Genomic DNA, 109,529 nt, shown 5'->3' on the forward strand with positions numbered 1-109,529 from the left:
GGCTGGTGTCCTCCCCCTCCGTTTCGTCGGTCGCCGTCTCGTCCGCCCCCTCGGCGGCCTCGTCGCCGGTGTCGTCCGGGACTCGCTCGACGAGGTCGGCGCGCGCGTAGTTCGACTTCACGGTCGTAATCTGCACTTTCACGCGCGCGGGCGGGAGAACGCCGTCGACCATCACGATGAAGCCCGTCCCTTCGTGGCGGCCGACGCCGGCGCCCGACTCGTGCATGTCGTCGACCTCGACGACGATCTCTTCGCCCGGGACGACGGGTGCGGTCTTCAGGTCCTCGATCGGCTGATTGTACTGTTGACACCAATCCATGCCGCCGCGATCACCGAGGTGCTGGCATCCCATGCCCGAGATGCGCTCTTGGAAGTTCGGACATTCGTCCGCGAGTGGACACTCTGCCATGCGGATAGCTAGTCCCGGCGAACGCAAAACGCTATCGGAGGATCGAACGCGCGAGCACCGGCCGTCTCACTGCTCTTCGGCGTCCGGGAGCGAGATGAGGTTCTCCCGTCCGATACGGAGCTTCTCCACTCGCCCCTCCTCCGCCATCGCCGAGAGCAGCTGTGAGACCTTCGCGTCCGACCACTTCGTCTCGCTGACGATGTCCCCCTGTTTCATCCGGCCGCCGTTCTCCCGTAGCAGTCGCTCGATGCGCTCCTCGTCGCTCAGCAACTCTTCCGGTTCCCCCTCCGCTGCGGCGCCGGCGTCGTCGTCTACTCCCGCGTCCGGGGCTCCCTCGGCTCCGTCGTCGTCGGCGTCGTCGGGAGCGGCCCGATCGGGTGGTGAGGGAGCCTCGTCGGGCTCCGCGGCGTCCGTCTCACGCCGATTTCGGACCTCGAGACTCCCGCGTCCGCCGAAGCCACGCCAGACGTACGCGCCGGCGACGCCGACGCCGAGCGCGAGCGCGACGAGTCCACCGACGAGGTACCACGGGAGACCGGCGTCCCGGACGAACACCATCTGCGGGCCGCCGTCCCCGAACGTCTGGGGCCCGCGCCAGGTGAGCGCCCCATCGGCGCGCTGTGCCGACGGCTGCCAGCTCTCGGCCCGGTAGCCGTCCGGCGGGTAGACGCGGAGCGTCTGCCCGGCGTTGAGGTCGCCGAGCCACCCCGATTCGAAGACGCCGTCGACCTCGACGCGGTCCTGGGTGACGTTCGCGAAGTTCGTCCACGTGAACGCGAGCGTCAGCGTCCCCACCGGGGCCCCGTCGCCGCGCTCGCTGACGTCGTGGCGCCGCGTCACGTCGCTGATCTCCATCGTCCGGTTCGTCCGGGCGGACGCGGTGTCGGCCGCCGCGCGAAACGGGGTCACCGACGGGCCGACGTCGCCGGCTTCGAAGTCGCTTGCGACCCGTTCGAACCCGTCGCGTTCCGCGGAGTCGTTGAGGACGTACCGGACAGAGACGTGCCAACGGGCGTCACCGTCCGGCTGGACGTGTGCGCCGAGGACGACGTCCCCGCCGGTCGGGGCGCTGTCGCTCTGCGCGACGGCGACCCCCGTGGGGACGGTGGCGGCGAGGAGGGCGACGGCGAGCACGAGGAGGGCGGCGTGCCGCATGGTCAGTTTCGGGTGGAGGCCGCGGTGGCAAAACGCTTTCCATACCTTCAGATTGTCGTATACGCGCCCGCACTCGAAGAGAGAGCCGACCACGCGGGTTCTTTACGGAGTACGTCACGACGCCGCCCCGTGACAGCTCAGCCCCGCGGGATCGCCCCCGTCGTCGGGACGCTCCTCCTCCTCGCGTGTTGCGTCGTCGTTAGCGGCGTCGTCGCGGCGTCGCTCGCCGACACCGGTGCCGACATCGCGGCGCCGATACCCGCGGCGTTCGATCTCGCCGCGTCCGCGGACGGGACGATCGCGCTCACCTACCGGAGCGGACCCCCGCTGGACGTCGCGGCGCTCGGGATCACCGCGACCGTCGACGGTCACCCCCTCCGCTATCAGCCGTCCCCGCCGTTCGTCGGCCAGCGCGGGTTCGACGGCGCGCCGACCGGGCCGTTCAACGCCGCGAGCGACGCGACGTGGCACGCCGGCGAACGCGCGACGCTTCGGCTCGCCGGGACGAACGCACCGCAGATACACGCGGGCGATCGCCTCACGGTTCGACTCACTCGTGCGGGGCTCCCGATCGCCACCGTCAGAACGCGCGTCGAACCGGCTCAGTCGTCGTCCGGAACGCGCGCGAGCGTCGTAATCGCCACGTCCGGCTTGTAGGTCGGCCCCATCGTCCGGTGCTCGATGCGCTCGAAGCCGGCGTCGCGGAACATCCGGTCGGCCTCGGCCTCGTCGTAGAAGAGCATGATCGCGTCCGCGAGCTTCTGGAAGACGGTCGAGCGCGGATAGTTCGGCCCGACGACGAGGACGTCCCCGCCGGGCTTCACCACGCGGCGGAACTCGCGGAGCGCCGCGACGGGGTTCGGCCAATACTCGATCGATCCCGACGACCACACAGCGTCGAAGCTGTCGTCTGCGAACGGGAGGCGCTCGGCGTCGCCGAACGTGAAGTCGACGCGGTCCGTTTTCCCGAACTTCGCCCACGCCTTCTCCAGTTGCCCCTCGCTCTGATCGAGCCCGTAGACGTGCTCCGTGTACTGGAGGAGTCCCTCGGTTCCGAACCCGGTGCCACAGCCGACGTCGAGTACGCGGTCGTCGGCGTCGAGCGCGAGCATCTCGAGGGCCTCCGCGCGCATCTCCTCGTTCCAGATGAACGGGTTGATGCGGTCGTACACCGTCGAGAGGTACCGGTAGAAGAGCCGGGCCCGTCCTTTGTCTTCGAGGACTCCCATCCCCGACTCGTAACGCCGCGCGGAACATAAGTTCCCGTCTTTCGGACGCTCGTTCCTTTCGCAACTACCTTATACGCGTTCGTTCAATTCCCACCCGTTAGCCCATGCCGAGGCCAGAGGTCTTAGAACGCATTCAGACGGCCGAGCAAGACGCCGACGACATCGTCGCCGACGCCGAGCAAGCCCGCGAGGAGCGCCTCGCCGAGGCCCGGCAACGGGCCGACGAGATCCGTCAAGAGGCCGAAGAACGCGCGACAGAGCTGAAAGAGGAGCGCCTCGCCGAGGCCCGCGAGCAGATCGAGGCCGAGCGCGAGCGAATCATCGAGGAGGGCGAAGCGGAGCGCGAACAGCTCCGCGCGACGGCCGACGCGAACACCGACGCGGCCGTCGAGTACGCCCTCGGCCAGTTCGAGGAGGCGGTAGATGCTCAGACCTGAGCAGATGAGCAAGGTGTCCGTCACGGGCACCAAGAACGTCATCGAGGACGTCATCGACGTGACGCACGACCAGCGGGTCCTCCACCTCTCCGATTACGACGGCACCATCGAGGGGTTCGACGCCGGCTCACCCCTTGAGGGTGCCGACGCCGCCTCGGAGAAGCTCGTCACCGTCCGCTCGCTGATCAACATCCTCGACGTCACCGAGGAGGACGCCGGACCCGCGCGCATCGTCACGGACGAGGCGCTCGAAGGGGAGTTCGAAAGCGTCCGACAGCAAGTCAACGAGCTCGACGACGAGCGCGCCGCCGTCGAGGACGACCTCGAAGCCATCGACGAACAGATCGCCGCGGTCGAGCCGTTCGTGACGCTCGGGATCGATCTCGACCTGCTGTGGGGGTACGACTCCCTCGACGTCGTCGTCGGGGAGGGCGACACCGACGCGGTCGGTCACGCGCTCGCTGACGCCGGGTCGATCCGGTCCTACCAGGTGTTCGCCGAGGGCGACGTCTTCGCGGTCGTCGCCTACCCCGAGTCGAACGCCCCAGCTGACGCCCTCTCCGAGGCCCTCGTCGGGCTCGAAGTCGAACGCTACGAGGTCCCCGAGGAGGAGGGGTCGCCCGCCGACTACCTCGAACGCCTCGAACACCGCAAGCAGCAGCTTCGATCCGATCTGGAGAGCGTCGAAAGCGACCTGCGGAGCCTGCGCCTCGAACACGCCGGCTTCCTCCTCGCGGCCGAGGAGAAGCTCAGCATCGAGGTCCAGAAGGCAGAAGCGCCGCTCAGCTTCGCCACGACCGAGCACGCCTTCTTCGCGGAGGGGTGGATCCCGACGCGGGACTACGAGTCCTACGCCTCCGCGCTGAAGGACGCGCTCGGCGAGCGGATCGAGGTCGAGGAGCTCGAGCGTGCGGCGTACGAGCCCCCGGAGCACGACGTCGGTCACGGCGAGCAGGAAGCCGTCGCCGACGGCGGACGGACGGACCGACCGCCGGTCGTTCAGGACAACCCGAAGGTCGCGGAACCCTTCGAGATGCTCGTTCGCGTCATCAACCGACCGAACTACTTCGACCTCGACCCGACGCTCATCCTGTTCCTGACGTTCCCGGTCTTCTACGGCTTCATGATCGGCGACGTCGGCTACGGGATCCTCTACACGGCCGTCGGCTGGCTGATGTACACGCGTCTCGACAGCGACGCGCTCGCCGCCCTCGGCGGCGTCGCCGTCATCTCGGGAGTGGCGACGGTCGTCTTCGGGATCCTCTACGGGGAGGTGTTCGGCTTCCACCTGATCAGCGAGTACCTCTGGGCCGGCAGCCCGCCGCTCCACAAGGGCCTGATGCCGGCGAACGCGGAGTGGGCGCGCCTCTGGCTCGTCGTTTCTGTCCTCGCCGCACTCCTCCACCTCACTCTCGGATACGCCATCGACACGTACAAGCGACTCCGACACGGCGCGTGGGAGGCGCTCACCGAGGGCGCGTCGTGGGCCATCCTCATGGTCGGGCTGTGGATCTGGATCTTCAGCCGCGCCATGGAGAGCGCGAAGCCCGAACTGCTGTTCACCTCGCTCTCCGGTCAGCCCCTCGGCTTCACCGGCTTCTCGCCGACCGTCGGCTGGGCGGCCATCGTCGTCGGTCTCGTCGGGTACGCTCTCCTCATCTACGCGGAGGGCGCCATCGGCGCCGTCGAGGGCGCGCTGAACTCCCTCACGCACGTCCTCTCCTACACCCGGCTCGCCGCGGTCATGCTCGCCAAGGGCGGAATGGCGTTCGTCGTCAACCTGCTCTTCTTCGGCGCGTACGAGACGCACGGCGAGTTCCACTTCATGCTCAATCACGGCTGGAGCCACGTACAGTCCACCCACCCCGAAGCGACGCTGATGTTCGGCGGTCTCATCCACGGCCCCATCGCGGCGGTCGTCGGCGGCGTCGTCATCTTCGTCCTCGGTCACGCCTTAGTGCTTGCCCTCGGTGTTACCAGCGCCGGTCTACAGGCCGTTCGTCTGGAATACGTCGAGTTCTTTGGGAAGTTTTATGAAGGCGGTGGGGAGAAATACGAACCGTTCGGCCACCAGCGAACCTACACCACCCAGGATTAACCAATAATGTACGAAACCCTCGTCGCAGCCATCAACATGCTCGGACTGATCGCACAGCAGAGCGCGGAAGCCGGCTCCACGGTCGCCTTCCCGCCCGCCGCAGGTGCCGCACTCGGCGTCGGTATCGCCGCACTCGGTGCGGGGATCGCTGAGGGCGGCATCGGTGCCGCCGCCGTCGGTGCCATCGCAGAAGACAGCGACTTCTTCGGTATCGGCCTCCTGTTCACGGTCCTGCCGGAGACGCTCGTCATCCTCGCGATCGTCGTCATCTTCATCGTCTAAGCCCACGATGAGTCTCGAAACGGTCGCGGAGGAAATCCGATCGGAGGCCGAGGAGCGAGCCGAGGCCATCCGTCAGCAGGCGGAGGAGCGAGCCGAAGAGATCGTCGCGGAGGCGGAAGCGGAGGCCGACGAGATCGTCGCCGACGCCGAAGCCGAGGTCGAGCAGGAGATCGACCAGCTGCGCGAGCAGGAACTCTCCAGCGCGAAGCTCGAAGCCAAACACGAACGGATGAGCGCCCGGCGAGAGGCGCTCGACGACGTCCGTGACCGTGTCGAGTCGCGTCTCACCGACCTCGACGCAGAGAAGCGCCGCTCGTTGACCGACTCGCTCCTCACCGACTCCCTCGCGGAGTTCGACGAGGACGAGCAGCTCGCCGTCCACTACGCACCCGGCGACGAAGCGCTCCTCGAGGACCTCCTCGACGAGCGCCCGAACGTCACGACGGCGGGCGAATACGACTGTCTCGGCGGCGTCGTCGTCGAGAGCGAGACGTCCCGCGTTCGCGTGAAGAACACGTTCGACAGCGTCCTCGAGGACGTCTGGGAGAACGAACTGAAGCAGATCTCCGACCGGTTGTTCGACGACCGATGAACGTCATCAGCCGCGACGCGTCGAACTACTCGTACGTGAACGCACGCGTGCGCTCGCGGTGGGCGCTCCTGCTCGACGCCGACGAGTACGACACGCTCACGCGGATGGGGCCGAGCGAGATCGCTCGGTCGCTCGGGGAGTCCGAGTACGGCCCGGAGATCGACGCGCTCGGCTCTCGCCACTCCGGCGTCGACCTCGTCGAGCACGCGCTCAACCGGAACCTCGCGCGGCACTTCGACGACCTCCTCGAATGGTCGCAGGGGACGCTGTACGACCTCATCTCGCGCTACCTCCGGAAGTTCGACGCGTGGAACGTGAAGACGGCCCTCCGCGGCGTCTACTCGGAGACCGACTCGGGCGTCGTCGACGATGACTTCATCCGCGCCGGGGAGTTCGACGAGGCGCTCCTCACGACGCTCGAAGAGTGCGGCAGCGTTCAGGCGATCGTCGACGCGCTCGCCGAGACCGTCTTCGGCGACCCGCTCGCGGACGCGCTCGCCGAGTACGAGGAGACCGGCGCGCTCGTTCCCCTGGAGAACGCCGTCGACCGGACGTTCTACAGCACGCTCCTCCGCGGGCTGAACGCCACGACGGAGAGCGGGACGCGGGAGTTCGTGAAGTTCCTCCAGGCGGAGGTCGACTTCCGGAACATCCGCAACGCGTTCCGCCTCGCGCGAAGCGGCGCGAGCATCGATCCCTCGGAGTACTACATCGCCGGGGGTCGCCTCTTCGAGGCCACCGAGCTCGCGTCGCTCGTGGAGAACCGCGACGAGCTCGTCGCACGCCTCCGCGAGAGCCGGTACAGCGAGCAACTCGGCCCGGCGCTCGAACGGCTGGAGTCGGCGGACACCCTCATCGGGTTCGAGCACGCGCTCGACACCGCCCTGCTGGGGTACGCCGATCACCTCTCACACGTCTTCCCGCTCTCGGTCTGTCCCGTCCTCGCGTACGTCCTCGCGAAGGAGCGCGAGGTCGACAACATCCGAGCGATCGCGCGCGGCCGCGAGGTCGGTCTGAGCGGCGAGGAGATCGAACAGGAACTGGTGATGCTATGAGCCAGGAGATCGCCGTCATCGGTACCGCCGAGTTCACGACGGGCTTTCGCCTCGCGGGCGTCCGCGAGTTCCGGAACGTCCCCGAGGAGGAGAAAGACGAACGGCTCGACGCCGCGGTCAGCGACGTTCTCGACACCGACGACGTCGGGATCGTGGTGATGCACGCGGACGATCTCGACTACCTCTCGCGGCAGGTCCGCGAGGCGGTCGAGACGAGCGTCGAGCCGACGGTCGTCACCATCGGCGGTGGCAGCGGCGGGAGCAGTGGAATGCGCGAACAGATAAAGCGGGCCATCGGGATCGACTTGATGGACCAAGACGAAGGTGCGAACGAATGAGCCAGACAGACACCGCAACAGACACCGGCGAAATCGCGAGCGTGAGCGGTCCGGTCGTGACCGCCACGGGCCTCAACGCCCAGATGAACGACGTCGTCTACGTCGGCGACGAAGGGCTGATGGGCGAGGTCATCGAGATAGAGGGCGAGACGACGACGATCCAGGTATACGAGGAGACGTCCGGGATCTCGCCGGGCCAACCGGTCGAGAACACGGGCGAACCCCTGACGGTCGATCTCGGCCCGGGGGTCCTCGACACCATCTACGACGGCGTACAGCGCCCGCTCGACGTCCTCGAGGACGAGATGGGTGCGTTCCTCGACCGCGGGGTCGACTCCCCGGGGATCGATCTGGAGGCCTCCTGGGACTTCTCCCCGACGGTCTCCGCGGGTGACGTCGTCGAACCCGGCGACGTCGTCGGGACCGTCCCCGAGACGGTCAGCATCGAGCACAAAGTTCTCGTGCCCCCGGACTTCGAGGGCGGCGAAGTCGTCGAAGTCAACGAGGGCGAGCACACCGTCACGGAACCCATCGTCGTCCTCGACAACGGCGAGGAAGTGACGATGCACCAGGAGTGGCCGGTCCGACAGGCCCGTCCCTCTGCGGAGAAGTTCACGCCGACCGAACCGCTCGTCACGGGCCAGCGCGTGCAGGACGGTCTCTTCCCGATCGCGAAGGGCGGGACGGCGGCCATCCCGGGCCCCTTCGGCTCCGGGAAGACGGTCACCCAACAGCAACTCGCCAAGTGGTCCGACGCGGACATCGTCGTCTACATCGGCTGTGGCGAGCGCGGGAACGAGATGACGGAGGTCATCGAGGACTTCCCCAACCTCACGGACCCGAAGTCCGGCAACCCGCTGATGGCGCGGACGACGCTCATCGCCAACACCTCGAACATGCCGGTCGCGGCCCGCGAGTCCTGCATCTACACGGGTATCACCATCGCGGAGTTCTACCGCGACATGGGGTACGACGTCGCGCTGATGGCCGACTCCACCTCGCGGTGGGCGGAGGCCATGCGCGAGATCTCCTCCCGGCTGGAGGAGATGCCCGGGGAGGGCGGCTACCCCGCGTACCTCGCCGCGCGCCTCGCGCAGTTCTACGAGCGCGCCGGTCGCTTCGAGACGCTGCGCGGCGAGGAGGGCTCCGTCTCCGTCGTGGGCGCGGTCAGCCCGCCCGGCGGGGACTTCTCTGAGCCGGTCACGCAGAACACCCTCCGTATCGTGAAGTGCTTCTGGGCGCTCGACGCCGACCTCGCCGAGAGCCGTCACTTCCCCTCGATCAACTGGACGGAGTCGTACTCGCTCTACAAGGACCAGCTCGACCCGTGGTTCGAAGACAACGTCGCCCCCGACTGGCCGGAGGAGCGCCAGTGGGCGGTCGACGTCCTCGACGAGGAGGACGAACTGCAGGAGATCGTCCAGCTCGTCGGTCGTGACGCGCTCCCCGACGACCAGCGCCTGACGCTCGACGTCGCGCGTTACATCCGCGAGGCCTTCCTCCAGCAGGACGCGTTCCACGACGTCGACACGTTCTCCCCGCCGGAGAAGACCTACGAGATCCTCACGGCCATCCACACGTACAACGACGAGGCGTTCGCGGCCCTCGAGGCCGGCGCGCCGATCGAGGAGATCACCTCCATCGACGCCGCGCCCCGGCTCAACCGGATCGCGACGCAGGAGGAGTACGAGGCGTACGTCGAGGAGCTCGAGGAAGAGATCACGGAACAGCTGCAGGCCCTCTACTAATGAAAGAGTACCAGACAATCACGGAGGTCAGCGGCCCGCTGGTGTACGTCGAGACCGACGAACCGATCGGCTACGACGAGATCGTCGAGATCGAGACGCCGAGCGGCGAAGTCAAGCGCGGCCAGGTCCTCGAAACCGCGGAGGACTACGTCGCCATCCAGGTCTTCGAAGGAACGGAGGGTGTCGGGCGGGACGCGTCCGTCCGGTTCCTGGGCGAGACGCTCAAGCTCCCGGTCACGGAGGACCTGCTCGGTCGCGTCCTCGACGGCTCCGGGAACCCGATCGACGGCGGTCCGGACATCGTGCCCGACGAGCGCCGGAGCATCGTCGGTGCCGCGATCAACCCCACGGCCCGAGAGTACCCCGAGGAATTCATCCAGACGGGCATCTCCGCGATCGACGGCATGAACACGCTCGTGCGCGGACAGAAGCTCCCGATCTTCAGCGCCTCCGGGCTCCCGCACAGCGAACTCGCGCTCCAGATCGCCCGCCAGGCGAGCGTCCCCGAGGACGTCGCCGACGAGGGCGAGGAGACGGAGTTCGCCGTCGTCTTCGCCGGCATGGGTATCACGCAGGAGGAGGCCAACGAGTTCATGGACGACTTCGAGCGCACGGGCGCGCTCGAACGCTCCGTCGTCTTCCTCAACCTCGCGGACGACCCCGCCGTCGAGCGGACGGTCACGCCGCGGATGGCGCTGACGACGGCCGAGTACCTCGCCTTCGAGAAGGGCTATCACGTTCTCACCGTCCTCACGGACATGACGAACTACTGTGAGGCGCTCCGCGAGATCGGCGCCGCCCGCGAGGAGGTGCCGGGTCGCCGTGGCTACCCGGGGTACATGTACACGGACCTCGCTCAGCTCTACGAGCGCGCCGGACGCCTGCAGGGCGAGGACGGCTCCGTCACGCAGATCCCGATCCTCACGATGCCGGGCGACGACGACACCCACCCGATCCCCGACCTCACGGGGTACATCACGGAGGGGCAGATCATGCTCGGCCGCGAACTGAACAGCCAGGGCGTCGAACCGCCCATCGACGTGCTCCCGTCGCTCTCCCGCCTGATGGACGACGGCATCGGCGAGGGCGTCACCCGCGCCGACCACAGCGGGGTCTCCGACCAGCTCTTCGCCTCCTACGCGGAGGGGAAGGACCTGCGCGACCTCGTGAACATCGTCGGCCGCGAGGCGCTCGACGAGCGCGACAACAAGGTCCTCGACTTCGCAGAGGCCTTCGAAGAGGAGTTCGTCGATCAGGGGTTCCACACGGACCGCGACATCGAGGACACCCTCGACATCGCGTGGGACGTCCTCTCCATCCTCCCGAAGAGCGAGCTCTCGCGCATCGACGAGGAGTTCATCGAGGAGTACTACCTGGGCGAGGAGCCCGACACGGCGGACGACGCCGAGGAAGCGGAGGCCTAACGCACCATGGCCGAGGACGTCAAACCGACGCGCAAGAACCTGATGGAGATCGAGGACCGGATCGACCTCTCCGAGCGGGGCCACGACACGCTCGAACAGAAGCGTGACGGCCTCATCATGGAGTTCATGGACATCCTCGATCAGGCGCAGGACGTTCGCGCGGACCTCGAGCAGAACTACGAGGACGCCCAACAGACGATCAACATGGCGCGCGCCATGGAGGGCGACGTCGCGGTCCGCGGCGCGGCGGCGGCGCTGAAGGAGCACCCCGAGATCACGGTCCGCTCCAACAACATCATGGGCGTCGTCGTCCCGCAGATCGAGGCCTCGCGCGTCTCGAAGAGCCTCGACCAGCGCGGCTACGGCGTCATCGGCACCAGCTCCCGAATCGACGAGGCCGCCGAGGCCTACGAGGACCTCCTCGAGACGATCGTCCTCGCCGCGGAGGTCGAGACGGCGATGAAGAAGCTCCTGGAGGAGATCGAGAGCACGAAACGCCGCGTCAACGCCCTCGAGTTCACCGTCCTACCGGACCTCTACGAGTCACAGGACTACATCGAGCAGAAGCTCGAAGAGCAGGAACGCGAGGAGATCTTCCGCATGAAGAAGGTCAAGGACAAAAAAGAGGAGGAAGAGCGCGCCGAAGCCGAGGCCGCTGCCGCCGACGCCGGCATCGTGGACTAGCTCTCCCACGTCCCTTTTTCACCGCCGCGCGGCGACTGTCGGTATGTCCTGCCCGCGCTGTGACGCCCCGACGGTCGCGTTCGCGATCCCCGACGACCTCCGCGATCAGTTACCGGACGACCGACCCGGGGCCGCGCTCTGCACGCGCTGTCTCTCGGTGACGCCGCTCGACGATCCGCCGACGGCGTCCCCGGACTTCGCGCGCGTCAGCGACGCGTTCCCGGTGAACGACGAGGCGGCCGTCGCGCTCGCCTGCCTGCTCGCGCTGCTCGACTCGCTCGTCCTCTACCGAGCGGAGATCGACGCCGTCGCGGCGTACGCGGAGACCCGAGGGACCGACGTGCTCCGCACCCTCGAACGCCTCGCCGCGGACGACGGAGTGGAGCCGTTCTTGGACCTCGATCGACGAGCGCGGCAGCTCGAACAGCTCATCTGACGGCTTCTTATCGCGCGCCGCGAAAAACCGAGGGCCGCGCTTCGGGCCGACCTAGGCGTAGTGTTCGTCGAGGTACTCGACGATGTCGTCGCTCTCGTACATCGTGACTTCGCGATCGGTGTCGACGAGGTACGGGACCTGATCCTCGCCGCCGGCGAGGAGTTCGTCGTGCGTGACCTCGTTCGTGACGTCGCCGCCCTCGCCGCCGGGGAGGCGGGGGTTGTGGATGACGTAGGAGATTCCGAGGTCGCTGAGCTTCTGTCGGACCTTCGCGCAGTGCGGGCAGCCTTCGGACTGGTAGAGTTCGAGCATACACGCGTACGGAGGGCAAGGAGCCTCAAAAGCCATGGCGTCGCGGCGAGCGCGTCGGCCTCCGCCCGGGTACGGAGTGAAAGTGAACGATGACGGTCGGACGCGTGTGCAGTCGGGTGGTTTCCACGCGAAGGCAGGGGGTCGGGTCGACCGTGCCGGCCCGTCCGGCGACGGGGGGCGTGCCCTCGAACCGTGCGTGGCGACGAGCCACCGCGGAGAGTCCGAGGCCCCGATCAGGCGAGGAAGACGTGACGCGGCGTATCGGCGAGGACGTCGCGGCCCCAGCTGACGGTGTCGCCGAAGGCGTCGCTGCGGAAGAAGGCCATGGCGTCCTCCTTGGACTCCCACTGGCTGGCGATGAACATGTCGTTCTCGTCGTCCACGTTGGCGAGGAGTTCGGTGTCGATGTGGCCGTCCATGTCGGCGAGGAGATCGTCGACCTCGTCGAAGGTCTCGACGAAGTCGTCCCGGTACTCGGGCTTGACGGTGTAGAACATCCCCATCGTCCCCCAGCCGTCCTCACGCTCCCCGGCCTTCCGCGTGACCCCGGGAAGGTCGGTGAGGAAGCCCGCGGCGGTGTCGGCGGCGGACTGGGTGTCCCAGAGGCTGACGACGGCGTGCTCTGCCTCCCCCTCGTAGACGCTCGTGCGGACGTGCGTGTCGTAGTGATCGAAGCTCTCGGTGAGGCCCTCAACCTCTCCGGTGAGCTCGTCGACGTCCGCCTCGGAGTAGACGACGACGGCGTAGACGTCCTCGCCGTGGGGCTGGCCGGCGTAGACGTCGAGGTCGTCGAGTTCGTCGCGAATGTCGCCCCCGTCGTCACCGTGGTGGCTGTCGTCACCCGACTCGTGCGCCTGATCGTGGTGGTCCTCGTCCCCGTGGTCGCTCGTCGGCACGGGGTCGCCGGCCAACACGGCCGGAAGGTCGCTCGGTGGGAAGCGCCGGCCGATGTAGAAGGAGCCGAACTCGCCGTACTTCGAGGTGGACTCGTCGAAGCGCATCTCGTAGACGATGTCCTTCAGCTCCACGGGGTCGTTGCTGAACAGCGTCACGCCCCACTCCCAGTCGTCGAGCCCGACCGAGGAGGCGATGACCTGCCGGACCTTCCCCGCGTACTCGCGGCCGATGTCGCCGTGACCTTCCATGAGGTCGGCACGCTCCTCGTAGGAGAGGTCGTACCAGTTGTGTTCGGGCCCGCGGCGCTTGCTCATCGGGTAGAAGCAGACGTAGGCGTCGTCCGGCATGTCCGGCGTGAGCTTCCCCTCGATGTAGCGACGAATGCCCGGATCGACGCTCTCCGGGTCCTCGAAGTACTCGTCGCTGACGTACCCCGATACCTCCGTCACGGAGACGTAGGAGTAGGTCCGCTCGGTGTACTCGGCGAACGCCGTCGACTCGAAGGAGCGCTCGATGGCGTCGAGGTCGTCGAGCTCGGGGCGGAAGTGGACGAACAGCAGGTCGGCCTCGTGGCCGAGCATGCTGAAGACCGCCGAATCTCCCGCCTCGGCGTCGACGAGCGATTCGCGGTCCGCGAGAAACGCCTCGGCCTCCTCGAGCGCGCGCTCGCGTTCGCGCTCGGGGGCGTCCCGCCACGCGTCCCAGTCGATCGTCCGGAAATCGTGGAGGGAGAACCATCCCTCAGCCGTCTCGGGCGCGTCTACCATACGTCGGTGTTGGGCCAGTGGGCCCAAGGGTCTTTCCAGTCCGGCGCGCTCAACCGAGGAGGCGCGGCCCGAAGACGAGCAACAGGAGACTGACGCCCATGGCGAGACCGACGCCGGTCGTCACCGTCCGAACCGCGCGGCGTTTCTCGTCGATCGGGAGGCGCGCGATCACGGCCTCCGCGCTCGTGCGCAACAGGTGACCCCCGTCGAGCGGGAACGCGGGGATGCAGTTGAAGAACGCGAGATTGAGGTTGATCCACCCGGTCCAGAAGAGGACGTTCGCCAGCAGGAACGTCGCCCCGCCGAGCCCCGCGAGCGCTCCCTCGACCGCGAAGAAGTTGAGGTTCCACCCGTAGAAGCCCGCGAAGTTGAAGGAGAGCGAGGGGTCAACGAGGCTGATGAACGGGAGGACGAGCGTCGCCGCGACGGCGCGGACGAACCCGGCGAGCCCGCCGTCGCCGACGTTCCCGCTCATGTAGTCGAGGTAGGACGCGGCGTCGTAGAGGTGGACCCCGAAGTCGGTGAAGGACAGTCCCGTCGTCCCGTACGTCCCGAGGACGCCCAAGTAGCCGACGTCAGCGTCGGGGCTCGCCCCGAGCGTCACCGTCCGCTCCACGGCCGAGCCGTTCACGTACGCCGTCAGCGCCACGGTGTCTCCGGGCTCGGTCCCCGCGAGCGCGGCGCTCACGTCATCGTACGTCGTGACGCGCCGTCCGCCGAGTCGTGTGATCACGATCGGTTCGCCCGTGGGGAGGTCGGTCGATTCCGCGGTCGGACCGTCGACTTGGACGACGGCGAGCGCGCCGATCGGGCCCGTCACCGTCGTCGTCTCGCCCGACGTCCCGTTCCGCACTGTCAGCGCTGCGATCGATCGGTTCGTGACCGCGTCCGCGAACCCCGCCCGCGTGTAGACCGGGGTTCCGTTCACGGCCGTGACGGTGGTGTTCCGCCCGATCTCCGCGAACGGCCCGGCGGTCGGCGCGGCCCGGACGAGGAGCGAGCGATTCACGGTCGTCGTCTCGCCGGACGCGAGGCCGACCGAGACGCGCCGAGTCGCGGAGTCGGCCAGCGCCGCGTCGAATTCGGAGTTGTTGGCGATCGACTCGTTCTCCACGGAGACGATGCGATCGCCCTGCCCGATCCCCGCCTGCGCGGCCGGTGACGCCGTGAACGCGCTCCCGACCGCCGCGCCGGACGCCACGGAGATACTGCCCGCGACCGGCCCGAACAGGAGGAGGAAGACGAGCGCCGTCAGGAAGAAGTTGTTCGTCACGCCGGCCGCGAACATCCGCGCTTTCGATCCGCGCGCGGCCTCGCTCTGGCTTTCCTCGTCGGGTTCGACGAACGCGCCCATCGGTATGGCCGCGAGGAGGACGACGCCCATCGAAGAGATGTCGATGTCCTCGACGCGACAGAGGATCCCGTGGCCCCCCTCGTGGACGAGCATCCCGATCAGGAGCCCGAGGACGATCTCCGGGGCGACGTCGAGCGGCAGGAAGTCGTTGACGCCCGGGATGACGAGGACGTTTCGCGGTTGGGAGACCGGCGACGTCGCCGCCGGTGGGTTCTGCACGATGTTCAGGGCGCTCACGACGAGGAACACGAACATCGCCACGCCGACGGTCAGCGCCGCGCCGAGCCCGAGGTTTCCCCACGCCCGCCACGCCCGTTTGGGCGTCGCGATCCGATCGAGGAGCGCCCGCCCCCGCTTCGTGTGCACGGTCAGCATCGGCCCCATCGTCCCGACGTAGTCGGGGAGGTATCCGTTCCGATCCAGCGTCGCCACTCCGATCCACACGACCAATACGGCGGCGAGGACCCACAGCCAGGCGTCCATCGATCCACCCTTTCCGTGCCGCACCGATAAGCCTACCCAACGACCGTCTTCGGGCTCCGGCCGCCTTCGGCGACCGCTCGCGCGCAAAGCCCGACCATCGGGAGAAGCGTCGCTTCTCCCTACGCAGCGAGCCGACGGCGACGTCGCGCACGCAAAGCCCCGCGAGCGCGACGCGCCGCGCCGTCCCGCCACCGACGCGTCCGTCTCGTCTCCCTCTCACGCCGGACGGCCACCGCCTCACCTCACCCCCTTTCTCGTTCTCGTCCGATCCCCGCCGCTCGTCCCGTCGCGCCGTCGCCTCGGTCAGCCCGCACCACCGTCCGATCCGTCCGCCGTCCCGTTCGGCCTTCTTCCCGTCTCGTCGCGCTCCTCGTCGTTCTCGCGCTCCGTCTCGTCGAGGTACTTCGAGACGTCGCTCGCGCCGGTAGTGCTGTTTCCGAACCCGGCCGACAGGACGCGGGTGAGCGCATCCTCCGCCGTTTCGCCGGTCTCGATGACGTCCTCGGGCTCGACCTCGACGACGTAGCCCGAGGTGATGTTCGGCGACGTCGGGATGAAGAGGATCTCGCGGCCGTCGGGGGCGCGCTGTCCCGTTCGGAAGGCGGTCATCCGCATCCCGTCCCAGGGTTCGACCTTCACGGGCTTCTGGAACTCCTCGGTGCCGTTCAGCGCCGTCTCGACGGCCATCTTCGAGGCGTTGTAGACGATCCGCAACCCCGGGAGGCGATTGATCACGTCGTCGAGGCGGTCCTCGAGGAACCGTCCGAGCGCCGTCCGCATCAGGTACCCGACGGCGAACACCACGAGGACGAAGACGACGAGCGTCAACAGCACCGCGAGGTACGGGTTCCGGATCTGCGTCGCGATCAGCGCCACGCTCGCCAGCGATCCGAACACCCAGTAGATGATGTAGAGCGTGACGAGGACGGGGATGATGACGATGAGCCCACTCGCCGCGTCCCGCTTCCACGAACTCATTGTCGAAACGATGCGAGAGGAACGGGGATAAACGTCTAGCGTCGGCGGCCGTCGCTGATTCCCTACCGCCCCACCGCCCACGGCGAGACATAAGCCGTTAAGCACCCGGCGACGCACCGACGAGCCATGCACCCAGTCGAGGCCGTCGTCGTCGCGTTCTGGACGATGCTGCCCGCGTACGTCCCGAACAACGCGGCCGTCCTCGCCGGCGGCGGGCGCCCCATCGACGGCGGGCGGACGTGGCGCGACGGCAATCGGATCCTCGGCGACGGGAAGACGTGGCGCGGCACTCTCTTCGGCACGCTCGCCGGCGCGGCGCTCGCGCTCGCCCTCGACGCCGTCGCGCCGACCGTCGCCGGAGCCGTCGGCACCGCCCTCCCCGGATTCCCGCCGGTCGTCGCCCTCACCCTCCCGTTCGGCGCGATGCTCGGTGACGTCCTCGCGTCCTTCCTCAAACGCCGCTCGGGCCGCGAGCGCGGCTCCGCCTTCCCCCTCCTCGACCAGCTCGATTTCGTCGTCGTCGCCCTCGCGCTCACGGCCGTCGCCGCGCCCGGGTGGTTCCGCGATACCTTCACGCTCACCGTCGTCGTCGTCGTGCTGGTGTTGACGCCCGTGCTTCACGTCCTCACGAACGGCGTCGCGTACCTCCTCGGGCTGAAGGACGAACCCTGGTGAGCGACGCGTCGCGGCGAGCGGATGAGGGACGTCCCGCGACCGATCGCGTCGTTTATCGGCCTCGCCGCCTCTCTTCGGGTAATGACGGACGACGAGCTCATCGCGGCTCTGCAGGACGCCGACGCAGTCCAGTACGGCGAGTTCGAACTGTCGCACGGCGGCACCTCCGAGTATTACGTCGACAAGTACCTCTTCGAGACCGACCCGCGCTGTCTGCGCCTCATCGCGGAGGCGTTCGCCGAGCGGATCGACGCGGACGCGAAACTCGGCGGCGTCGCCCTCGGCGGAGTGCCGCTCGCCGCCGCGACGGCCGTCACCGCGGACGTGCCGTACGTCATCGCGCGCAAGAAGGCCAAGGAGTACGGCACCGCGAACCGGATCGAGGGCCGCCTCGCGGACGGCGAGGAGGTCGTCGTCGTCGAGGACATCGCCACCACGGGCCAATCGGCCGCCGACGCCGTCGAGGCACTGCGCGACGCCGGTGCGGAGGTGAACCGCGCACTCCTCGTCGTGGACCGCGAAGAGGGCGGCGAGGAACGCCTCGCCGAACACGGCGTCGAGATGGAGGCGCTCGTCACCGCGAGCGACCTGCTCGACGGCGATCGGTAACTCCTCCTCGCGACGAGCGCGACGGCGGGACAGCCCCCCGTCGGCCGCGCCACGACGCCGTCCTCGACGGCCGCGCACGTGTGACTACACGTTTGCGCAACACTGTCTCTTTCCAGTTGCACTCGATTCGAGATATTCATACCTCTGTAATCGTGACTAGGTGTATGAACCGTGCAGAGAAGGCCGCCCTCCAACTGCAGGCCGTCTCCGTCCTGCGGACCCTGAAGGAGACGCGTACGTACGACGAACTCGCCGCGGAGACCGGTCTCCCGGCGGGCGACCTGAACCGCTACGTGAACGGCCACGTGCTCCCGAGCGCCGACCGCGCGCGCGCCGTCGTCTCCGAGGTCGGTGAGCGCGTCCTCCGCGACGAACTCGCGGAGCGCGTCCGCCTCGACGACGAGGGGTACGTGGACAACTCCGACGTCGTCTTCGATCAGGCATTCCTCGACCTCGTCGCGCCCGTCGCCGCCGAGTCGTTCGACTTCGAGCGGCCGGACGTCGTCCTCACCGCCGCGACGGACGGCATCACGCTCGCCGCCGCGCTCGCGTCGTACTACGACGCGCGTTGCGCGTACGCGAAGAAGTCGAAGGAGACCGCGGTCGACGAGTTCATCGAGGCCCGCCAGCGCCTCCAGTCCGGTATCGAACTCACCTACTACCTCCCCGCGTCCGCTGTCGACGCGGGCGAGTCGGTGCTCGTCGTCGACGACCTCATCCGATCCGGCGAGACGCAGGAGCTCCTCCTCGATATCGTCGCGGCCGCCGAGGCCGACGTCGCGGGCGTCTTCGCGCTCATCGCCGCCGGCGACGAGGGGATCGAACGCGCCCGGACCCGCACCGACGCGCCGACGGGCGCGCTCGCCGAACTCGACTGACTGCCTTATTTTTCGGCACGTTCGTGTCGAACGAGATGACCGAGACGCCTGATACCCACAGTGTCGTGCAACCCAGGTGGTAACAGTTAAGTCCGCACGACGGGGTATCCACGGACGTACCGCATGGGGTTCACCGATACACTCGCGGCGTACTTCGGTTTCGAGGAGCACAACACCGACCTGCGCACGGAGGTGGTCGCCGGCATCACGACCTTCCTCGCGATGTCGTACATCGTCGTCGTCAACCCGTCGATCATGACGCAGGTCACGGCCGACGGCGAGGTCGTCAAACCCGGCGTCGCGCTCGCCGGCTACAGCCACGACCAGACCGTCCAGATGTTGGCCGTCGTCACGCTCCTCGCGTCGGCGATCGCGATGCTCGTGATGGCGTTCTACGCGAACCGGCCGTTCGGGCTCGCGCCCGGTCTCGGGCTCAACGCCTTCTTCGCGTTCACCGTCGTCGGCACGCTCGGCGTCCCGTGGGAGACGGCGCTCGCCGCCGTCGTCGTCGAGGGCCTCGTCTTCATCCTCCTCACCGCCGTCGGCGCCCGCGAGTACGTCATCAAGCTGTTCCCCGAACCCGTGAAGTTCGCCGTCGGGACCGGGATCGGTCTCTTCCTCGCCATCATCGGTCTGCAGGCGATGGGCGTCGTCGCCGACGACCCCGCGACGCTCCTCACGCTCGGAAACCTCGCACAGAACCCCGTCGCCGTCCTCGCGCTCGTCGGCCTCTTCTTCACCCTCGCGCTCTACGCCCGCGGCGTCACGGGCAGCATCATCATCGGCATCCTCGTCACCTCCGCCGCGGGCGCCGTGCTCACGCTCATCGGCGTCGTCAGCCCCGGCGTCCTGATCGGCGATTTCGTCCAGCAGGGCGGCATCGCCGCGAGCGAACTGCCGCAGGCGCAGTACGACATCGGCCCGCTCGTCGGCGCGTTCCTCCGCGGCTTCGCGAACGTCGAGGCCTTCAGCTTCGCGCTCATCGTCTTCACGTTCTTCTTCGTCGACTTCTTCGACACCGCGGGGACGCTCGTCGGCGTCGGACAGGCCGGCGGCTTCCTCGACGAGGACGGTGACCTCCCCGACGCCGACCGGCCGCTGATGGCGGACGCGGTCGGCACGACGATCGGCGGGATGCTCGGCACCTCGACCGTCACGACGTACGTCGAGTCCGCGACCGGCGTCGAGGAGGGCGGCCGGACGGGCATGGTCGCGCTCGTCGTCGCTGTCCTGTTCCTCCTCTCGCTCGCCGTCGTCCCGCTCGCGGCCGCGATCCCGCAGTACGCGAGTCACATCGCCCTCGTCGTCGTCGCCATCCTGATGCTCTCGAACGTCACCGCGATCGACTGGGACGACCTCACGCACGCGATCCCCGCCGGCCTCACGATCCTCGTGATGCCCTTCACTTACTCCATCGCGTACGGCATCGCCGCCGGCATTATCGCCTACCCCGTCGTCAAGACCGCCGTCGGGGACGCCGCCGAGGTCCGTATCGGTCAGTGGCTCCTCGCGCTCGCCTTCCTCGTCTACTTCTTCGTCCGCACGAGCGGCGTCCTCCAGACTGCAGTCTGAGGCGGACTGTCGCTGCTTTTTCGCTTGCCGGATTCTAACTCGATAACGCGCTCGTGGGCTGAGAGTAACAGACGCTGCTTAGCGCAGCCGTCGCGGCTGTCGCGTGCGGGTTCGATACTGTACCGCGAGCCGTCGGCTCGCGGGAGATTTTCACCCATGTTTTTGCGGGGACGGGTGCGCTCCGCGTCGTTCGAAAGGCGCGTCGCGCCTTTCGTGATGACGAGAGAGCGAAGCTCTCTCGAACCACACCTGACTCGGAAAAAGATGGAAATGCACCGGCCGGGAATTGAACCCGGGCTATGAGCTTGGGAAGCTCATGTCCTACCACTAGACCACCGGTGCGCTCGCGTCCCGTGCGTCACAGCGTAGTCCGCTCTCCCACTTGAACGTAGCGTTTCGATACTGGACGCGCGTCCACCGTTTCGCGTCGGCGAGTGGGTTTTAGTCGTCGCCGGGTGTAGGGTCGCGTATGTCCGACATCGAGCCGCTCGACTTACAGTTCTCGGAGAAGGAACTCGACGCACAACGCGCTCACATCGAGACGTTCATCGAGGGGCAACTGGCGGACGCGAACGCCGAGCGCGCGGTCATCGGGCTCTCGGGCGGCGTCGACTCCACGACGACGGCGTACCTCGCGGTCGAGGCCCTCGGCGCGGAGAGCGTCCACGGCCTCGTGATGCCGGGCGAGGTGAGCGACGCGGACAACATGAGCGATGCCGAACGCGTCGCCGAGACGCTCGGGATCGAGTACGACGTCCTCGAGATCAACCCGATCGTGGACGAGTTCCTCGACGCCGTGCCGGAGGCGGAGGGCGATCAGATCGCGGTCGGGAACGCCCGCGCGCGCTCGCGGGCGGTGTTGCTCTATCTCGTCGCGAACCACGAGAGCGGGCTCGTGCTCGGGACGGGGAATCGCACGGAGGCGGCGATCGGCTACTTCACGAAGTACGGCGACGGGGCGGTCGACTGCCACCCGCTCGGCACGCTGTACAAACAGCAGGTCCGGCAGCTCGCCGCCGACCTCGGCGCGGCGACGGACCTCGTCGAGAAGACGCCGACCGCGGGTCTCTGGGCGGGGCAGACCGACGAGGAGGAGATCGGGATGGACTACGACACGCTCGACGCCGTCATCGCGCTGACGATCGACGGGAGCGTCCCGCCCGCCGCCACCGCGGAGATCGCGGACACGACGATCGAGAACGTCGAGCACGTTCGGGACCTCCACGCGGCGAGCGAGCACAAGCGCCACGTCCCGCCCGCGCCCGACGCGCTCTTCTGAGGCGCGAAAATGGACGTGCGGCGGACGTCCGTGCTTTCCAAAGGCCTTTGCCGTTCGCCGGGCTACGTCGAACCGATGGAAGAGGCCGAGCAGGCTCGGGCCGCCGCACGTGAGGCGGTCCGGGACGTCGAACCGTCCGACCTCCAGCGCGCGATGGCCGACCGACTCGCTCAGTGCTCGGTCGTCCCGGGCGCGCTCGTCTTCCTCGCGGCGAACGCGACGCCCGGCCACACGGGCGACCGACTCGCGGAGCGCGCCGCTGGCGTCCAACTCGTCTACGAGGGACTCGTGCTCACCCGCGACCTCGTCGAGACGGTCCCGTGGACGGGCGACGAAACGGACACGCCCGCCGACCTCGACGTCCTCGCCGCGGACGTGCTCGTCGCCAAGGGCTTTCGCCTGCTCGCGCGCACTGAGGCCGCCGACGCGGCCGTCCGGACCGTCCGGGAGTTCGGCCGCGAGCGGACGGACGTGCAGGCGGGGCGCGAGTCGACGACGCGCTCGCTCGAAGCCTCCGTCTTCGACCTCGCCGTCGTCGCGGGCGCGAGCGCCGTCGGCGCCGACGTCCCGCTCGGTCTCCGACAGTACGCGGTCGGTCTCGCTGATTCGTGGGGTGAGCGCCCGCTCGGCTCCCCCGCGGAAGTCCTCCCGGAGCGCCCCGCGGACGTGATGGCGCGCGTCGCCGGCCCGTCCGCGCCCGAGAGCGACGACGCCGTCCGCCCCTCCGCGACCGATCACTGACGGGTCGCCCTCTCCGACTCGAATCGAAACCCCTAAAGTCGAAACCGGGCTACGGAAGAGTGCCTGCCTGGGTAGCTTAGCGGTAAAGCGCGTCCTTGGTAAGGACGAGACCCCGGGTTCAAATCCCGGCCTAGGCTCTTCTCCTTCCCCTTCCTCTTCGCCGAGTCACGCTTCCCGCGGCGTCGCACGCGTCGCGGTGGCTTTGAACGACGCGACGATCGAGGCCCCTTCTTCGACGTCGAGGCGTTCGACGCTCGTCGCCGTGAGCAGCGCGTCGATCGGCGTCCCCGCGCCGATGTCGACGGCGACGCGGACGACCGCGTCACCGCGCTCGACGGCCGTGACGACGCCCTCGAAGCGGTTGCGCGCGCTCGTGGCGTCGGCGGCCGGCGACGCGTCCGGGTCGTGGAGGGTGACGGCGTCGCCGCGGACGCTCACTTCGACGCGATCGGTGTCCGGTGGGACGAGCGCGCGGATCGCACCCGCCTCGGTGTCGACGACGCCGAGCTCGCCCGTCCGGTCCGTGACGGTCCCGTCGAGGACGGCTACCGTCGTCTCGGCGATGGCGGCGTAGCCCGCGCGGAGGCGCTCGAAGCGCGCGACGAGGGCGCGACCGTCGTCGGTGAGCGTCGTGCCGCCGCCGCCGGGGCCGCCGCGCGTTCGCTCGACGAGCGGCCCGAAAGCGTTCTCCAAGTCGTCGAGTCGCTCGTGAGCGCGCGAGTAGGAGCGACCGAGGCGGTCGCTCGCGGCGTTCAGCGATCCCGTGGCGTCGATCGCGCGCAGGAGGGCGGCATCGCGCGCGCCGAACGCCACGTCGTCGGCGCGGAGGCTGGCGTCGAAGCCGGCGTCGGCGTCCATATCGACCATATCCGATCCCCGAGCAAAACCGTTATGTCGCCGGCCGCGAGCGTTATATCTATGACGAAACAACGGTCGCGCCGCGACGTTCTCGGTGCGCTCGGTGTCGCGGGTCTCGGCGGTCTCGCCGGCTGCGTCGGGACTGACGGCGGCTCGGGTGCGAAGAGCGCGACGGATTCGACGGGCTCGGGATCGTCGAGTACGGGCGAAGCGAGTGCGTCGTCGGACTCGTCCGGGACGGTGCAACTCTTCCACGCCGGGAGTCTCACGGCCGCGTTCGACGACCTCGAGGACGGGTTCACCGAGCGCTACGACGCGGCGGTCAGTCAGGAGTCCGCGGGGTCGGTACGCTCGACGAAGAAGATCACGCAGCCGCCCCATCGCGCCGCGGACGTCCTCGCCGTCGCGGACTTCCGGCTGCTCCGCGACGACCTCCTCCCCGACTACGGCGACTGGTACGCGATCTTCTCGACGAATGCGATGACGCTCGCGTACACGGACGACTCAGCGTACGCCGACGAGATCACGCCCGACAACTGGTGGGACGTCCTGACGCGCGACGACGTCTCCGTCGCGCACTCTGACCCCGCGGTCGATCCGAACGGATATCGCTCGCTCATGTCGATGGATCTCGGTGCGATCCCCTTCCGAGGCGACGCGCTCTACGACGATGCGACCGCGCGGTCGCTGAAGGACAACGCGCACGTCCCGGCGAGCGACGAAGTCGCCCTCCTGAGTCAGCTCCACTCGGGGAAGATCGACTACGCGTGGGAGTACCAGTCGACGAGCGCGACCCACGACGTGAACACGCTCGACCTCCAGCACGCGGTCGACCTCTCGAAGGCGACGAGCGCGTACGCCGACCACTACGCGAAGGCCACGGTGAACGCCGGCGGGACGACGTACACGGGCGCGCCCATCGCGTACGGGATCACCGTCCCGAACACGGCCGAGCACCCCGACTGGGGCGCGAAGTGGATCGCGTACGCGCTCGGCGACGGCGCGGACGTCGTCGCACGGGACGGCTTCTCCGCGCTCGACACCGCGGTGGTACCGGCGTCGTCGTCGGACGCAGTGCCCGACGCCGTGATGGCGGAAGCGAAAGCGAAGTCCTCGCTTGGCCCCCTGTCCCTCTGAACTCGTGTCCACGGACGTTCGCTACGGCGGCGTTCCCGCGCTTGGAGCCCGCGCGCTCGTGCTCGCCGTCGGCGCCGTGCAGGTCGCGGCGTTCCTCGTCGCCGACGCTCTCGGTCGTCCCACCCTGTACGTCGCGTTCGCGGTCGCCAGCGCCGCCTGCCTCGGTGCGCTCGCCGACCGCGGCCCGTTCGGCATCGTCGCCGCCTGCCTGAGCGGTGCGCTCCTCGTCGCGCTCGTCTATCCGCTCGTCACGCTCGTCACCGTCGCCTCGCCCGAGAGCGTGCTCGCCGCGCTCGCCCGTCCAGACGTTCGACGAACGCTCTACCTCTCCGTCTACGCCCCGCTGCTCGCCACGCTGCTCGCCTGTGTCCTCGGCGTCCCGCTCGCGCTCCTGTTGCGCCGCGGCTTCCCGGGGCGCCCGCTCGTCGAGTCCCTCGTCGACCTCCCGCTCGTCGTCCCGCACAGCGTCGCGGGTCTCGCCGTCCTCCTCGCGTTCGGCGAGGGCGGGGCGTTCCCGACGCTCCCCGTCCTCGGTGCCGTCCCCGGCCTCGTCCTCGCGCTCGCGTTCGTCAGCGCGCCCTACGCGGTTGACGGCGCACGCGAGGGATTCGAGACGGTCGATCGCGACGCCGAACGCGCCGCGCGCTCGCTCGGCGCCTCGCGCTTCGAGACCTTTCGCCGCGTCACCGCGCCGCTCGCGGTCCGGGGCGTCCTCTCCGGCGCCATCCTCTCGTGGGCGCGCGCCGTCTCCGAGTACGGCGCCGTCGCCGTCGTCGCGTACAACGTCTCTGTCTTCTACCCGCCCGCCGGCGAGCGCGTGCAGGCGATGTTCGGCTCCGTCTTCGTCGTCCGCGAACTCGACGTCAACTTCGACGCCGCCGTCGCCGTCGCCGTCTGCCTCCTCGCCGTCTGCGTCGTCGTCTTCCTCGCCGTCCGCGCGCTCACCCGCGACGCCGGGAGGTGGGCCTAGTGCTTCGCTTCGACGTCCGCGCCGCGTTCCGCGACGACGCGACGACGTTCGAGGTCGCCGCGGACCTGACCGTCCGCGACGGCGAGACGCTCTGCCTCCTCGGGCCCTCCGGGAGCGGGAAGACGCTCCTCCTCGAACTCCTCGCGGGGTTCCACGACCACGACGGGTCGATCGAACTCGACGGTCGCTCCCTCGACGACGCGCCGCCCGAGGAGCGCGATCTCGGCCTCGTCTTTCAGAACTACGCGCTCTTCTCCCACCTCAGCGTCCGCGAAAACGTCGCCTTCGGGGCGACGTACCACGAGGACGCCCGCGACCCGGACGCCCTCCTCGCGCGCCTCGGCGTCGCGGACCTCGCGACGCGCTCTCCCGAGACGCTCTCCGGGGGAGAGAAACAGCGCGTCGCGCTCGCGCGCGCGCTCTGCGTCCGCCCCGACGCCTTCCTCCTCGACGAACCGCTCTCCGCGCTCGACGCCCCGACGCGCGAGCGCCTCCGCGACGACCTCGTGGACGTCCTCGCCGACGAGACGGCGGTGTACGTCACCCACGACCGGACGACCGCGCGCGCCGTCGCCGACCGCGTCGCCGTCCTCCGCGGCGGTCGCGTCGCGCAGGTCGGTCCGACGGAGGCGGTGTTCGAGCGCCCCGCGACCCGCTTCGTCGCCGCCTTCACCGGCGCCACCGTCGTCGAGAGTACCGACCTCCCCGCGGGCCTCGACGCCCCGACGGGGACGCTCGCCGTCCGCCCCGAACACGTCCGCGTCGGCGTCGACACCGGCGTCCCCGCGCGCGTCACGCGTGCCGTCCGCGAAGACGCCGCGCACCGCGTCACGCTCGCCGTCGGGGACGCCGAACTCGTCGCGTACGCGCCGACCGATCCCCCGACGGAGACGACCGTCGCCGTCCCGCCCGGACGCTGGCACGTCCTCCCCTGTGGGGAACGCGACGCCGACGCGTGACTTTATCCGCGCGCCGACCCTCGCCGTCGCGTATGGAACGTTGGGACGCCCTCTTCGATCGCGCCGCCGACTACGACGTCGCCCTCGACGACGTGCGCGACGCGCTCGCCGACCGTCGGGGTGCCGATGAGTAGACGCGACCCCGATCCGCCGGACATCTCGCGCGTCGTCGCCGACGCCGACGTCCTCGCCGCGGACCTCCTCGTCGGCGGGGCCGCCCGCGACGCCCTCGACGTCGTGCGCGCGCACTCGTGGATGACGCTCGTGGCGAGCGACGCGCTGCTCGACGACGCTGAGGCCGTGATCGCCGACCTCGCCGACGGCGCCCTCGCCACCGACTGGCGCGAGAAAGTCGCGTCGCGGGCGGCGCTCGTCGATCACCCCGACGGCGACCATCCCGCGCTCGCCTCGGCCGCGCACGGCGACGCCGCGCGCGTCCTCACCTTCGACGAATCGCTGCGGAGCGCACGGACCAACGCGACCGTCAAGAAGTACGTCACCGTGAGCTTCTCGCCACCCGACGGGTTCGCGCGTCTCTTCGACCCCGAGCGCCTCTACCCCGAGGTCGTCGGCGGTGACTACCCCGGCCCGGACCGCGATCCGCGCGCCTGACGTCCCCCTCGCTTATTCGCGCTCGGCCAGCCACTCCGCGAGCGACGCGAGCGCGCGCCCGCGGTGCGAGACGGCGTTCTTCGCCTCGGTCCCCATCTCCGCGAACGTCTCTCCCTCGTGCTCGAAGATCGGATCGAAGCCGAACCCGCCGGCCCCGCGCGGTGCGACGATCCGCCCCGACACCTCCCCGGTGAACGTCTCGACCGTCTCCCCGTCCGCGTACGCCACGACGGAGCGGAACGCCGCCGCGCGGTCGTCGAGGGACCGCACGAGCTCCCAGACGCGCTCGATCCCGAGCGTGTCCTCTACGTACGAGGAGTACGGCCCGGGGAACCCTCCGAGGCCGCCGACGAACAGCCCCGAGTCGTCGACGATCACCGGATCGCCGCCGCCCGCGGCCTCGTGGGCTTCGTGCGCACCGCGCGCCGCGATCGCAGCGAGGTCGTCGCTCTGGATCTCCGCGTAGTCGTAGTCGAACTGTTCGACGGCCGCGTCGAGGTAGTCGCGCGCTTCGCGCACCTTGCCGGCGTTCGTCGTCACGAAGAGTAGGCTCATGGCCTATCGTGCATCGCCGCGGACCAAAGAGCGTTCGAAACCGTCGGCGACGCTTACTCGTCGACGACGACTTCGACGGCCTCGTCCACCGCCCCCTCCTCGTCCTCGCCCTGCTGTTGCTGCCAGAGGAGGACGCCGGCGATGGCGAGGACGATCCACGAGCGCCAGTTCGCCAGGTTCAGCGTGTAGCCGACGCCGAACGGCTTCTCGACGAGCATCCCCTCGCCGGGCTGCCAATACGCCTTCAGCATGTTCGAGAGCGACGGACGCTCGAAGTTGTACGGGACGCCGAACAGTTCGCCGGACGTGGGTTTCTCGGGCATACGCGACGCTACGGTGGGCGGTGGGAAGAAGCTTTTCGCTATCGGTAACGCCCGCGTTCCTCGACCTCCCGCAGGCGCGCGACGACGTCCGGATCGCCCGCCTCGCGGTACGCCGCCTCCGCCGCCGCGACGAGCGGCTCGGGGTCGCTCGCCGTCCCCCTGATCGACCCCTCGAAGACGCGGAGGTCCATCGCGTAATCCTCGACGTCGTCCGTGTAGTAGCCGAGGCCGAAGTCGATGAGGTGGACGCGCTCTGCCCTCCCATCGCGCGAGGCGCGCTGCCCGTGTGTCGCTTCCGCTCCCGCTCGCTCGTCCCGCGTCACGCTGCGCGTGACGCGCGCGTTCCGGGTCGTCGGATCGCCGTGGACGAAGCCCGCGTCGTGGATCGCCGCGAGGTGCTCGGCGACGGCGGCTATGCGCGCCTCATTCAGCGCGTCGCGCAGGTCGGTGTCGCCGACCCGTTCCATCCGCAGCGTGCTCTCCGGGACGTCGACGTCCGAGAGCACGGGCGTCGGGACGCCGACGCGCCGCGCCTCCGAGAGCAGGCGCGCTTCCCCCGTCGTCCGCTCCCGGCGGAGGCGCGCGTCGAGCGCGTCGTGACGGTATCCCTTCGGCCGACGAGTCTTCGTCACTCTCGTCTCGTCCGCCTCGACGATCGCCTCCGCGCCGCGCAGGTCGCCGCCCGACCCGCCGAGCAACACGTCCTCCGCGTCGTCGCGCCACGTCACCGCCACCTCGTCCGGCCGGTAATCCGGGTCGATCGCCGACTCCGCGACGTCGAGCGTATCGCCCGCACGATACATCTTCGCACCGAGCACCGCGATCATCCCCGCGTTGTCCCGGAGGAAACGGGGCTCGGGCGCGTAGAAGCCCGCGCCGCGCTGCTCACACATCGCCGCCAGCATCCCGCGCAACCGGGCGTTCTGGCCGACCCCGCCTCCCAAGACGAGCTCGTCGCGCCCCGTCAGTGAGAGGGCGCGCTCAGCGACCTCCGTCAGCATCCCGAACACCGTCTCCTCTAAGCCCCGACAGACGTCCTCGACGGGCGTCCCGTCGTCGTAGGCGTCCTTCGCGGCACTCATAATTCCCGAGAAGGAGAAGTCCATCCCCTTCACGACGTACGGGAACGGGACGTACTCCCCGCGCTTCGCGTGGTCCTCGACCTTCGGACCGCCCGGGTGCGACCAGCCGACGTGGCGCGTGAACTTATCGAGGGCGTTCCCCACGCCCGTATCCATCGTCTCTCCGAGCACGCGATAGCGCCCGTTGTGATACCCCAGGACGTGCGCGTTCGCTCCGGACGCGTTCAGACAGACCGGCGACTCGAACCCCGAGCGATGGCGACCGATCTCCAAGTGTGCCACCATGTGGTTCACGCCAACGAGCGGGACGTCGAGACCCTGCGCGAGCGCGCGCGCCGCCGACCCGACGATCCGCAAGCACGGCCCGATGCCCGGCCCGCGCGCGAACGCCACCGCGTCGATCGGACCCTCGGCGTCTTCGAGGGCGGTCTCGATCACCGCCGGGATCGCCTCACGCATGTGCTCTGCGGCCTCGCGCGGGTGAATGCCGCCGCTCTCCGGTTCGTACGCGTCGGACTCGATCCTGACGCGATCGCGCTCCGTATCGAACACCGCGGCGCTCGCACACCACGCCGTCCCTTCGATCCCGACGACGCGCATGAAAAGACGTTAGCGCGTTACTTCCACTCGGTGTAGCCGCACTTCCCGCAGTGCTCGCGGTCCGAGTGATCCGCGAGGAAGGTGTCGCCACAGCGCGGACACTGGGTCTTCGACGCCGTGCCGTCGTCGTTGTAGTAGTCGGCGCGGGACATTACTCCTCAGCCTCCGCTTTCTCGGCCCCCTCGGCCTCGATCTTGTTGCGTTCGAGCATGTGGCCCTGCTCGACGTCGATGGCGGCGTCCGGTGACTCGTAGACCTTCGCGTAGCCCACGGTCTTGCGCATCCCGAACTTCGTATCGAGGCTGCGGACGACGACCTCGTCGCTGTCCTTGTCCAGCGTCGCCGCGAGGGAGTCGCGGACGGAGAGACGGGACGGCGTCGCCTCGTCGTGCGTGATCTCGAACTGGACCTCCTGTCTGTGGAGGAGCGGATTGCCCTCCTCGCTCAGGATTTCGATTTCCATGATCAGTTGTCATCCACTAAGGCGCCGAACCGAGTAAAAGCATTACGAACGACCTTTCGCAGCGCTCGGCGCGGCGAAGCCGCGCCGTCGCTTGCAAAAGCTCGGCCAAAAGCGCTGTACGACCCCGTAGGGGTCGTTTGCGCCTCGCCTGACGGCGAGCGAACCCCGACTCTACCGGGCTCTCCGAGCCACTCGGGTCGCGGACACCGGCGACGTGGATCGGTCGGTCGGCCGAACGCTTTTCTCGCGCTCCGCCGTCCTCGCTCGTATGCCTTCCACGGTGATCCGATGAGCACGGCATCGGCGCAGCGAGCCGGCCTCGCGGTGCTCCTGCTCGGCTGGTTCCTCCACTCGGCCTCGGCGGGCGACGTCTCGGCCGTCGGCCTCCTGCTCGCGTTTCTCGGGGCTGTCGGCGTCGTCCTCGCGTGGCTTCGCGACTACTGACGCTCGACGAGCCGCCAGAACGCCGCGGTCGTCTCCAGCTCTTCGGCGAGGTCGCGCACGCGCTCGCGGAGGCCGGCGGTGACGTTCGCGCGCACCATCCCCTCGCCGGGCTGGCCGTACACCACCGTCGCGTCGGCGGGCGCGAGGAGGACGGCGGGCACCGTGGCGAGGTCCTCCTCGCCCGTCACGTCGATCCGCGTCGGACCGTCGGCGTCGATGGCGTCGCGGAGCGCGCGCACTAACTCGGCGGAGAGCGTCCCCGGCTTCGAGTCGACGCCGACGGTCCGCGGCGCGTTCGGGATGTCGGCGAGCACGTCGTCGGCGATCGACTCGCGCTCCGTCTTCCCGTCGACGACCGCGACGTGTGGCGCGACGCCCGCCCGCCCGAGGTGCGCGCTCACGACGTCGCCGACGGCGACGATCGGCTCGCCCGCGCCGTCGAGTAGCTCGTGTGCGTCCGCGAAGACGGGGCCGAGTGGCTCCTTGAACGACGCGCGCGCGCTCTTCGGCAACGTTGCGACGGTCTCCATCGACCCGTCAGCGGACCTTCAGCGCGTACTCGCCCGCCTCCGTGACCTCCATCTTCTCCGCGATCTCGGAGGACCCGGGGTGCGTGATGACGACGTAGCCCGCCCAGTCCTCCGTGAGGTCGTTCGACCCGCAGTAGGGACAGACGTCCTCGTCGGGTTCGACGATCCGGTGACAGTCGTGGCAGGCGAGGCGGTTCGACGCCATCCTACTCGGCCTCCGGGTTCTCGTCGGCCTTGCGGAGCCACTCGTGCTTGCCGAGACCGGGCTGTTTGGCGGTGAGGCCGATCTTCGACTCCCGCGGGTTGCGCTCGTCGATGCTCTTCGTGACGATCCGTGCGCGGACCGCGTCGTCGACGCCGAGCACCTCACTGGACTCGCGGCTGGCGAGCTGTTGGTTCTGTTCGTCGTACGCGAGGTACTCGTCGCTGATCTGGCTGACGTGGAGCAGGCCGTCGACGGGGCCGATCCCGACGAACGCCCCGAAGTTCACGACCTCGACGACCTCACCGTCGATGACCTCCTGCATCTCGGGGTCGAACGTGACGGCGTCGAACTCCGCCTCGTAATACACCCCAGGTCGGTTCGGGAGAACCGCGCCGTCGCCGATCTCGTGGACCTCCGTCACCGTGACGACGCTACCGAGGTTCTCGTCCATGCGCCCCTCGAGCTTGTCCTGGAGTAAGCGTTTCACCAGGTCCGGCGAGACGTTCGCCAGGTGCTCCGGGGGTACTTCTACCGTGTCCTTCAGGCGTGCGCGCTTGTACATCTATGGGTGCGTGCGTGTGAGTCGATTCCGGCCCCGGAGGTGTATCACCGGGGTACCGGCCGCGAGTACGCGCTCGCGGAGGGGGCCGTCGTTCGTGCAGACGACGTCGACCGCGCCCGAGTCGGCGAGCGCGACGATCTCGTCGTCCGCGTACTGTCCGTCCGTCTCCTGTTCGTCACAGCGGGCCGCGAGGTCCGTCCCGACCGCCGCCGCGGTCGCCGCCTCGCCGTTTCCGTCGGCGAGCGACGCCAGTTCGTCGGCGACGACGTCGGGGACGACCGGGTCGTAGTCGGCGCAGACCCGATCGAGCCCCTCGAAGACGCGAACGCCGACTTCGACCGGCATCATCAGCGCGTTCGCGTCCAGTGCGACCCGTTCCGTCATGTTACCCCTGCAGGCGGCCGATGCCGATGAGACGCCAGCGCGCGCCGACGCGGCGGTTGATGGCGATGACGTCGCCGACCTCGGCACAGACCGGGCGCTTGAGGTTCACCTCGCACTCGCCCTCGCGCGCGGACGTGACCGCGCCGACCGTGGTGGCGGTGCCGACGGTGAGCATCAGCGGCTCGCCGGTGTTGATGTCGTCGATGGTCTCGCCCTCCTCCGCGCCGACGAGGCGTTCGAGGAGGTCGACCTCCATCTCGAAGGACTCCCACGTCGGCGGGAGCGCATCGGGGTGGCCGGCGACCTGTCCGGCGAGCGCGTCGCCCTTCGTCATGCTCGGATCGAGGCCCGTCCCCACGCCCAGCAGGCCGCCGGGCGTGACGGTGTCGACGTCCTCGCCGCCCGCCTGAAGCGAGCGGACGGTCGTCGTGATGGACTGCCACTCGGACTGGCCGCCCTCCTCGACCTCGCGGCCCGGCCGGAGTTCGAGGTCGTCGTCGACGTCGAGCTCGCCCGCGACGAGGCTCCCGCCGAGGACGCCGCCAGTGAGCCCCTCCCACGTCGTGCCGGGGCGGTTGATGTCGAAGGAGCGCGCGACGTACATCCGCGGGTCCGCGTCGGGATCGCGCTCGGGGGTCGGGATCTCCTCCTCGATCGTCTCGATGAGGACGTCGAGGTTGATCTCCTGCTCGGCCGACACGGGGACGACCGGGGCGTCCTCGGCGACGGTACCCTCGACGAACTCTTGGATCTGCTCGTAGTTCTCGCGGGCCTGCTCGCCGTCGACCAGGTCGATCTTGTTCTGCGCGATGACGACGTTCTCGATCCCGATGATGTCGAGCGCCATCAGGTGCTCTTCGGTCTGGGGCTGAGGGACCGCCTCGTTCGCGCCGACGACCAGCACCGCACCGTCCATCAGGGACGCGCCGGAGAGCATCGTCGCCATCAGCGTCTCGTGCCCGGGCGCGTCGACGAACGACACCGTCCGCAGGACGTCGGTGTCGACGTCGTGCTCCGAACAGTGCTCCTCGACCGTGTAACACTCGGGGGGCTCGTCCTCCGGGCAACGCCGGAACGTCGCGTCCGCGTAGCCCAGTCGGATGGAGATGCCGCGTTTCATCTCCTCGGAGTGCTGATCGGTCCATTCGCCGGACAGCGCGCGCACGAGCGTCGTCTTTCCGTGGTCGACGTGCCCGACGAGACCGATGTTCACCTCCGGTTGGCGGTGAGTTCCTGCCATGCAGTAATCTTGCGGGTACTTCACCCCGCAGAAATGATAAAGCCCCCGATTCGACGCCGTCGCGGCGGTTCTCAGCCCGTGTCGACGCCTCGCACGACCACCCCCGACCGCCGCAGGTACTATCCCCCGCCTCCGCCTACGACCGGCATGCAGACACGTTCACCCACCACCGGGAACCACTCGCGACTCACCGATCGACGCCGATGAGCGCGTTCGCCGACGCGTTCGTCGGTGTCGCCGGCTCTAACCCGATCGTGCAGGCGTTCGTCGGGGGTCTCGTCATCGCCGCGCTCAACCTCGTCGGTGCGCTCGGCATCATCGTCTGGCGCGATCCCTCGGAGCGCGCGCTCGACGGCGCGCTGGGGTTCGCCGCAGGCGTGATGCTCGCCGCGAGCTTCACCAGCCTCATCCTCCCGGGGATCGACGCCGGTGGCCTCGTCCCCGTGCTCGTCGGCCTCGTCCTCGGCGTCCTCCTCCTCGACCGCGCGGACCGCTGGGTGCCCCACGTCCACGTCCTCGTCACCGGGGGCACGCGCGCCGACGCCGCGAAACGCGACACGGGCGACGCGACGGATCCCGAGGCGTCGAGCGACGACCCCGGCCTCGACGTCGACGGTCGCGTCGCTTCCGTCCTCCTCTTCATCGTCGCCATCACGCTCCACAACATGCCCGAGGGCCTCGCGGTCGGCGTCGGGTTCGGCACCGGGAACCTCGGCGAGGCGCTCCCCCTGATGCTCGCCATCGGCATCCAGAACGTTCCCGAGGGGCTCGCCGTCGCCATCGCCGCGCGCAACGCGGGTCTCGGAACGCGCTTTTACGCCATGATCACGGGGCTTCGCGCCGGCCTCGTCGAGGTTCCGGTCGCCGTCTTCGGCGCGTGGGCCGTCCTCGTCGCCACTCCGGTCCTCCCGTACGCGATGGGGTTCGCCGCCGGGGCGATGCTCTACGTCATCTCTGACGAGATCATCCCCGAGAGCCACGCGCGGGGCTACGAGCGCACCGCCACCCTCGGCACGATGGCCGGCCTGATGGTGATGCTCACCCTCGACGTCGCGCTCGCCGCCTGATCCGACGCGGCGCTTAACCCCGCGGCGCCCCTCCCGTGGCGTATGCGAGAGTTCGCGTTCGAACTCCGGCTCTGCGCTCACCTCGAACGGTCGTATCCGGTGGTGGCGCGCCAACTCGGGACGAGCGTCCGTGCCGCCGGCGGGCGCATCGTCGACGTCGTCTGTCTCACGCGCGGCCCCGAGTTCGACGCTCGAACGCGGCTCACGCCCCACGCGATTCCCGTCGCCGCGGTCGAGGCCGACGTCGGCGTCGGCCGGTGGCGTCGCGTCACCGCGGCCTTCGACGGGTCGCCGGCCCGCGCCCGCGACCTCGCCGAACGCGGGCACGAGGCGGGCTTCTTCGACCTCGACAGGCGGGACGGCCACGCGGTCGTCCGCCGGACCGCGCGCTACCCCGACTGGGTCGGCGACCTCGTGGGGATCGAGAACAAACCCGACCTCGGGGAGCCGGGGGACCTCGACGCGCAACTCCGCCACGACGTCTCGCTCGGCGTCCTCGACTACGCCGTCCTCGCCACCGAGTCGTACGTGACGCGCGCGCACCTCAACCGCCTCCCGCCCGACGTCGGCGTCTGGCGCGTCGACGTCGACGCCGCGGAGCCGATCGAGGTGGTGGGCGAACCGACGCGCCTCGACGCCGACAGCTGGGGGCTCGAACCCGGCGACGCCCACCCCGGTCGGCGCGAGGTCGCCACCGTCTCCCCATCGGAGAAGGCCACCCAACGGCGTCGCGTCGCCGAACGCGCCTACGGGAAGGGGTGGCGGACCTACGACCTCCCGGCGTGTGCGAACGCCCAGCGCGGGCGCGAGGCGGGTGTCGAGACGCTCCCCGACTGCGCGTACAAGGACCGCCTCGTCGATCCCGCGAGCGAGTGCGGGCCGGCGTGCCCGGGGTACGCCGCGGGTGACGCGCCCGACGTCGATCCCGAAGCGGAGCGCGCCGCCCGACAGGCGTGGGACCCGGACGCGTCGAGCGCGCGCACGCAGGCCGGCCTCGGGCGGTGGACGAACGACTAACTGCGCTCGGCTCCGCTCTCCGACGTGTCCCGCACTCGCCCGCTCACCCGCTCCGGCGTTCGCGTCGTCCTCTCCGGCGTCGTCGTCGGCCTCCTCGTCACCGGCGTCGCGTACGCCTCCCCCTCAGAGTGAGAACGTCTCGCCGTCCACCGCCAGCGGCGCCGCGAACGCCTCGTCGGGCGGATAGCGGTGGGCGACGTGCACCACGCGCAACTCGGCCGCGTTCAGGTCGTCCGCGAGCGACACGGCGCCCTCCCGCGTCATGTGTTTCGTGCCGAACGTCCGCGGGGTCCCCGTCTCGTCCTCGTCGCGGCCGCCGAGCGGGTGGTAATCGCAGAGGCTCGCGGGGACGATGCCGTCGGCGAGCAGGAGGTCGGCGTCGCGGAGCGCGTCTCGGGAGGCCGCGGGCACCCGGTAGCTCGTGTCCCCCGAGAGCGCGAGCGTCGCGCCCGTCTCGGGCTCCTCGACGACGACGCCGTAGGTGAGCAGGGGGGGATGGTCGACGGGGACGAGCGTGACGTCGAAGCCGCAGACGCGAAAGGACTCGTGGGGCGTCCGCGATTGGACGCTCACCGTCTCGAGGTAGTCGTACTTCCGCCGGATCGTCCCGGCGACGCTCTCGTTCGTCTTCGGGTCCGTCTCGTTCGCGGCGTAGACCGGGAGGTGATCGAGGAGCCGATAGACGTTGCCCAAGCCGTCCAGGTGATCGAAGTGGATGTGCGTGATGACGGCGGCGTCGGGGAGCGCCACGTCCTCGCGGAGGAACTGCTGTCGGAAGTCCGGGCTCGCGTCGATGAGGAGGACGTCGCCCGTCGACTCGTTGCGGACGTGGACGGACGAGCGGGTGCGCTCGACGCCGCGCTCACGGGCGGCGAGGCAGGTGTCGCAGTCGCACCCCGGCCGGGGCGTTCCCGCGGTGTCGCCCGTCCCGAGCAGCGTCACGCGCATCCCTAGTCGTCCGCGTCGGCGGGCGCGTGTTCGTGTTCGTGGTCGCGGTCGTGATCGTGTCCGTGGTCGTGCGCGTCGTCCTCCGTCTCCACCGCCTCTTCGAGGCTGTCGAGGTTCCGCAGGTGATCGCGCTCCTCGAAGGACTTGACCGCGTCGAGGAGGTCGGCCTGCGAGAGCGTGGTGCGGTCCTCGACGAGCGCGTCCAAGACGGCCTCGCGGAGGACGAGGCGGAGGTCGCTCCCCGTGAGACCGTCGGTGTTCGCGGCGATCGCCTCGGGGTCGAACCCCTCGACTTCGATGCCGCGCGTGACGATCCGCAGGATGTCCGCGCGCATCGGCTCGGTGGGTTTGGGGAAGCTCAGGATCTCGTCGAAGCGCCGCCACACCGCCGCGTCGAGCTCGTCCGGGTGGTTCGTCGCGCCGACGAGCAGGACGTCGTCCTTCACGAGGCTCATCTCGTCGATGGCCTTCAGGAGGGTGTTGACGGCGCGCTTGATCGCGGCGTGCTCGTCGCTCGTCCGGGTCTTCGCCACGAAGTCGAACTCGTCGATGAAGAGCACGCAGGGCGCCAGGCGTTTCGCCACCTCGAAGACCTTCTCGACGTTCTTCGCGGTCTCGCCCAGGTACTGGCTCGTGATCATCGAGAGCTTCACCTCGACGAACGGGAGATCGAGGCGGTGGGCGAGCCCCCTCGCGGTGCTGGTCTTCCCGGTGCCGGGCGGGCCGACGAAGAGGAGCTTCCCGACCTCGACGAGCCCGACCTGCGCGAGGTAGTCGCGGTGCTCGATGGCCTTCGAGACCTTCGCGGTCTCCGCCTGCTGCTCGTCGGTGAGCACGAGGTCGTCGAGCGTCGTCTCGATCTCCGCGGGGGCCTGCACCTCCACGAGGTCGAGCATCTCCTCGTCGTCCTCGTCGAACATGTCCTCCAGCAGGCCGTCGATCCACTGCGGGTCGGCCTGCACGGGACGGTTGGCCTCGCGGGCGGCCGCGTAATCGACGTCGTCGAAGTCGTCCTCGTAGGCCGCGGCGAGCGCGGGGTTCGCCTGGATCCGCGGGGCGTCCGCGTGGTTCGCGTACCACTCCTTCGCCATCTCGTCGTCCACGAGGCGGATTCGCCCCGAGAACGAGTCCTGTTCGGTGAACATCAGGCTCGCTACCTCGTCCCACGGATCCGCGATGTCGGTCGCCTCCGCGACGGCCTCGCCGGTCGCCTGCGGGGGTCGGGGGACGCCGTCGCCGTCCCAGAGCGCGCTCCGGACGGCTGGCGGGAGGTCGTTCTCGTCGAGGTCGGTGTTGCGCTCGTAGACGCGTGCGGTCAGGAGGAACTCCACGACGTCGAGCGCCCGATCGGTCATTACCCCCGGAATTGACGCTCCCGCCGCATAAGACCGTCGGACGACCGACGGCGCGTCACGCCGCCACGACGCTCCCGTTCGGTGCCGGCATCGCGCCCGCCGCGTCGGCGCTCGCCGCGTCGGTCGTCGCTCCCTCGGTCGCGTCGTCGCGGACGAAGAAGACCAGCGGCCGCCCGGACTGGTACCCCTGATGGGTGCGCTCGGTGTAGGCGTCCGCGTCGAGCGCGCTCCGGACCGCTCCCGCCTCGCTCTCCAGCGCGATCACGACCGGCGGCTGGCGGTCGGCGAGGACGCTCCGGTCGGTCGTGCTCCCGACCCGCGCGCCGTACCGATCGAAGTACCACGGGAGCGGGAGGCGGGCGAACCAGCCCGGATACCCCCCGCTCTCGATCTCCAGCGACGGCGGCCGTTCGAGGTCGCTCGGGTTGTAGAACTCCTCGCCGTAGAACACGACGTCGATCCCGTCGTGCGCCGCGGCCACCGTCTCGATCTCGGCCAGCGTCGGCTTCATCTCGCCCGCCGGCTGGGCGTACTGGACGAGCGGGTTCGTCTCGCCGTCCTGCGGGGCGGCGTAGCTCGTGTACGCCGCGGTGCCGCCGACGACCGCCGCGCTCACGAGCAACACCGCGGCGGCGAGGCGGAACGCGATCGGCTCCCCGGCGACGTAGCCGCGCTTGCCGACGCGGTGCACCCACGCGAGGCCGACCGCGGCGGGGAGCGCGAGCGGCGCGACGACGTGCGTCGCGAGCCACCCGGCGAGGATGTCCGTCACGACCGCGTAGCCGAAGATGCTCGCCGTCCCCCAGTAGAAGCAGAACTCGACGACGTTCCGCGTCCCGCCGCGCCCGTAGCGCTCTCGGACGAAGCCGACGAGCGCGAACGCGCAGGTGACGGTCGCGGTCAGCCCGACGATCTTCAGGAGGCGGCCGACGAACTCGACGGTGGAGTGGCTGCTCATTCCCGCGTGCGCCCACGTGCCGACGAACGCGTGCCACGTGTCGACCGTCGCCGTCTCGACGACGCCCGCGAACGCGCCGGGCCCCCCGAAGAGCCCGTACACCTCCGGGATCGGCGCGTAGAACGCGACGACGACGGCGGCGAAGACGAGGAGCGCGGCGGGAAGCGCGAGGAGGAACGCGGCGGCGGTCCGCGTCTCGGCGCTCCGTCTCCACTCGCCGACGGCGTCGGTCACCGACGCGACGAGGCCGCGCTCGCTCAGCGCCGCGGCGAGCAGGTGTCTGTCGAGGACGAGGACGCCCGCGCCGATCCACGCCACCGGGTAGAGCAGGGCGTTCTCCTTCATCGTGAACGCGAGGGCGAACGGGAGGGTCCCCGCGAGGACGTAGCGGATCCGGCGGGTCGCGGCCGCCCGCGACCAACAGCCGAGCGCGGCCATCATGCAGGCGGCCACGAGCAGGTCGTTGCGCATGAACCGCGAGTAGTAGAGGAGCGCGGGGCTCGCGGCCAGCAGGAGACCGAAGATCACGACTTCGTCGTCGCGCAGTCGGTCGCGGTAGAGGTAGGCACAGAGCGGGAGGAGGCCGCCGCCGACGGCGACCACGAGGCGCATCGTGGCGTCGGTCGCCCCGAGCCACGAGAAGACGACGCCGTTGACGTGCGGGAGGAAGGGGCCGTGGATGATCGGGCGATACTGCCACTGTCCGACCGTCATGTAGTGGAGGATCCAGTCGGCCACGCGCCCCTCGTCCTGGTGGGCGACGCGCGCGCCGAGCGCGACGAGGCGGGCGAGGAGCGCGAGCGCGGTGACGACGAGGAGGACGGGGAGCGGGCGGCTGAACCGGCGGAGACGCTGGCCCATAGCGCTACGTGGGTGGTGGCTCCTAAAACGCTTTAGGAGACGGCGCGCGGTCCGGTCGACGCGCCGCCCGCCGCGCTCGCGTCCGCCGCCGCCGTCGTCGGCGTGCCCGGTCTCGTGTTTCTCTCCGCGCTGCGGACGGCTGGTCACTCCGCGGGCGCGTCGAGCGATCCGAGGACCTCGTTCCACGCCTCGCGTCCGCGGAGCGCGGTGAGCGGTCGGGGCGGGTCCGGGTCCGCCGGGCGCTCGCCGAGGGCGTACGACCACCACCCCACGTCGTGCCACGCGCCGTGCTTGTACCCCATCCCGGAGAACGTCCCCTCGTGCTCGAAGCCGAGGGACTCGTGGAGCGCGACGCTCGCCTCGTTCGGGAGCGTCACGACGGCGTAGACGACGACGTACCCCTGTCGATCGAGCAGCGCGAGTAACGCCTCGTAGAGCGCTCTCCCGATCCCGCGGCGCTGTGCCGACTCGGTGACGTAGACGGTGCTCTCGACGGCCCACTCGAAGGCGCCGTACGCGCGGATCGGCCCGGCGCTCGCGTAGCCGACGACGTCGCCGTCGCGCTCGCAGACCAGCCACGGATAGTCGGGGAGCGTCTCCGCGATCCGCTCGCGGCACGCCGCGACGCTCGGCGGCGCCGTCTCGAAGGTGATCGCCGTCTCCGTGACGTACGGCGCGTAAATACGTCTGATCGCCGCCGCGTCGTCGGGCGTTGCGAGGCGGAGCGCCGGATCGCTCACGCCGGTTCGCTGGGCGGTGCTCGGCCGCCGATCACGCCTTCTCCGCCGCCGACGAGGGGTTACACCGCTCGACGGCCTCGCGGACCGCCTCCTTCCGCCCGAGGAAGGTGAGGTGGTCGCCCGCCTGTAGGGTGAAGTCCTCGCTGGGGACGGCGTTCTCGCCGTCGCGGCCGACGAGCGCGATGATGCAGCCGTTCGGGAGGTGTTCGTCGAGCTCGCCGATCGTGCGCCCGACGAGGTCGTCCGCGGTGACCTCGATCTCCTGAACATCGCCGCTGCGTCCGATCTCCGTCATCCAGTTGGAGAGCGCCGGGCGCTCGATGAGGTTGTCGATGCTCCACGCCGTGGCGAGCGAGGAGGAGACGGCGCGAACGCCGAGCTCGCTGAACGCGTCGACGTTGTCTGGGTTGTTGACCCGCGCGATGATGGTCTCGGGGTCGAACTTCGAGTCGACGAGCTGGCTGACGAGCAGGTTCGCGTCGTCGTCGCCGGTCGCGGTGACGACGATCTTCGCGTTCTCGATGCCCGCGGCGCGTAACACGTCCATGTCCGTGCCGTCGCCGGCGTGGACCGTGAAGCCGCGCTCGCGCGTGAGTTCGATGGTCGATTCGTCCATTTCGACGATGACGACGTTCTCACCGCGGTCTTCGAGGCGCTCTGCGAGCGCGCGACCGACGGTGCCGCCGCCGACGATGATGACACGCATGGGTATGACGTCGAGGAATTCCGCGATGTGCCTCGCGAGGCCGCCCTCGAATACGACCGTGAGGAGGATGGTGAGGAAGACGACGCTGACGAGCGCGTTCGCTGCGTTCTCCATCCCGGCAGAGCGCAACTGGACCGCGAAGAGCGTCGCCACGGACGCGGGGATGATCCCGCGGGGGCCGACGAAACTGATGAACGTCCGCTCGGCCATCGTGAAGCGATCACCGAACGTGGAGACGAAGACGGCGAGGGGGCGGACGACGAGGGCCGCCCCGGCCGCGACCGCTACGCCCGCGATCCCGAAGCGTAGCAGGTCGCCGAGCGAGAGCAGCGACGCGAGCGCGATGAAGACGAAGGAGAGGACGATGAGCGTGATATCGCCTTTGAACGTCTCGATCTCCTCCTCGTAGGGGAGGTCGGCGTTCCCGAGGATGATGCCCGCGGTCGCCACGGCGGGGAGCCCGGCCTCCCCGAGCCCCGAGAGCTCCGCGAGGCCGTACGCGGCGAGCGCGCTTGCGAGCGTGACGAGCCGCGCGTTCTGCACGGCGTTCCCCGGCGAGAGGTCGATCCGGCGGAGGAGCGCCCACGCGGCCCCCGCGACGACGAGGCCGGCGACGACGCCGACGCCGATGCGCGCGGAGAACGCGGTGATGACCTCGCTCGTCGTCGCGGCCTCCGCGGTGACGACCTCGAAGGCGACCACGGCGATGACCGCCGCCGTGACGTCGTTCACGACGCCCTCGGTTTCGAGCGACGCGCCGACCCGATCGCGCACCGGGACGACCTCGAGGATCGGCGTGATGACCGTCGGCCCCGTGGCGACGAGGAGCGCGCCGATGAGGAACGCGACGTCCCACGGCTGCCCGAGGAGGACCCTGACGAGGAGCGCCGTCCCGAGCAAGGCCACCGCCGCTCCGAGCGTCACGAGACGTAAGCTCTCCCGGGGCGCTTCGCGAAGCTTCTCTAGTTTCAGGTGGAACGCCCCCTCGAAGACGATGATGGCGACGCTCACCCCGACGATCCCGGAGAGCGCGCCTCCGAACGTATCGCGGCCGATGAGACCGAACACCGGCCCGACGAAGACGCCCGCGAGGATGAGGAACAACACGCTCGGCACACGGAGTCGCGCGGCGACGAGCTGGGCGAGGACGCCCAGCACGAGGATGAGCGCGACGAGTGAGATGAGTGACGATCCGGACACGGGTACCAGTAGGTTGTTTTGGGGGATATGCAATAAATGGGGGTGGTCGCGGCGCGAAATTCCACGACTGTTCGGTGGTGTTTATGCTACTCTCCTATCGAGCGCCACTAGAACCCCGCGCACGTTCATCGCCACCTCCTCCTCGGCCTTGTGTGCCGGCCAGACCTCGTCCAGCGACGTCCGCTCCGCGAAGTACCGCTCGACCGCCTCGTCGTCGTCGAGCTCTGCGCGCTTCTCCCGGACGCGCGCGACCCACTCCCGCAGGGTGGTCGCGTACTCGTCGAGCACGCCGTCGACGTCGTCGGCGACCGGCCCGAAGTGCGGGTAGAGCAGGACGTCGGGGGCGCGCTCGCGGATCGTCGCCACGTCGTCGAGGCAGGTCTCCAGCTCGAAGTTCGGCGGCGGACTCGTCTCGTGGACCTCACTGAGCGCGGGCACCCAGATGCCCGCGGCGTCCGCCGTGTGCACGAAGCCGTCCCGGTCGTCTTCGAGGACGACCTGGTGGGGCGCGTGGCCCGGCGCGTGGTGGGCCGTGAGCGTCCGATCGCCGAGGTCGATCCGGTCGCCGTCCGCGAGCTCGACGATCCGCGACTCGGGGACGGGCTCGGGGTCGACGTAGTAGCGCCACTGGTCGCCGACGGCGCGCTTCGTCCCCGCGACGAGGTCCGCGGGGTCGACGAGGTGGGGGGCGCCGATCTCGTGAACGTAGACGTCGGCGTTCGGACAGGCGTCGGCGAGGAAGCCCGCGCCGCCCGCGTGATCGAGGTGGACGTGCGAGACGACGATCGCGCCGAGGTCGTCGCGCGCGATCCCGACTTCGTCCAGCGCGTCGAGGACGCGCTCGTGGTGCGTGCCGATGCCCGTATCGAGCACCGCGGGCCGTTCGGCGTCGACGACGTACACCGCGCCGTAGCCCGGCGTGTCGTACATCCCCGTGTCGACGTAGTGGACGTCCGTGCAGGCGTCGACGCGCGCGCCGTCCCCCGGTGACGTGCCGCTCTGTGGCATGATTCGACGTGGGATCGGAAGCGCGAAAAAAGCGCCGCCCGGCGAGGGAGACGAATCCCGTCACCGTTTTGCCCGCCGACGGGAACACGTACGTATGCTCAGCCGGCAGTTCGTTCGGGAGAACCCGGACGTCGTGCGCGACGCCTTGGAGAAGAAGGGGGTCGACGCGGACCTGGATCGGATCCTGGAGGTCGACGAGGAGTGGCGCGACCTCAAGCGGAGGGGCGACGACCTCAGACACGAGCGTAACGAGGTCTCCTCGGAGATCGGCGAACTCAAACAGGAGGGGAAGGAGGAGGCGGCCCAGGAGGCCATCGAGCGCTCCCAGTCGCTCAAGGACGAACTCGCGGACGTCGAGGCGCGCGCGGACGACCTGGAGGGCGAACTCGAACGCCTCCTGTTGACGCTCCCGCAGATCCCGCAGGACGAGGTGCCCGTCGGCGCGGACGAGTCCGAGAACGTCGAGCGCCGCCGCGAGGGCTTCGACGACCTTCGCGAGCTCCCCGACGAAGTGGTCCCGCACTACGATCTCGGCGAGGACCTGGACGTCCTCGACTTCGAGCGCGGCGCGAAGGTGTCGGGCGGCGGGTTCTACTTCGCCAAGGGCGCGGGCGCGCGCCTCGAACACGCGCTGATCCAGTTCATGCTCGACGTCCACCGCGAGCAGGGGTACGTCGACGTCTTCCCGCCGATCCCCGTCAACTCGGCGTCGATGGAGGGGACGGGGCAGTTCCCGAAGTTCGTCGAGGACGCCTACCGCGTCGGCGGCGTCAACGAGGCCGACTACGACGACGACGACCTCTGGCTCCTCCCGACCGCCGAGGTGCCCGTGACGAACATGTACCGCGACGAGATCCTGCTCGGCGAGGACCTCCCGCTGAAACATCAGGCGTACAGTCCCAACTTCCGCCGCGAGGCCGGCGAGCACGGGACGGAGACGCGCGGGATCGTTCGCGTTCATCAGTTCAACAAGGTCGAGATGGTGAACTTCGTCCGCCCCGAGGAATCCGCGGAGCGCTTCGAGGGCCTCGTCGACGAGGCCGAGGAGGTCCTCCGCCGCCTCGAACTCCCGTACCGCATCCTCGAGATGTGCACGGGCGACCTCGGCTTCACGCAGGCGAAGAAGTACGACCTCGAGGTGTGGGCGCCCGGCGACGACATGGACGAGGGCCCCGCGGAGGGCGGGCGGTGGCTCGAAGTCTCCTCCGTCTCGAACTTCGAGGGCTTCCAGGCGCGGCGCGCCGGCATCCGCTATCGGCCCGAGCCCCACGAGTCCGCGGAGTACCTCCACACGCTGAACGGCAGCGGTCTCGCCGTCCCCCGCGTCGTCGTCGCCATCCTCGAGTATTACCAGAACGAGGACGGCACCGTCGACGTCCCGGCGGCCCTCCAGCCCTACATGGGCGGCCAGACGGTCATCGAGGGCCGCGAGAAGGTCGGCGAGAGCGCGCTCGGCGCCGGCGAGGGCGACGACGCGTAGTGGACCTCCACGTCCGCTACGAGGGCGACGACGACCCCGAGAAGTGCACGGCCCGCAAGCTCGCGCGCTTCGACATGGCCGAGCTCCACCGGACGAACCGCGCGACGCCGTACGGGCTCGTCCTCAACCCCCACGCGGACACCGCGCTCTCGCCCGCCGACGCCGATCACTCGACGCTCGTCGCGCTCGACTGCTCGTGGGAGACCGCCGAACGCGCGATGTTCGAGATGGCTGGCGATCACCGCGCGCTCCCCTTCCTCGTCGCCGCCAACCCCGTGAACTACGGGAAGCCCTTCCGGCTCAACACCGCGGAGGCCTTCGCGGGCGCGCTCTGTATCCTCGGCGAACGCGAGCACGCCGAGGACGTGCTGGGCAAGTTCCGGTGGGGGCACACCTTCCTCGAACTGAACGAGGAGCCGCTGCGCCGGTACGCGGCGTGCGCGGACTCGACGGAGGTCGTCACGGTCCAACAGGAGTACCTCGACGCGGGCGCCGAGGAGTAGCGGAACCACCGGAATGACGACTCACTCGCGCGCTAGCGCGAGGCCGACGAGCCACTGACGGTGGCGAGGAAGGCTTTTTGTCCGCGGAACGCGCCGCGTTCCGCGGGATCAGCGAGCGATCTCCGATCGCTCGCGGAGGTCGACCTTTTCCTGTGCGCGGCCTTTAGTGACTAACGCAACTTCTGAATGAATCCGTCGAGGTGATTTTCGATCCACGAGCCTGCGAAACTCAGCTGGTCGGTCAGCTTCGTGAAGATCTCATCGAGGAGGGCGCGGTATTCGGCCGCGCCCTCCACGATCAGGGGCGAAGACTCCCATTTGAGACTCTTCCAGACGGGTTCAATCGGGTTGAGATGCGGCGAGCCCACAGGCAGAAAGATGAGGTCGATCCCGAGTTCGTGGGCGCGTTTGCGCGTGTACGCACAGATGTGTGACGAGAAGTTGTCCAAGACGAGCAGAATCCGCTCGCCCGGATTCTGCTCGCGGATCGCTTCGAGACACGCACAGATCTGCTCTTTCTCCTGATTCGGCGGGAATTGGAGAACACTCTCGCCGTTGAGCGCATAGAACCCGGCCGCTGGTGTATCGATTTTCACCAGCGGCCGGGTAATCGTCGGCTCGTTCACTGTGTAGAGCCGCTGAGAATTGTCCCACGGTTGCGGATGCGAGATATCGAAGAAACCGACTGTCGTGCCGCCATCTGTCCGGATATCGTCATCAACCGTCCAGTCTTCATCTTCGTCGTCTTCTGGCTGTTTGTTGTGGGGCTCGTTTTTCTCATCCTCGGCGAACGCGTCGGCAACGCGTTCGTCGAGGATTTCGTCGGCGTTCTCTGGCCGGTCTGGCCTCTCGGTACGCGGAATCGCGTACGAGAGGCCGAGATCAGACAGGAGTCGCGGCAGATAGTTCGGATGGTACTCGACATCGAACTCTTCGTTGATGAGGTGCTGAATCTCCTGCTTCTTCCAGGGTTCGCCCTCTTCGAGCAGGTCAAGGAGCCGCTCTCGTTGTTCCTCGTCGAGCTTCGGGGGCCGCCCGCCCCCGAAGCTCGGGGTCAGAAGTCCGAGACCGCCCTTATTCCAGAGCCTGGCCCAGCGACTCCCGGTTGATTGGGACATCCCGACATCGTCGGCTGCATCTTCGAGTGATGCGCCCTTGTACAGCCGTTTGATGAAGATGAGTCGCTTACTCACCTTCTCGTCATCTGTCTGTGTGAGCAAGCGGTCGAGATCGTCCTCACTGAGGTGACGGACGATCTCTTTCTCTCGTCCTGTCATTGCCCTACCAACTCAGAATACACCTAAATCTTCTGTGAACCACTATCGGCCGCGCACAGGAAAAGGTCGCGGTTCTACGTCGCGCGACGCTCGCGGGCCTTCGGGCGGAGCTTGCCGTAACCGCACTTGCGGCACTGCGTCGCTTCCTTCGCGTTGCGCGCGTTACAGCGCATGCAGATCTGCTTTCCGAGGAGGCGGTCCTCGATGGATTGCTCGGCCATACTGTCGGAATCGGCGCGGAGGCGGTTAAGGTTTTAGAATCGCGGTCCTCGGCGGTCGGCGACTCGGATCACCCGAACAGCGTCGTGTAGAGCAGCCACCCGTTGAGCGCGACGATCACCGCGACGACGAGGCTGAGGACGCTCGTGGTGCTCGTTCGATTGACGAACGACCCCATGAGCCCCTCCTCGCGGGTGAAGTAGAGGAGGGGGATGAGGACGAACGGCAACTCGAAGGAGAGCGCGACCTGGCTGGCGACGAGGACGCTCGTCGGGTCGAAGCCGGCGATGACGACGGCGAGACTCGGGACGAGCGTGACGGAGCGGCGGGTCCAGACGGAGACGTTCCAGTCGAGGAAGCCGTCCATGACGGTCTGGCCGGCCATGGTGGCGACAAGCGAGGAGGAGAGACCGGCGGCGATGAGCGCGATCCCGAACGCGAGGCTGGCGTTGGCGCCGAAGACGCCGGCGAGCGTGACGTAGGCCTCTTCGAGGGTCTCGATGCCGGTGCCGGTGAGCGCGGCGGCGGCGACGACGAGCATCGCGGCGTTGACGAACATCGCGCCGAACAGCGCGACGATCGTGTCGATGCTCTCGTAGCGGAAGTGGCGCCGGTGGACGGCCTCGGTGTCTCCGGATTCGGCGACGAGACGGCTGCGCCGGTCCTGGACGATGTAGGGGTGGAGGTAGACGGAGTGGGGCATCACGGTCGCGCCGAGGATACCGATGGCGACGTAGAGCGCGCCGGCGTTCGGGATGGAGGGCGCGAGACCGAGCGCGACGTTCGCCGGGTCCGGTTTGGCGAGGGCGACCTCGAAGACGAACGCGAGCGCGATGACGCCGACGAGCGCCATGATGGCGAACTCGATGGCGCGAAAGCCCCGCCGGTACGCCGAGCGCACGCCGAGGAGGGCGAAACTGGAGATGCCCGCGAGGACCGCGCCCGCCCACAGCGGGAGGCCGAAGACGAGGCTGAACCCGATGGCGGCGCCGATGATCTCCGCCATGTCGGTGGCGATCATGGCGAGCTCGGCGGCGGCCCAGAGCACGTAGACGACGGGCCGCGGGAGACGCTCCCGGCAGAGGGCGGCGATCCCTTTCCCGGTGGCGATGCCGAGCTTCGCGGCGACGATCTGGATGCCCATCGCCACGATCGAGGCGAGGACGATCACCCAGAGGAGCGCGGTGCCGTACTTCGCGCCGCCCGAGATGTTCGTCGCCCAGTTCCCGGGGTCCATGTACGCGACGGAGATGAGAAAGCCCGGCCCGATGTACCGCGCCAGCTCGCGTATCGAGAACGCGTTATTCGACATTAGTTATCCTCGAATTAGCCCCGTCTAATTATATGTCTTTGCGTTCACTCTTCTCACGGTGCCGTCGCTGGTGGAGCGTCCGATGGGCCGGAGGCGATGAGAACGGCGCCGCTCGTCGACTTACTCCTCGGGGTACTTCGGCTCGCGCTTCTCGGCGCGCGTGAGGGCGGTCTCGACGACGTCGCGGACGTCGCCGTGGTACGTGGCGCCGTGACCGGCGTACATGTGCTCGACGTCGGCCGGCATCCGGTCGAGCAGGCGCTCGATGCTCTCGACGAGCGCCTCTCGGCTCTGTCCGGCCATGTCCGTCCGGCCGAAGCTCCCGTAGTCGAACGCGCCGTCGTCGTGGACGACCACGTCGCCGGAGAAGAGCGTCGTCGCGGAGACGAAGGCCAGGTGATCGTCGGCGTGGCCGGGCGTGTACACGGCCTCGAAGGTCTCGTCGCCGATGAGCAGCGTATCGCCGCCGTCGAGCGCGTCCGTTCGGTGGGGGTGCTCGGCGTAGGCGTACACCGCGGGGTCGAAGGCCGCGACGACCTCGTCGAGCGCCTCCACGTGATCGCCGTGCTGGTGCGTGAGCACGACCGCGTCGAGGGCGTCGGTGTGCTCCGCGACGACGTCCGCGACGCCGTCCATCGCGCCCGCGTCGACGAGGATGGTCCGGTCGCCGAGCGCGAGGTAGGCGTTGCAGGTGAACGATTCCGCCGCGGCGGTGACGTGTTCGACGCGCACGTCCGCGCCTATACACCCTAGTTTTAAATATCCGGTTCCTTTTAGTAGTTGAGTCCGGAACGTTCTCGTATGGGATTCGGAAGCTACGATGAGTCCGAGCAGGAGCGACAGCAACTCGATTCGGACGACGCCGACGGCGAGGGCGTCGAGACCGAGCAGAACGCCCACGAGGGCCAAGTGGAGTACGAGATCGACGCTAGCAACGACGAGCTGCTGGACAAACTGCAGGACATCAAGGGCGAGTAAGTGAAGACCGGCGCTCGCGCGCTCGGCCTCGCCGAGTCCTACGTCGGCGAGGGTGGCCGGAGCACGCTCGCGGGCGCCGTCGTCCGCGCCGACCGCGTCGTCGACGACTTCCGTTTCTCCTCTTGCGCCGTCGGTGGGAGCGACGCCACGACCGCCGCCATCGACGTCTGGAACGGCCTCGATCGGCCCGACGTCCGATACGTCCTCGTCGCCGGCGTCGCGCTCGCGTGGTACAACGTCCTCGACGTCGATCGCCTCCACGACGCGACTGGACGCCCGGTTCTCGCGGTCTCCTTCGAGTCGAGCGACGGCCTCGAAGACGCCATCCGACGCGAGTTCGACGACGCCGCGGCCGCCGAGCGCCTCGCCCGCTACCGCGCGCTCCCCGAGCGCCACGCCGTTCCCGTGAACGACGACACCGTCTACGTCCGGAGCGTCGGCTGTGACGAGCCCGCGCGGATCGTCCAGGCGTTCACCCCCGAGGGCGGGCGACCCGACCCCCTTCGCGTCGCCCGCGAGGCCGCGCGCGCCGCCGACCGCTACCGTCGGAACCCGGAGGCTTAACGCCCTCGGCGCCGACCCGCGAGTATGAGCGACCCCGACGGGATGGACGGCCTCTGCGTTACAGCCTGCCGGAAGTGTCCCGCCCTCGTCGACTCCCGTAGCCGCATCGTCAACGGCGTCGGCCCCGACGACGCCGACGTCGTCTTCGTCGGCGAGGGACCGGGCGCGAACGAGGACGAGCAGGGCGAGCCCTTCGTCGGCCGCAGCGGCGACGTCCTCGACGACGCCCTCGACACGCACGGCCTCCGCAGGCGGGACGTCCGCATCACGAACTGCGTGCGCTGTCGCCCCCCGGAGAACCGCGATCCGAGCGCCGAGGAACTCGCCAACTGCCGGGCGTATCTCGACGCCGAGCTCGAAGCCATCGATCCTGATGTCGTCGTCGCGCTCGGCAAGGTCCCCGCCCAACACCTCCTCGGACGCGACGTCGCCGTCACGAACGAAGCCGGGACGATCGAAACCGTCTCGATCGGTGAGACGCGCCTCGACGTCCTCGTCTGCGTCCACCCCGCCGCGACGCTCTACGACCGCTCGCAGAAGGACACCTTCGAGGGCACTATCGAGAAAGTCGCCACCATCGTCGGCGCCGAGGGCGGCCAGTCGAGCCTCGGGGACTTCTAAACGACCTTTTGCTCTGCCCGCCGGCTTTCGCCGGCGCTCGGCAAAAGCTCGGCCAAAAGCGCGTCGCGCTCCCTACGGTCGCGCTCGCGCCTCGCCCTCCGGCGAGGGAACCGGCGACCTACCGGGTCCTTCGGACCACTCGGTCGCCGGACGCTATCCACCTGGATCGTTCGGTCTGTGTGCGAGCTTTTCCTGCGCTCGCCTACGGCTCGCTGGCAAAAGCTCGACCGAAAGCACTGCGAGCCTCCCGTTGGTCGGCTCTCGGCCCGCTCGCACCCTGCGGTCGCGCGCGGTAAGTACGCTGGCTATATCTAACGTTGGTTGAGGGTCGCGGCGCGGTCAAGCGTACTCGCGCGAAGCGCGAGTTTCACCGGTCGCCTCCGGCGACCGGCCTTTTTCACCCATGTTTTTGCGGTACGGGGGTCGCCGCAGGCGACCCCCTGCCGGAAAAAGATGGAGGGGAAACCGACTTGGTTCGCCGTCCCCCACTCTCCCGTATGAGTACGCAGTCTCCCCGCGAGACGACGGCGGACGTCGTCGTCGTCGACTACGGTCTCGGGAACCTCCGGAGCGTGACGCGCGGTCTCGAACGCGCGGGCGCGGCCGTGGAGATATCCGACGATCCCGAGGCGCTCACCGACGCCGACGGCGTCGTCCTCCCCGGCGTCGGCGCGTTCGGCGACGGCATGGAGAACGCCGGTCCCTTCAGGGAGGCCCTGCGCGACGTCGCGGCCTCGGACACGCCGCTGTTCGGCATCTGCCTCGGGATGCAGATGCTCCTCGACACGAGCGAGGAAGCCGATCGCGAGGGACAGGGCGACGTTGAGGGCCTCGGATTGATCCCCGGGACGAACGTCCGCTTCGACGACCCCGACCTGAAGGTCCCGCACATGGGGTGGAACGAGCTCCGCGTCGAGCACGAGCACCCGCTCGTCGCGGGCGTCGAGGGCGAGTACGCCTACTTCGTCCACTCCTACTACGCCGAGCCCGACGACCCGACGCACGTCGTCACGACGACCGACTACGGGACGGACTTCGCCTCCGTGGTCACGAACGACGACGGCACCGTCTTCGGCACGCAGTTCCACCCCGAGAAGTCGGGCGAGACCGGTCTGCGGATCCTCCGGAACTACGTCGACCTCTGCGCGGAGTCGTAGGACGAGCGCGAAGCGCTCGGAATTTTCACCCCCGCGAGACGCGTCCCGTCTCGCTGCTCTCGCACTCACTTCGTTCGCGTGGACCACGCTTTGGGACCGAGGGGGTCGTCGGACGACCCAGAGGTGGAAAGACATGGTCCGCTTCGATCTCTGCGCGGCGTCGTCATCTGCGCGGCGTCGTCAGCGACCGCACGAACGCCGCGCGTGACGTGCTCTCCGTCGGCTCGGTCACGCCGATCCGCGACCGTCGGCGGCGCGGAGCGTCGGCCCGTGTCGTTTCAGGTCGGCGGCGAGCGCGGCGAGGTCGTCGGTGTCGGCGAACGCGTACAGGCCATCGAGATAGGGGAGGACGGCGCGCATGCCGGGCGCGCTCGGCGTCCAGCGCTCGTCGGCGGCGAGCGGATTCAGCCAGAGGACCCGCCCGGCGCGCCGCGAGAGCCACGCGGCCTGCTCGCGCAGGCCGTCGGTGTCGCCGCGTTCGATCCCGTCGCTGACGACGACGACGGTATCGTGTCGGCCGACGCGTTCCGGTCGCTCGCGGTGGAGGCCGGCCAGCGCGTCGCCGATCCGGGTGCCGCCGCCCCACTCGACCCGCGTCGATTCGAGGACGTCCGCGGCCGCCGCCGGCGACGAGACGTCGAACGCCCCGCTGACGTCGCGGAGCGCGGTGTCGAAGAAGTAGATCGGCGTTCGGCGCCACCGCCGCCGGATCGCGTGGCAGAACCCGATCAGGACGTCCCGATCGAGGTGATCGAGGACGGAGCCGCTGACGTCGACGAAGACGAGGCCGCGCGCCGCGCTGCGCTCGCGCTCGCGCTCCGGAAGCGGGAGCGGGACGCCGCCCGTCGCGGCCCCGCGGCGGAGCGCGCGCCGGACGTCGGGTGCCCCCGTCCCCCGTCCCCAGCGGCGGCCGGGGAGCGATGCGACGGCGTCCGTGAACGTCGCGACGGCGTCGTCGACGGACCCCTCGTCGCCGCGCACGCCGTCGAGCGACACCCGCTCGCTCGCGCCGTCGGCGCTGTACTGGCTGCCGGCGCGTTCGCTCTGACTCGGGCCGACGCCGCCGCTGCGTTCGCCGCCCGCTCCGCCCGGCATCGCGGCGTTCTCGTCGACGACCATCTGACCGGGGGCGTCCGCCACCCCCTCGGCGCTCGTGTCGAGCGTGGCGACGCCGTCGTCGTCGCCGTACGCCGCGTCGCCGCCCCGGACGCGCGTCCAGAACGTCTCGAAGCGCGACGCGAAGACGTCCTCGTCCGCGGGGCGGGTGCAGAGCGTCGCGCGCAGCGCCGCCCGGACGGCCTCGCGGCCCCGGTCGTCGAGCGCGGCGAGCGCGTCGGCGGCCGCGAGCGCGCCGTCCCCCGGGACCGCGACGCCGCCCGCCCGGAGCGCGGTGGCGAAGCGGACGAGCTCCGCCCGGAGGTGGTCGTCCATCACGCCGCCCGCGTCCCGGCGCGCGCCTCGTCGAGCGCGGCCTCGATGGCCTCGGCATCGATCTCGGCGACGTCCGTCGCGTCCTTCAACAGGCAGCCGATCGTCCGCTCGACGGTCGCCGCGTCGAGCTCTTCGACCCCGAGCGCGGCGAGCGCGTCCGCCCAGTCGAGCGTCTCCGCGACGCCGGGCTGTTTGCGCAGCGCGCGCTCGCGAAGCGCCTGTACGACGCCGCAGACCGCCGCGGCGACGTCGGTGTCGAGGGCGGACTTGCACTCGACGATCTCCAGCTCGCGCTCGAACGACGGCGGTTCGACGTGGAGGTAGAGACAACGACGCTTGAGCGCGTCGGAGAGCCCCCGCGTCCGATTCGACGTGAGCACGACGATCGGGGGCCGATCGGCCGAGATCGTGCCGAGCTCGGGCACGGAGACCTGGAAGTCGGAGAGCACCTCGAGGAGGAGGGCCTCGAAGGCCTCGTCGGCCCGATCGACCTCGTCGACGAGCAACACGGGCGGGTTCTCGCCGTCGTCCGCGTCGGCGAGCGCGCGCAGCAGCGGGCGCTCCAACAGGTACTCCTCGTCGAAGACGGAGTGCTCGCCGTCGACGCTCGCCTCCTCGCCCTCGACGGCGAGGAGCTGTTTCGTGTAGTTCCACTCGTAGAGGGCGTTCTCGGCCGCCAACCCCTCGTAACACTGGAGGCGGACGAGCTCGGTGTCGAAGCCGCGCGCGAGCGTCTTGGCGAGCTCGGTCTTGCCCGCGCCCGGCGCGCCCTCGACGAGCAGGGGTTTGCCGAGCCGGAGCGCCAAGAGCGCCGTCGTCACGACGTCGTCGCCGGCGACGTAGTCCTGCCGGTCGAAGGCCGCGCGCACGTCGGCCTCCGTCGCGTCCGCGAAAGCGGTCATCGACCACCGATACGTGCCCGACGGCAAAAAGCACCCGCGAAGCCGGCGGCCTAGAGGAACTCGCGGACCTCGGAGTAGTACATGTCGTGGTGGTCGACGGCGCCGACGCGCTCGGCGATCTCGGCGGCGAGGACGTGCCAGCAGCGCTGGTCGGGGTCGTCGGGATCGAGGTTGTACTGGCTGTCCCGGCAGGTACAGCCGCCGTCCTCGACGATGTACTCGTCCTCGTGGCCGACGACGACCGTGAAGTCCACGTACTGCTTCACGCGGCCCTCTCCGACGGCGTCGATGGCGCGTCGCCCCCGGTCGCCGTGCGCGTCGAGGACCCGCTCGACGATCCCGGGCGTGAGTTCGCCCGCGGCTTCGAGGGCGTCGCGCCAGTCGTCGTCCCCACCGCCGCGGGCGTCGGCCGTCACGACCGTCGTTACTCCCGGGCCGACTAAAGGGCGTGCGGTTCGCGGGTGTCACGCCCGCGTCGGCGTCACGCCGCCTCGGTACCGCGGCCGCCCCGTGTCGTGTCCTTTAGGACCGCACCGCCCGCACGGGAGACCATGGAGGTCACGGAGGGCGCGGTGACGGTCGAGGTTCCCGAGCAGTCAGGCGAGGGGGTCGAAGGCGCGGTGTTCTTCAACACGGAGCAGGAACTGAACCGCGATCTGACGGTGGCGGCGCTGCGCGCCTACCGCGGGCGCGAACCGCGCGCGGAGACGTATCTGGACGCGACGTGCGCCTCGGGCGTCCGGGGCGTTCGCGCGGCCGCCGACGGGTGGGACGCGACGCTCGTCGATCGGGACCCGGCCGCCGTCGACCTCGCCCGCGAGAACCTCGCGCGAAACGGCGTCGCGGGCGACGTCTTACACGACGACGCGAACGCGGTGCTCTGGGACCCCGAGGACGCCTACGACGTCGTGGACCTCGACCCGTTCGGCACGCCCGCGCCGTTCCTCGACGCGACGTTCGCCAACGCCCGCGATCTGGTCTGCGTCACCGCGACGGACACCGCGCCGCTCTGCGGCGCGCACTTCGACTCCGGGGTCCGAAAGTACGGGATCGTCCCGCGAAACACGGAGTACCACGCCGAGATGGGCGTTCGCGTCCTCCTCGCCGCGATGGCGCGCTCGGCCGCGCGCTTCGACGTCGGCGTCACGCCGCTGTTGACGCACGCGACGCGCCACTACGTCCGCACGTACGTCGACCTCACCCACTCCGCGAGCGCCGCGAACGACGCCATCGACGCCCTCGGACACGTCTATCACTGCCCCGAATGTCTCTGGCGCGAGCACGAGGCCGGCCTCCACGCCGCCCGTCCGGACGCCTGCCCGAACTGCGGCGGCCGGAACCTCCTCACCGCGGGGCCGATATGGCTCGGCGCGACGCACGCCGACACGTTCCTCGACGCGACCCGCGACGCCCTCGACGACGACATGGGGACCGCGGAGACCGCCGCGTCACTCCTCGACACGATCGAGAACGAACTCGATCGACCTACCCACTACGACCAGCACAAACTCTACGGGCGGTGGAGCGAACCCGCCGTCGCCATGGACGACTTCCTCGCGGCGCTCCGCGACGCCGGATTCGAGGCCTCGCGCACCCACTACGGCGGCACGACGTTCGAGACGGACGCCTCCGTGGCCGAGATCCGCGACGCCGCGCCCTGAAGGGTCCCACCCGGGTGTTTTCGCCGGCGCGTTCCGCACGCCCGCGAGCCAGCGCGTCGTCACCGAGACCGTTCGATCGGCCACCAACGGATTCCGTCTCTCCGTCCTCGGCGTCGAACGATCCGAGCGCCACGGCGTCCTCGTCGCGGCCGTCCCCCTCGTCACGCGGCCGTACGTCTCCGGGACTGTTATTATGGCCGGGGCGATACTCTCTCCCGTGCTCGCGGGACGAACGGACGACACCGAGACGGCACCGGACGACCGGCGCGTCGAGACGGACGGCGGCCGCCCGGAGACCGACGGCGGTCGGAACGAGCCGACGCCGGACGTCACCGAGCTCCAGCGCCGCGTCGACGAACTCGAACACGCTCTCGACGAGAAGACCGTCGACCGCGACGCCTTCGAGGACGATCTGAAGGGGTACGTCCGCTCGCGCGTCCGACGCAACCACGCCCGCGGCTGGGGCCCCTATCTCGTTCTCCTATACGGGACCGTCATGACGCTCGGGGCGTTCCACTGGCTCGATGGTGGGTGGTCCGTCCTCGCCATGCTCGTCGTCGGCTTCTCCACTCTCGGCCTCTACGTGTTCATGCTCGTCGTCGGACTCTCGCTCAACGCGCTTGGCGCCCCCGGACGCGTCGCCGGCTGGCTCCGATCGAAGCGCTAACACATGCGCGGCGTCGGTCTCACGCGCGCGCTCACCGAACTCGTCCCGGACGTCCTCGTCCCCCTCCTCGCCGCGCTCACCCAGCTCGGTGACGCGTGGTTCGTCGTCGCCGCGGTCGCCACCGTCCACTGGCTCGGTCCCCGCTACGACCTCGTCAGCGACCGCGACGCCGCGCGCTACGTCGCGCTCGGGTTCGCTGTCTTCGGCACCGTCGTCGGTGCGAAAGCGCTTCTCGCCGCCGGCCGCCCGCCCGAGAGCCTCACGCTCGTCGCCGCCGACGGCTACGGCTTCCCGAGCGGCCACGCGGTCTCGGCGACCGCCCTCTACGGCGGTGCGGCCGCCCTCCTCCGACGACCGCGCCCGCGCTACCGGTGGGGGGTCGCCGCCGCGGCCGTCGCGCTCGTCTGCGCGACGCGGCTCCTCCTCGGCGTCCACTATCTCGTCGACGTCATCGCCGGCGTCCTCGTCGGGAGCGCCCTCGTGGCGGTCGTCCTCGCGCTCACGCGTTCCCGGCTCGGCCCCGGCTACGCGTTCACCGCCGCCCTCGGCGTCCTCGCGGTCCCCCTCGCGGGCCCGACCGTCGAGGCGCTCGCCGCCGCCGGGCTCGGCGTCGGCGCGCTCCTCGGCTCGATCGGCGTGGTGCGACACCCGCGCGGCGCGCTCGGGACGGGGCCGACGCTGCTCGGGTACGCCGTCTGCGGTGGTCTGGGACTCGCGGCGCTGGTCGCGCCGCTCCCGTGGTACGGTGTCGTACTAACGAGTGGTATCGCGGGTGCGGGGGTCGTCGCGCTCCCCGTCACCCGGGCGATTCGCCGACGGGTCGGGAGTCGCTGAGCGGAGCCGTTAGAACTTCTCGAGGTAGCGCTCCTTCTCCCAGTCGGAGACCTGGATGCGATAGCCCGTGTGCTCCTCGCGCTTGGCCTCGATGAACTTCTCCGCGATGTGGTCGCCGAGCGTGTCGAGGACGGTGTCGTCGGCTTCGAGGGCGTCGACGGCCTCACCGAGGTTGGACGGCAGCGTCTCGATGCCGTACTCCTCGCGCTTCTCGGCGTCGAACTCGTAGATGTTCTCGCGGACCGGGTCGGGCGCGTCGAGACCCTTCTCGATCCCGTCGAGGCCCGCCGAGATGAGCGCGGCGAACGCGAGGTACGGGTTACAGGACGGGTCGGGGAAGCGCGCCTCGATGCGGGAGGCGGCGGGGACGCGCGCCGCGGGCTTGCGGATGAGCGCGGAGCGGTTCCGGTCGGACCACGCGACGTAGACTGGGGCCTCGTAGCCGGGGACGAGGCGCTTGTAGGAGTTCACGGTCGGGTTCGAGACGGCCGTGATCGCGGGTGCGTGTTCGAGGATGCCCGCGAGGAACTGGTGGGCGGTCTCGGAGAGGTCGAACTCATCGTCCTCGTCGTGGAACGCGTTCTCGCCGTCCTCGAAGAGCGAGAAGTGCGTGTGCATGCCGGAGCCGTTGATTTCCGCGATGGGCTTGGGCATGAACGTCGCGTGCATGTCGTGTTCCGCGGCGATGGCGCGGACGACGGTGCGGAACGTCGCGACGTTGTCCGCGGTCGTGAGCGCGTCGTCGTACTCGAAGTTGATCTCGTGTTGGGACTCCGCGACCTCGTGGTGGGAGGCCTCGATCTCGAAGCCCATGTCCTCGAGCCCGTTGATGATGTCGCGGCGCACGTCCGAGGCCGGGTCCTTCGGGGCGAGGTCGAAGTAGCCGCCGAAGTCCGAGAGTTCCGTCGTCGCGCGACCGCGCTCGTCCTCCTCGAAGAGGAAGAACTCGGGTTCGGGCGCGGCGTTGACGGTGTAGCCCATGTCCTCGGCGCGTTCGAGGACGTTCTGCAGCACGCGGCGCGGGTCGCCCTCGAAGGGCTCGTCCGTGGACGTGTCGATGACGTCACAGATGAGACGCGCCGAGGCCGTCTCCTCGCGCTGGCGCCACGGGAGGATGGCGAACGTCTCCGGATCCGGCTTGAGCCGCATGTCGGACTCCTGGATGCGGACGAACCCCTCAATGGAGGAGCCGTCGAAGTAGATCCCGTCCGTGAAGGCCTTCTCGGCCTGCTCCGCCGGGACGGAGACGTTCTTCACGGTGCCGAGGATGTCCGTGAACTGGAGTCGGAGGAAATCGACGTTCTTCTCCTCGATCTCGTCCAGCACTTCCTGTTCAGTCTCGCTGAGACCGCCATCAGTAACCGGTTTCCCGTTCGTCATTGGTTTCGTCGTTCGATGCAAACGCACGGACTACTAAAGCGGTTGCGGTCCTCGCAAATCTTTTCGGTCTCAGGGGAAGTGGACGTTCGTTAAATTCTAATGCCCCCGGCGCGTCCGTACGGACGTGACCTACGAGAATCTCGACGCGAAACTGATCAACGCCCTCCTCGGCGACGGCCGCGCGAGCCTCCGCAGCCTCGCCGAAGAGCTCGACGTCTCCGTGACGACCATCTCGAACCACCTCAAGGACCTCGAAGACGAGGGCGTCATCCAGGGGTACACGCCGATCGTCGACTACGACAAGCTCGGTTACGACGTCACCGCCGTCCTCCAACTCAAAGTCGAGGGGACCGCGCTCCCCGACCTCGCCGACCACCTCCGTGCGCACAAGCAGATGGTGTCCGTCTACGAGGTCACCGGCGACCACGACATCATCGCCATCGGGAAGTTCATCGACACGGACGACATGAACTACCTCATCAAGGAACTCCTCGGCGATAAGGACATCAAGGAGTCCTCGACGAGCGTCGTGCTCAACGCCGCCGCCGAGAACGAGCAGTTCGAACTCGACATCCACGAGGAGTAAGCCGCCTCCCGCACGGCGAGAGACGACCCGCCTAGATTATTATATCTCCGACACGTAGTGACGACCATGACCGCCCCGATCCCGGACGCTTCGGCGTCCGACGACGTTCAGCGCGCGGCCGAACGCGCCGCGCGCGGCGAAGTACGCCGGCTCTTCTGGAAGGTCGTCTACTTCCTCCTCGGCGTCTCGCTCGTCGCGCATAGCATGGCGACCCCGCAGGCCGTCGCGTCCGCCGGGTCGCCCCTCGCGACGGCGGCCGTCGGCGTCCTCTTCTTCGTCGGCGGCGCCTATCTCCTCGCGTACGTCTTCGACATTGATCGGGGCGCCGTCCGCTGGCTCCGACGGCACGCGTAGCCGTCGCTGTCCACGGAGTCAGAGAAAAACCGCGGCGGGCCGAACGATCAGCGAGCGGTGCCGCGGATGTTCGCGCGACTACCGGGCTCTACCGAGCCGCTCGTCGCGCGATTCCAGAGCGACGAAATCGCTCCGGTCACGCTCATTCGCGGTGCTCACTCGCGAAGCCACCGAGCGCGAAGCGATCGCGCTCGGCGCGGACCAACGCGGCGGGAGCACCGACTTTTGTCGTAGCTTTTGCCGAGCGCCGGCAGAGCCGGCGCGCAGAACAAACGGTACTCTTACATCATGCCGCCCATGCCGCCCATGCCGCCCATGCCGCCGGCGCCGCCGGGACCGCCCTCGTCGTCGCCCTTGTCGGTGGAGAGGTCGCCGGCGGAGATGATGTCGTCGATTTTGAGCACGAGGTTCGCGGCCTCAGTCGCGCTACTGACGGCCTGCTCCTTCGCGTGGGCCGTCTCGACGACGCCCGCGTCGAGGGAGTTCTCTAGGTCGCCGCTGAGGACGTTCAGGCCCGTGCGGTTCTCGCCGGCCTCGTGCGCGGAGCGCAGGTCGACGAGGGTGTCGATCGGGTCGAGACCGGCGTTCTCGGCGAGGACGCGCGGGACGAGTTCGAGGGAGTCCGCGAACGCCTCGACGGCGAGCTGCTCGCGGCCGCTGACGGAGTCCGCGTAGTTGCGGAGCTGGTCGGCGACTTCGACTTCGATGGCGCCGCCGCCGGGGAGGACGCGGCCGTCCGAGATGGTCTGGGCGGCGACGTCGAGCGCGTCGGTGACGCCGCGCTCGAGCTCGTCGACGACGTGGTCCGTGGAGCCGCGGAGGATGAGCGTGACGCCGTGGGCGGTCTCGTCGAGGCCCTCGACGTAGAAGAGCTCGTCCTCGGCGTCGCGGCGGATGCTCCCGCGTCCGAGGTCGTCGGCGCTGAGGGAGTCGAGGTCCGTGACGATCGCCGCACCGAGGACCTCCTTCAGGAACTCGACGTCGGATTTCTTCACGCGGCGGACGGCGAGGATGCCCTCCTTCGCGAGGTAGTGCTGGGCCATGTCGTCGATGCCCTTCTGACAGAGGACGACGTCGGCGCCCGAGGCCTTGATCTGCTCGACCTTCTCCTTGAGCTGCTCCTCCTCCTGATCGAGGAAGCTCTGGAGCTGGTCCGGGCTGTCGATGTTGACGGACGTGTCGGCGTTGGCCTCCTCGACCTCGATGGCCTCGTTGAGGAGCAGGATGTCCGCGTCGTCGAACTCGGTCGGCATCGAGTCGAGGACCGGGTCCTTGGAGACGGTCGCGCCCTTGAGGAGCTCGGACTCGGAGACGGCGCGGCCGGTCTGCGTCTCGATGTTGATGTTGGCGACGTCGACGACCGTGGAGCCGTCGTCGGCGTCGACGGAGACGGCGCGCAGCGCCTCGTAGAGGAGCCCGGAGAGCTGCTCCTTGTCGATCTCGGCGCTCTTGCCCGTCATGGACGTCTCGGCGACGGAGCGCACGAGCTCCTCGTCGTCGGGGTCGACGTCGACGGCCTCGGCGTCGACGAACTGGCGGGCCTTCTCGCTGGCGAGGTTGTATCCCTTGATGACCGCGGTCGGGTGGATGTCCTGCTCGAGGAGGTCCTCGGCGTTCTTGAGGAGCTCGCCCGCGATCGCGACGGCGGTCGTCGTGCCGTCGCCGGCCTCGTCCTCTTGGGTCTCGGCGACCTCGACGATCATCTCGGCCGTCGGGTTGTCGATGTCCATCTTCTCGAGGATGGTGACGCCGTCGTTCGTGATCGTGACGTCACCCATGTCGTCCACGAGCATCTTGTCCATCCCCTTCGGGCCGAGGGTGGAGCGGACGGCGTCCGCGACGGCGCGCGCCGCGGAGATGTTGTGCTCCTGTGCGTCCTTATCCTTTACTCGCTGCGCGTCGTCGCCCATGATGACCATCGGCTGGCCCTGCATACGTCGCTGAGACATCGTCACTACATCGATTGTTTGTCCTTCTATATAAAATTTGTGTGTATGTCGGTGTCGAGGGGCGCGAGAGCGCCCGACGCGACCGAAACGTATGGTGGGGATTATCACACCCATTCGGCGGACCACGTCGCCGCGCCCGCCCACACCGCCGGTCCGCGCTCGACGCCCTCACGCGCGGAGTACCGCCTGACCCGGCCGTGCCCGCACGGTCCCCACAGCCACCAGTCCTTTGTCGTCCCGCCGACACCCGTCCCGTATGGCCACGCTCACCAGCGAGGACGAAGGGAAGATCCTGGTCGACGTCGAGGGCGAGGAGTTCGGCGTCGTCACCGAAGTCGAGTCGAACACCGCGTGGGTCGACCCCGATCCCGGGCTCGGCGACGCCGTCCTCGCCGCCCTCGGGTGGAGCGAACGGGACGGGGACGACTACACCGTTGAAGGCGACCTCGTCGACACCGTCACCGAGGGCGAGATCCGCGTGAACGTCGACCTGTAGGGCGACGGCGCGAGCCGAACGTTTAACCGCCTCTTCTCTCGATGCCGGAACAGGCATGTCCGCCCTCCCTATCGCCGTCGGCGTCGCCCTCCTCCTCGTCGCCGCGTTCGCCGGCGTCTACGGTCGCCGCCAGCACCGCCGGAGCGCGCTCGTCCGGAACACCGAGACGACCGACGTCTGGGACGTCCGCGAGGAGGGTCGCGTCGAACTGAAAGGCACCGTCCGCGCCGACGAACCGTTCGACTCTCCGATCCGCGGCGACCCCGCCGTCCTCTCCGCGTGGGAAGTCGAGGAGTGGGACGAGCGCGGCGACTCCGAGATGTGGGAGACGCGCGCCGAAGGCGTCTACGCGACGCCGTTCGCCCTCGACGACGGCACCGGCCGCGTCACGGTCGACGTCGGTGACCACGTGGACGACGTCTCCTCCGGCACCGGCGTCCACGAGATACAGGTCGGCCCCATCGACGTCGACCGCCTCGCCGGCGTCGGCGTCTCCGCCGACGACGTCCTCGCGGTCCTCGACGACTTCGCCGTCGGCGTCAGCGTCCCCCCGGACGCCGACTCGCCCGAGCGCGTCGCCGACTTCGTCCGCGGCGAAGCCGGCCTCGCGGAGCAGCGCGACTCCATCACGAACGTGCTCGACTTCGGGACGGCGCACGGCGAGCGCCGGTACTACGAGGGCGTCCTCGCGCCCGGCGACGACGTCTACGTACTCGGGCACGCGCGCGCCACCGAGGGCGCCACGCACCCGCTCAAGCCGGAGGACGTCGTCGTCACCCCACGCGAGTCGTTCATCGTCTCCGATATGCCCGAGTCCGAACTCGCTGACGCGTTCGGGACGTACCGCTACGCGTACGTCGGGGCCGCTCTCGCCGCCGTCGTCGGACTCGGCGCGCTCGCGGTCGGCCTCGGCGTCGTCTAGCCCGAGCGCGTTCGCACCGAGCGTCGTCGATCACCGAAGATCGATACGCGGTGCTCCTCGACGGTGGATCGCGGAGAGAAGACGCCGGGACTGGGATTTGAACCCAGAACCCCATACGGGGACACGCTTTCCAGGCGTGCGCTTTGCCATTCGGCCATCCCGGCCTGCACCCCCTGCTAGCCCGGTCGACGGTTTAAAGCCTTCTTTTCGCCCCGGGTGATTCGTCACCCGACGGCGCGCGCTCCGGCGGCGCCCGCGACGCCGACCACCACCGCGACCGCGAGGAGCGCGGCGATCGCGGGACCGCCGCCCGCGAGTGCGCGATACGCGACGGCGACGATCAGGAAGACGAGGGAGGCGACCGCGCCCCACGCGGCCGTGTCCGCGACGCCCATTCGATTTCAGTCGCGCTGGGCGGCGACGGCCTCGATCTCGACCGCCGCCTGCTTCGGGAGGGCCTCGACGCCGAACGCGCTCCGCGCCGGCGGATTGTCCGCGAAGTATTCGCCGTAGGCGTCGTTCATCTCCTCGAAGTCGTCGATGTCGTCGAGGAGCACCGTCGTCTTGAGGACGTCCTGCATCGTGAGTCCCTCGTCTTCGAGGATGGCCTTCACGTTCTCCAGACACTGGCGGGTCTGGGTGGCGACGTCCTCGTCCGCGAGGCTCTCTCCCTCCGCAGTGAGCGGGATCTGCCCGGCGGTGAAGACGACGCTTCCGTCGGTCGTCGCTTGGCTGTACGCCCCGACGGCCTCGGGCGCGTCCGGCGTCTCGATGATCCGTTTCATACGTCCACCCTCGCTCGGGCGGGACTTAATTGTGGTCGCGGTTTCGTCCTCCACCGCCGTCGTTTACTCGGTGGCGTGCGAAGGGCGGGCGTGCGCCGACGCCTCCGCCTCCTCGCCGCCGCTTCGCTCGCTCTCTGTTGGTACCTCTCCTTACGCGCGCGACGCCGCGCGGCCGACGTCCCACTCAGTCCCGTCACGGCGCGCGGATACGTCGGCCCCGACTTCCCCGAGCGCACCGACCTGACGACGGGCGAGGTCCCGGCCGGCGAGATGGACGACATGGCCCACTACGGCCGTCCGGACTTCGACCCGGATCGGGTCCACCCCGCGGTCCGTGACTTCTACGAGGCGACGAGCGCGTACCGGATGACCGCGACGGTGACGTGGCACCGCGGCTTTCGCCTCGGCGCGGCGCTCGCCGCGCGCGCCACGAGCGCCGTCGAACAGCTGAACCTCCCCGGCCCCCGCGAGGACTCGACCGTTCCCCTCGAAAGCCGGTTCGCGACGGTCCGGGAGGGGATCGATCCGCGGGACGGCGTCCGGGCGTGGGTGCGGACGAACCCGGAGACGGGCGAGGCCGTCTTCGTCGCGCTCTACGGGAGCCACGACGACGGCGGGGTCGACCGGATCGGAGACGGAGACGGAGACGCGGGAGAGCGACACGCGATCGATGCGGAAGCTGGCGGTCCCGCTGGCTCACGCAGCGAGGAGCGGTACGTGAACGACGCAGGGCGGTACGTGAACGTCGCCGTCCCGATCCCGTGGGGGAACGTCTCGACCGCGCTCCACATCGTCCACGCCGGCGGCGACCCGGACGCGACGGGCGTCGACCTGACGACGCGCACGGGCGAGCGTTCCGGCCTCTACCTCGTGACGCCGCTCGGCGACGTCGCGCTCCCCGTCGAGCAGCGTTTCGCCGTCCGTCCGGCGACGGGCCACCACCCGGACGCGGACGCGGCCATCACCGCGACGCAGACGATGTGGCTCTGCGGCGTGCCCTTCCTCACGATCGAGTACGACGCGGTGCGCGGCGATCCCGGCTCAGCATAACACATGGTGGAGCCTCCGGCCTCAAGGAGCGACCGAAGCGTAGCGAAGGGAGCGAGTAGGTCGGAGAGGAAACCGACGTGGTACGATACAACCGACGTATAGCGACCGGCCGACTCCCGAACGTATAAGTACCGCCTTATCTTCTCTGAAATATGGGTGTGCGTCGAACCGCTGTCGTGAAACTCGCTGTTTCCGACGAGCAACGCGACGCACTCCATCGAACCGCCGAGCAATACCTGTACTGCGCGAATCGAACCGCCGAATACTGCTGGTCCGACACATCGTACACCGAGTGCAAGACCAACAAACGACAGGTACGGGACACCCTCTACTCTGAACTTCGAGAGAAGACGGCGTTGCAGGCACAACTCGTCCAAGCCGCGATACGTCGCGCCGTCGAAGCCACTAAGGGCGTCATCGAACGGTGGAAGAAAGGACAGCGCGTCTCCCGTCCGACGTTCACCGCCGAGACGATGGACTACGACACGCGGAGCGCGACCTTCTACCGGAACAAGGTATCGCTGGCGACCGTTGAGGGCCGGGTCGAGCCGTCATTCGTTCTCCCGGCAGATAGCCCGACACCCTACGAGCGGTACGTACTCTCCGAGAACTACGAGTTCCGCGAGAGCACGCTTCGGTACGATGCGGCGACCGACGAGTTCTACCTCAACATCTCGACTCGGCGGATCGACAGCGTTGACGAGACGTGTGTCTCGTCCGCACACCAGAACGCGAAGCGTTCTGGGGACGCTGACGAGGGGATTTCGGCAGATACTGGGCACCCCGACCAAACGGTCCTCGGTATCGATCTCGGCGTCAACAGTCTCGCCGTCGCTTCGACCGGCACGTTTTGGCAGGGAGACGATTACGACCACTGGTGCCGCGAGTTCGAGAAGCGACGCGGCGAGATGCAACGGCGCGGCACGCAAGCCGCCCACAACGCCTTGCTTCGACTCGGCAAGCGTGAAGAAGCATGGCGGAAACAGTACATCCACACGGTCGCCAACGAACTCGTCTCGGAAGCTATCGAATACGACTGCGACGTAATCGTATTCGAGGACTTGACTGATATCCGCGAGCGGCTTCCGCAGGCGAAGTGGCACCACGTCTGGGCGTTCCGACGCCTGTTCGAGTACGTCTCCTACAAGGCCCCCGAGATGGGCGTCTCCGTCGAGCAGGTCGAACCGAACCACACGTCTCAACGCTGTTCGCGGACGGACTGTGGGTTCACGCACGAGGACAACCGCCATGGGGAACACTTCGAGTGCCAGAAGTGCGGCTACGAGGTGAACGCGGACTACAACGGTGCGAAGAACATCGGGCTGCGATACGCTCGCAAGCAGACACACAGACTCCGTTCCTCGCCCACGTCGGGGAGCGGAGACGCAGAAGTAGACCTGCGTGTGAATGGTGGGACGTTGAACGGCGAGAGTCACCGGCCTATTGCTGGCGACTGATTGCCGGGAGTCCACATCAAAGCCCTACCCTCAACGAGCGAACCCCGTATGGGGTAAGCGAAGTAGGATAGGGTAGCTTACACGAGTAGGTCGACCTCGTAGCCGGCCTCGCGGAGTCGTGCGAGCAACGCCTCGACGTGCTCCTCGCCCCGCGTCTCCAGGTCGAGTTCGACCTCGGCGGCGTTCAGCGCGACGTCGCGGTTCGTCCTGTCGTGCTGGATCGCGTATATGTTCGCGCGCTCGTCGGTGAGGATATCGAGGAGATCGTCGAGCGCACCGGGACGGTCCTTCAACACCGTTCGGAGTTTGACATAGCGGCCCTGATCGACGAGGCCGCGGAGGATCACGGTCGTGAGGAGATTGAGGTCGACGTTGCCGCCGGAGAGGATCGGAACGACCGTCTCGTCCGCGTCGACGTCGAACGCGTCGGTGAGGAGCGCGGCCAGCGACGCCGCGCCCGCGCCCTCGACGAGGGTCTTCCCCCGCTCCAAGAGGAGGACGAGCGCGTTCGCGATCTCCGCGTCGGTGACCGTGACGACCTCGTCGACGCGCTCGCGGATCACGGGGAACGTGCGTTCGCCCACGCCCCGAACGGCGATGCCGTCGGCGATGGTGTCGACCTGCTCGGCCTCCGTCAGACGGCCCTTCCGGAGGCTGTCCGCGACGCTCGATGCGCCCGTGGCTTGCACCCCGACGACCCGGACGTCCGGTGCGATTCCCTTCACCGCCGTTGCGACGCCGCTGATCAGCCCGCCGCCGCCCACCGGAACGACGACGGTGTCGATCGTGGGGAGGGCCTCCATGAGCTCGATGCCGATCGTGCCCTGTCCGGCCATGACGGCCTCGTCGTCGAAGGCGTGGACGTACGTCCGCCCCGACTCGGCCTCGATCTCGTGGGCGCGCGCTTGGGCCTCGTCGTAGTCGATGCCGTGTAGCTCGACGGTCGCGCCGTAGTTCCGCGTCGCCTTCACCTTCGAGATGGGCGCGGTCTCGGGCATCACGACCGTCGCCTCGACGCCGGCGCGCGTCGCGGCGAGCGCCACCCCCTGCGCGTGATTGCCCGCGGAGGCGGTGACGACGCCCGCCTCCCGCTCGGCGTCGGTGAGCCGCCGAATGCGGTTCGCGGCGCCCCGGATCTTGAACGAGCCGGTCCGCTGGGCGTTCTCGAACTTCAGGTGCACGTCGGCCCCGGTCATCGCGGAGAACGTGTACGAGCGCTCAAGCGGCGTCCGCCGCGCGACCTCGGAGACGGGGGCGACGGCCTCGCGGACGTCGTCGAGTTCGAGCATACGACCGCTACGCCGAGGCGTCGCCTAAGCGATTCGATGCATCGCAGAACGGAAGCGTGTGACGACTGGACCGACGTGCCGGGACGTAATAAGTGCCGGGAAAGCGGAGTGAAAGTGAAACTGACGGGGCCGTGCGCCGGAACCGCACGCCTTAGGGTGGACCGCCGTCCAGTACGGCCGTGGATAGCCGCCTGGCCGCCACGTGGCGACGCGTCTTCGGACTCGCGTGGCCCGTGATGGCCTCTCAGACCCTCCGCACGCTCATGCGGACGGTCGACGTCCTCGTCACCGCGACGTTCTCGCCCGCCGCCGTCGTCGCCGTCGGGCTCGCCGACCTCTACGGGCGCGTCCCGCTCCGCATCGGTATCGGGTTCGGAAGCGCCGCCATCGCGCTCGCCAGCCAGGACACCGGCGCGGACGCCGACGCCAACCGCGCCGAAGCGGTTTCGAGCGCCGTCCTGATGGGGCTCCTCGCGGGCGTCCCCATCGCCCTCTGCGGGATCTTCCTCGGCCCGTCGCTGATTCGGCTCTTCGGCGCGACCGGCGACACCGTGACGCTCGGCGCGACGTACCTCGGCGTCGTCCTCGCCACCGCGCCCGCGCGCCACGTCTCCCTCGTCGCCAGCCGCGCCCTCCAGGGCACGGGCGACACCCGCACGCCGATGTACGTCACCGGCCTCGCCAACGTCACCAACATCGCCGGATCGCTCGTCCTCGGCCTCGGGCTCTTCGGCGTCGCCTCCTACGGCGTCCTCGGCGTCGGCGCCGCCACCGCCGTCTCGAACGTCCTCTCCGCGGCGCTCCTCGTCGCCGCCATCGGCGCGTTCGCCGACGACCTCGAACTCGTCCGTCCCCGCGACCTCCTCATCGCCCGCCAGCTCCTTGCCGTCGCCGTCCCGAAGATCGCCGAGGGGGCCGCCACCACGCTCGCCGAGTTCCCGTTCAACGCCCTCCTGCTCGGCTTCGGAACGCCCGTCAACGCCGGCTTCCAGATCGGCCGCCGCGTCTACCAGCAGGTCACGGGGCCGCTCTCGCGCGGGTATCGCACCGCCGTCGGCGTCCTCGTCGGACAGGCGCTCGGCGACGGCGACCCCGCCGAGGCCCGCTACCGGGGGTGGGCGACCGCCGGCCTCGCCGCCCTCACCGTCGGCGGCGTCGGCCTCGCGCTCGTCGCCCTCGCCCCTGACGCCGTCCGCCTCCTCGCCGCCGGCTCGCCCGACGCGCTCCCCTACGCCACCGGGTTCGCGCGCGTCTACGGTCTCACGGCCGTCTTCGTCGCCGTCTTCACCGCCCTCTCGGGTGCGCTCGGCGGCGCGAGCGAGACCCGCATCCCCCTCTTCGCGCGCGCCACCGGCGTCTTCGGTGGCCTCGTCGGCCTCACCTACGCCCTGGGCGTCGCCCTCGGGTGGGGTCCGCTCGGCGCGTACGTCGCCGTCGCCGTCCAGTACGTCTGGATGGCCGCCGTCGCCGCCCTCGGGTTCCGCTACTCCGACTGGGCGACTCGCGCCGCCGGCATGATGGCCGAACGGGGAAGCGTCAGCGACGCCGAGGACTGACGCCGGAGAAACCCCGATCGAATCGCCCGCTTACGCTCGCCGAGGGGGACGAACGGCCGGTCCGCGGGGTCGGCGTGGCGGGCGCGCGGACGGACGCGGCCCGGTTGCTTTGCTCGTCGGGTACGCTCTGCTCACCGCTCCTCGCACAAACACGGGAGGAGAACCTCCGGCCTCGCTGGGCTCGACCGGTCGGAATCGCTTACCGTTCGTCGATCGGCGTGAACGTCCGGTCCTCGGGACCGACGTAGCGGGCGCGCGGACGGATGAGGCGGTTGTCGTCGTACTGTTCGAGGACGTGGGCGATCCAGCCGCCGACGCGGGACATCGCGAAGATGGGCGTGTAGATGTCGACCGGGATCCCCATCTGGTAGTACGTCGAGGCCGAGTAGAAGTCGACGTTCGGGGCGAGGCCCTTCTCCTCGCGCATGTACTCCTCGATGGCGACGCTCATCTCATACCACTTCGTGTCGCCCGCGGCCTCGCCGAGATCCTCGGACTGCTCGCTGAGGATCTTCGCCCGCGGGTCCTTGACGTTGTAGACGCGGTGGCCGAAGCCGGCGACGCGCCGACCGTCGTCGAGGGCCGTCTCGACCCACTCGACGGGGTCTTTCCCGGAGGCATCGACCTCCTCCAGCATCTCCATGACGTTCTGGTTCGCGCCGCCGTGGAGGCTCCCGGAGAGCGTCCCGATGGCGGACGTGATCGCGGAGTGGAGGTCGGCGAGCGTCGAGGCCGTCACCATCGCCGAGAACGTCGAGGCGTTCAGGCCGTGGTCGGCGTGGAGCACGAGCGCCTGATCGAAGACCTCCTCCATCACGTCGTCGGGCTCCTCGCCGTTCAGCATGTAGAGGAAGTTCGCGGCGTGACTCAGGTCCTCGCGCGGCTCGACGGGCTCGTCGCCGTCCCGCAGGCGTGTGAACGCGGCGACGAGCGTCGGGAGTTTCGCGGTGAGACGCTTGCCCTTCGCGAGGTTCGCCTCCCGGTCCGTCGGATCGGCGTCCTCGGTCGCGTCCGGATCGAACGCGGAGAGCTCCGAGACGGCGGTCCGGACGGCGGCCATCGGCACCTCGTCGGCCTCGGCGAGGTCCCGAACGGTCCCGAGGACGTCGTCGTCGACGGCGCGCTCGGCGGCCATGTCGCTCGCGAACGCGTCGAGCTCCGACTCGGTCGGGAGTTCGCCGTTCCAGAGGAGATAGAGGACTTCCTCGTACGACGCCCCACGCGCGAGGTCCTCGATGGTGTGACCGCGATAGACGAGGCGGCCCTCGTCGCCGTCGATGTAGCTGAGCCCGGACTCAGCCACGAGCACACCTTCGAGGCCCTTCTTGAGTTCGTCGGACATACACCACGGTTCTTCATCGGGTTCCAAAAGGATTGCCTATCGTCAATCGTTTCTCCGTGTCGTGCCGCAACCACCGTGCGGACCGCCCCCGTATCCGCGTATTTTTCGACGGTCGTCTATCGCCCGTTCGTCGCGTGACGGTTCGCACGCGGGCGTGACTTTTTACGCGGTCGCGGTGTTTCACCACCTATGCCCGGTCGCGTCGAATACGAACCCGCGAGCGTCAAGGACCTCCTCGCGGAGATGAAGGACACCGCCGAGCTCCTCATCGACCTCTCCTACTCCGCCGTCCTCCACGGGAGCCCGGACATCGCCCGCGAGGTCCTCGAACTCGAAGAGCGCATGGACGTCCTCCAGCTGCGCGCCCGGATGAGCCTCCTGATGGCGGCGCGCAACCCCGAGGACGCGGAGACGCTCGCGCCCGTCCTCGGCATCATCGGCGCGGCCGAGAAGGTCTCGGACGCCAGCGGCGACATCGCCAAGGTCGTCATCGAGGAGGTCGGCGTCCCGGACGCGATCCGCGGCGCGCTCCCCGACGCCGTCGAGCGGCTGGTGCGCGCCGAGCTCTCGCCCGACTCCAGGTATGCGGACCGGACGCTCGCCGACGTCAACCTCGAAACCGACACCGGCGTGCGCGTCATCGCCGTTCGCCGCGGCGGCGACTGGATCCCCAACCCCGGCGCGGAGACGACGCTCGAAGCCGACGACGTCCTCCTCCTCCGCGGCCCCGAGGAGTCGATCGGTGACGTCTACGAGGCCGCGAGCGGCGACGCGTACGCCCCGGCCGAACCCGCCGACCCCGACATCGCGGACCTGGAGCGCGCCGTCGACTCGCTTGTCCTGATGAAGAACATGAGCGAGCTCGCCGTCGATCTCGCCTACGGCAGCGTCCTCTTCGACAGCGCCGACATCGCCGCTGAAGTCGTCGAACTCGAAGCCGAAGTCGACGCGCTGAAAGCCCGATTCGAGGCGTGGACCCTCCGCGCCGCCGCGGACGTCGCCGACCCGGTCTCCCTCCGCGGACTCGTTCAGATCGCCAACGCGACCGAGGTGATAAGCGACGCCGCGGTCGAGATCTCCGAGGGCGTCCTCCGCGGCCTCGACACGCACGTCGTCGTCCGCGAGGCCGTCGAAGAGTCCGACGAGGTCATCGTCCGCGTGCAGGTCACCGACCGCGGTTCCCTCGCCGGAACGACGCTCGGCGAGGCCGAAGTGAAGACCGAGACGGGGATGCGCGTCATCGCCGTCCGCCGCCCCGACGGGGAGGCCGGCGCCGCGTCCGACGGTCTCGACGCCGGGGGCGACGACGCGTGGGTCATCCAACCCGGTCCCGACACCGCCCTCCGTACCGGCGACGTCCTGCTGGCGAAGGGCACGCGCGCGGGCGCCGACCGACTCCGCGCGCTCGCCGGCGACGACGAGTGACGACGCTCCCGGCCGGCGCGGGTGCACTTATTCGCTCGCGTACCCTACGCACTTCGTATGACGGAAGAGGTCCTATTCGAGTCGGAGCGCGTCCACACGAGAGCCGAGATCGCCGCGTACCTCCGCAGCGTCGCGGACGCCCTCGAACGCGGTGACGATCTCACGCTCAGCGCGGGCGCGGAGTCCGTGACGCTGACGCCGCCGTCGAACCCGACGTTCGAGGTGAAAGCCGAGCGCGAGGGACCGACCGACGGGACCGGCGAGCTCAGCGTCGAGTTCGAACTCGAATGGGACGAGGGCGACGACACCGCGGACGAGCGACTGGAGATCGAGTAGTCGGAGACGACGCGTCGGCGTCGCCTCGGCCGTGCGATAGCGCGACGACCGCCTCGGTCGACGCGTCCGCCGGGCCGGCCGCGTCCTCCCGCGGCCGACGGCCGTTCCGGGACACTCAATACGCGCCACCGACCCCCATTAGACAATGACGAGTCTCGGCACGGCGAGCGCGGCCCCCGGCGAGATCGACACGGGGCGGCTCACGGTCGGTGAGACGCGCGACGGCACGACTGTCGGCCTCCCGGTCGCCGTGATCAACGGCGAGACGGACGGCGACACGCTCTACGTGCAGGCGGCGAGCGACGGCGACGAACTGAACGGCGTCGGCGTCGTCTCGCGCTTCGTCCCGCAACTCGATCCGGCGGCGCTCTCGGGGACGGTCCTCGTGACAGGGATCGCCAACTTCCACGCTTATCAGGTCGCGGAGCACCGCAACCCGATCGACGACACGAAGCTGAACCGCGCGTATCCGGGCGACGCGCACGGGTCGTCCTCGGAGCGGATCGCACACGCGACCTTCGAGGCCGCGACGCGCGCCGACATGGTGATCGACCTACATCAGGGCTCGACGAGTCGGATGATCAACGAGGTCCGGGTGCGCTGCGGTCGCCACCACCGGCTCCACCGCGAGTGCCTCGAACTGGCGAAGGTCTTCGACTGCGGGCACATCCTCGACCAGAAGGGTCCGGAGGGCCAGCTCGCGCGCGCCGCGCCCGACGAGGGCATCCCGACGATCGACCCCGAACTCGGCGGGTGCGTCGGCTGGGACGAGGAGTCGATCGAATACGGCGTCACGGGCCTCTTCAACGTCCTGCGTCACTACGGCTATCTCGACGGCGACCACCAGCCCGGCCCGCAGACCCGCGCGCACGCCTTCGATCGGTACGGGGCGCCCGCGGGCGGTCTCGTCGACTACCGGGTCGACCTCGGCGACGAGGTGTCACGCGGCGACGAGCTCTTCCGCGTCGTCGACTCCTTCGGACAGGTGAAAGCGGAGGTCACGGCGGACAACGACGGCGTCTTCTGGCGCTCGCGTCGCCTCCCGCAGGTCGCGACGGGCGAGTACGTCTGCTCGGTCGGGACGACGATCGACACGTACTGATCGCGGACGGCGCTCGCTGGCGGGGCGACCGCCGGGCGGCGAACGGGTGAGAGACCGAAGACGAGGACGCGCGCGACGGACCGATCAGCGGACGGTCTCGACGTCGACGAACGCGTCGTCCGCGGCGGTGAGCCACGTGGTGACGAGCGTGTCGTCGTCGGCGTCCGCGGGGTAGACCGTACACTCGGCGTCGCCGTCGTGCTCCTCGACGCGGCACGCGAGATCGAACTCCGGCCACGTCTCGGTCTCTCGCACGAGTCGCAGGTCGGTGGTCGACGCGGCGTCCGCAACGCAACCGCGGGTCATTCGTCCACCTCCCGATTCGCCGCTGGCGCGGCAGTCTCGGATCGCATCGGTCACTCGAATCCAGTCGCGCCCGACATATATAGGCGTCCATCTGATTCGAAATTAAAACCGAAACGATTCACACCCGGGCGCATACGCGGCCAACAGCCCTCCTATGCGCCCGTCGCAGTCGGCGGCCGTGCGACGCCGTCCGTCGCCGCCCGTCGCCGTTCTTCCACCGCCCCTTCACCGTTCCGGACGCGTCGGCGCGTCCCACGACCCTCGGACGAGCGGGCGCGCGATGTGGCGGCGCGCCCGGGGCGGCACCTCGTACCACCCGGGGTCGAGGTCGCGCTCGATCGGAACCGCGACCTTCCCCGGTGCGCTCGTCCCGCAGTCCCGACACCGATAGCCCTGCGTCGCGCCCGCCGACTCCATCGTGCGCCCGCAGTCGGGACAGGTCGGCGTCGTCCGCGCCGTCGTCACGCGCTCCCGGAGGGCGAACTTCTCCAGTTTCAGCGTGCCGTCGCTCACCTCACCGCAGAGCGTCACCTCGTCGCCGACGCGGAGATCGCGCACGCGATCGCGGAAGCGCTTCGTCGGCTCGAACGCCGCACAGCGTGCTCGGCCCGTCTCGTCCTCGACGGCGAAGAAGACGTGGCCGCCGCGCTCCGTCTCCGGGGCGCGCGTCACCGTCCCGTCCACCCGGTACGCCCGACCGTCGCGGAGCGCGTCGAGCGCGTCCGCGTCGCGGAGATGCGCGTCCGTCCCCTGGTTCGTCACGAACGTCCGCGCGGCCGCGATCGATTCGCCCTCGATCCGGGCCGCGACGTCCCGGCAGGCCGCGGGGTCGTCGCCGCGGATCCCGTAGAGGATCGGTCCCGGCGTGTGCGGGACGCAGACCGTCTCGCCGGCCGCTCGATCCACCGTGTCCCAGACCGTCGGATAGGCGGCGTCCGCGGCCGCGAACACCGAGTCGTGTTCGACGTCGCGCTCGCGCCCCCAGCGCGACGGCTCGCGGTACGCGATGCGCTCGTAGGTCCATCCGTCGAACGCGCGCCACGCGCCCACCGCCGCGAGCGCGCCGATCCGCCCCCGACCGTTCTTCCACCCCTCGCTGCGGTAGCCGGCCTCCTCGCAGCGTGCCAGTGCGTCGTCGATCGCGTGATGGGCGCGTACCGCGTTACGTGCGAAATCGGTGACGGCGTCCGGAACGGCGGCCGGATCGCCGGGTGCGACGACGAGTCCGGGGTTCGTCCGGTCGTCGCCCACTTCTGCGGCGTCCGCGATCGCGTCGCGCGCGACGGCGAACGCGTCGTCGACGGGAGCGTCCGTGTGGAGCGCGAGCGCCGCGTTCCCCCGCGTCTTGTGCTCGACGGCGGGGTTCAGCCGGACGAGGAGGACGCGCGCGACGTCGTGGCCCCGGACTTCGAGACTCGTCGCTATTCGGTGGGCGACGTACGTCGTGCACATCCCCCGCGTCCGCGAGTCCGTATCGTCGATGCCGACCGTCGTCACGCACGTCCCTAGCCGTCGAATCCACGTACGGCTTTCGGGGTTCGTCTCCCGCTGGCACAATACATATATGTGCATACCGGCTTAGAAACCCGTATGTCCCGGTCGGCACTCATCGAGAACGTTACCGCGATGCTGGAGGACGCGGGGTTCGCGGTGAGCGACCGGTGCGTCATCCGCCCGAAGAGCTTCGACGTCGCCGCCCGCCGCGGCGACGACCTGCTCTTCCTCAAGATCCTCGGGAACGTCGACGCGCTCGACGGCCCGACGGGCGCGGAGATGCGCCGGCTCGGCCACTACCTCCACGGCACCCCGATGGTCGTCGGGCTCCGCACCCGCGACGAGGAGCTCGAACGCGGTGTCGTCTACTTCCGCCACGGCGTCCCCGTCATTAGCCCCGACACCGCCCTCGACTTCTTCGTCGAGGGCGTCCCCCCGCTCGTCTACGCCGCCCCCGGGGGACTGTACGTCAACATCGACGGCGACGTCCTCGCCGACGAGCGCGAGGAACGAGGGTGGAGCCTCGGTCGTCTCGCCACCGAACTCGGCGTCTCCCGACGCACCGTCTCGAAGTACGAGGACGGGATGAACGCCAGCATCGACGTCGCGGTCAAACTCGAAGACGTCTTCGGCGACGACCTCACCAGCCCCGTCGACGTGCTGAACGGCGCCGACGAGGTCCGCGACGCCGACCCGACCCCCGAGGACCCCGACGCCGACCCCGAGGACGAACCGATCGTCGCCGTCCTCACCCGCGCCGGCTTCGACGTCCACCCCACGGTCCGCGCGCCGTTCAACGCCGTCGGCGAAGACACGAACCGCCCAGAGGGACTCCTCACCGGTCACTCCTCGCTCACTGACGCCGCGGTCAAGCGCGCGCGCATCATGGCCAGCGTCGGCCGCATCACCCGCACGCGGGCGGTGTACTTCGTCGACGAGGCCACCCAGACGTCCATCGGCGGTACCGCCATCATCGAGCGCGCGGAACTCGAACGGATGGACGACCCGGACGCCTTCCGCGACCTCCTCAAGGAGCGCGGCGAGGACGCCGAAACGGAAGCCTGACCCGAACCGCCGCCTCCACATCCCTCTTCCCCCTCGAACGCGTACGCGACGACGTGAGCGACCTCGAACTGTACATCCTCCCCGGCTGTCCGTACTGCGCGAAAGTCATCTCGAAGCTCGACGAGCTCGGCCTCGACTACGTGGAACACGAGGTCCCGCGCTCGCACGGTCAGCGCGACGAGGTGAAAGCGATCAGCGATCAGACCGGCGTCCCGGTCCTCGTCGATCCCGCGACCGACGTGACGGGGATGCCCGAGAGCGACGACATCGTCGAGTACCTCGACGAGCAGTACGCCTAACGACCGCACTCCTCGGCGTCGGTGGTACCTCCCCGGTCGATTCGGTCGACGCGACACCGGCGTAGACCGCCCGCGGGAGACGACGACAGCGCCCGCCGTCCGTCCTCGTTCGCTACTCGCTGAGCCCGTCCGCCAGCCAGTCCGCGACGTCGAGCGCCCGGTCCGCGAGCGCGCGCGGGACGTCGCCCGCCTCGACGTCCGACTCCAGTTCGTCCTCGTCGACGACGTCGACCGTCCCGTCCGGGTACTTCACGACGTCCACCTGCAGGTCGACGTACCGGATCGCGTCCGGGAACAGCTCCACGGGGGTCGAGACGTTCACGTAGGTGCCCTTGTTCGTGCCGTCCGTACCCTCGTAGCGCGTCATGTACCACTCGCGCCCCTCTTGGATCCGCGTCGTGGCGACGTCGCCGGCCTCGCGCTCGGTCCCGAGGGCGTCGTAGGTGCCGCCCGGATGCATCTCGCGTTCGAGCGTCACCTTCCCCGTCGACGGTTCGCAGTTCGTGATCGTCCCGCTCCCGAGCGTGATGAGGCGGCCGCTCGGCTTCCCGTGTTCGATGGCGAGCGCGTCGCCCTCGCGCGGCCCGAACGCGGCCGAGACCGCGTCGAAGGGGAACTCCTCCGCGTCGACGCCGACCGCCTCCGCGAAGTCGACGGCGCGACTCGCCGCCGGCGTCGCGGCCTTCGTCCGGTGGTGGCCGGGCATCGTCGCCGTCGCGGCGCTCCGGCGGTCGTCGAGCGCGAAGCGCGCGTCGCGCCCGAACCAGACCCACGCCGTCCGCAGCGGGCGATAGACTGCCCGCGGCGCGTCGACGTCCCCCGCCTCGTCGATCGCGCGCTCCATGTCGTCGGTGCGCTCGACCGCGGCTTCGAGCGCCTCGCGGAGCGCCGCGAACGACGCTCCGTCCGCGGCGCGGCCCCACCGGACCGCCCACGCGTCGGGGACGTCGACGTTCAGCATCTCCGTCGTCTGGACGAGCTCGTGCTCGGCCGTGCCGTCCGGCGTCGCCGCGACGAGCGCGTCCCCCTCCTCCAATGCGGCGAGCGCGCCCACACCGGGAGTCCGGAGTGCCGTCGTGGCCGTCGCGCGGCCGTCGAGCCACGGCGGCGCTGGTTCCCGGATCTGCACCCGGAGCGTATCGCCTGTCTCGACGTAGCCGTCCGCGGCGTCGAACGGGAGGTAGGCCTCCCGCTCCCCGCCGAGGTCGAGCACCGCGCCCCCGCCGGTCGTCCCGGAGACGCGCGCGTCGAACACCGCGCCGGCCGGCACGGACTCGTCCCAGTCGAGCGCGTCCTCCCCGACGCCGACGCAGCGCTCGCGCAGCGACGCGACGGCGTCGGGGCTCCCCGAGAGCCCGACGCCCTGTCGGTCCGCGGTGGTCTCCACGGTGACGTCGGCGGGGTCGTCCGGGAACGCCGCGTCGAAGCGCTCGCGGATCGGCTCCGACGCTTGGACGACGGTGTGCCCGGCGTCGAGACACACCGCGGTGAGCGCCGTCGCGTAGATCCCGCGGATGCGAACGCGCATCACTCGAGCGCGTCCCGCGTCGGTGCGAACCGGACCCGGTCGTGGACCGTCGGCCCGAGTTCGAGTTCGACCGTCCCGTCGTCGAGCGCTCGCGCCCCCTCGACGTAGACGCCCCACGTGTCGAACCGGAGGAACCCGCGGACGTCCTGGCTGTGCGTGAAGAGGTCGCAGTAGTCGACGTCGTGTTCGGGATACGGGTCGTTCGAATGCGTCTGCTCCATGTCGGAGTAGACCGTCTCGTGGTCCGCGAAGAACGCCGAGATCTCGGCGGCCGTCTCGCGCGCCTCGCGCGCGACCGTCTCCTCGACGTCGCGGAGGGTGTCGGCCGAGACGCCGGCCTCGCGGAGCGCGCGCCGGGTCGGCTGATCGAAGAGCATGCCGGCGACTACGCGTGACTGGCTGAAAAAACGTCGCTCTCGCCCGAAGAACTTAGAGCGAGCCACCTGTACCGCGGGGCATGCCGCAGAAACGCGATCCGATCCAGCGCGCCGCGGACGGACGCGACCTCTACGACGTGGCGTCGTGGGAGGAACGCACCGCGATCGATCACCTCGCCGCCCGCCTCCACGGACTGCTCACCGTCGGCGGTCGGTGGTCGGTCATCGCGCTCGCCGTGGTCATCCTCGCCGCGCAGTTCCTGATCGTCGGCGTCGCGGCGTTCCAGAACCCGCTCCTCGGCGTCTACGTCCTGCTCTCGATCGTTCCGGCGGCGATCCTCGTCTTCTCCGTCTGGCGCATGGACGTCACGATGCGCGAACCGCTGTCGATGCTCGTCGGGACGTTCGTCCTCGGCTTCCTCTTCGCCGGCTTCGCTTCCGTCCTCAACACCGTTCTCAAGGACTTCATCGCCCCGATCGCCATGGTCCTCTTCTTCTTCGTCGTCGTCGGTCCCGTCGAGGAGACGGTGAAGTGGCTCGCCGTCAGACTCTACGCGTACCGATCCGAGCGATTCGACGCCGTGATCGACGGTGCGGTGTACGGCGCGGCCGCCGGTCTCGGCTTCGCTACGATCGAGAACACGATCTACATCACGAATCAGTTCCTCACCGCCGCGAACAGCGCGACGCTCCAGACCGCGCTCGGGCAGGCGCTCCAGACCGCGACGCTCCGCACGTTCGCCGGCCCGGGCCACGTCATCTACTCGGCGTTCGCCGGTTACTACCTCGGTCTCGCCAAGTTCAACTCGGAGAACCGCGGCCCGATCGTCGTCAAGGGCCTGCTCATCGCCGCGACGATCCACGCGGCGTACAACACCGTGGTGACCTACGCCCCCCAGTTCTTCCCGAACTGGAACCTCCTCGCGTTCATCGGGTTCGTTCTCGTCTACGACGGCGTCTTCCTCCTCGTCCTCTACCGAAAGCTCTCGCGCTACCGCGACGTCTACACCGACCTCGACGCCGGGAAGGCGTCCGAGGACCCCTTCGAGGACCTGACGCCCGCGGTCGAGTACGTCGGCGACGAGACGTAGCGCGTCGCCGCGAGGAGGCGGAGACGTCGATGAGCGCGCGCCCCGTCGTCGTCCGATCGTCGCCGGCGCTTCTAGTACGTCTCCAGTCGCTCGACGTACTTGGCGACGACGTCGAGCTCGACGTTGAGCGCGTCGCCGGGCTCGCGCTCGTCGAGCGTGGTCTCCGCGCGCGTCGTCGGGATGACCGCGACGTCGAACGTCCCCGCATCGTCGTCCACGCTCGCCACCGTGAGGCTCACGCCGTCGAGCGCGATCGATCCCTTCTCCGCGACGTAGCGCTCGTACCCCGCGGGGAGGGCGAACGTGTAGCGGTAGTCCTCCCCCACCCGCTCGATCGCCCGTACCGTCGTGGTGGTGTCGACGTGGCCCTGCACGACGTGGCCGTCGAAGCGCCCGTCGGCCGGGAGCGCGCGTTCGAGGTCGACGCCGTCACCGACGGCGCGCTCGTCGAGGCTCGTCCGCGCGACGGTCTCGGCGGCGAGGAACGCCTCGAACCACGCGCCGGCGTCCGTCTCGCCGTGGTCTTCGACGGTGAGACAGACGCCGTCGACGGCGACGCTCTGCCCGTGGCTGAACCCGTCGATCCCGTCCGTCTCGATCCGGAGGCGGCGTCCCCCCTCGTCTCGTGTGACGTCGACGACACGGCCGGTCGTCTCGACGATCCCGGTGAACATGCGATCAGTTTCGGGACGTATCACGAAAGTGTTGTCGCTCCCGGCGCAACGCCTACGGGCCGCGACCCCCTCACGCGCCCATGGGGATCCTCTCGCAGCTCTCCGTCGTCGTCACCCTCGCCTTCTGCGCGCCGCTCATCACGCTCGGCGCGCGGTACGCGCTCGCGGGGAAGCCGCTCGCCCTCCTCTTCCTCGGCCTCGCGGCGCTCGTCCTCGGCGTCGAGCGCTACGTGCTGACGCCGGACGACGTCGCCGTGGCGGCGGTCGAGCGCGCCGTCGGTGCCGTCGCGCGCGACCCCGACGAGGACGCGGATTGATCAGTCGACCGTCGGCGACAGCGACGTCCCGTACTCCCCGAGTAGCTCGTACCCTTCCTCGGTGATGACCGCGAGGTCGGCGATCCGCACCCCACCGCCCTCACCCGCGTCGAACACCGTCGGCGCGAGGGCGACGACGTGCCCGGGCTCGAGCTCGCTCGTTCCCGTCAGCCACGGCGCTTCCCGACGGGCGAGACCGACGCCGTGGCCGAGCGCCCGTGTGCCGCCCGTTCGCCCGTCGCCGACGCCGTCGAAGCCGTACGCGACGATCTCCGCCGCCGTCTCCTCGTGCACGCGACTCGCCGGCGTCCCGGCTTCGAGCTCGGCGAGGCCGGCCTCGCGCGCCCGCGTCACCGCGAGGTGCGCGCGGCGGTCCCAGCCGCCGTCGGTGTCGACGACGAACGTCCGGGCGAGCCGACCGTGATAGCCGGCGGCGTCGCGCGGCGCGAGCTCGACGAGGACGGGGTCGTCCGCCCGTATCGGATCGTCGCCGCCGCGCGCGGGGTCGCGCCACGCCGCCCCCGCGGCGACGACGGTGTTCCCCGCGGGATCGACGCCCGCGCGCGCCAGCGCCGCGTTCACCTCGCGGCGGAGGCTCGCCGTCGTCAGCGCGTCGCCCCCGTGGATGAGCGCCGCGGCGTCAGCGTCGGCGTCGCCTCCGATTTCTTCTCGCCGCTCCGCGTCCGCGAGCACGGCCTCGGCGCGTTCGACGCCCGCCGCCGCGGCCGTCTGGACGGCTCGGATGCGCTCGATCTCCGCTTCGGTCTTCGTCGCGCGCGCGGCGTCGAGCGCGTCCGTCGAGGCCACCCCGTAGCCGGCGCGGTCGAGGTAGAGCGCGGCCGCGTGCGGGATCGTCGCCGTCGACAACACCGTTCCCGTCGCCTCGCGCTCTGCGAGCACGGCCGCCGCGCGCTCCCCCGCGGCGTGCCCGTCGAGCGATCCCGCGCCCACCACCGTCCCGTCGAAGACCTCCCTCGCCGCGCTCGCTGCACCCGGCGGCGGACAGAGCAGCCGCTCGCCGGCCGCGCTCAGGAGGAACGCGCTCGGCCGATCCGGGAGGGCGGGGCCGGCGAGATAGCGCATCGTCGCGTCGCTCCGATCGCCGACGTGGACGAACGCGGCCGCATCGCGCGCCTCGATCGCGTCGGCGAGCGCCGTCGCGGCCCGCCCGTCCGTCGCCGTCACGCCTAGTTCATCGAGATGGGCGCCGCCGCGTTCGACAGCGCCTCTTCGAGGGTCTCGCCCGTCGGCTTCCCGTAGAGCAGGACGTCGAGCGGGAGCGTCGGCGCGCCCGTCACGAGGTTCTGCATGAGGACGAGCCGCTCGCGGGCCCGCGACATCCCGACGTAGAAGACGCGGCGCTCGTTGTCCGTCAGGACGGGGACGGGGTCGCTCTGCCGGGTGAACTCCTCAACGCCCTCGGGGAGGTCGTCGGGGTCGGCCGTGGCGGCCATCTGCTCGACGACCTTCTCCGTGAGGTCGGTGGCGAGGAAGACGTGGTCGGCCTCGCGGCCCTTCGCTGAGTGGATGGTGCCGACGCGGACGCGATCCGAGTTCATCCCGCGGTAGTCGCCCTGGAAGTAGGCGTCGATGGAGCGGCGCTGGTAGCGCGTCACCTTCCGGAGCATGTCGGCGGCCGCGGCGGGCGCGGGGACGAACGGCACCCAGTTCCGGATGAACTCGGGGCTGAACTCGAGCTCGTCGAGCGGGGCGTCGGCCTCGTCGCCCTCGCTGGCCTCCTCGCGGCGCGCGTCGATCTCGTCGCGGAAGTCGCTGCGGTCGTTCGTCCCGAACGCCGAGTCCTGGAGCATGTCCATCAGCCGGCGGGCCTGCAGGCCGGTGACGGGCTCGCCCGCGTCGATCGCCTCGACGGCCTCGACGTACTGCTGGAGCCGGTCCGTCCAGAGGCGCTGGTCGGTCAGCGCCTTGAACGGGATGCCCTCGGTGATGAACTCGTCCACGAAGTCGAAGAGCTGGTAGCGCGCGCGGAAGAGGATCATCACCGTCTCGTCCGTCGTCTCGATCGTCCGCCGGACGTTCCGTACGAGATCGAGCATCGACGGCGAGTCGACGGCCTCGACCCGCCCGCCCTCCTTGCGCGGATTCAGGTCCTTCTCCTGGCGGTTCGTGATGTGACCGACCTCCTGCTGGACGATCTTCAGCACCTCGGAGGGGAGCCGATAGGAGTTCGGGAGGACGACGTTCTCCGTCACCTCGGTGTCGAGCAGGAGGTCCGGATCCGCGCCCTGCCACGCGTAGACGACCTGGTCGTCGTCACCCGCGATGAGGACGGTGTCCATGTGGGGCTTCCACTCCTGGTAGACCTTGTACTGGAGGCTCGTGATGTCCTGGAACTCGTCGATGACGAGGTGATCGACGTTCGGGACGAGCGAGCGCTGCTCGACGCGTTCGAGCATGTCCGCGAAGCCGACGAGCTCGTGTTCGCCCTTGTAGGCGCGCCACGCCCGGATGCACTCGGGGATGTCGTAGCGCTCGTCGCTGGACGGCCACGTCGGCGTGTACTTGTTGCCGACCTGCGCGTTGTCGTCGATCTCCGGGGGGAGTCGGACCTCCTCGTCGTCCCAGTTGAACGGCACGTCGTACCACTCGGCGACGTCGCGCCCGGTCCGCTGGAGCCACTGGCTCGTCGCGATGACCTTGTTCCCGAGCGTCGTCGAGCGCGCCGTGCGCCGCGATCCCGAGGCGTACTCGTCCTCGTACGGGATCCCGTAGTCCTCGCAGAAGGCCTCCTTGTCGTCCTCGCCGACGACGTCGCCCCGCGAGAGGTTCAGGAGCTCGTAGGCCTTCGCGTGCATCGTGGAGACGTTCCCGCGTAGCGAGCGCGGGTTCACGTCGAGGCGCTCGGCCAACCGCTCGCGTACCTCGGCCGCGGCGGCGCGCGTGTAGGAGACGACCAGCACGTCCCGTATCTCGACGTCGTCGTCTTCGAGGATCTCCTCGACGCGGTCGAGGAGCGCGGTCGTCTTCCCACTGCCGGGACCGCCGAACAGGCGCGTGACCTGTGGCTCCGACTGACTCATTACACATCTACAGGACCTACGAGGGTATAAGCGGCGTGACTTTCCGCGACGGAAACGGACGAAACCGACGGCTCAGGTGCGACGAGTGGAGCGCGCTTCGCGGACCTCTGCACCGTCTCGGATCTTGTCTTCGCAGTTCGGACAGACGCGGGGGGCGGTGTGGCCGTCCGGTGTGAACACCCGCGCGTACGCGTCGGTCACGAAGGACCCACAGTTCTGACAATCCGGCATACTCACTACTCGGGTAGGACGCAACCCGCCTTAGTTATACTGGCCACCTAACCTATCTGAATACCGATACCACTGGCGGCGGGGATCGCCGGCCCGCGACGCTCCCCGCGTCGCTGGCGTTCAGCGATCCACGGGCTACAAGTCCTCGACGAGCGCACGTCGACGTATGCGCCTCGCTGACGCCACGTGGACCGACGCCGACGCGGCCGCCGTCGACGTCGTCTTCCTCCCGGTCGGCAGCACCGAACAACACGGCCCGCACGCGCCCCTCGGGACCGACTCGTTCTCGGCCGAGACCGTCGCCGAACGGACGGCCGACGCCTACGCCGGTACCGCGGTCGTCGCGCCCACCGTCTCCGTCGGCGTCTCCGAGGAGCACCGGCAGTTCACCGGAACGCTTTGGGTCTCGCCGGACACGTTCCGCGCGTACGTCCGCGACACCGTCGCGTCGCTCGCCCACCACGGCTGGACCGACGTCGTCGTCGTCAACGGCCACGGCGGCAACGTCCCCGCCCTCGGCGAGGTGTGCGCGGCGATCAGTCGCCACGACGACGCCTACGCCGTTCCCTTCACGTGGTTCGACGCCGTCGGCGAGCACGCCACCGACATGGGCCACGCCGGCCCCCTCGAAACCGCGTTCCTCAGACACGCGCGCCCCGAGTCCGTCCGCGAGGACCGGATCGACGCCGCACGCGAGGGCGCGAGCGACCGCTGGGGCGAGTGGGTCTCGGCCACCAACCTCGCGCACGACTCCGCCGCGTTCAGCGAGAACGGCGTCGTCGGCGATCCCGGCGTCGACACCGAGGCGCGCGGCGCCGAACTCCTCTCGCGCGCGGTCGACGCGCTCTGCGACCTCGCGGACGCGGTCACGGCGCGCGACGCCGATCCGGTCCCGCACCGCTGACGCGCCCCGACCTCGGTCGCCGAGCGTCGCCACTCGACCGCGCGGCTCGCGCGGTCCGACCGTCGTGGTCGGTCTACTCGCCGTCCGCGGTTCCGTCGGCCGCCTCGTCGGCCGCCGCGTGTAGCTCCTCCAGCTCGCCGCGGAGCTCGGGGATCGCGGAGGCGAGATCGGCGACCGCGTCGCTCACCTCCTCCAGGTCGTCGAGGACGTCCTCGATGCGCCCGATCTCGTCCGCGAGGTCGTCGGCGTCCTCGAAGGCGTCGGCGCGCTCGCCGATGGTGTACCACTTCTTCGCGTCCCGGAGGTGGGCCTCCACCTCCTCGACCGCGAGCGCGGTTCGCAGACCGTTCAGCACGCCGAGCGTGTTGTCCGCCTCGACGTCCCACACCGCCGACGCGCTCGGGAGCGCCTCGCGCGCCCCCGCGAGGTGGTCCTCGACGTCCGCGCGGATCTCGGTCGCCGCCTCGCCGAACAGTTCCTCGTCGTCCAACCCCGATTGGCTCATGAACCGTGCTACGCACCCCCGTAGTTTAAAACTCCACCCCGATTCCGCTGACGACGCGCCCGTGACCCCGCTCACACCCCCCGCGTGCTTCCGCGCTCCGTCGGCCCGGACCGACGCTCTCGCCGCGCTCACCGCTCGCGTCCGCTCGTCGTTCGCTCACCTGGCCGGCCCGCACACCCGCCCGGGCCCGCCTACGTCTCCACTTCGACGAGCTCCATCAGCGGGTAGCCGTCGTCCATCTCCATCCGCGCGACCGCCCGCGTCCCCTCGTAGTCGACGACGACGTCGACCTCCATGAAGCGGCCCGTCAGCTCCGTGTACGCCGCCGGCCCGCCCGCCAACTCGGCTTCCAGCGCCGCCGTCAGCACGTCGACCGTCACGTCGGTGCAGTACGGCTGGTTCTCGATCGCCTCCTCCATCGCCGTCTCCAGACTGGGCGCGCTCGCGGGGCTGATCGGCGTCCCCGCGAACTGGTGGTAGAGCGTTCCGAACTTGATACCGACCTCGAACGCCGCCTCCTCGGCACTGCTGACCATATCGTCACGCCCGACGCGCGCCGGTATGGGCCTTCCCGTTCGTCCCGCCCAGACGCCCCTCCACGCCGTCCCTCTCTCTCCCACACCGACCGAAACTCTAACACGCCCGGGACCGAACCGAGCGAACGATGTCCCTGAACGTCGGCGACGCGCTCGAAACCGCCGTCAGCCGCACCACGACCCGTGCCGGGCTGACGCTCGCGTGCGCGTTCTTCGTCCTCCAGTTGCTCGTCACGCTGTTCACCACGAACATGAACGCGGCCATCCAGTCGGTCGCCCCGCCCGGCGAGATCGCGCCGATCGTCCTCCCCGTTGGCGCGCTCGCGAGCGGCGTCCTCAGCCTCGTCGCCTACGTCCTCTTCGCCTACATCGGCATCGTCGCCATCCGCTCGATGGTGAGCGACGTCACAGACCACGTCCCCGGGGAGTTCTTCACTCAGAACGTCGGTCCCGCCCTCGTCTGGTGGTTCGTCGCCTCCATCGTGGTCGGGATCCTCGTGACCATCGGGTTCGTCCTGCTCGTGGTTCCGGGGATCTACCTCGCGCTCGGTCTCGCCTTCACGCTCGTCTACGTCGCCGTCGAGGACGAGACGGCCTTCACCGCGATGCAGTCCTCGTGGGACCTCGCGTCCGGCAACCGGTGGCGCCTCCTCGCGACCTTCCTCGTTCCGGGCGTCGTCTACATTCTCGTCGCCGGCATTCTCGGCGTCATCCTCCCGTCGACGACCGTCGCGGGATGGGTGCTCACGGGCCTCGTCGGCGCCGTCTGGGCGGTCTTCATCCAGGCGCTCCTCGGCGCGTGTTACCGACAGCTCCGCGACGCGGCCGACGACGCCGGTACCGAGAGCGACGTCGGGCCCGCCGACGGCGGCGACGACGCCCCGCACGCCACCGTCGCGGACGCCTGAGCGAACCGCGCCTTACTTTATCGTCGCCGTCCCACTTCGAGTCGAATGGACGAACTGGTCCTCCTCACGGGCGCGCGGGGACGCGTCGGGCGAGCGGTACTGGAGGGTATCGGCGACGCGTACGAGTGGCGGTTGTTCGACCGTGACCCGCCCGCCGAGGAGTCCGACCACGAGTTCGTCGTCGCCGACGTGACGGACGACGAGGCCGTCCGCGACGCGATGGCCGACGTCGACACCGTCCTCCACCTCGCCGGCGACCCGCGCCCCGAAGCGCCGTGGAAATCCATCCTCACGAACAACATCGACGGCACGCAGACGGTCTACGAGGCCGCCGTCGACACGGGCGTCGAGCGCGTCGTCTTCGCCTCCTCGAACCACGCCGTCGGCCACTACGAGACCGAGCGCAAGCCCGACATCTACCGCAGGGACGACGACTACCTCCTCGACGGGAGCGAACTCCCCCGGCCCTCGAACCTCTACGGCGTCTCCAAGGCCGCCGGCGAGACGCTCGGGCGGTATTACCACGACGAGCACGACCTCTCGGTCGCCTGCGTCCGCATCGGCAACCTCACGAAGGGCCATCCCCCGATCGACTACGAGCGCGGGCAGGCGATGTGGCTCTCCTATCGGGACTGCGCGCACCTCTTCGAGCGCTGCATCGAGGCCGATTACGGCTACGAGATCGTCTACGGGATCAGCGACAACGACCGCAAGTACTACTCCTTGGAGCGCGCGAAGGAGGTCCTCGGCTACGCTCCGCGGGACAACTCCGCCGAGTACACGATGGGCGGCGAGCCGAAGGAGAACGTCTGAGACCGGCGCGCGACCACCCAACTTATCCGGTATAAACCCGTAGCGGTGCCCATGAGACACCCCGGACTCAAGCTCCGGATGGCGGTCGTGGGCGCGATCCTCTTCGCGTTCTACGCCGTCGTCGCCGCGGTCGCGTACGCCATGGGCGTCCCGCTCGTCCTCGTGCTCCTCGGGAGCGTCGCGCTCGTCGGCGTCCAGTACAAGATCGGCAAGTGGTCGGCGTTGCGATCGGTCGGTGCCGAGGAGATGCCCGAAGACGGCAGGTGGGGCGACGTCCACCGCCGCGTCGAGGCCCTCGCCGACGACATGGGCATCGAGAAGCCGCGCCTGATGGTCGCGGACATGGGCGTCCCGAACGCCTTCGCGGTCGGCCGCAAGGGCGCGGCGACCGTCGTCGTCTCGAACGAACTCGCACGAACCCTGAACGACGACGAACTCGAAGGCGTGCTCGCGCACGAGCTCGCGCACGTGAAGAACCGCGACGTCGTCACGATGGTGATCGGACAGGGGATCGCTTCGATCGTCGGGATCGCCGCGCAGTGGCTCGTCCTCCTCAGCGGCGACAACGACATCGCGGACTTCTTCCTCTCGATGCTCGTCGGGACCGCCGTCCAGTTCGTCGTGATGCTCTTCGTCCTCGCCATCAGCCGCTACCGCGAGTACGTCGCGGACGCCGACGCCAAACGGTACATCGGCAGCGGCGAACCCCTCGCCCGCGCGCTGGAAAAGATTCAGCGCGGTAACGAGGCCCCGAGCGCGAGCGGGTCCGCCACCCGCCAGCGCGGTCGGCGCGGCCGCGGTCAGCGCTCTCGCGGCGGCCAGTCCAGCGGCGTGAACGAGCAGGTCGGCGCGCTCTGCATCTTCGACGACGACGATCGTTCGCTGGTGACGAAGCTCGTCGCCACCCACCCGCCGGTCGAGAAGCGCATCGCGCGCCTCCGCGAGTGATGGAGCCGCGCACCGCGCTCGCCGTCGGCCTCGGTGCGGGTCTCGGCGCGCTCTGCCTCGCTCGGCCGGACGTCGTCCGTCGACTCAGCGCGTTCGGCGCGACGACGCCCGACCGGACGGGCCAGTACGGCGACGACGGCCCGGCGTCGACCCGCGCGACGTGGGTCGTCCGCGCGCTCGGCGCGCTCTGTCTCGCCGTCGCCGCGTACGTCGCGGTCGCGTAGCCCGATCCCGAATCGCTACCCGAACAGCCCTTCGACGTCCGCCTCGCGCGCTTCGCGTCGCTCCACGCGCTCGACGAGCCGCTGGTACGCGACCGGGCGGGCCTCGGGGTCGGTCACGACGTCGTAACAGAGCGCCACGAACGCGTTCGCCTCCCCGTCGAGGTCGGATCGCGCGTATTCGACCGCCTGCTCGACGCGCGCCCGGTCGCCCCCGGCCGCGGCCGCGACCGCCGGCGCGAGCGTCAACACGCCGTCGACGTCGAGGTCGTCGAGCGCGACCGGCCCCCCGTCGAGCGCGATCGCGGGCGGACGACGCCGCGCTATCACCTCGGGATCGGCCGCGACCGTATCGAGGTAGTCTCGGAGCGCCGCGACGCCCACCCCCCGTTTCACGTCGAACTCCGACAGCGTCTCGCTCGCCGCTCGGGCGTCCGCCGCGACCCGGTCGAACGATCCGGCGCGACCGCGGACGATCACGGACGCGGCGTCGGCCAACTGCTCGCCCGGCTCGTTCGCGTCGCGCCAAACGTCGCGTGCCGCGGCGTACTCCCCGGCGTCGAACGCCGCGATGCCGGCGCGCACTCCCTCGTGCATACTCGACGTTTCGCGTCGCGCGGAGAAAGACGTGGCGCACGCGGGGGCGTGAGGGTGGGGGGAGGGGTGACCGCGCGCCGCCGTGACCGACTCGACGAAGCGGCGTGTCACGACGACCGGATCCCTCGCTGTCGCCCGTCGTCTACGGTTCGACGACCGTCCGGACGTGACTGGCCGGATCGGTGAGGCGGAGCCTCGTCGCGAAGTACCGTGAAGGAACGTCCGGACGGAGATTTGAACTCCGGTCCCTGGCTCCGCAAGCCAAGAGGATAGTCCACTACCCTACCCGGACTCACTCTCTCGTAGCCGCAGGGTACGTAAAGTGGTTACGATTCGACCCCCGTCGTGGGTGTGGATCGCGTCCCGCACGCGCCGCCGCGCGACCGCGAGTTCAAGGCGAATGGAGAACTGACGTACGACCGATGAGCGACCGACAGCGGGCCGGAAACGGGCAAGGACAACGCTTATGCGCGGGCCCACCTTGGGCTGAACTACGATTATCATGGGTGCGATAGAGGATACGTACGCCGACCTGGAGACCGACGAGGTCTCCCTCGACGAGTTCCGCGAGGCCGTCGCGGAGAAGGTCGAGCAGATGGGTGGGCTGGCGGACGACGAGACGGCCGCCATGCTCCTCGCGCACGAGCTACAGGACGGGGAGGTGAACGGGATCGCCGACGTCACCCCGGAGATGGACGAGGCGAAGTTCGTCGGCAAGGTCGTCTCCGTCGGCGAACTCCGGACGTTCGAGCGCGACGACGAGGACGCGGAGGACGGGCGCGTGCTGAACGTCGACGTCGCGGACGAGAGCGGGACGGTCCGCGTCTCGCTGTGGGACGAGCAGGCCGCGAACGCCGCGACGGAACTCCAAGCCGGCGACGTCATCCGGGTCGCCGGGCGGCCGACGGACGGCTACAACGGCGTCGAAGTGAGCGCCGATCGCGTCGAACCGGACCCCGACGTCGACATCGACGTCCAGGTCAGCGACACCTACCGAGTCGACGACCTCTCGGTCGGACTCTCGGACGTCACGCTCGTCGGCGAGGTGCTCGACACGGACGCCGTGCGAACGTTCGAGCGCGACGACGGGAGCGAGGGGCGCGTTTCCAACCTCTCGGTCGGCGACGAGACGGGCCGCGTGACGGTGACTCTCTGGGACGACCGGACGGCGGCCGCCGACGAGTTCGGACCGGGCGACGTCGTGGAGATCGCGGACGGCTACGTCCGGGAGCGCGACGGCGCGATCGAACTCCACGTCGGAGACCGGGGCGCCGTCGAGGCCGTCGACGCGGACGTCGAGTTCGTTCCCGAGTCCACGCCGATCGACGACCTCGAAATCGACGACGTCGCGGACATCGCCGGCGTGATCCGATCCGTGGACGAGAAGCGGACGTTCGAGCGCGACGACGGGAGCGAGGGCCAAGTCAGAAACGTCCGGTTACAGGACGACACGGACGACATCCGGGTCGCGCTCTGGGGAGAGAAGGCGGATCGCGACGTCGGACCGGGCGACGAGGTGCTCTTCACCGACGTCGAGATTCAGGACGGCTGGCAGGACGACATCGAGGCCTCCGCGGGATGGCGCGCGAGCGTCGTCGAACTCGCGGACGGCGCGACGACGGCCGTCGGGGACGACGAGTCGTCGTCGGAGGAGACGACCGGACTCGGTGCGTACGCGGACGGAACCGCGCCCGAGACCGACGAACGCGACGCGGGCGACGGCGATGGCGCCGACGACGCTGGCGAGGACGTCGAGTTCACGGGGACGGTCGTGCAGGCGCGCGATCCCGTCATCCTCGACGACGGGACGGAGACGATGAGCGTCGAGACGGACGCGGACGTCACGCTGGGGGAGACGGTGACGGTCCGCGGGCCGGTGCGCGACGAGCGCCTCGACGCGGAGGAAGTCCGCTAGTTCTTCCCCGTTCCGTCACGCCCCTCTCCACCTCGACGTCTCGATTCGGGGCGTCTTCGGCCCCGGTCGCTCCGGGTCGTCCGCCGTGTGATCGCGGGGACGTGGCCGGTCACTCACGCGGCCGTGGCGATGACCGCCCGTCGGCGATTCCACGTCGATCGGGGACGGAAAACGTTAAGGGTCGTACACGCACGTTTCAGGGTATGAGTGTCGAGCTCCCGTTCGCGCCGGTGGACACGGTCATCCGGCGCGAAGCCGGCGACCTCCGCGTGAGCGCGGACGCCGCGGAGGAACTCGCCCGCCGCATCCAGCGTCGCGGTGCGGCCCTCGCCCGGGAGGCCGCGGAACACGCGACCGACGCGGGCCGCAAGACCCTGATGGTCGAGGACTTCGGCTTTGCGGCCGAAGCGCCCGAACGCGACGATCTGACGCTGCCGGTCGCGCCGGTCGATCGGATCGCTCGCCTCGACATCCCGGACGAGTATCGAGTGGCGGCCGACGCCCGCGTCGCGCTCGCCGCACACCTGGAGGCGTTCGCGGACGACGCCGCCGAGGGCGCGGCGACGCTCGCCCGCCACGCCGGTCGTCGCACCGTGCAAGCTGAGGACGTCGAGACGTACTTCGAGCTCGTCGGATGAGATTCGGCGTCAGCGACGTCTGCGCGGAGCACGACCCGGGCGACCGACATCCGGAGAACCCCGACCGGATCCGCGCGATCAGGCGCGCGCTCCAGAAACGCCACGGCATCGAGTACGTCACGGCCGACCCCGCCGACGAAGACGACGCCCGTACCGTTCACGACGCCGACTACGTGGACGAGATCCGCGAGTTCTGCGACGACGGCGGCGGGAGCTGGGACCCCGATACCGTCGCCGTCGAGGCGACGTGGCGCGCCGCGCTCGCTTCGGCCGGCCTGTCGATGTGGGCCGTCGACGCCGCGCTCGACGGCGACGATGGCCGGACGACGCCGTTCTCGCTCGGTCGACCCCCCGGACACCACGCCGTCGCGGACGACGCGATGGGGTTCTGCTTCCTGAACAACGCCGCCGTCGCCAGCCAGCACGCCCTCGACGCGCGCGACGTCGAGCGCGTCGTCGTCTTCGACTGGGACGTCCACCACGGTAACGGGACGCAGGACATCTTCTACGACCGCGGCGACGTCTTCTACGGATCGATCCACGAGGACGGCCTCTACCCCGGGACGGGCGACATCGAGGAGACCGGCACGGGTGACGGCGAGGGGACGACGATGAACGTCCCGCTTCCCGCCGGCGCCGACGACGCCGACTACTGTCTCATCTTCGACGAGGCGTTCGCGCCCGCCATCGAGTCCTTCGATCCCGACCTCTTCCTCGTGAGCGCGGGGTTCGACGCCCACCGCCACGATCCCATCTCTCGGATGCACGTCTCGACGGACGGCTACGGCGCTCTCACGACCCGCGTGCGCGACCTCGCCGACCGCTGCGACGCCGCGCTCTCGTTCGTCTTAGAGGGGGGCTACAGCCTCGACACGCTTTCCGAGGGCGTCGGGATGGTCCACGAGGTCTTCGACGGCCTCGTCCCGGAGGGCCCGGACACCGACCCCTCTGAGGAGGCCGCGGCCGTCCTCGACGACGTCCGAGACGCTCACGGCCTCGGGTCGAAGTAGGCCGCGAGCTCCGTCCCGAACTCCTCCGCGAGCACCGCGACGTCGGCGTCCGCGAGGACGACGTAGTCGCCCGCCGCGACGAGACGTTCGACCGCGTGGCCGAGCGCGACCGACTCCAACTCCGATTCGGCGAACGCCGCCGCGCTCCTCACCGACCGCTCGCGCTCGACGACGTAGCGATCGCCGTCGATGTACGGCCCGTACACCGCGTCGTCGTCCGCGTACTTCTCGTAGAACCCCGCGGCGTGCTCGCCGACGTGCACCGGCGGCCCGCGGTGTCGTTCGATCGCCGGGAGCTCCGCGACCGCGAGCTCGCAGAAGAGGACCGCCGTCTCGTCCGCCCACGTCGCCGCGCGCACCACCTCGAAGCCGCGTTCCTCCAGGCCGCGGACGAGGCCGTCGAGCGAGCGACGGAGCTGCGGATAGCGCTGGTCCTCGACGAGCCCCGCGAGCCGCTCGTCGTCGAACCGAACCGCGAGCGCGCGCGTCCCGCGGTCGGCGAGCGCCGCCCGCACCGCCGCGGCGTCCATCGGGTCGCGCGCCGACGTGAAGAAGTAGCTCTCACGTGGGTCGTCGCGGAACCGCCGGGCGTAATGCTGGAGGCGCGCGACGTTCGCCGCCGAGACGACGGCCGCGACGTTCCGTTCGGGGTCCGTCGGGTCGACGACGACCAGCGGGTCGTCGAAGCTCGCCTCCCCGTGACTCTCCGGATCGAGTTCCACCGGCGGGTGCCACTCCGCGGCCGCCTCCAAGAGCGCTCGGAAGCCCCCGTATTCGAGCACGAGGAGCTCCGTGAGGTAGCCCGAGAACCCCTCGGTCTTCAGATCCGAGCCGTACGCGCCGATCCCCTTCAGGAACTGCTTGCAGAGCCGAACGTCTGCCGCGAGGTCGTCGTCGAGGCGCGCCGCGAGATAGTCCGTGTGGAACGGCGTCCGATCTACGGCCGAGCGGATCTCGCGGGCCGATTCGACGGCGTAGCACGGAACGAGATCGACGTCGTACCCCTCGAACTCCCCCTTCACGTACGGGTGTTCGGCGTACTCCTCGTGGCCGTTCGGGAGGACCGCGTTCCCGACGGCGAGGCCGTGTTCCTCCAGCTCGTCGCGCTCCAGCGACGGCGGGAAGCGCACGAAGACGTCGATGTCCCGATCGCCGCGCACCCACGTTCCGCGGGCCGTACTCCCCACGCGGACGACGTCCGCGTCGAGGTCGCGCTCGTCGATCGCCGCCTCTGCGCGCTCGACGAGTCGATCGGCCACCGTCCGCAGTCGCTCGCGCTCCGTGGCCGTCGGGTCCACGCGCTCCCGAACCGCCCGCAACACGGCGTCCGTCTCGGTCATGACCGCGTTACGCCCGCCTCGTTTCAAAACCCGTCGGTGGCCGCGCCCGGGGGAAAACGAAAGCCATATTTGAACGACACCGCTACGGTTGAGTGCGAGCAAGCCGCCATAGCTCAGTTGGTAGAGCACCTGGTTGTTACCCAGGTTGTCCCAGGTTCGAGCCCTGGTGGCGGCGTACTTTTGCGAAGCAAAAGTGCGCTCAGTCAGACGCGCGGCGTCTGACGCGAGTTCAGAAACGCGTAGCGTTTCTGAAAACAGCGCTCCTCACTTCGGCCGTCGCTTCACGAGACACAGAGTGCCTCGTTCGCATGCAGAACGCGTACACGTTCTGCACACGGCGTCCATTCCCCCTCGGAATTACGTCTACCCAGAAACACATCGCGTTTCTCCACTCGCTTCCGTCCGTGCCCCTCGCCGCCCCGACGGGGCGAGTCCCGACACCCTAAAGACGACGCGCCCGATACGGCGGTACGAGGGCCCTTAGCTCAGTCTGGTTTACAGCCCCCGGCTCATACCGGCCGCGACGACCAGTCCGACCGTGGGACACCGGGTGATCGGTGGTTCAAATCCGCCAGGGCCCATTCTCCTCCCGCAGACTCGTCGGCGTTCGCTTGACACGCTACGGTCTGCGTGGACGCCCGACGCTCGTCGTCACTGCCTGCGCGTCACTCCTCGTCGCCGCCCTCGTCGGCGTTGTCGGCGAACCCCTTGTACGTCTCGCTCGGTTCCTCGTTGCTGAACGGGGAGCTCTCACTTTCGCTGTCGTCGCCGTCGTCGGTCATACTCCACCCGTGGGCGCGCGCCCCCGTATACGTTCCCCCTACATCGGGTGCGTGACGACCGCGCTGAAGACGATCCAGACGATCGATCCGCCCTCGATGGCGTAGACGTAGTTGAGTCGATACGCTTGTTCCGACGCCGAGCGTTTCGCGTCGCGGATCGCCGCCGGGTAGATCGTCCCGACGGCGTGATGGAAGTAGTCCTCGACGTCGATATCGTCCTCGACGAGTTCCTCGAAGCTGTCCGCGTTCATCCCGGCGCCGACCGGTGCGCCGCGCAAGAGCCCGAAACACCAGATCGAGACCGCGATCAGCCCGAGCACGCCGATGGCGGTGTAGAAGAGGAGGAGACTCGACGGGCGCGTCCGGTAGAGGCCGGCCGCGAGGATCGTCAGGATGACGGCGTTGAGCCTGATGACCTGATAGGCGCGCGTGTTCAGCTCTTCGAGGGTGTTAAGGTGGGTTTCGAGGACGAACCGCGCGTCCTCCAGCACCTCGCCGTCGTCGTCCATCGCGTGCGCTGTCCGTACGCCGCGAGCACCCTTGAACGTCGGTGTCGAGACGCGTCGGCCGGCCGGCGGCGTTTCGGCCCCCTCCTCGCTCTCGGCCCGTTCCTTTACCACGCCGCCGCCGCTGTTCTTCCCCATGGCCGATGCACCGCCGGTCGACGAGTCGCACATCGGCGAGACGCCCCTGCTACGGGTCGAGCACCCCGACGTCCCCTGCGAGGTGTACGCGAAGCCCGAGTGGTACAACCTCCACGCCCACCCGTACGGCGGCGGGTCGGTGAAGAGTCGGATCGCGCGCTCGATGCTGGACGCCGCGGCGGCGGCCGACGACCTCGACGACGACGCGCTCGTCGTCGAGCCCTCCTCGGGGAACACGGGGACGGCGCTGGCGCGCCTCGGCGTCGCGCGCGGCTACGACGTCGAGATCGTGATGCCGGCGGAAGCCCCGGTCGAGAAGGCCGAGGCGATCCGGGCGGCGGGGGGGACGGTGACGGTCGCGCCGGACTACGAGACGATGTTGGCCGTCGCTGATCGCCGCGTCACCGAGGCGGACGCGTACATGCCGGATCAGTACGCGAACCCGGCGAACCCCGCAGTCCACGAGCGGACGACGGGTCCGGAGATCCGCGCGCAGACGGCCGAGCGTGTCACGCACTTCGTCGCGGGTGCGGGCTCAGGCGGCACCGTCACGGGCGTCGGCCGCGCGCTCCGCGAGCGCGGCGACGTGACGGTCGTCGGCTACGAACCCGCGGAGCCGCGCCACGGCATCGACGGGCTCAAATACGTGCGCGGGTCGCGCTACCACGATCCGGCCGTCTACGCGGCCGACGAACTCGACGCCGTCCTCTCGATTTCGACCGCCGACGCGTACTACGAGGCGCGGCGCCTCCGCGAGCGCTACGCCGAGCGCGATCCCGAGATCCACGACACCGGGCAGTACGACGCCGCGCTCGTCCGCGAGCACCTCCGCGCCGACGGCGAATTCCTCGTCGGGCCGTCCTCGGGGGGCGCGCTCGCCGCGGTGACGCGTCTCGCCGACCACGGCGACCTCGGCTCCGACGACGTCGTCGTGGTTCCCTTCCCGGACCGCGGTGATCGATACGCCCACGTCCCGCTCTGGGACGACTACCTCTAGGGCCCGTCGGATCCCGTCGTTTTTCCGGATCGCCCCGAAAGCGGGGCGTGATGGCCGCCCGCCACGCGTCCGACCGCGATCGCCGCGGTCCATCCTCCACACGTCACGCGTCGCACGCCGATCGCCGCGCGGCTCGTTCCCTCGACCGCCGCGCCTCGTTCGTCCACCACGTCCTCTCGCACTCCCCCGGCCGTGAGTGACTCGGAGACCGACGCGCGGACGGCCGCGCGGCGCACCGCGTCGTTCCTCGCCGTCGCCGCCGCGACTCTCTATCCGCTCGCCGGCGTCCTCGCGTTCGGCTGGGATCTCCTCACCGTCCTCGTCCTCTACTGGGTCGAGATGGGCGTCGCCGCGCTCTGGGGCGTCCCGCGGGCGCTACTCGCCGTCCCGTTCGACCGCTCGGTGAGCTCGCACGCCCTCCCGCTCGCCGGCCTCCGCGAGAAACGCGGCGGGTGGACCTATCGGGGTCACACGCTCTACGTCCGCAACGTCCCGACGGCGCTCCTCTAGCTCTCGATGCTCGGGACCGTCTGGGGCGGGATCGGCCTCTACTTCGCCTACGCCCTCGATCTGTGGGGCGCCCTCGGGGACGCGCGATGGCTCACCGTCGCCGCGGGCGCGCTCGCGATCGCCGTCGCGCACGGCGTCTCCTTCGTCCGCGAGTACGTCGGCGAGCGGGCGTACGAGCACACGTCCGCCCGGATGGCGATCTCTCACACCGGCCAGCAGACCGTCTTCGTGTTCTTACTCGCCGTCCCGGTCGCCGCGAGCGAGTCGTTCCGTGCGGGTGGACTCGCGGTCGTGACCGGCGTCGTCGCCGCGAAACTCCTCGCGGAGACGTACCGCCGCGTGACCGACGACGAACCCGGCAACGGCGTCTTCGCCGCGGTCTTCGGCGACCGGGACACGACCGTCGACGCCCCGACCGTCCCGGTTCCCGAGGGCGACCCGGACGCCGTCCGCACGCCCGACCCGCGCGCCGTCCGCATGGAGTGCGCCTGTCGCGGGCTGGCGACGCTCGTCAGTCGGCCCGCGGTCCTCTGTGCGCTCGCGGCCGCCTTCCTCGCGGTCGTCCTCCGCTCGCCCCTCGCGCTCCTCCCCGCCTCGCTCCTCGTCGCTAGCGTCTGCCTCGGCGCCGCGGGTCGCTACCTCCGACTCGGGACGATGGCGTTCCACCGGTACGGCGAGACGCTCGTCGGCCACGACCGCCTGCTCGACGAACCGCAGTGGCGCGCCCCGCTCGACGTCTGCGAGGGGTCGATCCCCCGACGCCTCATCGATCGGGTCGCCGACACCGCGCTCGTCGAGCTCGACTGGCGCGACCCGGGCGACGGGTACTGGCCCGACGCCGCGTACGACCCGGAGCGGACGCGCGCGACCGTCGGTCCGTTCGCGGCGTTCAGCGACGCCGTCGTCGCGCTCGACCTCCCCGTGCGTCCCGCAGAACGTCCCGAACCGAATCGGACGGTGGCGTACGCGGCGCTCGCGTTCGTCGCCGCCTTCGCGTGCGTTCCCGCGGCGGCGTGGCACGTCAGCCACGACCCGGCCGTCATCGTCGTCGCGTTCCTGTCGCTCGTCGTCGTCGGGCCGTTCGTCGTCGTGGCCGTCTACTACCTCTGAAGTCTTCCCTTCGCCCACCGACACCCGTTTTGCCCTCGCGCGCCACGTTCCACCATGCCCGGTCTCGACCTCGACCCGACGCAACTCGACCGGTACTCCCGGCACATCATCATGGACGACGTCGGCCCGGAGGGCCAGGCCGCCCTGCTCGACGCCGACGTCCTCGTGATCGGCGCGGGCGGCCTCGGCTCGCCGGTCATCGAGTACCTCGCGGCGGCGGGCGTCGGCACGCTCGCCGTCGTCGACGACGACACCGTCGAGCGCTCGAACCTCCAGCGACAGATCGTCCACCGCGACGCGGACGTCGGCACGCCCAAGGTCGACTCCGCGCGCCGCTACGTCGACGCCCTCAACCCGGACGTCGACTTCGAGGGTCACGACGTTCGCCTGACGCGCGAGAACGCCCGCGACCTCGTCGCCGATCGGGACTTCGTCGTCGACTGCACGGACAACTTCGGGACGCGCTACCTCGTCAACGACGTCTGCGTGCTCGCCGGCGTCCCGTTCAGCCACGGCGCGATCTACAAGTTCGAGGGCCAGGCGATCACGGTCACCCCCGACGGCCCCTGCTATCGGTGCGTCTTCCCCGAGGCGCCCGAGGAGGGCACCGTCCCGGACTGCGCGACCGCGGGCGTCCTGGGCGTGCTCCCCGGGACCGTCGGCTGTCTGCAGGCCACGGAGGCGGTCAAGTCGATCCTCGGCGTCGGCGACCTCCTGACGGGGCGACTGCTCCACTACGACGCCGCGAGCGTCGGCTTCGAGGCGGTACCAATCGCCCGGAACCCGGACTGTCCCGTCTGCGGCGACGACCCGATCGAGAGCGTCGAGGACGTCGAGTACTCCGGCGGCTGTACCGTCGTCTGAGTCGGCGCCTTCATCACCAAAGCCGGAGCCACCCCGCGGTATGTCCTGACGACGGCCGCGCACGCCCCGCGGAACCGGCGGTGCGACGTGCGTTCTCTCCCGCGCCCCATCGCGCGCCGCCTGCTCGCCCCCTCAGGCGACCCGATTATCGCAGCTCTCTGCTCACCGTCCGCACGAGTCCGTCGATGATCTCCGGCGTCGTCGGGTGGAACGACCGATCCGGAACGTCCCGGACGTCCATCCCGGTCTCGACGAGCACCTGCAGCGTCTTCGCCATCACGTCGGCCTCGTAGTGCCACCCGTGGTAACCGAGTACGGTTCCGTCCGTCGCGTCGACGACGAGCTCCGCCCGGCCGCGTGCGGCGTCTTTCGTCCGGAAGACGCCGTCGTCGCTCGCTTCCCGTGACGCCGTCAGCACGTCGTGGCCCGCGTCCTCCGCCTCGCCGGGCGTCATGCCGACGGTGACGTACGGGTAGACGCCGGCCGCGGTGAAGACCACGCGGTGCGTGATCGGATCGTACGTCTCCAGCGCCTCGCCGCGCCAGTCCGCGAGGACGTTTCGCGCCGCGACCTCGCCCTCCTCCTTCGCCGTGTGGAGGAGCTCGCGCTCGCCGACGACGTCGCCCGCGGCGAACACCCTCAGATCGTCGCGCGCCCGAAGCGTCCCCGGATCGACCCACCCCTCGGTCGGCTCGATCCCCGTCGCCTCGAAACCGAGCCCGTCCGTGCTCGGGACGCGTCCGGTGAAGCAGAACAGCCGATCGGCCTCGATCGTCTCCGTCTCGCCGTCCCGCTCGACGGTCACTCGGACGCCGCCGTCCTCCGTCGCCGCGACGCGCCGTTCCTCGGCGTTCGTCAGCACGTCGACGCCGAACTCCTCGCGGTAGCACTCGACGACGCCGTCACCGACTGCCGGGGCCGTCCGGTCGAGCGGCCGCGCGTCGTGCTCGATCACCGTGAGGTCCATCCCGCCCGCCTCCGCGAGGTACGGGACCAGTTCGAGACCGACGGCGCCGAACCCCAGGACGACGCCCGACGCGGGCAACTCGGTCGCGTCGAGGACGTCCGCTGAGTCCATCGGCTCGACGTCGTCGATTCCGGGGAGGTCGGGCGTCCGGGGCGTCGAACCGGTCGCCACGATCACGTAGTCCGGCTCGTACCGCTCGTCCCCGACCGCGACGACGCCGTCGTCGACGAACCTCGCGCTCTCGTGGTGGAACGTCACGTTCTCGCGCTCGGCGAGGTCGTGCACGGCGTCGCGTCGGTGGCGTGCGAACTCGGCCGTGTGGTCGTCCTTGTGGGCGACGACCCGATCGAGGTCGACGTCGACGTCGGCGTCGAGGCGCGGATCCGAGCGCGCCTGATAGCCGTGTTGGGCCGCGCTCAACACCTCCTTCGAGGGCATACAGCCGCGGAGGATACAGAGCCCGCCGCCCGGATCGCCGTCGTCGACGAGTGTCACTTCGGCGTCGCCGTCCGCGAGGACCTCCGCGGCGGCGACGCCCGCGCTCCCGTACGCACCGATGACGAGGACGTGCATACCGTCGTCTACGCGAGGCGGTGCCGAAAAGCCGCGGGGCCGTCAGCGCGCGATATCGTCGCCCGAGCGATCGAGGACGGCCTCGACCTCTTCGGGTGTGACGAGCGCGGTGTCGCCCGGGATGGTGCGCTTGAGCGCGGCGGTCGCGGCCGCGTACTCAAGCGCGACGGGCACGCCGTCGCCGCGGAGGCGGCGTGCGAGGAAGCCGCCGACGAAGGCGTCGCCCGTCCCGACCGCGTCGTGCGTGTCGGCCTCGAACGCCGGCTGTTCGACGACGTCGCCCGCGTGCCACGCGAGCGCGCCCGCCGCGCCGCGCGTCACCACGACGGTCTCGAAGCCCCACTCCTCGGCGAGATCACGCGCCACGCGCTCGGCGTCGCCGTCGAGCCCGAGGACGTCTCTGGCGTCGCGGACCGCCGTCACGAGCACGTCGATGTCGGGGAAGAGCGATTCGAGGACCGGGCGCGCCTCCGCCGGGCTCCAGAGCTTCGAGCGGTAGTTCACGTCGAAGACGGTCGTCGCCCCCGCCTCTCCCGCCAGCGCGAGCAGGGCCGCCGTCGTCCCTTCGAGGGTGTCGGAGAGCGCGGGCGTGATGCCCGAGGTGTAGAACGCGTCGCTCCCCTCGATCCGTTCCGTCGGGAGCTCGTCCGGCGTCGCCGTCGTCACCGCCGCGTCCGCCCGGTCGTAGATGACGCTCGTCGGGCGCGGCGCCGAGGCCTGTTCGAGGTAGTAGGTTCCCTGTCGTCCCTCGTCGCTCCAGACGACGTCCGCCGTGGTCCCCTGCGCCTCGACGGTCGCCGTCACTTTCCGCCCGAGCGCGCTGTCGGGGAGCTTCGAGAGCCACGTGGTGTCGAGACCGAGGCGGCCGGCGTTCACCGCGACGTTGCTCTCCGCGCCCGCGGCGCGGAACTCCAGTTCGGACGCCCGTTCGAGGCGCTCCTGTCCCGGCGGGCTGAGGCGCAACATCGTCTCGCCGAACGTCACGAGGTCGCTCATGTCACGGCCGACGACGCCGCCCCAAATCAATCCGCGGGATTCCCCGCCCACTCATACCCCCCTCGTCCGTACTCGGGAGCGTCATGTTCGAACGAGACACGGACGACCTCTCGGCGAGCGAGCGCGAGCGCATCGTCAAGACGGCCGTCAGCCCGCGTCCCGTGGCGTGGGTCGGGACGCGCGACGCGTCCGGCGCCGACAACCTCGCCCCGTTCAGCTCCTACACGTACGTCGGCGCGGAGGACCCGTCGGTGTTGTTCACGGCGAGCCGCCGCGACGGCGAACTGAAGGACACCCCGCGAAACGTCATCGACACCGAGGTCTTCTCGGTGAGCGTCGCCACCGCGGACGTCCTGGAGACCGTCGACCACACCGCCGCCGACCCCGAGGAGGGCGACGAGTTCGACCTCGCGGGCGTCGAGCGCGCCGAGTGCGATCGGATCGACGCCCCGTACGTCGCGGACGCCCCGATCGCCATGGAGTGTACCCTCCACGACCGCCAGGAGATCCACGGCCGCACGATGCTCATCGGCGACGTCGTGCGCTTTCACGCGGCCGACGCCGCGATGCGCGACGGGCAGGTCGACTCCCGCGAGATCACGACGATCGGCCGTCTCGGCGGGCCCTACTACACGTACACAGAGTCCGTCGAGTTCGAGCGGCGCTACTGACTCACTCCGGCGCGCGGTCCTGATGGCCGGGGTAGTCCCGCTCGAATCGCCGGTCGAGCTCCGCCGCGTCGATCTCGACGAGCACCGGCCGACCGTGCGGGCACACCCACGGTTCCGCGCAGTCGTCGAGTCGGTCGAGGAGCGCCGTCACGTCCCCCTCGGGAAGGGACGTGTTCCCCTTGATCGCGGGCGCGCACGCCATGTCGGCGAGCAGGGCGTCCGCGGCGTCGAGAACCGCGTCGCCCGCCGCGGCGCTCGTCGCGGACGCGATGACGTCTCGCACCAACGCGGCGTCGAGCGCGTGGCCGAACACCGCGGGAACGGCCGTCACGACCGCGTGCGTCCCGTTCAGATCGGCCTCGAAGCCCGCGTCGCGGAGCGCGGGTAGCGCCGCCTCGAAGCTCGCCGCCTCCGCCGCCGTCAGCGACACGTCGGCGGGCGTCACCAGCGCCTGCGAGTCCGGCGAGTCGTCGAGCTCCGCGCGCAGCGCCTCGTAGCGCACCCGCTCGTCCGCCGCGTGCTGGTCGATCACCACGAGGCCCTCAGCGGTCGCCGCGACGACGTACGTCTCGTGGAGCTGCCCGAGCACGCGGAGCGAGGGGAGGCGCTCGCGCTCGGACGCGTCGTCGGTCTCCGCCGTTCCGGGCAGTCGGGCGTTACGCGTCGCGCCGGCGATCCGCCCGGATTCGCGCTCGCCTCCGGCTCCGGGTCCCCCGTCGTCGGCGCGCGTCCCGCGTGACCGCGGCGACGACCGTTCCGACGCCGACGCGCCCGAGCGTGTCCCGCTCGCCGCCGGCGCGCCGTGCGACGACGTCCTACGTGACGACGGATCCCGCCCGCCCGGCCCGCTCGACGACCCGTTCGCCGATCCGGCCGCGTTCTCGCTCCCGCCCGTTTCCCCGTCGTCGCTCGACCCGCTCCTCACGGCGCGCTCGACGCCGTCGTCCCCGGGCGCGATCGCGGCGTCCGTCGGCTGTGAGGCCCCACGAGGCGCCCGCGTCCGCACGAGGCCGTGCTCGCGGAGCGCGTCGCGCACCGCGTCCGTCACCGCCTCGCGGACGCCGGCCTCGTCCTCGAATCGCACCTCCATCTTCCGCGGGTGGACGTTCGCGTCCACCTCGCGCGCGGGGAGCTCGACGTCGAGGACGGCGAACGGGAAGCGATCGGCGGCGAGCTGCGTCCCGTACGCCTCGACGATCGCCTCGCGCAGCACCCGATCGCTGACGTAGCGGCCGTTGACGTACGTGGCGAGGTAGTCGCGCGTCGAGCGCGTCGTCTCCGGGTGGCTCACGTACCCCCGGACGCGCTCGATCGCCCCCTCGGGCGCGGCGTTCACCCTGATCATCGACTCCGCGACGTCGCGCCCGTAGACGGCGAGGAGCGCGGAGCGCACGTCGCCGTCGCCCGGCGTGGCGAACGTCTCCGTCCCGTCGTGTTCGAGCGACACCGCGACGTCCGGGTTGGCGAGCGCGTAGCGCGATACCGCGCGGTTGACGTGGCCGAACTCGGTGCTCTCGGCGTTCAGGAACTCCCGGCGCGCCGGCGTGTTGTAGAAGAGGTCGCGGACCGCCACCGTCGTTCCCGGCGCGCGCCCCGCGGGGCCGACCGATTCGACCTCGCCGCCGGCGACGCGTACCTCCGTCCCGCGACCGCCCTCGCGGGGCTTCGTCGTCACCGTCAGCCGCGACACCGCGGCGACCGTGTGGAGGGCTTCGCCGCGAAAGCCCAGCGTCCCGACGTGCGCGAGGTCGTCCGCGTCCCGGATCTTCGATGTCGTGTGGCGCTCGATTGCCGCCTCCGCGTCCGCGCGCGTCATCCCGATCCCGTCGTCGCGCACGATCAGCTCGTCCGTCCCGTCGCCCGTCACCGACACCTCGATCCGCGATGCGTCCGCGTCGAGGGCGTTCTCCACGAGCTCCTTCACGACCGACGCGGGCCGCTCAACGACCTCGCCGGCCGCGATGCGGTCCACCGTCGCCGCGTCGAGTTCGCGGATCTCCGCTCCCGTCTCGCCCCCGCCGTCGCCCTCGCTCATGGCCGTGGATGGCCGCACGCCCACATCAATCCGGCGCTCGTCGCGCTCCGTCGGCTCGCTCAGTCCAACCGCTTTTGCCACTCGTTGACGCGCTGGAGGAGATCGAGCGGCGAGGAGTTGTTCACGTCGGTGTTGCGCAGCTCGTCGAGGACGGCCGCCGCCTCGGAGTCGAGGGCCGCCGCGTCGTCCTCACCGTCGCCGGCCGCGTCTTCACCCTCACCCCCGCTCTCGCCCGTAGCGCCTTCGTCGGTCCGCAGCTCGCCGCTTCCGAGGTCGAAGACGACCTGCTCGCTCCCCTCGCTCCCGCCGCGGACGTCGATCGCCTCGTCCGCGCGGAGGCGTTCGAGGACGTCGCGCGAGCGCGACACCACGGGCTCGGGGACGCCCGCGAGGTCGGCGACGTGGATGCCGTACGAGCGATCCGCGGGGCCCTCCGCGACCGTTCGGAGGAACGTCACGTCGCCGTCGCGTCCCGTCGCGGGACCGGACTCCCCCCCGCTTCCGGTCGACGCGTACGACTCGTCGTCGACCTCGACGTGGACGTTCCGCACGCCGTCGAGACGGTCGGCGAGCGCCGTCAGCTCGTGGTAGTGCGTCGCGAACAGCGTCTTCGCGCGCACCTCGTTGTGGAGGTACTCCGTCGCCGCCCACGCGATGCTGATCCCGTCGTCGCTCGCCGTCCCGCGGCCCACCTCGTCGAGGACGACGAGCGAGTCCGCCGTCGCGGAGTGGAGGATGTTCGAGAGCTCCTGCATCTCGACCATGAACGTCGAGCGCCCCTGCGCGAGCTCGTCGAGCGCACCGACGCGCGTGTAGACGCCGTCGACGAGTCCGATCTCGGCCGACTCGGCCGGCACGAAACTCCCCGCCTGCGCGAGCAGGACGATCAGCGCCGTCTGGCGCATGTAGGTGCTCTTCCCGCTCATGTTCGGACCCGTCACGACGAGGAAGCGCCGGCCCTCGCCGAAGCGCGCGTCGTTCGGCACGAACTCCACCGCCTGCTCGACGACCGGGTGGCGACCCGCGCTCACGTCGAGCGACCGGTCGTCGCGGAGCTCGGGGCGCGTCCACCGGTTCGCGCTCGCGTGCTCCGCGAAGCTCGCCAGCGCGTCCACCTCCGCGAGCGCTCGCCCCGCGTCCTGCAACAGCGAAGCGTGTGCGGCCACCTCGGCCCGCAGTTCGTCGAACAGCTCGCGCTCGCGGGCCGCGCGCTCCTCCTCGACGCGGAACAGCGCCCGCTCCTTCTCGTCGAGCTCGGCGCTTCGATAGCGCTTCGAGTTCTTCAGCGTCTTCACCTCGCGGTAGTCGTCGGGGACGCGATCGGTCTGCGAGTGACCGACCTGGAGGTAGTATCCGTCAGTCTTGTTCCGATCCACCGTCACCCGCGAGAGCTCGCTCTCCGCCTTGACGCGCTCGGCGAGCGTGTCGAACCACGCGACGAGCTCGTCGTGTTCGGCCGCGAGCTCGTCGAGCGTCTCGTCGTAGCCGCGCGCGAAGATCCCCGTCTCGCCGCCGGGATCGTCGGCGAGCGCGTCGTCCACCGTCTCGCGCAGGGCGGCCGCGTCGTCGGCGTCCACCCGCGCGAGCACGTCGCCCAGCGGCGAGTCGGCCAGTGAGGGCGACGACGCCACGCGTTCGCGGAGCGCGTCGAGGCGCTCCAAGGTGTCGACGACGCGTTTCAGCGCGCCCGGATCCGCGCTCCCGGACGTACACCGCGCGGCGAGGCGTTCGAGGTCCGCCGCGCCGTCCAGCGTCTCGCGCACCGCGTCGCGTTCGAGCGCGTCGTCGGCGAGCGCCGCGACGCAGTCGTGTCGGCGTTCGAGCTCCCCGCGCCGTTGCAGCGGTCGGACGAGCCACGCCTCCAAGCGGCGCGCGCCCATCGCCGTCACCGTGTGATCGAGCGTCGCCGCGAGCGATCCCTCCCTGTCGCCGCGCATCGTCTCGGTCAGTTCGAGGTTGCGCCGCGTCGTCGGGTCGAGCGAGACGTGATCGTCCGCCCGATAGGGCTGGACGCGGGTCAGCGACGAGAGCACGCCGACGCCCGTCTCCGCGACGTAGTCGAGCGCCGCGCCCGCCGCCCGCACGCCCGGCCCCTCCGGTTCGACGCCGACCGCGTCCAGCGCGCCCTCGCCGAACTGCTCGCGGACACGGTGGGTGGCCTTCCCGGGTGCGAACGCCTCCGTCCCGTGGACGCTCAGCGTCGCGTCCGCGTCGTCGCGCACCGCGTCGCAGAAGTCGTCGTCGCCTCGCAGTACCGGCCCCGGCAACACCTCCTCGGGACCGAAGCGCCCGAGCTCCGCCAAGGCCGTGCGTTCGTCTCCGACCTCGGTCAGGCGGAACGCCCCCGTCGTCACGTCCACCGCCGCGAGCCCGTACGCGTCGCCCTCGCGCACCACGGCGACGAGGTAGCGCGCGTCGGCCCCCGTCGCCTCCAGGAGGGTGCCCGGCGTCGCCGTCCGCGTGATCTCGCGCGTCGTGTCGTCGTCGCCGCGCTGCTCCGCGACCGCGACCGTGTAGCCCCGCTCCACGAGCGACTTCAGGTAGGGCGTCAGCTCGCTCAGCGGGACGCCGGCCATCGGATACGACGAGCCGTGACTCGACTTCTCGGAGACCTTCAAGTCGAGCTCGTCGGCGACGAGACGCGCGTCGTCCGCGAAGAACTCGTAGAAGTCCCCGACCTGCATGGCGAGGACGTCCGCGTCCGACTCCTCCTTCAGTGCGAGGAACTCCTCGACGATGCCGGTCACGCCGCCCTCACCCGGGTCTGCACCGTCGTCTCGATCATGGCGGTAGGTGGCCGCGAGCGAGTAAGAACGCACCGCCTCGCCCCGGCGCTCTCTCTTTAAGTGTCTCTCGCCACAAGTAGTAGATACGAGCGAGGGACGACGGCCGGCGTCGTCCCGATTCTACGCGTTCTCGTCGCCGAGCGGCGCGTTTCGACTCCGCTTTCGCGGTGAGCGGGTCGCTTCGCGCCCCGCGCGACGGAAACGGATGGGAGGGACCCCCTCCGGTCTGATATATACCTATCATATAAACGATCTATAGGGTGTTCGTTCGCTCTTCTCGTAGCGACGGCCGCCCCCTCGGCGGCCCGCCCCTCACCATGTCACAGACAGAGTCCACAGCGGAGGCGGAGGCGGAAACGTCAATCCACCGGGAGTACGTCCTCGACGTTCGAATCGTCGAGTGCGCGGACGGCTACCGCGTCGACGCCCCCGGGAATCGCGAGGAGACGTTCGCGGACGCCGAGACGGCGGAGCTGTACGCGGACGTCTACTTCTGTACGAACGGCTTCGAGGAGGCGGGGACGGGCGAGCGCGGCGTCCCGCTGGACGTGCTCGGCGCGGGGCGCGCGGTGCTCGCCGCCTACCTCCTCACGCAGTACGGCGACGATCAGTGGGTCGCCTCCTTCTTCGGGAAGAAGCCCTACCGCGTCCGCGAGTACGTCTCGTGGGTCGAGGAGCGCGCGGCCGAGATCCGCGACGGCGCGCGCGAACGCGACGTCACGCCCGCTGACGCCTGAGGCTCCCCCCCCCTCTTTCTCGCTCCCGTTCGACTGCCGTAACCGATTGGCCGCGCTCGGGTCGCTCCGCCGTCTTTCGACGCTCGAAACGCTCCGCAGCTACATACGGCCGTCCCGTCTCTTCACCCGTAGCCCGTCGACCACCCGCCGCGTCTCGGTTCCCGTCCGTACGGGTCCGTACGGGTACCATCCTCACTTCCGTCTCCGATACTTCACCACGCCGAACGTATCACTATTATAAGCAGTTATTCGGTGTGACGCGAACCACCGGACTGCATGGTCGACATCAGTCGCCGCAATCTCATGGCCAGCTCGGTCGCGGCCGCGCTCGGAGCCAGCGTGGTCGGTAGTGGAGTCGTCAGCGCGGACGTCGACGAGTCCGACACGCCCGGGGCACCGAGCGTGAAGGGGTCGCTCAAGCGCTTCTCGAACACCGCGTTCGGCGCCGAGGTCACGGGCCCCTACGTCTTCGCCGACGGGACGCCGCTGTACAGCCTCCAGCACCCGAACACCGACAACACGGAGCCGTTCAACAAGGCCGGCGTCGGCTACGTCAGCGGCTTCAGCTTCGAGATGGCGGGGAGCAACGACGACTTCGAGGAGCTCTCCGCGCCGAACTCCGAGAAGAAACGGCGCAAAGTCCGCACCGCCGCCGGCGATTACACGATGCTCTTCAGCCAGGAGGAGTCCATCGGCGACGGCGACGAACAGCTCGGCGTCCCGCAGACGCCCGACGGCGAGAACATCGATAAGTACCCGGGGACGCGGTACTCCGAGGCGGGCTACACGCCGGACTGTAACCAGTTCATCCCCTCGAACGACGAGGGCACCGAGGGGCACCTCTTCACGAACTTCGAGGCGACACCGGGGAACGTCACGCGCGTCCCGGTCTCGAAGACCGACGACGGCGAGTGGACCGCGGACACCCAGAACGCCATCAACATGGCGAACACGGAGGCGCTCCGCTCGCTCGGCGGTACGATGATCAACTGCTACGGCGATCGCTCGCCGTGGGACACGATGGTCTCCGCCGAGGAGAACTACGCCCACCCCCGCGTCAACTTCACGCACACGGTCGGGGACATCGTCGAGGCCGAGAGCGGCAAGGGCCTCATCGGCGGCTGTCAGTTCTGGAACCGACCCAGCCCGACCGCGATCCAGAGCGCCGTGAACGACTACTACGACGACGAGGCGTGGACCCTGCAGGGCTACTGGGCGCTCGCCGGCGTCGAACTCCTCGCCTACTCGCTCGGCGCCGCGCCGACCGACACGACGGGCGTCGATACGGAGACCTCCGACACCTACGGCGGAAGCGAGGTCGCCGACGGCGCGGAGAACAACGTGGAGCCCATCACGGACGAGGAGTACCCGAACCCGTATCGCTACGGCTACTTCGTCGACTACCGCGACCCCCACGCGGAGACCCCCGATCCCATCAAGTACTACGTCATCGGGCGGGCCGCCTGGGAGTGTCCGGACTTCCAGAACGACCTCAAGACCGTCTACGGCTGCTCCGACGGCGACAGCAAGGGCATCTACAAGTTCGTCGCCGACGAGGAGATCCCGAGCTACGCCGATCCGATGGACGTCGAGGGCACGCTCTACGCGCCGAAGATCACGAACGACGCCGCGAGCGCTGCCGACTCCGGTACGCGCGCGTCCCCGGCCGACGTCGACCTCGAGGTCGAGTGGATCCCGATCGGTCACGCCTCCAACGCGGAGATCGAGTCATGGATCGCGGAGTACGACGACGTCACGCAGGAGGACTACCTCACGACCCACACCGACTACGACGAGGCCGAACTCGGTCAGGACGTCGCCTACAGCGACGCCATCGAGGAGGCCGACAGGGAGGTCATCGCGAACGGCAACCAGAACTACATCACGAACGAGGAGATCGTCGAGTGGGCGCGCCAGTACGAGGAGCGCGGCTACGACGGCGTCGACGAGGACCTGCGCCGCGTGCCATTCCTCGAACTCCGCGCGGCCGCGAAGGAGATCGGCGCCTCCATCGAGTTCAACAAGGCCGAGGGCGTCGACAGCGCCGACGACGCCGGCCCCGGCGACTACGTCTACTTCGGCATCTCCGAGTTCAACGACGACATGGCGGACGACACGGGCGACCTCCAGATGGACCGCGTCGACGGCGGCGTCGTCTATCGCGGCGAACTCGACACCCACTACGACATCAGTCGCCTCGAACCCGTCATCGTCGGCCCGGACTTCACCGACGGCCCGCAGGCCGCGA

Annotated in this window: 116 protein-coding genes and 6 tRNA genes (2 of these 122 running past the window's edge); 65 read left to right on the plus strand and 57 right to left on the minus strand. The window is 69.7% G+C overall.

All coding sequences use genetic code 11. The features are described 5' to 3' along the window. Together J2754_RS02885 and J2754_RS02890 are read right to left on the minus strand one after the other, a co-directional pair. A protein-coding gene (locus J2754_RS02885; protein ID WP_188877574.1) for a TRAM domain-containing protein crosses the window boundary here: on the minus strand, window positions 1-409 show its 5' portion. 47 nt of this gene lie to the left of the window's left edge; the window shows 409 of its 456 coding nt (coding positions 1-409); it begins with the start codon at window positions 407-409; its stop codon lies beyond the left edge, outside the window. A 66-nt stretch (window positions 410-475) separates the two neighbouring features. Continuing rightward, complete coding sequence (locus J2754_RS02890; RefSeq protein WP_211086638.1) at window positions 476-1,564, minus strand: helix-turn-helix transcriptional regulator; 1,089 nt, start codon at window positions 1,562-1,564, stop codon at window positions 476-478. 129 nt (window positions 1,565-1,693) lie between these two features. On the opposite strand from J2754_RS02890, the gene J2754_RS02895 reads away from it, so the two are divergent. Continuing rightward, window positions 1,694-2,221 (plus strand): type IV pilin domain-containing protein, encoded by a 528-nt coding sequence (locus J2754_RS02895; protein ID WP_188877578.1) that lies wholly within the window; start codon window positions 1,694-1,696, stop codon window positions 2,219-2,221. On the opposite strand, the gene J2754_RS02900 is transcribed toward J2754_RS02895, so the two are convergent. Next, window positions 2,167-2,793, minus strand: a complete 627-nt coding sequence (locus tag J2754_RS02900) for a methyltransferase domain-containing protein (RefSeq protein WP_188877579.1) — start codon at window positions 2,791-2,793, stop codon at window positions 2,167-2,169. The two genes, J2754_RS02895 and J2754_RS02900, sit on opposite strands and share 55 nt — an antisense overlap. 104 nt (window positions 2,794-2,897) lie before the next feature. Here J2754_RS02900 and ahaH point away from each other — a divergent pair, with 104 nt between their 5' ends. Genes ahaH through J2754_RS02950 form a run of 10 tightly spaced genes read left to right on the plus strand, consistent with a single transcriptional unit; the run spans window position 2,898 to window position 11,887 of the window. Continuing rightward, window positions 2,898-3,230 (plus strand): ATP synthase archaeal subunit H, encoded by a 333-nt coding sequence (ahaH, locus tag J2754_RS02905; protein WP_188877580.1) that lies wholly within the window; start codon window positions 2,898-2,900, stop codon window positions 3,228-3,230. Next, window positions 3,217-5,328, plus strand: coding sequence for a V-type ATP synthase subunit I (locus tag J2754_RS02910; protein ID WP_188877582.1), 2,112 nt, complete (start codon window positions 3,217-3,219; stop codon window positions 5,326-5,328). Before ahaH ends, J2754_RS02910 begins: the two co-directional genes overlap by 14 nt. Window positions 5,329-5,334: 6 nt before the next feature. Next, entirely contained in the window at window positions 5,335-5,610 is a 276-nt protein-coding gene (locus J2754_RS02915) for a F0F1 ATP synthase subunit C (RefSeq protein WP_188869526.1), read from the plus strand. Between the two features lie 7 nt (window positions 5,611-5,617). Further along, window positions 5,618-6,202, plus strand: coding sequence for a V-type ATP synthase subunit E (locus J2754_RS02920; protein WP_188877583.1), 585 nt, complete (start codon window positions 5,618-5,620; stop codon window positions 6,200-6,202). After that, complete coding sequence (locus tag J2754_RS02925) at window positions 6,199-7,257, plus strand: V-type ATP synthase subunit C (protein WP_188877585.1); 1,059 nt, start codon at window positions 6,199-6,201, stop codon at window positions 7,255-7,257. Before J2754_RS02920 ends, J2754_RS02925 begins: the two co-directional genes overlap by 4 nt. Continuing rightward, window positions 7,254-7,595: a V-type ATP synthase subunit F gene (locus tag J2754_RS02930; RefSeq protein WP_188877586.1), complete on the plus strand. Its 342-nt coding sequence runs from the start codon at window positions 7,254-7,256 to the stop codon at window positions 7,593-7,595. The genes J2754_RS02925 and J2754_RS02930 overlap by 4 nt, the downstream gene beginning before the upstream one ends. Next, window positions 7,592-9,343, plus strand: a complete 1,752-nt coding sequence (locus tag J2754_RS02935) for an ATP synthase subunit A (RefSeq protein ID WP_188877587.1) — start codon at window positions 7,592-7,594, stop codon at window positions 9,341-9,343. Before J2754_RS02930 ends, J2754_RS02935 begins: the two co-directional genes overlap by 4 nt. After that, on the plus strand, window positions 9,343-10,767 hold the full coding sequence (locus J2754_RS02940) for a V-type ATP synthase subunit B (RefSeq protein WP_188877589.1): 1,425 nt from the start codon (window positions 9,343-9,345) through the stop codon (window positions 10,765-10,767). Before J2754_RS02935 ends, J2754_RS02940 begins: the two co-directional genes overlap by 1 nt. 6 nt (window positions 10,768-10,773) lie before the next feature. Next, the gene (locus J2754_RS02945) at window positions 10,774-11,451 is read left to right on the plus strand and encodes a V-type ATP synthase subunit D (protein ID WP_188877590.1); all 678 of its coding nucleotides are present in this window, start codon (window positions 10,774-10,776) and stop codon (window positions 11,449-11,451) included. 43 nt (window positions 11,452-11,494) lie between these two features. Continuing rightward, the gene (locus J2754_RS02950) at window positions 11,495-11,887 is read left to right on the plus strand and encodes a DUF6276 family protein (RefSeq protein ID WP_188877592.1); all 393 of its coding nucleotides are present in this window, start codon (window positions 11,495-11,497) and stop codon (window positions 11,885-11,887) included. Between the two features lie 51 nt (window positions 11,888-11,938). On the opposite strand, the gene J2754_RS02955 is transcribed toward J2754_RS02950, so the two are convergent. The 4 genes from J2754_RS02955 to J2754_RS02970 form a co-directional block, all read right to left on the minus strand. Further along, window positions 11,939-12,199: a glutathione S-transferase N-terminal domain-containing protein gene (locus J2754_RS02955; RefSeq protein ID WP_188877594.1), complete on the minus strand. Its 261-nt coding sequence runs from the start codon at window positions 12,197-12,199 to the stop codon at window positions 11,939-11,941. Between the two features lie 233 nt (window positions 12,200-12,432). Continuing rightward, complete coding sequence (locus J2754_RS02960) at window positions 12,433-13,863, minus strand: heme-binding protein (RefSeq protein WP_188877596.1); 1,431 nt, start codon at window positions 13,861-13,863, stop codon at window positions 12,433-12,435. 49 nt (window positions 13,864-13,912) lie between these two features. Further along, window positions 13,913-15,700 carry a site-2 protease family protein gene (locus J2754_RS02965; RefSeq protein WP_211086639.1) on the minus strand — a complete coding sequence of 596 codons (1,788 nt, stop codon included), beginning with the start codon at window positions 15,698-15,700 and terminating at the stop codon, window positions 13,913-13,915. 303 nt (window positions 15,701-16,003) lie between these two features. Then, complete coding sequence (locus tag J2754_RS02970) at window positions 16,004-16,678, minus strand: DUF502 domain-containing protein (RefSeq protein WP_188877599.1); 675 nt, start codon at window positions 16,676-16,678, stop codon at window positions 16,004-16,006. Window positions 16,679-16,804: 126 nt separating this feature from the next. On the opposite strand from J2754_RS02970, the gene J2754_RS02975 reads away from it, so the two are divergent. From J2754_RS02975 to J2754_RS02990, 4 genes are all read left to right on the plus strand, one after another. Continuing rightward, complete coding sequence (locus J2754_RS02975; protein ID WP_188877600.1) at window positions 16,805-17,353, plus strand: CDP-2,3-bis-(O-geranylgeranyl)-sn-glycerol synthase; 549 nt, start codon at window positions 16,805-16,807, stop codon at window positions 17,351-17,353. Window positions 17,354-17,434: 81 nt separating this feature from the next. Continuing rightward, window positions 17,435-17,962, plus strand: a complete 528-nt coding sequence (gene pyrE / locus J2754_RS02980; RefSeq protein ID WP_188877602.1) for an orotate phosphoribosyltransferase — start codon at window positions 17,435-17,437, stop codon at window positions 17,960-17,962. A 164-nt stretch (window positions 17,963-18,126) separates the two neighbouring features. Beyond that, complete coding sequence (locus J2754_RS02985) at window positions 18,127-18,840, plus strand: phosphoribosyltransferase family protein (RefSeq protein WP_188877603.1); 714 nt, start codon at window positions 18,127-18,129, stop codon at window positions 18,838-18,840. Between the two features lie 123 nt (window positions 18,841-18,963). Continuing rightward, window positions 18,964-20,412, plus strand: a complete 1,449-nt coding sequence (locus J2754_RS02990) for an NCS2 family permease (protein ID WP_188877605.1) — start codon at window positions 18,964-18,966, stop codon at window positions 20,410-20,412. Window positions 20,413-20,683: 271 nt separating this feature from the next. On the opposite strand, the gene J2754_RS02995 is transcribed toward J2754_RS02990, so the two are convergent. Further along, window positions 20,684-20,754 (minus strand) — tRNA-Gly (locus tag J2754_RS02995). A 127-nt stretch (window positions 20,755-20,881) separates the two neighbouring features. Here J2754_RS02995 and J2754_RS03000 point away from each other — a divergent pair. The 3 genes from J2754_RS03000 (at window position 20,882) to J2754_RS03010 (ending at window position 22,569) form a co-directional block, all read left to right on the plus strand. Beyond that, on the plus strand, window positions 20,882-21,691 hold the full coding sequence (locus J2754_RS03000) for an NAD+ synthase (RefSeq protein ID WP_188877606.1): 810 nt from the start codon (window positions 20,882-20,884) through the stop codon (window positions 21,689-21,691). A gap of 75 nt (window positions 21,692-21,766) precedes the next feature. Then, on the plus strand, window positions 21,767-22,432 hold the full coding sequence (locus J2754_RS03005; RefSeq protein WP_188877608.1) for a DUF7114 family protein: 666 nt from the start codon (window positions 21,767-21,769) through the stop codon (window positions 22,430-22,432). A gap of 65 nt (window positions 22,433-22,497) precedes the next feature. Continuing rightward, window positions 22,498-22,569, plus strand: a tRNA-Thr gene (locus tag J2754_RS03010). A 28-nt stretch (window positions 22,570-22,597) separates the two neighbouring features. Here the strand turns inward: J2754_RS03010 and J2754_RS03015 are convergent. Then, a complete protein-coding gene (locus tag J2754_RS03015) occupies window positions 22,598-23,290 on the minus strand; it encodes a TOBE domain-containing protein (RefSeq protein WP_188877609.1) in 693 nt (230 codons plus the stop codon). A gap of 60 nt (window positions 23,291-23,350) precedes the next feature. On the opposite strand from J2754_RS03015, the gene J2754_RS03020 reads away from it, so the two are divergent. The 4 genes from J2754_RS03020 to J2754_RS03035 all read left to right on the plus strand — a co-directional run bounded on the left by J2754_RS03020 (window position 23,351) and on the right by J2754_RS03035 (window position 26,968). Beyond that, window positions 23,351-24,427, plus strand: coding sequence for a substrate-binding domain-containing protein (locus J2754_RS03020; RefSeq protein ID WP_188877610.1), 1,077 nt, complete (start codon window positions 23,351-23,353; stop codon window positions 24,425-24,427). Window positions 24,428-24,431: 4 nt separating this feature from the next. After that, window positions 24,432-25,397 (plus strand): ABC transporter permease, encoded by a 966-nt coding sequence (locus tag J2754_RS16410; RefSeq protein ID WP_188877611.1) that lies wholly within the window; start codon window positions 24,432-24,434, stop codon window positions 25,395-25,397. Next, on the plus strand, window positions 25,397-26,356 hold the full coding sequence (locus J2754_RS03030) for an ABC transporter ATP-binding protein (protein ID WP_211086640.1): 960 nt from the start codon (window positions 25,397-25,399) through the stop codon (window positions 26,354-26,356). Before J2754_RS16410 ends, J2754_RS03030 begins: the two co-directional genes overlap by 1 nt. Before the next feature lie 126 nt (window positions 26,357-26,482). After that, window positions 26,483-26,968: a DUF7384 family protein gene (locus J2754_RS03035; protein ID WP_211086641.1), complete on the plus strand. Its 486-nt coding sequence runs from the start codon at window positions 26,483-26,485 to the stop codon at window positions 26,966-26,968. Between the two features lie 12 nt (window positions 26,969-26,980). Here the strand turns inward: J2754_RS03035 and rdgB are convergent, their stop codons facing one another. The 5 genes from rdgB to J2754_RS03060 are packed head-to-tail and all read right to left on the minus strand — an operon-like array spanning window position 26,981 to window position 29,991. Further along, window positions 26,981-27,523 (minus strand): RdgB/HAM1 family non-canonical purine NTP pyrophosphatase, encoded by a 543-nt coding sequence (gene rdgB / locus J2754_RS03040; RefSeq protein WP_188877614.1) that lies wholly within the window; start codon window positions 27,521-27,523, stop codon window positions 26,981-26,983. A 53-nt stretch (window positions 27,524-27,576) separates the two neighbouring features. After that, window positions 27,577-27,846, minus strand: coding sequence for a DUF5808 domain-containing protein (locus J2754_RS03045; RefSeq protein WP_188877615.1), 270 nt, complete (start codon window positions 27,844-27,846; stop codon window positions 27,577-27,579). A 38-nt stretch (window positions 27,847-27,884) separates the two neighbouring features. Then, a complete protein-coding gene (locus J2754_RS03050; protein ID WP_188877616.1) occupies window positions 27,885-29,528 on the minus strand; it encodes a bifunctional N(6)-L-threonylcarbamoyladenine synthase/serine/threonine protein kinase in 1,644 nt (547 codons plus the stop codon). Window positions 29,529-29,545: 17 nt separating this feature from the next. Beyond that, window positions 29,546-29,680 carry a 30S ribosomal protein S27ae gene (locus J2754_RS03055; protein WP_188877617.1) on the minus strand — a complete coding sequence of 45 codons (135 nt, stop codon included), beginning with the start codon at window positions 29,678-29,680 and terminating at the stop codon, window positions 29,546-29,548. Beyond that, entirely contained in the window at window positions 29,680-29,991 is a 312-nt protein-coding gene (locus tag J2754_RS03060; RefSeq protein WP_211086642.1) for a 30S ribosomal protein S24e, read from the minus strand. Before J2754_RS03060 ends, J2754_RS03055 begins: the two co-directional genes overlap by 1 nt. Window positions 29,992-30,279: 288 nt before the next feature. Between J2754_RS03060 and J2754_RS03065 the strand changes: the two genes are divergently transcribed. Then, the gene (locus tag J2754_RS03065; RefSeq protein ID WP_211086643.1) at window positions 30,280-30,435 is read left to right on the plus strand and encodes a hypothetical protein; all 156 of its coding nucleotides are present in this window, start codon (window positions 30,280-30,282) and stop codon (window positions 30,433-30,435) included. Here J2754_RS03065 and J2754_RS03070 read toward each other — a convergent pair. Genes J2754_RS03070 through J2754_RS03090 form a run of 5 tightly spaced genes read right to left on the minus strand, consistent with a single transcriptional unit; the run spans window position 30,429 to window position 33,356 of the window. Then, on the minus strand, window positions 30,429-30,965 hold the full coding sequence (locus tag J2754_RS03070; RefSeq protein ID WP_188877620.1) for a GTP-dependent dephospho-CoA kinase family protein: 537 nt from the start codon (window positions 30,963-30,965) through the stop codon (window positions 30,429-30,431). The genes J2754_RS03065 and J2754_RS03070 overlap by 7 nt on opposite strands. A gap of 7 nt (window positions 30,966-30,972) precedes the next feature. Next, window positions 30,973-31,170: a transcription elongation factor subunit Spt4 gene (gene spt4 / locus J2754_RS03075; protein WP_188869467.1), complete on the minus strand. Its 198-nt coding sequence runs from the start codon at window positions 31,168-31,170 to the stop codon at window positions 30,973-30,975. Between the two features lies 1 nt (window position 31,171). Further along, complete coding sequence (locus tag J2754_RS03080) at window positions 31,172-31,732, minus strand: DNA-directed RNA polymerase (protein WP_188877621.1); 561 nt, start codon at window positions 31,730-31,732, stop codon at window positions 31,172-31,174. Continuing rightward, entirely contained in the window at window positions 31,733-32,116 is a 384-nt protein-coding gene (locus J2754_RS03085) for a PIN domain-containing protein (RefSeq protein WP_211086644.1), read from the minus strand. 1 nt (window position 32,117) lies between these two features. Then, window positions 32,118-33,356, minus strand: a complete 1,239-nt coding sequence (locus J2754_RS03090; RefSeq protein ID WP_211086645.1) for a translation initiation factor IF-2 subunit gamma — start codon at window positions 33,354-33,356, stop codon at window positions 32,118-32,120. A 203-nt stretch (window positions 33,357-33,559) separates the two neighbouring features. Here J2754_RS03090 and J2754_RS03095 point away from each other — a divergent pair, with 203 nt between their 5' ends. Together J2754_RS03095 and J2754_RS03100 are read left to right on the plus strand one after the other, a co-directional pair. Beyond that, window positions 33,560-34,423 carry a ZIP family metal transporter gene (locus tag J2754_RS03095; RefSeq protein WP_188877624.1) on the plus strand — a complete coding sequence of 288 codons (864 nt, stop codon included), beginning with the start codon at window positions 33,560-33,562 and terminating at the stop codon, window positions 34,421-34,423. A gap of 42 nt (window positions 34,424-34,465) precedes the next feature. Then, on the plus strand, window positions 34,466-35,440 hold the full coding sequence (locus tag J2754_RS03100) for a DUF5787 family protein (protein ID WP_211086646.1): 975 nt from the start codon (window positions 34,466-34,468) through the stop codon (window positions 35,438-35,440). 123 nt (window positions 35,441-35,563) lie between these two features. Here the strand turns inward: J2754_RS03100 and J2754_RS03105 are convergent, their stop codons facing one another. The 6 genes from J2754_RS03105 to J2754_RS03130 form a co-directional block, all read right to left on the minus strand. After that, window positions 35,564-36,388 carry an MBL fold metallo-hydrolase gene (locus tag J2754_RS03105; protein WP_211086647.1) on the minus strand — a complete coding sequence of 275 codons (825 nt, stop codon included), beginning with the start codon at window positions 36,386-36,388 and terminating at the stop codon, window positions 35,564-35,566. 2 nt (window positions 36,389-36,390) lie between these two features. Then, complete coding sequence (locus J2754_RS03110; protein ID WP_211086648.1) at window positions 36,391-37,743, minus strand: ATP-binding protein; 1,353 nt, start codon at window positions 37,741-37,743, stop codon at window positions 36,391-36,393. 55 nt (window positions 37,744-37,798) lie between these two features. Then, the gene (locus J2754_RS03115; protein ID WP_211086649.1) at window positions 37,799-39,562 is read right to left on the minus strand and encodes a flippase activity-associated protein Agl23; all 1,764 of its coding nucleotides are present in this window, start codon (window positions 39,560-39,562) and stop codon (window positions 37,799-37,801) included. A 143-nt stretch (window positions 39,563-39,705) separates the two neighbouring features. After that, the gene (locus J2754_RS03120; RefSeq protein WP_211086722.1) at window positions 39,706-40,302 is read right to left on the minus strand and encodes an arsinothricin resistance N-acetyltransferase ArsN1 family B; all 597 of its coding nucleotides are present in this window, start codon (window positions 40,300-40,302) and stop codon (window positions 39,706-39,708) included. Between the two features lie 31 nt (window positions 40,303-40,333). Then, a complete protein-coding gene (locus tag J2754_RS03125; RefSeq protein ID WP_245332878.1) occupies window positions 40,334-42,217 on the minus strand; it encodes a cation:proton antiporter domain-containing protein in 1,884 nt (627 codons plus the stop codon). A gap of 72 nt (window positions 42,218-42,289) precedes the next feature. After that, window positions 42,290-43,216 carry an MBL fold metallo-hydrolase gene (locus J2754_RS03130; protein ID WP_211086650.1) on the minus strand — a complete coding sequence of 309 codons (927 nt, stop codon included), beginning with the start codon at window positions 43,214-43,216 and terminating at the stop codon, window positions 42,290-42,292. Between the two features lie 94 nt (window positions 43,217-43,310). Here J2754_RS03130 and serS point away from each other — a divergent pair, with 94 nt between their 5' ends. Beyond that, window positions 43,311-44,696 (plus strand): serine--tRNA ligase, encoded by a 1,386-nt coding sequence (gene serS / locus J2754_RS03135; RefSeq protein WP_211086651.1) that lies wholly within the window; start codon window positions 43,311-43,313, stop codon window positions 44,694-44,696. Then, complete coding sequence (locus tag J2754_RS03140; protein WP_211086652.1) at window positions 44,696-45,199, plus strand: DUF367 family protein; 504 nt, start codon at window positions 44,696-44,698, stop codon at window positions 45,197-45,199. Before serS ends, J2754_RS03140 begins: the two co-directional genes overlap by 1 nt. 170 nt (window positions 45,200-45,369) lie before the next feature. Here the strand turns inward: J2754_RS03140 and J2754_RS03145 are convergent, their stop codons facing one another. The 4 genes from J2754_RS03145 to J2754_RS03160 all read right to left on the minus strand — a co-directional run bounded on the left by J2754_RS03145 (window position 45,370) and on the right by J2754_RS03160 (window position 48,739). Next, window positions 45,370-46,476 carry an IS630 family transposase gene (locus J2754_RS03145; RefSeq protein WP_211086653.1) on the minus strand — a complete coding sequence of 369 codons (1,107 nt, stop codon included), beginning with the start codon at window positions 46,474-46,476 and terminating at the stop codon, window positions 45,370-45,372. Between the two features lie 74 nt (window positions 46,477-46,550). After that, complete coding sequence (locus J2754_RS03150; protein ID WP_188877636.1) at window positions 46,551-46,697, minus strand: 50S ribosomal protein L40e; 147 nt, start codon at window positions 46,695-46,697, stop codon at window positions 46,551-46,553. Between the two features lie 68 nt (window positions 46,698-46,765). Then, window positions 46,766-48,007 (minus strand): Nramp family divalent metal transporter, encoded by a 1,242-nt coding sequence (locus J2754_RS03155; protein WP_211086654.1) that lies wholly within the window; start codon window positions 48,005-48,007, stop codon window positions 46,766-46,768. Between the two features lie 120 nt (window positions 48,008-48,127). Then, window positions 48,128-48,739 (minus strand): MBL fold metallo-hydrolase, encoded by a 612-nt coding sequence (locus J2754_RS03160; RefSeq protein WP_211086655.1) that lies wholly within the window; start codon window positions 48,737-48,739, stop codon window positions 48,128-48,130. A gap of 69 nt (window positions 48,740-48,808) precedes the next feature. Here J2754_RS03160 and J2754_RS03165 point away from each other — a divergent pair, with 69 nt between their 5' ends. From J2754_RS03165 to hisH, 4 genes are all read left to right on the plus strand, one after another. Next, complete coding sequence (locus tag J2754_RS03165; protein ID WP_188877639.1) at window positions 48,809-48,985, plus strand: DUF5786 family protein; 177 nt, start codon at window positions 48,809-48,811, stop codon at window positions 48,983-48,985. Next, window positions 48,986-49,549 (plus strand): endonuclease dU, encoded by a 564-nt coding sequence (locus J2754_RS03170; protein ID WP_188877640.1) that lies wholly within the window; start codon window positions 48,986-48,988, stop codon window positions 49,547-49,549. Between the two features lie 24 nt (window positions 49,550-49,573). Next, window positions 49,574-50,170 (plus strand): uracil-DNA glycosylase, encoded by a 597-nt coding sequence (locus J2754_RS03175; RefSeq protein ID WP_188877641.1) that lies wholly within the window; start codon window positions 49,574-49,576, stop codon window positions 50,168-50,170. A gap of 497 nt (window positions 50,171-50,667) precedes the next feature. After that, window positions 50,668-51,327, plus strand: coding sequence for an imidazole glycerol phosphate synthase subunit HisH (hisH, locus tag J2754_RS03180; protein ID WP_211086656.1), 660 nt, complete (start codon window positions 50,668-50,670; stop codon window positions 51,325-51,327). A gap of 228 nt (window positions 51,328-51,555) precedes the next feature. On the opposite strand, the gene J2754_RS03185 is transcribed toward hisH, so the two are convergent. Genes J2754_RS03185 through J2754_RS03195 form a run of 3 tightly spaced genes read right to left on the minus strand, consistent with a single transcriptional unit; the run spans window position 51,556 to window position 54,076 of the window. Beyond that, entirely contained in the window at window positions 51,556-52,758 is a 1,203-nt protein-coding gene (locus J2754_RS03185; protein ID WP_211086657.1) for a VWA domain-containing protein, read from the minus strand. After that, window positions 52,758-53,660 (minus strand): AAA family ATPase, encoded by a 903-nt coding sequence (locus J2754_RS03190; RefSeq protein WP_211086658.1) that lies wholly within the window; start codon window positions 53,658-53,660, stop codon window positions 52,758-52,760. Before J2754_RS03190 ends, J2754_RS03185 begins: the two co-directional genes overlap by 1 nt. A gap of 50 nt (window positions 53,661-53,710) precedes the next feature. Then, window positions 53,711-54,076 (minus strand): hypothetical protein, encoded by a 366-nt coding sequence (locus tag J2754_RS03195; RefSeq protein WP_188877646.1) that lies wholly within the window; start codon window positions 54,074-54,076, stop codon window positions 53,711-53,713. 135 nt (window positions 54,077-54,211) lie between these two features. On the opposite strand from J2754_RS03195, the gene J2754_RS03200 reads away from it, so the two are divergent. The 3 genes from J2754_RS03200 (at window position 54,212) to J2754_RS03210 (ending at window position 56,822) form a co-directional block, all read left to right on the plus strand. After that, window positions 54,212-55,321, plus strand: a complete 1,110-nt coding sequence (locus J2754_RS03200; RefSeq protein WP_188877647.1) for a tRNA (guanine(26)-N(2))-dimethyltransferase — start codon at window positions 54,212-54,214, stop codon at window positions 55,319-55,321. A 217-nt stretch (window positions 55,322-55,538) separates the two neighbouring features. Next, window positions 55,539-55,988 carry a ribonuclease BN gene (locus J2754_RS03205; RefSeq protein ID WP_229772798.1) on the plus strand — a complete coding sequence of 150 codons (450 nt, stop codon included), beginning with the start codon at window positions 55,539-55,541 and terminating at the stop codon, window positions 55,986-55,988. Window positions 55,989-55,991: 3 nt separating this feature from the next. Beyond that, entirely contained in the window at window positions 55,992-56,822 is an 831-nt protein-coding gene (locus J2754_RS03210; RefSeq protein WP_188877649.1) for a phosphatase PAP2 family protein, read from the plus strand. Window positions 56,823-56,831: 9 nt separating this feature from the next. Here J2754_RS03210 and glnA read toward each other — a convergent pair whose 3' ends face one another. Beyond that, window positions 56,832-58,202 carry a type I glutamate--ammonia ligase gene (glnA, locus tag J2754_RS03215; protein ID WP_188877650.1) on the minus strand — a complete coding sequence of 457 codons (1,371 nt, stop codon included), beginning with the start codon at window positions 58,200-58,202 and terminating at the stop codon, window positions 56,832-56,834. 124 nt (window positions 58,203-58,326) lie between these two features. Here glnA and lrp point away from each other — a divergent pair, with 124 nt between their 5' ends. Further along, window positions 58,327-58,788, plus strand: a complete 462-nt coding sequence (gene lrp, locus J2754_RS03220; protein ID WP_188877651.1) for an HTH-type transcriptional regulator Lrp — start codon at window positions 58,327-58,329, stop codon at window positions 58,786-58,788. Window positions 58,789-58,854: 66 nt separating this feature from the next. Then, window positions 58,855-59,142 (plus strand): hypothetical protein, encoded by a 288-nt coding sequence (locus J2754_RS03225; RefSeq protein WP_211086659.1) that lies wholly within the window; start codon window positions 58,855-58,857, stop codon window positions 59,140-59,142. Between the two features lie 281 nt (window positions 59,143-59,423). Here J2754_RS03225 and thsB read toward each other — a convergent pair whose 3' ends face one another. Next, entirely contained in the window at window positions 59,424-61,091 is a 1,668-nt protein-coding gene (thsB, locus tag J2754_RS03230) for a thermosome subunit beta (RefSeq protein WP_425350954.1), read from the minus strand. A 256-nt stretch (window positions 61,092-61,347) separates the two neighbouring features. On the opposite strand from thsB, the gene J2754_RS03235 reads away from it, so the two are divergent. Then, window positions 61,348-61,587: a hypothetical protein gene (locus J2754_RS03235; protein ID WP_188877655.1), complete on the plus strand. Its 240-nt coding sequence runs from the start codon at window positions 61,348-61,350 to the stop codon at window positions 61,585-61,587. A gap of 55 nt (window positions 61,588-61,642) precedes the next feature. Next, complete coding sequence (locus J2754_RS03240; protein WP_211086660.1) at window positions 61,643-62,509, plus strand: GIDE domain-containing protein; 867 nt, start codon at window positions 61,643-61,645, stop codon at window positions 62,507-62,509. An 82-nt stretch (window positions 62,510-62,591) separates the two neighbouring features. Here J2754_RS03240 and J2754_RS03245 read toward each other — a convergent pair. From J2754_RS03245 to J2754_RS03255, 3 genes are all read right to left on the minus strand, one after another. Then, window positions 62,592-62,673, minus strand: a tRNA-Ser gene (locus J2754_RS03245). A 60-nt stretch (window positions 62,674-62,733) separates the two neighbouring features. Continuing rightward, on the minus strand, window positions 62,734-62,904 hold the full coding sequence (locus J2754_RS03250; protein ID WP_188877657.1) for a hypothetical protein: 171 nt from the start codon (window positions 62,902-62,904) through the stop codon (window positions 62,734-62,736). A 6-nt stretch (window positions 62,905-62,910) separates the two neighbouring features. Beyond that, window positions 62,911-63,294 (minus strand): RidA family protein, encoded by a 384-nt coding sequence (locus J2754_RS03255; RefSeq protein ID WP_188877658.1) that lies wholly within the window; start codon window positions 63,292-63,294, stop codon window positions 62,911-62,913. A gap of 90 nt (window positions 63,295-63,384) precedes the next feature. On the opposite strand from J2754_RS03255, the gene J2754_RS03260 reads away from it, so the two are divergent. Beyond that, entirely contained in the window at window positions 63,385-64,344 is a 960-nt protein-coding gene (locus J2754_RS03260) for a hypothetical protein (RefSeq protein ID WP_188877659.1), read from the plus strand. 152 nt (window positions 64,345-64,496) lie between these two features. Continuing rightward, a complete protein-coding gene (locus J2754_RS03265) occupies window positions 64,497-65,801 on the plus strand; it encodes an RNA-guided endonuclease InsQ/TnpB family protein (RefSeq protein ID WP_211086661.1) in 1,305 nt (434 codons plus the stop codon). Between the two features lie 77 nt (window positions 65,802-65,878). On the opposite strand, the gene ilvA is transcribed toward J2754_RS03265, so the two are convergent. Further along, window positions 65,879-67,090 carry a threonine ammonia-lyase gene (gene ilvA, locus J2754_RS03270; RefSeq protein WP_211086662.1) on the minus strand — a complete coding sequence of 404 codons (1,212 nt, stop codon included), beginning with the start codon at window positions 67,088-67,090 and terminating at the stop codon, window positions 65,879-65,881. Between the two features lie 236 nt (window positions 67,091-67,326). Here ilvA and J2754_RS03275 point away from each other — a divergent pair, with 236 nt between their 5' ends. Continuing rightward, window positions 67,327-68,646 (plus strand): MATE family efflux transporter, encoded by a 1,320-nt coding sequence (locus tag J2754_RS03275; RefSeq protein WP_188877916.1) that lies wholly within the window; start codon window positions 67,327-67,329, stop codon window positions 68,644-68,646. Between the two features lie 199 nt (window positions 68,647-68,845). On the opposite strand, the gene citZ is transcribed toward J2754_RS03275, so the two are convergent. Beyond that, window positions 68,846-69,988, minus strand: coding sequence for a citrate synthase (citZ, locus tag J2754_RS03280; RefSeq protein ID WP_211086663.1), 1,143 nt, complete (start codon window positions 69,986-69,988; stop codon window positions 68,846-68,848). Window positions 69,989-70,177: 189 nt separating this feature from the next. Between citZ and J2754_RS03285 the strand changes: the two genes are divergently transcribed. From J2754_RS03285 to J2754_RS03295, 3 genes are all read left to right on the plus strand, one after another. Further along, the gene (locus J2754_RS03285) at window positions 70,178-71,413 is read left to right on the plus strand and encodes a potassium channel family protein (RefSeq protein WP_188877665.1); all 1,236 of its coding nucleotides are present in this window, start codon (window positions 70,178-70,180) and stop codon (window positions 71,411-71,413) included. Window positions 71,414-71,470: 57 nt separating this feature from the next. Next, the gene (locus tag J2754_RS03290) at window positions 71,471-71,749 is read left to right on the plus strand and encodes an amphi-Trp domain-containing protein (protein WP_188877666.1); all 279 of its coding nucleotides are present in this window, start codon (window positions 71,471-71,473) and stop codon (window positions 71,747-71,749) included. Window positions 71,750-71,894: 145 nt separating this feature from the next. Continuing rightward, window positions 71,895-72,851 carry a succinylglutamate desuccinylase/aspartoacylase family protein gene (locus J2754_RS03295; protein ID WP_188877667.1) on the plus strand — a complete coding sequence of 319 codons (957 nt, stop codon included), beginning with the start codon at window positions 71,895-71,897 and terminating at the stop codon, window positions 72,849-72,851. An 84-nt stretch (window positions 72,852-72,935) separates the two neighbouring features. Here J2754_RS03295 and J2754_RS03300 read toward each other — a convergent pair whose 3' ends face one another. Next, entirely contained in the window at window positions 72,936-73,157 is a 222-nt protein-coding gene (locus tag J2754_RS03300; protein WP_188877940.1) for a DUF7511 domain-containing protein, read from the minus strand. A gap of 225 nt (window positions 73,158-73,382) precedes the next feature. Next, window positions 73,383-74,654, minus strand: a complete 1,272-nt coding sequence (locus tag J2754_RS03305; RefSeq protein ID WP_211086664.1) for a TiaS agmantine-binding domain-containing protein — start codon at window positions 74,652-74,654, stop codon at window positions 73,383-73,385. A gap of 93 nt (window positions 74,655-74,747) precedes the next feature. On the opposite strand from J2754_RS03305, the gene J2754_RS03310 reads away from it, so the two are divergent. Both J2754_RS03310 and J2754_RS03315 read left to right on the plus strand, forming a co-directional pair. Beyond that, complete coding sequence (locus J2754_RS03310) at window positions 74,748-75,716, plus strand: transcriptional regulator (protein ID WP_188877669.1); 969 nt, start codon at window positions 74,748-74,750, stop codon at window positions 75,714-75,716. A gap of 53 nt (window positions 75,717-75,769) precedes the next feature. Beyond that, window positions 75,770-76,015: a glutathione S-transferase N-terminal domain-containing protein gene (locus J2754_RS03315; RefSeq protein ID WP_188877670.1), complete on the plus strand. Its 246-nt coding sequence runs from the start codon at window positions 75,770-75,772 to the stop codon at window positions 76,013-76,015. 112 nt (window positions 76,016-76,127) lie between these two features. Here J2754_RS03315 and J2754_RS03320 read toward each other — a convergent pair whose 3' ends face one another. Together J2754_RS03320 and J2754_RS03325 are read right to left on the minus strand one after the other, a co-directional pair. Then, window positions 76,128-77,543: a ribonuclease FAU-1 family protein gene (locus tag J2754_RS03320; RefSeq protein WP_188877671.1), complete on the minus strand. Its 1,416-nt coding sequence runs from the start codon at window positions 77,541-77,543 to the stop codon at window positions 76,128-76,130. Beyond that, complete coding sequence (locus tag J2754_RS03325; protein ID WP_211086666.1) at window positions 77,543-77,920, minus strand: DUF7532 family protein; 378 nt, start codon at window positions 77,918-77,920, stop codon at window positions 77,543-77,545. The genes J2754_RS03320 and J2754_RS03325 overlap by 1 nt, the downstream gene beginning before the upstream one ends. Before the next feature lie 80 nt (window positions 77,921-78,000). Between J2754_RS03325 and J2754_RS03330 the strand changes: the two genes are divergently transcribed. Beyond that, window positions 78,001-79,011: a PrsW family intramembrane metalloprotease gene (locus J2754_RS03330; protein ID WP_188877673.1), complete on the plus strand. Its 1,011-nt coding sequence runs from the start codon at window positions 78,001-78,003 to the stop codon at window positions 79,009-79,011. 71 nt (window positions 79,012-79,082) lie between these two features. Here the strand turns inward: J2754_RS03330 and J2754_RS03335 are convergent, their stop codons facing one another. After that, window positions 79,083-79,685: a riboflavin synthase gene (locus J2754_RS03335; protein ID WP_188877674.1), complete on the minus strand. Its 603-nt coding sequence runs from the start codon at window positions 79,683-79,685 to the stop codon at window positions 79,083-79,085. A gap of 80 nt (window positions 79,686-79,765) precedes the next feature. Here J2754_RS03335 and J2754_RS03340 point away from each other — a divergent pair, with 80 nt between their 5' ends. After that, window positions 79,766-80,002 carry a DUF7533 family protein gene (locus tag J2754_RS03340; protein ID WP_211086667.1) on the plus strand — a complete coding sequence of 79 codons (237 nt, stop codon included), beginning with the start codon at window positions 79,766-79,768 and terminating at the stop codon, window positions 80,000-80,002. Here J2754_RS03340 and J2754_RS03345 read toward each other — a convergent pair whose 3' ends face one another. From J2754_RS03345 to J2754_RS03355, 3 genes are all read right to left on the minus strand, one after another. After that, on the minus strand, window positions 80,003-81,187 hold the full coding sequence (locus tag J2754_RS03345) for a M24 family metallopeptidase (RefSeq protein ID WP_342590100.1): 1,185 nt from the start codon (window positions 81,185-81,187) through the stop codon (window positions 80,003-80,005). Window positions 81,188-81,189: 2 nt separating this feature from the next. After that, window positions 81,190-83,043, minus strand: coding sequence for a UvrD-helicase domain-containing protein (locus J2754_RS03350; RefSeq protein WP_211086668.1), 1,854 nt, complete (start codon window positions 83,041-83,043; stop codon window positions 81,190-81,192). Between the two features lie 72 nt (window positions 83,044-83,115). Beyond that, on the minus strand, window positions 83,116-83,274 hold the full coding sequence (locus J2754_RS03355; protein ID WP_188877679.1) for a DUF7563 family protein: 159 nt from the start codon (window positions 83,272-83,274) through the stop codon (window positions 83,116-83,118). A gap of 166 nt (window positions 83,275-83,440) precedes the next feature. Between J2754_RS03355 and J2754_RS03360 the strand changes: the two genes are divergently transcribed. Continuing rightward, window positions 83,441-84,178, plus strand: a complete 738-nt coding sequence (locus J2754_RS03360) for a creatininase family protein (RefSeq protein ID WP_211086669.1) — start codon at window positions 83,441-83,443, stop codon at window positions 84,176-84,178. 73 nt (window positions 84,179-84,251) lie between these two features. Here J2754_RS03360 and J2754_RS03365 read toward each other — a convergent pair whose 3' ends face one another. Beyond that, entirely contained in the window at window positions 84,252-84,683 is a 432-nt protein-coding gene (locus J2754_RS03365) for a DUF5790 family protein (RefSeq protein WP_211086670.1), read from the minus strand. Between the two features lie 191 nt (window positions 84,684-84,874). Then, window positions 84,875-85,219: a dihydroneopterin aldolase family protein gene (locus J2754_RS03370; protein ID WP_188877683.1), complete on the minus strand. Its 345-nt coding sequence runs from the start codon at window positions 85,217-85,219 to the stop codon at window positions 84,875-84,877. A 128-nt stretch (window positions 85,220-85,347) separates the two neighbouring features. Between J2754_RS03370 and J2754_RS03375 the strand changes: the two genes are divergently transcribed. The 4 genes from J2754_RS03375 (at window position 85,348) to J2754_RS03390 (ending at window position 88,112) form a co-directional block, all read left to right on the plus strand. After that, window positions 85,348-86,127: a DUF7847 domain-containing protein gene (locus tag J2754_RS03375; RefSeq protein WP_211086671.1), complete on the plus strand. Its 780-nt coding sequence runs from the start codon at window positions 85,348-85,350 to the stop codon at window positions 86,125-86,127. 45 nt (window positions 86,128-86,172) lie between these two features. Beyond that, window positions 86,173-86,940 carry an NAD-dependent glucose-6-phosphate dehydrogenase Azf gene (gene azf / locus J2754_RS03380; protein WP_188877685.1) on the plus strand — a complete coding sequence of 256 codons (768 nt, stop codon included), beginning with the start codon at window positions 86,173-86,175 and terminating at the stop codon, window positions 86,938-86,940. 78 nt (window positions 86,941-87,018) lie between these two features. Then, window positions 87,019-87,888: a M48 family metallopeptidase gene (locus tag J2754_RS03385; protein WP_188877918.1), complete on the plus strand. Its 870-nt coding sequence runs from the start codon at window positions 87,019-87,021 to the stop codon at window positions 87,886-87,888. Continuing rightward, a complete protein-coding gene (locus J2754_RS03390; protein ID WP_188877687.1) occupies window positions 87,888-88,112 on the plus strand; it encodes a hypothetical protein in 225 nt (74 codons plus the stop codon). Before J2754_RS03385 ends, J2754_RS03390 begins: the two co-directional genes overlap by 1 nt. 15 nt (window positions 88,113-88,127) lie before the next feature. Here J2754_RS03390 and J2754_RS03395 read toward each other — a convergent pair whose 3' ends face one another. Continuing rightward, on the minus strand, window positions 88,128-88,706 hold the full coding sequence (locus tag J2754_RS03395) for a hypothetical protein (RefSeq protein ID WP_211086673.1): 579 nt from the start codon (window positions 88,704-88,706) through the stop codon (window positions 88,128-88,130). A 219-nt stretch (window positions 88,707-88,925) separates the two neighbouring features. Continuing rightward, window positions 88,926-88,998: transfer RNA gene (locus J2754_RS03400), tRNA-Arg, on the minus strand. A gap of 210 nt (window positions 88,999-89,208) precedes the next feature. Between J2754_RS03400 and J2754_RS03405 the strand changes: the two genes are divergently transcribed. The 3 genes from J2754_RS03405 to J2754_RS03415 all read left to right on the plus strand — a co-directional run bounded on the left by J2754_RS03405 (window position 89,209) and on the right by J2754_RS03415 (window position 92,269). Beyond that, window positions 89,209-90,621: a single-stranded DNA binding protein gene (locus J2754_RS03405; protein WP_211086674.1), complete on the plus strand. Its 1,413-nt coding sequence runs from the start codon at window positions 89,209-89,211 to the stop codon at window positions 90,619-90,621. A gap of 203 nt (window positions 90,622-90,824) precedes the next feature. After that, window positions 90,825-91,259 (plus strand): histone, encoded by a 435-nt coding sequence (locus J2754_RS03410; protein ID WP_188877690.1) that lies wholly within the window; start codon window positions 90,825-90,827, stop codon window positions 91,257-91,259. Beyond that, complete coding sequence (locus J2754_RS03415; protein ID WP_211086675.1) at window positions 91,256-92,269, plus strand: histone deacetylase family protein; 1,014 nt, start codon at window positions 91,256-91,258, stop codon at window positions 92,267-92,269. Before J2754_RS03410 ends, J2754_RS03415 begins: the two co-directional genes overlap by 4 nt. On the opposite strand, the gene cca is transcribed toward J2754_RS03415, so the two are convergent. Continuing rightward, a complete protein-coding gene (cca, locus tag J2754_RS03420; protein ID WP_211086676.1) occupies window positions 92,248-93,609 on the minus strand; it encodes a CCA tRNA nucleotidyltransferase in 1,362 nt (453 codons plus the stop codon). The genes J2754_RS03415 and cca overlap by 22 nt on opposite strands. A gap of 102 nt (window positions 93,610-93,711) precedes the next feature. On the opposite strand from cca, the gene J2754_RS03425 reads away from it, so the two are divergent. Both J2754_RS03425 and J2754_RS03430 read left to right on the plus strand, forming a co-directional pair. Continuing rightward, window positions 93,712-93,784, plus strand: a tRNA-Asn gene (locus tag J2754_RS03425). Window positions 93,785-94,083: 299 nt separating this feature from the next. Further along, window positions 94,084-94,190 (plus strand) — tRNA-Ile (locus J2754_RS03430). Between the two features lie 239 nt (window positions 94,191-94,429). On the opposite strand, the gene J2754_RS03435 is transcribed toward J2754_RS03430, so the two are convergent. Beyond that, complete coding sequence (locus J2754_RS03435) at window positions 94,430-95,035, minus strand: hypothetical protein (protein ID WP_188877694.1); 606 nt, start codon at window positions 95,033-95,035, stop codon at window positions 94,430-94,432. Between J2754_RS03435 and J2754_RS03440 the strand changes: the two genes are divergently transcribed. From J2754_RS03440 to ubaA, 4 genes are all read left to right on the plus strand, one after another. Then, window positions 95,034-96,032 carry a PLP-dependent cysteine synthase family protein gene (locus J2754_RS03440; protein WP_211086677.1) on the plus strand — a complete coding sequence of 333 codons (999 nt, stop codon included), beginning with the start codon at window positions 95,034-95,036 and terminating at the stop codon, window positions 96,030-96,032. The genes J2754_RS03435 and J2754_RS03440 overlap by 2 nt on opposite strands. 192 nt (window positions 96,033-96,224) lie before the next feature. Next, window positions 96,225-96,542 carry a DUF6498-containing protein gene (locus J2754_RS03445; protein WP_211086678.1) on the plus strand — a complete coding sequence of 106 codons (318 nt, stop codon included), beginning with the start codon at window positions 96,225-96,227 and terminating at the stop codon, window positions 96,540-96,542. A gap of 6 nt (window positions 96,543-96,548) precedes the next feature. Beyond that, window positions 96,549-97,652 carry a DUF6498-containing protein gene (locus J2754_RS03450; protein ID WP_211086679.1) on the plus strand — a complete coding sequence of 368 codons (1,104 nt, stop codon included), beginning with the start codon at window positions 96,549-96,551 and terminating at the stop codon, window positions 97,650-97,652. 54 nt (window positions 97,653-97,706) lie between these two features. After that, on the plus strand, window positions 97,707-98,516 hold the full coding sequence (ubaA, locus tag J2754_RS03455; RefSeq protein ID WP_188877697.1) for an SAMP-activating enzyme E1: 810 nt from the start codon (window positions 97,707-97,709) through the stop codon (window positions 98,514-98,516). A 145-nt stretch (window positions 98,517-98,661) separates the two neighbouring features. Here the strand turns inward: ubaA and J2754_RS03460 are convergent, their stop codons facing one another. Both J2754_RS03460 and kdgK1 read right to left on the minus strand, forming a co-directional pair. Then, window positions 98,662-100,056 carry a dihydrolipoyl dehydrogenase family protein gene (locus J2754_RS03460; RefSeq protein WP_211086680.1) on the minus strand — a complete coding sequence of 465 codons (1,395 nt, stop codon included), beginning with the start codon at window positions 100,054-100,056 and terminating at the stop codon, window positions 98,662-98,664. Window positions 100,057-100,098: 42 nt separating this feature from the next. After that, window positions 100,099-101,052: a bifunctional 2-dehydro-3-deoxygluconokinase/2-dehydro-3-deoxygalactonokinase gene (gene kdgK1, locus J2754_RS03465; RefSeq protein WP_211086681.1), complete on the minus strand. Its 954-nt coding sequence runs from the start codon at window positions 101,050-101,052 to the stop codon at window positions 100,099-100,101. Between the two features lie 83 nt (window positions 101,053-101,135). On the opposite strand from kdgK1, the gene J2754_RS03470 reads away from it, so the two are divergent. After that, window positions 101,136-101,723, plus strand: a complete 588-nt coding sequence (locus J2754_RS03470) for a flavin reductase family protein (RefSeq protein WP_211086682.1) — start codon at window positions 101,136-101,138, stop codon at window positions 101,721-101,723. Between the two features lies 1 nt (window position 101,724). Here J2754_RS03470 and mutL read toward each other — a convergent pair whose 3' ends face one another. Both mutL and mutS read right to left on the minus strand, forming a co-directional pair. Next, entirely contained in the window at window positions 101,725-103,758 is a 2,034-nt protein-coding gene (gene mutL, locus J2754_RS03475) for a DNA mismatch repair endonuclease MutL (protein ID WP_211086683.1), read from the minus strand. Between the two features lie 59 nt (window positions 103,759-103,817). Then, window positions 103,818-106,505 carry a DNA mismatch repair protein MutS gene (gene mutS / locus J2754_RS03480; protein WP_211086720.1) on the minus strand — a complete coding sequence of 896 codons (2,688 nt, stop codon included), beginning with the start codon at window positions 106,503-106,505 and terminating at the stop codon, window positions 103,818-103,820. Window positions 106,506-106,861: 356 nt separating this feature from the next. On the opposite strand from mutS, the gene J2754_RS03485 reads away from it, so the two are divergent. Both J2754_RS03485 and J2754_RS03490 read left to right on the plus strand, forming a co-directional pair. Then, the gene (locus J2754_RS03485) at window positions 106,862-107,281 is read left to right on the plus strand and encodes a hypothetical protein (RefSeq protein WP_188877702.1); all 420 of its coding nucleotides are present in this window, start codon (window positions 106,862-106,864) and stop codon (window positions 107,279-107,281) included. Between the two features lie 276 nt (window positions 107,282-107,557). Then, on the plus strand, window positions 107,558-109,529 hold the 5' portion of the coding sequence (locus tag J2754_RS03490; RefSeq protein WP_211086684.1) for an alkaline phosphatase PhoX. The gene runs 755 nt beyond the window's last position; the window shows 1,972 of its 2,727 coding nt (coding positions 1-1,972); the start codon lies at window positions 107,558-107,560; the stop codon falls past the right edge of the window.

The organism is Halarchaeum nitratireducens (assembly GCF_017874695.1).
Lineage (GTDB): Archaea > Halobacteriota > Halobacteria > Halobacteriales > Halobacteriaceae > Halarchaeum > Halarchaeum nitratireducens.

Bases quoted from the DNA above. Each gene is read 5' to 3' on its own strand.
- J2754_RS03105 (WP_211086647.1), bottom strand. From the start codon at position 36,388: ATGCGCGTGACGCTGCTCGGGACGGGCGACACCGCGGGAACGCCCCGG.
- J2754_RS03065 (WP_211086643.1), top strand. From the start codon at position 30,280: ATGAGCACGGCATCGGCGCAGCGAGCCGGCCTCGCGGTGCTCCTGCTC.
- J2754_RS03095 (WP_188877624.1), top strand. From the start codon at position 33,560: ATGAGCGCGTTCGCCGACGCGTTCGTCGGTGTCGCCGGCTCTAACCCG.
- J2754_RS03115 (WP_211086649.1), bottom strand. From the start codon at position 39,562: ATGGGCCAGCGTCTCCGCCGGTTCAGCCGCCCGCTCCCCGTCCTCCTC.
- J2754_RS03460 (WP_211086680.1), bottom strand. From the start codon at position 100,056: ATGCACGTCCTCGTCATCGGTGCGTACGGGAGCGCGGGCGTCGCCGCC.
- J2754_RS03370 (WP_188877683.1), bottom strand. From the start codon at position 85,219: ATGGTCAGCAGTGCCGAGGAGGCGGCGTTCGAGGTCGGTATCAAGTTC.
- J2754_RS03285 (WP_188877665.1), top strand. From the start codon at position 70,178: ATGCCCGGTCGCGTCGAATACGAACCCGCGAGCGTCAAGGACCTCCTC.
- J2754_RS02910 (WP_188877582.1), top strand. From the start codon at position 3,217: ATGCTCAGACCTGAGCAGATGAGCAAGGTGTCCGTCACGGGCACCAAG.
- ahaH (WP_188877580.1), top strand. From the start codon at position 2,898: ATGCCGAGGCCAGAGGTCTTAGAACGCATTCAGACGGCCGAGCAAGAC.
- J2754_RS03435 (WP_188877694.1), bottom strand. From the start codon at position 95,035: ATGGGGAAGAACAGCGGCGGCGGCGTGGTAAAGGAACGGGCCGAGAGC.
- J2754_RS03080 (WP_188877621.1), bottom strand. From the start codon at position 31,732: ATGTACAAGCGCGCACGCCTGAAGGACACGGTAGAAGTACCCCCGGAG.
- J2754_RS03090 (WP_211086645.1), bottom strand. From the start codon at position 33,356: ATGGCAGGAACTCACCGCCAACCGGAGGTGAACATCGGTCTCGTCGGG.
- J2754_RS03325 (WP_211086666.1), bottom strand. From the start codon at position 77,920: ATGCTCTTCGATCAGCCGACCCGGCGCGCGCTCCGCGAGGCCGGCGTC.
- J2754_RS03250 (WP_188877657.1), bottom strand. From the start codon at position 62,904: ATGGGCGTCGCGGACACGGCCGCGTGGGGCGCGGTCGCCTCCCTCGTC.
- J2754_RS03440 (WP_211086677.1), top strand. From the start codon at position 95,034: ATGGCCGATGCACCGCCGGTCGACGAGTCGCACATCGGCGAGACGCCC.
- J2754_RS02900 (WP_188877579.1), bottom strand. From the start codon at position 2,793: ATGGGAGTCCTCGAAGACAAAGGACGGGCCCGGCTCTTCTACCGGTAC.
- J2754_RS03310 (WP_188877669.1), top strand. From the start codon at position 74,748: ATGTCCCGGTCGGCACTCATCGAGAACGTTACCGCGATGCTGGAGGAC.
- J2754_RS03365 (WP_211086670.1), bottom strand. From the start codon at position 84,683: ATGAGCCAATCGGGGTTGGACGACGAGGAACTGTTCGGCGAGGCGGCG.
- J2754_RS03175 (WP_188877641.1), top strand. From the start codon at position 49,574: ATGAGCGACCCCGACGGGATGGACGGCCTCTGCGTTACAGCCTGCCGG.
- pyrE (WP_188877602.1), top strand. From the start codon at position 17,435: ATGACGGACGACGAGCTCATCGCGGCTCTGCAGGACGCCGACGCAGTC.
- J2754_RS03485 (WP_188877702.1), top strand. From the start codon at position 106,862: ATGTCACAGACAGAGTCCACAGCGGAGGCGGAGGCGGAAACGTCAATC.
- azf (WP_188877685.1), top strand. From the start codon at position 86,173: ATGGACGAACTGGTCCTCCTCACGGGCGCGCGGGGACGCGTCGGGCGA.
- J2754_RS03185 (WP_211086657.1), bottom strand. From the start codon at position 52,758: ATGGACGACCACCTCCGGGCGGAGCTCGTCCGCTTCGCCACCGCGCTC.
- J2754_RS02925 (WP_188877585.1), top strand. From the start codon at position 6,199: ATGAACGTCATCAGCCGCGACGCGTCGAACTACTCGTACGTGAACGCA.
- cca (WP_211086676.1), bottom strand. From the start codon at position 93,609: ATGACCGAGACGGACGCCGTGTTGCGGGCGGTTCGGGAGCGCGTGGAC.
- J2754_RS03340 (WP_211086667.1), top strand. From the start codon at position 79,766: ATGGGGATCCTCTCGCAGCTCTCCGTCGTCGTCACCCTCGCCTTCTGC.
- J2754_RS03275 (WP_188877916.1), top strand. From the start codon at position 67,327: ATGGCCTCTCAGACCCTCCGCACGCTCATGCGGACGGTCGACGTCCTC.
- J2754_RS02965 (WP_211086639.1), bottom strand. From the start codon at position 15,700: ATGGACGCCTGGCTGTGGGTCCTCGCCGCCGTATTGGTCGTGTGGATC.
- J2754_RS02920 (WP_188877583.1), top strand. From the start codon at position 5,618: ATGAGTCTCGAAACGGTCGCGGAGGAAATCCGATCGGAGGCCGAGGAG.
- J2754_RS02970 (WP_188877599.1), bottom strand. From the start codon at position 16,678: ATGAGTTCGTGGAAGCGGGACGCGGCGAGTGGGCTCATCGTCATCATC.
- J2754_RS03300 (WP_188877940.1), bottom strand. From the start codon at position 73,157: ATGACCCGCGGTTGCGTTGCGGACGCCGCGTCGACCACCGACCTGCGA.
- J2754_RS02990 (WP_188877605.1), top strand. From the start codon at position 18,964: ATGGGGTTCACCGATACACTCGCGGCGTACTTCGGTTTCGAGGAGCAC.
- J2754_RS03450 (WP_211086679.1), top strand. From the start codon at position 96,549: ATGCTCGGGACCGTCTGGGGCGGGATCGGCCTCTACTTCGCCTACGCC.
- J2754_RS03355 (WP_188877679.1), bottom strand. From the start codon at position 83,274: ATGCCGGATTGTCAGAACTGTGGGTCCTTCGTGACCGACGCGTACGCG.
- J2754_RS03385 (WP_188877918.1), top strand. From the start codon at position 87,019: ATGGCGGTCGTGGGCGCGATCCTCTTCGCGTTCTACGCCGTCGTCGCC.
- J2754_RS03295 (WP_188877667.1), top strand. From the start codon at position 71,895: ATGACGAGTCTCGGCACGGCGAGCGCGGCCCCCGGCGAGATCGACACG.
- J2754_RS03240 (WP_211086660.1), top strand. From the start codon at position 61,643: ATGTCCGCCCTCCCTATCGCCGTCGGCGTCGCCCTCCTCCTCGTCGCC.
- J2754_RS02955 (WP_188877594.1), bottom strand. From the start codon at position 12,199: ATGCTCGAACTCTACCAGTCCGAAGGCTGCCCGCACTGCGCGAAGGTC.
- J2754_RS03045 (WP_188877615.1), bottom strand. From the start codon at position 27,846: ATGCCCGAGAAACCCACGTCCGGCGAACTGTTCGGCGTCCCGTACAAC.
- J2754_RS03020 (WP_188877610.1), top strand. From the start codon at position 23,351: ATGACGAAACAACGGTCGCGCCGCGACGTTCTCGGTGCGCTCGGTGTC.
- J2754_RS03225 (WP_211086659.1), top strand. From the start codon at position 58,855: ATGACCGCCCCGATCCCGGACGCTTCGGCGTCCGACGACGTTCAGCGC.
- J2754_RS03235 (WP_188877655.1), top strand. From the start codon at position 61,348: ATGGCCACGCTCACCAGCGAGGACGAAGGGAAGATCCTGGTCGACGTC.
- J2754_RS03145 (WP_211086653.1), bottom strand. From the start codon at position 46,476: ATGACAGGACGAGAGAAAGAGATCGTCCGTCACCTCAGTGAGGACGAT.
- J2754_RS03200 (WP_188877647.1), top strand. From the start codon at position 54,212: ATGGAGGTCACGGAGGGCGCGGTGACGGTCGAGGTTCCCGAGCAGTCA.
- J2754_RS03210 (WP_188877649.1), top strand. From the start codon at position 55,992: ATGCGCGGCGTCGGTCTCACGCGCGCGCTCACCGAACTCGTCCCGGAC.
- hisH (WP_211086656.1), top strand. From the start codon at position 50,668: ATGAGTACGCAGTCTCCCCGCGAGACGACGGCGGACGTCGTCGTCGTC.
- ubaA (WP_188877697.1), top strand. From the start codon at position 97,707: ATGCCCGGTCTCGACCTCGACCCGACGCAACTCGACCGGTACTCCCGG.
- J2754_RS03395 (WP_211086673.1), bottom strand. From the start codon at position 88,706: ATGCACGAGGGAGTGCGCGCCGGCATCGCGGCGTTCGACGCCGGGGAG.
- J2754_RS02960 (WP_188877596.1), bottom strand. From the start codon at position 13,863: ATGGTAGACGCGCCCGAGACGGCTGAGGGATGGTTCTCCCTCCACGAT.
- J2754_RS02930 (WP_188877586.1), top strand. From the start codon at position 7,254: ATGAGCCAGGAGATCGCCGTCATCGGTACCGCCGAGTTCACGACGGGC.
- J2754_RS03410 (WP_188877690.1), top strand. From the start codon at position 90,825: ATGAGTGTCGAGCTCCCGTTCGCGCCGGTGGACACGGTCATCCGGCGC.
- J2754_RS03110 (WP_211086648.1), bottom strand. From the start codon at position 37,743: ATGACCGATCGGGCGCTCGACGTCGTGGAGTTCCTCCTGACCGCACGC.
- J2754_RS03070 (WP_188877620.1), bottom strand. From the start codon at position 30,965: ATGGAGACCGTCGCAACGTTGCCGAAGAGCGCGCGCGCGTCGTTCAAG.
- J2754_RS03320 (WP_188877671.1), bottom strand. From the start codon at position 77,543: ATGCGCGTTCGCATCCGCGGGATCTACGCGACGGCGCTCACCGCGGTG.
- J2754_RS03155 (WP_211086654.1), bottom strand. From the start codon at position 48,007: ATGTCGAATAACGCGTTCTCGATACGCGAGCTGGCGCGGTACATCGGG.
- mutL (WP_211086683.1), bottom strand. From the start codon at position 103,758: ATGAGCGAGGGCGACGGCGGGGGCGAGACGGGAGCGGAGATCCGCGAA.
- serS (WP_211086651.1), top strand. From the start codon at position 43,311: ATGCTCAGCCGGCAGTTCGTTCGGGAGAACCCGGACGTCGTGCGCGAC.
- thsB (WP_425350954.1), bottom strand. From the start codon at position 61,091: ATGTCTCAGCGACGTATGCAGGGCCAGCCGATGGTCATCATGGGCGAC.
- J2754_RS02975 (WP_188877600.1), top strand. From the start codon at position 16,805: ATGCACCCAGTCGAGGCCGTCGTCGTCGCGTTCTGGACGATGCTGCCC.
- J2754_RS03470 (WP_211086682.1), top strand. From the start codon at position 101,136: ATGTTCGAACGAGACACGGACGACCTCTCGGCGAGCGAGCGCGAGCGC.
- J2754_RS03055 (WP_188877617.1), bottom strand. From the start codon at position 29,680: ATGTCCCGCGCCGACTACTACAACGACGACGGCACGGCGTCGAAGACC.
- J2754_RS02950 (WP_188877592.1), top strand. From the start codon at position 11,495: ATGTCCTGCCCGCGCTGTGACGCCCCGACGGTCGCGTTCGCGATCCCC.
- kdgK1 (WP_211086681.1), bottom strand. From the start codon at position 101,052: ATGAGCGACCTCGTGACGTTCGGCGAGACGATGTTGCGCCTCAGCCCG.
- J2754_RS03060 (WP_211086642.1), bottom strand. From the start codon at position 29,991: ATGGAAATCGAAATCCTGAGCGAGGAGGGCAATCCGCTCCTCCACAGA.
- J2754_RS03165 (WP_188877639.1), top strand. From the start codon at position 48,809: ATGGGATTCGGAAGCTACGATGAGTCCGAGCAGGAGCGACAGCAACTC.
- J2754_RS03015 (WP_188877609.1), bottom strand. From the start codon at position 23,290: ATGGACGCCGACGCCGGCTTCGACGCCAGCCTCCGCGCCGACGACGTG.
- J2754_RS03360 (WP_211086669.1), top strand. From the start codon at position 83,441: ATGCGCCTCGCTGACGCCACGTGGACCGACGCCGACGCGGCCGCCGTC.
- J2754_RS03290 (WP_188877666.1), top strand. From the start codon at position 71,471: ATGACGGAAGAGGTCCTATTCGAGTCGGAGCGCGTCCACACGAGAGCC.
- J2754_RS03390 (WP_188877687.1), top strand. From the start codon at position 87,888: ATGGAGCCGCGCACCGCGCTCGCCGTCGGCCTCGGTGCGGGTCTCGGC.
- J2754_RS03100 (WP_211086646.1), top strand. From the start codon at position 34,466: ATGCGAGAGTTCGCGTTCGAACTCCGGCTCTGCGCTCACCTCGAACGG.
- J2754_RS02915 (WP_188869526.1), top strand. From the start codon at position 5,335: ATGTACGAAACCCTCGTCGCAGCCATCAACATGCTCGGACTGATCGCA.
- J2754_RS03265 (WP_211086661.1), top strand. From the start codon at position 64,497: ATGGGTGTGCGTCGAACCGCTGTCGTGAAACTCGCTGTTTCCGACGAG.
- J2754_RS03375 (WP_211086671.1), top strand. From the start codon at position 85,348: ATGTCCCTGAACGTCGGCGACGCGCTCGAAACCGCCGTCAGCCGCACC.
- J2754_RS03405 (WP_211086674.1), top strand. From the start codon at position 89,209: ATGGGTGCGATAGAGGATACGTACGCCGACCTGGAGACCGACGAGGTC.
- J2754_RS03150 (WP_188877636.1), bottom strand. From the start codon at position 46,697: ATGGCCGAGCAATCCATCGAGGACCGCCTCCTCGGAAAGCAGATCTGC.
- citZ (WP_211086663.1), bottom strand. From the start codon at position 69,988: ATGTCCGACGAACTCAAGAAGGGCCTCGAAGGTGTGCTCGTGGCTGAG.
- J2754_RS02940 (WP_188877589.1), top strand. From the start codon at position 9,343: ATGAAAGAGTACCAGACAATCACGGAGGTCAGCGGCCCGCTGGTGTAC.
- J2754_RS03085 (WP_211086644.1), bottom strand. From the start codon at position 32,116: ATGACGGAACGGGTCGCACTGGACGCGAACGCGCTGATGATGCCGGTC.
- J2754_RS02945 (WP_188877590.1), top strand. From the start codon at position 10,774: ATGGCCGAGGACGTCAAACCGACGCGCAAGAACCTGATGGAGATCGAG.
- J2754_RS03255 (WP_188877658.1), bottom strand. From the start codon at position 63,294: ATGAAACGGATCATCGAGACGCCGGACGCGCCCGAGGCCGTCGGGGCG.
- J2754_RS03050 (WP_188877616.1), bottom strand. From the start codon at position 29,528: ATGCGCGTCGTCGGGATCGAAGGGACGGCGTGGTGTGCGAGCGCCGCG.
- J2754_RS03335 (WP_188877674.1), bottom strand. From the start codon at position 79,685: ATGTTCACCGGGATCGTCGAGACGACCGGCCGTGTCGTCGACGTCACA.
- J2754_RS02890 (WP_211086638.1), bottom strand. From the start codon at position 1,564: ATGCGGCACGCCGCCCTCCTCGTGCTCGCCGTCGCCCTCCTCGCCGCC.
- J2754_RS02985 (WP_188877603.1), top strand. From the start codon at position 18,127: ATGAACCGTGCAGAGAAGGCCGCCCTCCAACTGCAGGCCGTCTCCGTC.
- J2754_RS03190 (WP_211086658.1), bottom strand. From the start codon at position 53,660: ATGACCGCTTTCGCGGACGCGACGGAGGCCGACGTGCGCGCGGCCTTC.
- rdgB (WP_188877614.1), bottom strand. From the start codon at position 27,523: ATGAGCCTACTCTTCGTGACGACGAACGCCGGCAAGGTGCGCGAAGCG.
- ilvA (WP_211086662.1), bottom strand. From the start codon at position 67,090: ATGCTCGAACTCGACGACGTCCGCGAGGCCGTCGCCCCCGTCTCCGAG.
- J2754_RS03330 (WP_188877673.1), top strand. From the start codon at position 78,001: ATGCCGCAGAAACGCGATCCGATCCAGCGCGCCGCGGACGGACGCGAC.
- spt4 (WP_188869467.1), bottom strand. From the start codon at position 31,170: ATGGCGTCGAACCGCCTCGCCTGCCACGACTGTCACCGGATCGTCGAA.
- glnA (WP_188877650.1), bottom strand. From the start codon at position 58,202: ATGACGAACGGGAAACCGGTTACTGATGGCGGTCTCAGCGAGACTGAA.
- J2754_RS03415 (WP_211086675.1), top strand. From the start codon at position 91,256: ATGAGATTCGGCGTCAGCGACGTCTGCGCGGAGCACGACCCGGGCGAC.
- J2754_RS03005 (WP_188877608.1), top strand. From the start codon at position 21,767: ATGGAAGAGGCCGAGCAGGCTCGGGCCGCCGCACGTGAGGCGGTCCGG.
- J2754_RS03000 (WP_188877606.1), top strand. From the start codon at position 20,882: ATGTCCGACATCGAGCCGCTCGACTTACAGTTCTCGGAGAAGGAACTC.
- J2754_RS03035 (WP_211086641.1), top strand. From the start codon at position 26,483: ATGAGTAGACGCGACCCCGATCCGCCGGACATCTCGCGCGTCGTCGCC.
- J2754_RS03350 (WP_211086668.1), bottom strand. From the start codon at position 83,043: ATGAGTCAGTCGGAGCCACAGGTCACGCGCCTGTTCGGCGGTCCCGGC.
- J2754_RS03130 (WP_211086650.1), bottom strand. From the start codon at position 43,216: ATGCCACAGAGCGGCACGTCACCGGGGGACGGCGCGCGCGTCGACGCC.
- J2754_RS02935 (WP_188877587.1), top strand. From the start codon at position 7,592: ATGAGCCAGACAGACACCGCAACAGACACCGGCGAAATCGCGAGCGTG.